The following is a 115343-nucleotide window of genomic DNA, read 5'->3' as shown; positions in this document are numbered from 1 at the left end:
ACTTCCTGCCATTGCTAATTTTGGGCCGTGGGCATTTACTATTATTATGGCGGTTATATTAGCGTGTGTAGTGGGTGGTTTTGCCTTTTATAAACGCCGTAAACACAAAAGCGAGTAGCCTAATTGCGCTATAAAAAAGCCGCTACAAATTTTGTAGCGGCTTTTTTATGCATTGGTTTTTTACTTGTACCAGTAACTAATTATTCGACTTAACCCAATTGCCATTATCATTTTTACTGTAGCTATTTTTAACTGCAGACCAAGCCACTTTATGCGCTGTGGTTTCGCGGTCGTCGTCGTTTTTTCTATCGCTTGGGTCCTCGTAGGTATCCCACGCGCTATTAAACGCCTCTTGATATATCTCTTGGGCATGTTTAGGTAAGTTACTTTTTACCGAATCCGGTAACTCGTTTGTGTTTTGATAAGGCATAAATAACCTCCGTATTACTTAATTACGCCGCACGCAACACGTTTACCGCCGCCACCTAATTTCTTGGGTTCGTCGGCATAATTGTCGCCCCCTTTGTGGATCATCACTGCGTGTTGTTTAAGCTGCTCAAGCTTGAGCCTTGGCGCTAAAACAGGCGATTTAGCTTCGCCACGCTCATTTACAAATAACGCAGGTAAATCGCCTAAGTGGCCATTACTCCACGGTTCATCGTGGTGTTTAGCGCTGTTAGGATCAAAGTGTCCACCAGCAGCACCGGCCGGTACAACTTTACCGTTTTTTTGCTTTGGCTCGCAGCTAGCATATTGATGAACATGAAAGCCATGCTGCCCAGGCGTTAAGCCTTTAAGCGCAGGGGTAAATACCACCCCGTGCTCATTTTCTGTCAGTGTAACGGTGCCAAGTAACTCACCTTGCCCCGACTTACTTACTGCATGCATATCAACATCTACATTCGCCAATGCGCTATTTTGTAGCATTGCAGCGGTAATTAATATGGCGCAAGCTGGTTTAAAAATACGTGCTACGCTTTTTTTAGCGGTTGAATCAAACTGTAAACAATTCATCGTGATCTCCTCATGTAGTATCAGGTTTGTAAATAACGCGACTGCTCAGTTATTAGGTACAATCTCTATACCAAGCTCACTGTAGGCAAAAAATTTCACCTGCGCTAAACGTAACGCATTGATTAAAAATAAAATAAACAAAGCTAGATAATTAACCACTACACATACTTAAAATTTACTGCGTGTTTTTGCTTAAACGCTATACAAAAACTAGTGCAAATTTACAAAAGAAATGACAACTTTACAGGCTTAACACGCCCACCCGCCTAATACTAAGTACCGCTCAAAACGGGTAAAAAAACAGCTTAAACGCTTAATAGTGCATTAACTAATACCGCGCTAAGCCAATAGCACAGCGCGTTTAATCAAAATACGCGCCTATGCAAACGATAAAATAAACCATGCTCACCACGCCTGCTGCGCTATCGGTATACTAATTGCTGAACATACTAGTGTTATTAAACGGGTTATAGATGACCCTATCGCTATTAAACAATCGAGGGAATTATGAGTAACAAGCAACTAATTAAAACACTAGGTATAGGCCTAGCCGCCGCATCAGCTGGCATGCTAACCAGAAAAAGTTTACAAAAGTCGTGGGAAAAGGTAACCAACGAGCCCGCCCCAAAAGACAAGCCAAGCGAGCATACAGATCTTAAAGAAGCCGTTACATGGGCAGTGGTATCTGGCATTGGTGCAGGCGTGGCAAGAATGGCCGTACATTATGTGCTCGACAAACGTAAATCTAAGTAAGCCAATAGCCACTAAAGTGCAACGTAAAAAAGCATAAAAAAAGGTGAAACTAAGTTTCACCTTTTTTATTACTTTAAACTAATTAGCTTTACGCGGTAGACACACTACTCGCGCCTGCATTTTTAAGTATTTCTTCAATCGCGCTTTTGTTATCGCTGTCGTACTTAACACCAATTAATATAGAGCCTTTTTCAATGGCGTCTTCGTAAAATTTAACTTCGTGCTCAGGAATAAACGCCCCAATAGCAGCGCCTAAACTTCCACCAACCGCAGCACCTGCACCGCCCGCTGCAAATGCAGCCACTAATGGGCCTGCTACTAATAAACCTGTACCACCGGTTGCCACGGTACCTACGGCAGTAAAACCGCCAACAATTGCAGCTATAATACCACCAGACGCTGCACCAACAATGCCGCCTTCAGCCGCTTTGGTTCCCTCGTCTAAGGCAAAGTCTTCCTTTGCGTATGAGTCATTGGCAACAATACTTATATCAGCTTCATTAATACCTAATGCTTCTAATCTATAAATAGCCAGTGTTGCTTGTGATGCGCTTTCAAATAACCCAGTAATAACCGTGCTCATAATAACTCCTTTATTTATTTAAAAAATACAGCTATTACTAAGCAAAACCTAAACCACTTAATTTATTACTATTAATCAATAAGTTAAATCACAAACCCAAACTACTGCTTTCATTTACACAGTAAATATTGCTAACTGTTGTAAAAAACTCCTACCACATAAATAAATGCACTAACGCTTAGCGCTTTTATATAACGCGTTAATAAACTCAATTACTTAGACCACGTAATTTCGGCTAATTGATTAGTAGCCGTTTGATGAATAATCAAGCCGTTATTGCCCATACGCATGTGCCTAATTAAGCCAGAGTAAACCCCTTCTTTACTGGGAATTTGCCAGCTTTGCATGGTTTGAGTTTTTAAATCAAACCTAACCAGCGTTTCGGGGCGCTTAGCCGACTCATTAAACCAAATAGCGTTATCGGCATACTCAATGGCATACGGGTGGCTGTTTTTACCGCTTGGGTTATCCCACTCGGTGATATTGCCGTTTTTAGGGTTATAGCGGCCAAGTTTACCCATACCAGAGTTTACATAAAACACCATATCATCAGGCGTAATAGCAAGGCGCCTAGTATGTGTTTTAGCACCTGGGAGTTTTATTTCGCTAAGCTCCATGGTGTTTTTATCAACTTTAACCAAACAGTTACTGCCATTACACGACACCCACGGCGTCCCGTTTGAATCAAGCTTTATACCATAAGGCCGCGAGCCTTTAGTGGGTAAAGTAGCCAGCTTAATATCGCCGCTTTTAGGGTTTAGCCTGCCAATCATGTTGCTGTGCTGCAGGGTAAACCAAAATATACCCGCATCATCAAACACGCCTGTATGCGGGTCACGGGCGTTTTTATCAGGCATTTTATACACTTTAAATTTTTCGGTTTTTAAATCTAAATACCCAACCGTGCCATTTTTATTACCTAAAAACCAAGGGGTTTGGTTTTTATCAAGCGATACACTGTGCGCATACGTACCACTTGGCAAAGTGTACTCTTTCATTTCACCGGTTTTAGGGTTTAACCTACCTAAAATATTGCCCCACTGGCCAACCCACCAAATAAGCCCGTTTTCACCTTGCACAGGGTCGCGAGCGCGTTGCCCAAGCGTAGGCACTTGCCAGTATTTAAAGCTAAGTTTTAAATCGCCTTTAACCACCGTTGACTCGCGCTTATTATTAACAGGGTAATGCTTGGCCAAATACGCGCTAATATCTTTACTAAGCGCAGTACCCTCGCCGGTATCAACCATATAGCTTATGAGTGTTTGCCAATCCGCTTGGCTATAACCCGCACTGCGCTCAAGGTTGTTTAAACTATGGCAACTAGCACAAAACTGCTCAACTAATACCCCAGGCTCGTTACTCAATACAGGTAACGGCACAGCTAAAACCCCTAGCGCAGCCATTACCGCAACGTGTTTATTAAATAAAAATCGATTTTTACGCATAACGCCCTCCCTTGTTTTTAATATTAAAGCATAGGGCGAAAGTGTTTACTATATGAGCACTTTTAGCTTTTAGCTTTTAGCTTTTAGCTTTTAGCTTTTAGCTTTTAGCTTTTAGCTTTTAGCTTTTAGCTTTTAGCAAAATGGTATTGTTTTTATTTTCGGTGTAAAAATCATTATTGTTGGAGGCGTAATAGTAGTTTAAATACGTTTTCCTGCTTAAAAACTAAAACAAACTCCCTCTACATGTAAAACCAAATAGTTCGGGCTTTCGGCCAACGCGCTGGCAAGCTAAGCGCCTACAATAAATAACATTGTGTTTAACTTTAGCTGTGGCTATTACATTGGCTGGGTGTTGGGTTTCGCTTCGCTCAAACCAACCTACAGTTGTTGCATAGCTACAAGCTTGCGTATAATGCCCGCATTCTGGCTGTATGTATTAGCCGCTAATTTGGATTTTAATAATGAAAAAACTCTCTGCAGTGCAAGTAAAACAACAAGCACTTGTGCTTAATGTTGCCGATAAACTAGAAGCACAAGGGCGCGAAGAAATCCCTGGTATGTTGCAGTGCTGGTTTGATGTGGAATATCACTTATTTCCAAGTTCACTACTTTTGTGTTTTCAGTTTGAAAACGAACAAGCTTTAGCAGCCGCAGAGCCTGATTTATTAAAATGGCAAAAGCGTTTAAGCGCCGCAATGCTTAAAAAAGGCGTGATTTTAAAAGATATGCGTAAACATTTAGTGTTTACTTTAAAAGGCCCTGATGATTAATAGGAAGGTTTTAAGTTAGCTAAGGGCTTAGCGTTGCCGCAAGCTTGATGAAACATAACGAAAAGCCGAAAATTCACAGCCTTTTACCATGCTATAGAAATAATTAACCCCTCGCAGGGCGCTGAGCTTACGGGTAGCGGGAGGGGTGTTGTTACGCGTAATTATAGAGCTTAAAAGTATAATTTCAAGATATTTATAGCTTGGCTGATATTGGCACAAAACGATGACTGAAATGCAAACCTAGGGCCTTAATTAATCATCAAAGATACTCAAATAAAACGCTTAAACTCATATGGCGCTCTTTATTCAAGCCACGGTGCATATTCACACCAATCGACGTCATTACTCGTTGTATAAGGTACAGTGCGAATGTGGAAATGGGGTCAAATCTTGACTTCAGACATCAAACAATCTCGAAGTTTTTCCAATTGTAATTTAACCTTTTCATCTTCTGTGGAAATGGGGTCAAATCTTGACTTCAGACATCAAACAATCTCGAAGTTTTTCCAATTGTAATTTAACCTTTTCATCTTCAACCATTAATTTATTCAACCTACCTACAGATTTCGATATCGCCGAATAATGCTCAACATTAAAAACAGCTGCTAATGCCTGCAAATTTAACCCCGTTAAATCTTGGCATAATTTAATAGCAAACCAGCGTGGTAAATTTTTCTCTTTTCGCCCCTTTTTAACCGTTATAATCTCATTAACCTCAACATTAAAGTATTGAGCTAAGTAAGCTATAACTTCATCTGCTGAGTGATTTTTACTAACAAGCTTTCTTTCGCTATCAGGCTTGGCAATGTAGTCTTTTATACTTTCAATAAAGTCCTCACAACCTAAAACCGACAATAACTTTTTAGCACTATAAAAAGCGCTTATTTCTTTATTATTTTCATATTCAACAAACTGTTTGTACGCAGCATATTTACGCTTTTTTCCTTGAAGCGAAAATATAAAGTCTCGAACTAACCATTTCGGTGTCGCCGCTTTTTTGATGAAGGCTGAGTAGCTAGACCATTTATAGTCAATGAGTTCATCGACTAGCGGTGTACTTGCTTCTATAGGGTTACGATGTATATAACGGCTAACATGGAGTAAGTAATTATCAGCATCCACCAACACCGCTTTGTAGCGACCTCTAAACAGTGCACCACCTGTATTATGGGTTCGGTTAAAGTATTGAGTATAAAGGCCATTAATATGTTTCATGGCTCGGCCTAAATTTGCATCAGGGGTTTTGATTAGCAGGTGGTAATGATTGGTCATTAAACAATAAGAATGTACTTCAATATTAAAGCGAAGGCTTGCTTGCTCAATACAATATAAAAAATACTTAAAGTCGTCATCGCTCAAAAAGGTATTTTCACGCCCTCTTCCACGATTCATCACATGGTAAAACGCATCCTCATACTCTATTCGCAGCGGCCTAGACATAATAATAAACTCAATGAGTAATAAACTATAAATCTAGACCTTTGATGTCTGAAGTCAAGATTTGACCCCTTTGATTCTCAATGAGTAATAAACTATAAATCTAGACCTTTGATGTCTGAAGTCAAGATTTGACCCCTTTGATTGACCCCTTTGATTCTGTGTTATGTGCTCTATTAAAGTATTGAGTATAAAGGCCATTAATATGCTTCATGGCTCGGCCTAAATTTGCATCCGGGGTTTTGATTAGCAGGTGGTAATGATTGGTCGTTAAACAATAAGAATGCACTTCAATATTAAAGCGAAGGCTTGCTTGCTCAATACAATATAAAAAATACTTAAAGTCGTCATCGCTCAAAAAGGTATTTTCACGCCCTCTTCCACGATTCATCACATGGTAAAACGCATCCTCATACTCTATTCGCAGCGGCCTAGACATAGCAGTTCACTCAATAAGCAGTAAACTATAAATCTAGACCTTTGATATCTAAAGTCAAGATTTGACCCCTTGTGTTCTTAACCTACTACTTAAAGTGATTGAATATTTTAGATGTCAGCTCAATGAAAATTTCCAGTATGCTTTAAGACTTAAACAGAGATTCAAAGTTGAACTCAAGTAAATTTACATACAGCATTTTTTAAATTTTTTGCCGCTATTACATGGGCAGAGTTCGTTTCTACCTATCTTTTTTCTTCTTTTGTTTTTTGCGTTAAAATCTATGTGCTTTTGCGGTTTGGGCAAATACCTTACAATTTCTCCCATCTTGGCAGAGTATTTCCACTCAAAATCTAAAGTAACACCAAATCTAAAAGAGCCGTCATCAGGGTGGAGACATAAGCCATGCCATTTACTAGCTTTAGAGGTATATTTTCTTCTTTCACAATGCTCACCCAATGATTTTAGTGCTAGCTCTTTAGGGTGAGCATTTGAATGAATGGTAAACCCACAATCCGGCTTATCAAAAAACAATGTCAAATCATGTGTTTTACCGTCCTTTCTGGATAGTAATGTAATTCTATCAATAGCTTTATTGATATCATGGATGGTGTCGCCACTAAGTGAAAGAAGTAAAAATGCGAAGTCTATTATATTGGTGTTTTCTTTCTGTTCGATCTGTTTAATAACGCGATCTATAGGTGTGCCTTCGTACTCAGTTAAAATGCCCTCAGGAGTATCATTGCCGGGAATGCCTCTTCTACGCACCATCATAGCTAAATCTAAGTCAGCACAAATATCATCTCCTAGCTGCATATAAGATAAGTCATCTTCAATCCAGAGGTTCCTTCTAAGGTGGTAAGACAATACGGTTAGCTCAAAAGAGGCATGTACTTGTTTGTTATATGTTGCCCTGCGATTTATATAGCCCAGAAAGTGAAGGGGTCTATTGAGCATTTCAGTTAGTGCATCTAAGAAAAACACATCCATTACATATGGTGGTAGAATTTCTTCGGAGACTTGTGTTTTGAGAAACTGGTTTGATTGAGTAAATAACGCAGGATAATGGTCTGATACCAAACAAGTAATATAAACCTCTTTTAATTTCTCCCTCCTTTCTACCAGTGTTCCATCTTCATGCTTTAGAGTATATCTATCTGGCTCCAGCATGAATTCAGCACAGGAATAACCTTGGTCATAAGCCGCTTGTACAGCCTTTTCAAAATCATTTTCTAGGTTACTTTTATTACCTTGTCTTGCTTGTAAAGTGAGCTTCTTAGACTTTGCTTGCAACACAATAGCTCTGTCTGCATATATAACCAAAACATCAACTTCTCCGGCAATGTTGCCATCAGAACCATAAATATTGATGTTCTTAAAAACATTCTTCTCACCAAAAACCTGAGTTAGTCGCTCATAAGCAAAGTCTTCAGTGAAGTCTCCTCTATTTTTTAATGCTGTAGACTTATACTTCGAGTCTTCTAAAAACCAAAAAAATGGTGTCTCATAAAATGCCTCAACTAAGGAGTAATATTGAAGTAATAAGAACTCCTCTTCATTTAACTTAATAATCGGATAAGCGTTAGTTATATTAAAACTGTCGATAGAGATATAGGTCTCATTTGAACCCGATGCCGTAAAGCTATTCAATACATTCTTAACGGTGTTGAGGTCATGTTTGCAGGCGTTAGCTACTTCTTTATAGGTAAATGTGAAGGCAGGTAAAAAAGTCCATTCTGACGGATCTTTTGCTACCATTTCTTCCATATTACGGTTTAAATGTTGATTTTGAATTTCCTCTAAGCAATAAATAACGTCATAAGCCTGCTGGAGCGTGTAGCCCCACTTCTTTTGAAAGAAATCGCTATCCTTCTCATATTTCTTCAAACAAAGATCTCTGTATTGAAAGTGGAATGCTGACTCGCCGCCATAAAAAATAGCTTCGCGTAACATTTCTCCACTACTAATCATTTCTCCCATTTTTTCCGGTTGAAATTGACCATTTTCAAACAGGTTTTCATGAGATGGCATCATAGAGACATGATACTCGTGCAAAAGCTTTTCAGCCTCTTCTGCGTATTTTTGTAAATCTTGCTGCGTGGGAATTTTGAAGTCTATTCCATGCTTAAATGCTAATCCAATAAGAGCTGATATTTCTGTTCGAACAAGTCGTTCCATTGAAAACTGCTGTAAAACATCTTCACTCTCAACACCTTTATCTAAATTGTATGAAAAGGTATTATCTCTATAGCAAAGATAAGCAATGGCGTGAACAAACCCAGAAGAAGCACACAACTCACTCAAATCTGTAAAAATAGCAGCTTCAGTTCTAACATCGTTATCGATCATAACATCCCTTTATTCGTATAATTTTTAATACGTTAGCGTTCTCTCTAGTGATGATATACCCTTAGCACTAAAAACACGAACACCTACTCTAACTTTTCGATGTTGCATTGCTCCTATTGTGATATGAGCACAACGTTATGCTCATATTTAATACCCTCCTAAACAAAAAAAGGTGAGCACGAAGCTCACCTTTTCTATTCTTGTTGTGTCACAAACTTAATTCTAAGTCACAAACTTTATTAAGCGTCGACAGTTCAAAAATTAATCGCGATAAGTCTCTACCGCTGGGCATGAACATACCAAGTTACGGTCGCCGTATACGTCATCTATTCGTGTAACGGTTGGCCAGAACTTGTCTTTTGCTACTGAAGGCACTGGGAATGCAGCGTAAAAACGGTCGTACGCGCGGTCCCATTCGTTACCTAACACGTCTGCTTGTGTGTGCGGTGCAAACACAAGCGGGTTGTTTTCGATTGACCATTCGCCAGAGATTACTTTGTCGATTTCGCCTTTGATTGACACCATAGCTTCGATAAAACGGTCTATCTCGCCTTTTGACTCAGATTCAGTTGGCTCAATCATTAACGTGCCCGCTACTGGGAACGACATAGTTGGTGAATGGAAGCCGTAATCTTGCAAGCGCTTAGCTACGTCCATTTCAGTAATGCCTGATTGCTCTTTAAGTGGGCGTAGGTCAACAATACATTCGTGCGCAACTCGGTTGTTACGGCCTCGGTATAAAATTGGGAAGTGCTGGCTTAACTCATGCGTTAAGTAGTTGGCATTCACAATCGCCATTTCGGTGGCTTGTTTTAAGCCCTCTGAGCCCATCATGGTAATGTAAGCCCATGAAATAGGTAAAATAGCGGCTGAGCCGTAAGGCGCTGCTGATACTGCACCGTTGTTAATGTTTGTGCCCGGTACGTTAATTACGCTGTGGTTTGGCATAAATGGCGCAAGGTGCGATTTAACACCAATTGGGCCTACACCTGGGCCACCGCCACCGTGTGGAATACAAAATGTTTTGTGCAAGTTTAAGTGCGATACATCTGAGCCAATAAAGCCTGGGCTTGTTACGCCTACTTGCGCGTTCATGTTTGCGCCGTCCATGTAAACTTGGCCGCCGTGCTCGTGCACAATGTCACAAATTTCGCGAATGGTTTCTTCGTAAACGCCGTGTGTAGATGGGTATGTGATCATAATACACGATAAGTTTTCAGACACTTCTTCAGCTTTCGCTTTAAGATCTGCCATGTCTACGTTACCGTTTTTATCGCAATCAACCACTACAATTTTCATGCTGGCCATTTGCGCAGATGCAGGGTTAGTACCGTGTGCTGAGCTTGGAATTAAACATACGTTACGGTGCGCATCGCCACGTGACTCGTGGTATTTACGAATAGCAATTAAGCCTGCGTATTCACCTTGTGCGCCAGAGTTTGGCTGAAGTGAAACGGCATCGTACCCCGTAATATTAACTAGCCAGTCGTGCAGCTCGTTAATCATTATTTGGTAACCTTCGGCCTGATCGAGCGGGCAGAATGGGTGCAAGTTTGCAAATTCAGGCCATGTAATTGGGATCATCTCAGCGGTCGCGTTTAGTTTCATGGTACATGAACCTAACGAGATCATTGAGTGGTTAAGCGCTAAATCTTTGTTTTCTAGGCGCTTAATGTAGCGAAGCATGTCTGTTTCGCTGTGGTAGCTGTTAAAGTTTGGATGCGTTAATACTTCGTCATCACGTACTAAACTAGCTGGAATAGAGTCGCTACCGTTTGCTTCAATATCGGCTGCAATACTATCTACGCTTAGGCCATGGCCTTCACCTAGTACAATATCAAATAGCTCAGCTACATCGGCGCGTGTTGTAGTTTCTGAAACCGAAATAGAGTATTCGCCGTCGTGGTTTGTGGCAAAGTTAACGCCTTTGGCAAGAGCACGTGCTATTACGTCGTCTTTGCTGTCGCTAACTACTGTTAGCGTATCAAACCAGGTGCTGTGTTTAAGTGCAATACCTTTAGCTTTTAGGCCAGCAGCTAAAATATCAGCAAAGCGATGTATACGCTGCGCGATAGTTTTTAAGCCTTGTGGGCCGTGGTACACCGCGTAAAACGCGGCCATGTTGGCAAGTAGTACCTGCGCTGTACAAATGTTTGAGTTGGCTTTGTCGCGGCGAATGTGTTGTTCGCGCGTTTGCATTGCCATACGGAGTGCGTCGTTACCTAAACGGTCTTTAGATACACCAATAATACGCCCTGGTAATGAGCGTTTGTATGCGTCACGCGTTGCAAAAAATGCAGCGTGAGGGCCGCCGTAACCCATAGGCACACCAAAACGCTGAGCCGAACCAAGTACTACGTCGGCACCTAATTTACCCGGTGCTTTTAATAGTAATAAGCTCATAATGTCGGCAGCAACACAGGCAATGGCCTTTTTGCTTTGTACGCCAGCAATTAGGTCGGTTATATCGACTACTTCACCTGTTGTAGATGGGTATTGGAAAAGTGCGCCAAAAATGTCGTGGTTAACGGCATCTTCTGCTTTACCTACAATGATTTCAAAACCAAACTGCTCAGCACGGGTGCTTACTACGTCAATAGTTTGTGTGTGTACGTCGTCGGCAATAAAAAAGGCATTGGCTTTTTTAGCTTTAGATACGCGTTTTGCAAGGCCCATAGCCTCAGCAGCAGCGGTTGATTCGTCAAGTAACGAGGCACTTGCTAAATCTAGGCCTGTTAAATCTAGGGTCATAGTTTGAAAATTTAGTAACGACTCTAAACGCCCTTGCGCAATTTCTGGCTGGTATGGCGTGTACGCAGTATACCAACCTGGGTTTTCTAGTACGTTACGTAAAATTACGTGCGGTACGTGCGTTGGGTGGTAGCCTTGGCCAATGTACGATTTGAAAACTTTATTTTTGCTTGCTACCGATTTTAAGTAGCTTAGTGTTTCAACTTCAGTACGGCTTTCGCCAACTGTTAATGGCTGCGCTAAGCGAATGCTTGCAGGTACAGTTTGGTCGATCAGCTCTTGCACACTTGATACTTCTAAAGCACTTAGCATATCGCTTACTTGTGCTGGGCTTGGCCCAATGTGGCGGCGAATAAAATCTTGCTTTTGCTCTAACTGTTCAAGAGATTTGGCGTTTGACATGCGTCTAGATTCCTATGATCCTAAATACTAACGGGTAATTAGTATTGATTAAAATATGTGATGATTTAATAACGTACTGTGTATGGGAAGTAGGCCGTTAAATCATAAAAGCCCCAAAAACTGTGAATGGGGCTTTTGTCATCTACTTAGAGTATTACTCTTCGTCGATTGTGTTAGCGTAGTCTTCTGCGCTAAGTAGGTTTTCAAGCTCTGACTCGTCAGTTGCTTTAATGCGGAATAACCAGCCGTCACCGTATGGGTCGTTGTTAACCGTTTCTGGTGCGTCTTCTAGCTCTTCGTTAATCGCTACAATTTCGCCGCCAACTGGTGCGTAAATGTCTGATGCAGCTTTAACCGACTCTGCTACTGCACAATCTTCGCCTGCATCTACTGCATCGCCTACTTCTGGTAGTTCTACAAATACCATGTCGCCAAGCAGCTCTTGCGCATGCTCAGAAATACCCACAGTAAATGTACCGTCACCTTCGTTGCGAACCCATTCGTGAGAAGAGGCGTATTTTAAATCGCTAGGGATATTGCTCATTATTTTGTTCCTTTGGTCTATATTGGGAGGATACCAATCACAGTAATTATTGTGATTGGTATAACCAAATTTTTAAATGATTGATTTGCCGTTACGTACAAAGCTAGGCTTTACTACTTTAACGTTAACTAATTTTTTGCGCATTTCTACTTGGGCTGTATCCCCTGTTGAACGCGGTACACGTGCAAGGGCTACACTAAAACCAAGTGTTGGTGAGAAAGTACCTGAGGTAATTACCCCTTCACCACCTTCAACAATTACTTTTGAGCCGCTACGCAATACGCCTTTTTCTTCAAGCACTAAACCAACAAGTTTATGGGTGCTTTTTTCGGCGCGTTGCTTAACAAGTACGTCACGACCAATAAAGTCACGATCTTCTGGTTCCCATGCAATAGTCCATGCCATGTTAGCTGCAAGTGGCGATACGCTTTCGTCCATATCTAGGCCGTAAAGGTTCATACCTGCTTCTAAACGTAGCGTGTCGCGTGCACCTAAACCGGCTGGCGCTACACCTGCATCTAGCAGTTGTTGCCATAAATCGGCTGCTTGCTCGTTCGGTACTACAATTTCGTAACCGTCTTCGCCAGTATAACCCGTTGTGGCAATAAATAAATCACCCACTTGTACGCCAAAAAATGGCTTCATGCCTTCAACGGCTGCTTGTTGCTCAGCATTTAAAAGTGTGGCTGTTTTTGCTTTTGCATTAGGGCCTTGCACTGCAATCATTGCAAACTCTGGGCGCTCAGTTACGGTTACTGTAAAGTCGGCAGATACTTTAGCTAAGTGAGCTAAATCTTTTTCGCGGGTGGCAGAGTTTACCACTAAGCGATAAAACGTTTCGCTAAAGTAGTAAATAATTAAATCGTCGATTACGCCGCCTTGCTCGTTAAGCATGCCCGTGTAAAGCGCTTTACCTGGTACGGTTAATTTTGCTACGTCGTTTGCTACTAACTTACGTAAAAATGCTTTTGCTTGTTCGCCTTCAATATCAACAATGGTCATGTGTGATACGTCAAACATACCCGCATCGGTACGCACTGCATTGTGTTCTTCTATTTGTGAGCCGTAGTTGATTGGCATTTCCCAGCCATGAAAATCAACCATTTTTGCGCCTGCTTCAAGGTGCTTAGCATGTAGTACAGTTTTAGAAGTCATAACATTCCTTCACTTTTAAATTAACCCTGTGCGGGCGTGGCTTAAATAGATTTAACTAAACAGGCAAACACGGTTATGTTTACCGGTTATTTTATGTATTAGGCAGCTTCGTTTTGCATTAGGGCAAAACCTTGTGCTTGTAAGTGCTGTTGCCATTTTTGTAGTTCTTGTTGCTTGGCGACTAACACAAAGTGCTGTTCGTCATTTTTATCTATGGCGGTAATAAATACTTCGCCGCTTTGCGCGCCATAGCATAGTTGTGGGTTTGATAAACGCAGCCCTGGCGTTAATTTAAACGCGCTAATTAAGGTATCAAATGCGTTTGCTCCACACAGCGCAAGAGTTGCAAGGTCGCTACGTAGTACATAATCAATATCAAAACGAAGTTGCTGCTCGTTTATCAGTGCTTGTAATTGCAAGCTTGCGCTGTGCGGTAATACAAATCTAAATGCGGTTTCGCTAAAGTAATAAACGGCAAAGCTGTAATCAGAATTTAAATCACCATCTAGCGTGCCTTTTAGGCCTAAGCCGCTGGCTGTAAGCTTTGTGAGATCTAACCCTAAAATAGTGCTTAAAAATACACTGGTTTCACTGCCACTAAAATCCATTACAACGAGGTTGTTATTTGCTTGCACTGCATTGGTAACTGCACTTGCAGCATTGCTGTGGCGGGCAAACATTATTGGGTTAAAAGTCATAACAAACACCTGTGTATTTTTGATACCAAAAGTATATTGCGCCACTGTGACAACAACAAATTGTAATTATTTATCAATTGATAAATAATACTTATATATGTAGCTATATAAATTGTAATTTTAAATATGAAAAACATATCAACCGACAGTTTGCGTACCTTTGTAATGGTTGTTGAGGTAGGTGGATTTGCAAAAGCCGGCGACCTACTGGGGTTATCGCAACCTGCGGTAAGCTTGCAAATTAAACGCCTTGAAGATTTACTCGGTTATAAATTATTTAAAAAACAGGGCCAGCGCCAAGTGCTTAATCAGTACGGTGAGCTACTTTTGCCTATGGCAAAACAAATGATGCAGTATAACGATGCTATTTTGCAGCAGTTCACCTCAGAGAGCATAACCGGTAAAGTGCGCTTGGGTATTCCTAGCGAATTTGCAGCACGTATTTTGCCCTCTATTATTGGTGATTTTGTCTCGCTTTATCCTGAGGTATCGCTGGAGGTTAAATCGCGTTTAAGTAAACATTTGCTGTCGGCCTCAAGGCAAGATCAATTTGATCTTGTTTTAGCGCTTAACGAGCGCCTTAATTCAGACAAGTTCCCTATTTTTATGCAAGACGAGCTAGTATGGGTGGGCGATTTAGCACAGGCAAAAAATGAGGTAGTAACCTTAGTCACCGCGCCCGAGGGCTGTATTTATAGGCGCCGCGCTACAGATGCACTTAAAAGTGCCAATATAAAATACCGAATTGTTTACAGCAATGCCGATTTAACCGGATTAATAGCCGCCATAAAAGAAGGCTTAGGTATTACTGTACTGGCTAAAAGTACGGTGCCAAGCGATCTTAATTTTCAGGCGCAAAGTAAATATTTACCAGCTCTTGGTAGCATAGGCATTAGCTTAATAAAAAGCGGCGGGGAGTCGGAACACGCAGTAGACAAACTCGCTGAGTTTATCGCATTACGTTTAGGCTATTAGTGCGCGTTGGCGATTTGGTTAACCTGTAAAATTACAAACTACGCTACATAAAAAACGCCGAGGTTAAACTAACCTCGGCGTTTTGTAAGCTAAACTTGGCGCTAACTAAAACCCTCATTTAAACCATTAAATAACGAATTTTGTCTATCGACACGTTTAGCTGCCTAAAAATAAATATATTAATTAAGCAACTGGATATTAGTTATTTACGTTACGTTGGCGTAGCACTTCAAATAAACAAATACCGGTGGCTACCGATACATTTAAGCTAGAAACACTTCCTGCCATCGGAATTTTAACTAACACGTCGCAATGCTCACGCGTTAAACGGCGCATGCCCTCGCCCTCTGCTCCCATTACTATTGCCATTGGCCCAGTAAGGTTTGCATCAAACACGTGGGTGTCTGTTTCGCCAGCGGTGCCCACAACCCATACGCCTGCATCTTTAATTTCGCGAAGCGTACGCGCCAGGTTTGTTACCTGAATAAGCGGTACGGTTTCAGCTGCGCCACAGGCTACTTTACGTGCTGTGCCGTTAAGCTTGGCCGACTTATCTTTAGGTACAATTATAGCGTGTACACCTGCTGCATCTGCGCTACGTAGGCAGGCACCTAAATTATGCGGATCGGTTATGCCATCTAGTACTAGTAAAAACGGCGTGTCTTCGCGAGCAATGATCTCATCTAAATCTTTTTCGTTGTAAACACGCGCAGCTTTTACATTGGCAATAATGCCTTGGTGCTGCTCATCGTTTGCTTTGTTATCTAGCGCTTTTCGCTGCATAAATTGTACAGAAATACCAAATTTACGTGCTTCATTAATAATCGGGGTTAAGCGCTTATCATCACGACCTTTTAGGGCATAAATTTCTAAAAAACGCTCTGGCTCTTTTGTTAAAATTGCTTCAACAGAGTGAAAGCCAAAAATTAATTCATTACTCACGTATTGTTTGCTCCTGGGCTATTACGTTTACGGGCATTTTTGCCTGGTCTTTTAGGCTTTTTAACTGCCTTTTTTTTCGGTTTTTTCTTAGCGGTGGTTTCAGCGGCTTTTTTTCCGGCTGGCTTTGCGCCAGACTTACCCGCTGGTTTGCCTTTGCTTTTACTGGCTGGTTTTTTACCAGCTTTGGGTTTTTCATCGCCTGATGTGTTTTTGCCAGGGATTTTACCCGCTTTAAGCTGCGATCTTACACTTGCTGCTGCATGGCTTGATTTACCGCGCCCTGCTCCTTTAGCTGAGCCACGGCGACGCGCGTATCTGTCTTGAGCCACATCACCACTGAGCGTTAAATTTATACGGCGCTCATCTAAACTTACCGAAGCAACTTGTACCGTTACTTTATCGCCAAGGCGGTAAACCGTATGTGTATGCTCGCCAATTAGGGTGTGTTTTGCACCATCATGATGGAAGTATTCATCACCTAAATTAGTAACATGGATCAGGCCATCAATTTGTAAGTCGTCTAGGCGTATAAATAAGCCAAAGTTAGTAACGGATGAAATAACCCCGTTAAACTCATCACCCACGTGGTCTTGCATAAACTCACATTTAAGCCAGTCGGCAACTTCACGCGTTGCGTCGTCTGCGCGGCGCTCGGTGGTTGAACACTGCTCACCTAGTTGGTCTACTTCATCATCGGTGTACGCGTATGCGCCCGATGTTTGCTGACCTTGTGCTTTTATTACCGCTTTAATTGCACGGTGTACCACTAAATCAGGGTAACGGCGAATCGGTGAGGTAAAGTGTGCGTACGCAGGCAGCGCTAAGCCAAAGTGGCCTATGTTGTCTGGCTGATAAACCGCTTGCTTCATTGAGCGAAGTAGCATGGTTTGAATAAGCTCGGCCTCTGGGCGGTCGCCTAAACGGGCTAACACTTGGGTAATTTCTTTCGGTGTAGGCTCATCACTTAATGTACTTTGAATGCCAAGCTCACTTAAAAACTGAGTAAAGTTACCTAGTTTTTCTTGATCTGGCTCATCGTGCACACGGTAAAGCGCACTGGCTTCGTGTTTTTCTAATAATTTAGCCGCCGATACGTTGGCTAAAATCATACATTCTTCAATCAATTTGTGCGCGTCGTTACGAACAACTGGCACAATTGATTCTATTTTACGGTGTGCGTTAAATACAAAACGCGTTTCGAGCGTTTCAAACTCAATAGCACCACGGGTTTGGCGCGCCGACTTAAGCGCCATATACATTTGCTGTAAGTCAGTTAAATGTGGCACAACGGGTGCGTATTCTTCGCGTAGTTTTTCATCGCCTTGTAAAATGGCATTTACTTTGGTGTAGGTTAAACGCGCATGTGAGTTCATCACCGCTTCGTAAAACTTATAACCCGAAAGCTTACCAGCGTCTGATACCGTCATTTCGGCCACCATACACAGGCGGTCTACTTTAGGGTTGAGCGAACATAAACCGTTCGACAACACTTTTGGCAGCATTGGAATTACTTGCTCAGGAAAGTACACTGAGTTACCGCGAGCAATCGCTTCTTTATTTAGCGGCGTGTTCATACCTACATAATGTGATACATCGGCAATGGCTACCCATAAGCGCCAGCCGCCAGATTTTTTACGCTCACAATATACGGCATCATCAAAGTCGCGGGCGTCTTCACCGTCTATGGTGACCAGTGGCAGGTCGCGTAAATCTACACGGCCTTGTTTGTCGGCTTCATCAACAAACTCACCTAAATGAGCAACTTGTTCTTCCACTTCTTCTGGCCAAACATGAGGAATATCGTGATTGCGCAGTGCCACCTCTATTTCCATACCTGGCGCTAAATGCTCGCCCAGTACGTCAATAATTTTACCTACCGCGTTCATGTTGCGGCTAGGATTTTGAGTGATTTGCACTTGCACCATTTGGTTATGGCGCGCGCCGTTTTCACTGCCTGGCAGAATAATAATATCTTGGGTAATACGTGGGTCTTCTGCTACAACAACTGCAATACCATGCTCAACAAAATAACGCCCTACAATAGGTGCGCGCTCGTTGGTAAGTACTTTAATTATGCGGGCATCACATTTTGAGCCTGAGCCACGTTTTGTGCCTTTAGCAAGTACGATGTCGCCGTGCAGCACCATGTTCATTTGATGCTTGGCTATAAACCAATCTTTGCTCTCACCTTCAACTTCTAAAAAGCCAAAACCGTCTCTGTGGCCAATTACTTTGCCTTTGGTTAAACCGGCTTCGTCAATTAGGGCGTAACATTTAAACTTATTAAAATACAATTGGCCATCGCGCTCCATGGCACGAAGGCGGCGCTTAAATGCAATTTGGCGTTCGGTATCGTTTACAGCTAATTCATCACAAAGTTGCGTGAAGTTAGCAGGTTTTGAACGCTCTTGAAGGTGAGTAAGTATAAACTCACGACTAGGGACTGGGTTTTCGTACTTTTCTTGTTCTCGGCTGAGATTTGGATCTTGGTTTGACATTCACTATCTTGTTAGTTGGTTATGTAGGTATTTTAACCCATATACGTAAAATGAGACAGGTAAAAGCGTATGAAACTTTTAATAAACCGCTTTAATAAGTAAAACATACGCTTAATGGCCTTAATCATCACTTAATATAAGCGCAATTATAACCAGCCTTTTTGCTTTGCAATACGCGCTGCATCTACGCGGTTAGTGGCATTGAGTTTTGCGATAGCATCGGATAAATAATTACGTGTTGTGCCTTCGCTTATAAACAGCTGTTTGGCTATGTCGCTTGTTTTTAAGCCATCGCTTGCAAGCTTAAGTGCTTTGCGCTCTTTATCGGTGAGCGGGTCTGCATCATCAAGCGCGTTAATGGCAAGCTCTGGGTCTATAACCTTTTGCCCTTGCATTACTTTTTTAAGTGCATTGATAAGCTCATCACTTGGTGCTTCTTTTAAAATGAAGCCTTTAACGCCTAGGGCGAGCGAGCGCCTAATATAACCAGCTCGCGAAAATGTGGTCATAATAACCATTTTAATGGTTGGGAACGTGGCCGCTATTTGCTCACTTAGCTCTATACCGCTCATGTGTGGCATTTCAATATCGGTTAAAATTATGTCTGGCAATGCCTCATCGGCCAGTGCTTTTATTGCATTAAGGGCATCTTGGCCGTTACTGGCTTGGCCTATCACTTCAATATTAAAGTCAAGGCTTAACAGTGCCCCTACAGCGTCGCGCACGAGTGCTTGATCTTCCACTAAATATACTTTGATCATTGTTAATCCTTAGCTGAAATTGGCAGCATTACGTTTAAAGTAAACTTCTCGCCACAGGTAAACGTGGCATGGCCATTAAGTTGCTCTGCGCGCTCTTTAATACCATTTAAACCGTTACCTGCGTTTAACGTGCTGCAAGGTGCGTTATCAACCACATTTATATGCAGCTGATGCTGTGTTTGCTCTATACTTATTTCGCCGTTTTTATTACTGCTATGGCGTAATAAATTAGTTACCGCTTCTTTAATTATAAGCCCTGCGATCCCTTCTACTTTAGGAGGCAAGGTATTTAATACAACATTAAAGTTAACGTTAAAGTCTTGCTCTATTAGCCTTTGTTTAAGCTGGGCTATTTGGCTTATTAAATTAAGTTGTTTTAAATCGCTTACGGCGTTTCTTACATCGCTAAGTAACTGCCTTGCTAGATCTGCTACTTGTGCTATTTCGTTATTGGCTTGTTCGTAGCGCTCTCCTTGATTTAGCTTATTAGCAAGCTCAGCTTTTAAAGCAATAGATGATAGTGAGTGGCCTAAAATATCGTGTAGGTCGCGCGCTATTCGTTCGCGCTCAGCAATGGCGGCCAATTGCTCTAGTTGGTTAGCGCTTTCTTGTTCGCGCTTTTTATGCAGGCGCTCTTTTTGAGTTGCTATGCCAAAGGCCAACAGCGCCCCTGAAATTAATAAAGTGCCGGCTAAAAAGTATTTTATGTTTGCTATATCTGCCAAGTAGGCGCTTAACGCCACCGTAAATATAAGGCTAAAAACGGCATATAATCTGCTTTTTTTAGCGTATGACTCACCAGCTATAAACGCGATAAAACCAAATAATGTAGAGGTACCTGTGGTATAAAATGTGGCGCTAAAACACACCACTAACATAATAACAAACAGCGTTGTTATACGCTTTGTTTCACAGTGCATGGCTTTTATGTAAAGCAAAATAAATACAATATAAAACGCCACGCTCATTACAATGGTATTGACTGGCAAGTTAGATAGATTAAAAAGAGTCGGAAGCAAATAAAACCCAGTAAAAATTAAAGGTGCGTATTCCCAAAACTTTTTATTACTGGGCTTTGAAAGCGTATTTGTTGTACTCATGCCAGAGCCCCTAGTTCATTGTTATTGCTTATAACATTATTTTTATTAATAAATATAAATAACACAAAAATACTAATGAGTATAAAGTAATCATTTATTGAAACACTAAAGCTAAGTGATTCTAAAAACTCGCTAATAGCGAGACTTATTAAAATTAACGTATTCATAGCCACCTCCCATTAAGATAAGTTAACTATGCCAAAGCCAAAAAATAATAAGAGTGTGAAATGTCATTAACTTTGCTGACATTTGTCATGTTTTTAAAATTTCATCCTGTGAGTTCGCACCCAGTGATAAGATAATAAAAAAAGGAGTTCTCATTTAAATGCAGCCACAACAGCAAAGCCTGATTTACTTACATATTGCCGTGTTACTTTTTGGGGGCACCGCCCTTTTTGCAAAGTTAATAGGGTTAAATGCAATTGATATTACGGTGTATCGTACCGCTATTGCTGGTATGGCAATATTGGCTATGCTGTACTTTCAAAAAAAACAAATTAAGTTAAATAAACCAAAAGATTACCTCATTGCGTTATTTTTAGGTGTGGCAGTAGGCATGCATTGGGTTACTTACTTTGCAGGCATGCAAATGGCGGGCGTAACTGTGGGTATGCTGGCTTTTTTTAGCTACCCAGTAATGACGGTATTTTTAGAGCCCTTGTTTAATAAAAGCAGGCCCCAAGCAAAAGATATTATAAGCGCAGCTGTGGTTGTATTAGGTATATATTTACTCGTACCCAGCGCAAATTTAGGCGACGATGTAACCTTAGGGGTTATTATGGGTGTGGTTTCGGCTTTGTTTTTTTCGATTAGAAATATTACCCATAAGCGTTTTTTTAGCCAGTATGGCGGCCCACAAACCATGTTTTATCAAACCTTAGTGGCAAGTGTTATGCTTTGCGCATTTATTAAGGTCCCTGTGTATGAGGTGAGTAACCACGACCTTATTTTAATTGCTGTGGCGGGTATTATTTTTACCGCTACACCGCACTCGCTGTTTGCAGCGAGTTTAAAGCACTTATCGGCAGCTACTGCGGGGTTAATTTCGTGCTTGCAGCCGCTTTACGGCACTTTGTTGGCTATTGTTATTATTCATGAGCGCCCAACGCTACTAACACTTATTGGCGGTGCACTTATAGTCAGTGCAGCCTGTTTTGAAACATGGTCTATTACTCAAAAGGCTAGAAAATGAAAATATTTGCGCACCGAGGGGCAAGCGGCAATTACCCAGAAAACACTAAAAGCGCTATTTTAGAAGCGTTAAATGTAGGGGTAGATGGCATTGAAGTTGATATTCAAAGTGCGCTTGATGACTATATGCTCATACACGACTCGTGGCTAGATAGAACCACCAGCGGGCACGGTAAAGTAAGCGACTTTACGGCGCAGCAACTTAGTCTGTTGGATGCCGGTAACGGCGAGCAAATCCCCACTCTACAGCAATTACTTGATTGGAATAACAATAAAACATTACTCAATATAGAGCTTAAACATACCTTTGAGCTGGAAAAGTTTGCCACTATTTTAAACAACAATATTGCTAAAGGCGTTATTACTAAAGGTAATATTTTAGTGTCGTCGTTTGATCACCATCAAATTCATTGGCTTAAAAATAGGTTACCGTGGTTACACATTGGCGCGTTAACCTCATCAATTCCATTAAATTATGCACAGTTTGCTCAACAGTTAAATGCGTATAGTGTTCATGTAGACAAAAGCTTTGTAAATAAAGCTTTTGTAGATGATGCCATAGCGCGAGGCCTGCAAGTTTATGCCTACACCGTAGATAGGCCAGAAGACATGGATTTTATGCTAAAAATTGGGGTGCATGGTATTTTTACTAATTACCCCGCTCGCTCTAAAAAATATTTAGCAAACATTATTACTTGAGTTAACGGTAACTTAGTCGATAATCTAGCTAGGGCGTGATGATCTTTGCGGATTGAAATTTGTTCAATCTAGGGGCGATTAAATCGCGGCGCGAGGCTTGTAACCTAGTGGGCTAAGTAAAAACCGAGTAAAGCTTCCGCGTCCTGCTCACGCCCCTTACCTACATCCATGTAGGCAACAAAGAGTTTATCGCCCTTAGGCAGAACCCAAAGGGCAGCGCATGTTTGGCATTTATGCAGCGTTATCGCCTATTTATGGGGAATAACCACACTTCATAGGCTTTGCCTTGCCTAAAAGCCAAACATACTGCTGCAAATTCAACCATCAAAGGTCAACACGCCCTAGATGGGTAAGCAATAAATGAGTGGTGTAATGCAATTTTATAATTATATTGAGCGAACATTTTTTTATACGCTTACGCGTAAAATAGTGGGTAATTTAAGCTTTGTTTTTTTGTTTCAGGCCATTACCTTATTTTGGTTATATCAAAGCTTAAGCGAGCAGCACAGTACTAGCGCATTTTGGTTGTTAACCTTAGTTATTGTAGCGGGCTTTGCCTTTACTATTTTTTATATGCGCTATTTAATAGTGCGCCCTGTAAAAGCTATGTGCGACACTTTAGTAAACATAAACCAGCAAGAGGCTAATTTAGCCGCCAACTTACCGCAATTTTCTTTTGACGAATTTAAAGAACTAAGTACGCAATATAACTTATTTACTAACCACTTAAGTGATTTACTAAGTACAACTCACGCCAGCGCTAAAGCCAGCGAGCAAAGTAATGTTGATGTAAATACCGCTATGCAAAATACGCAGCACTTAAGTGAGCAGCAAACTCAGCTAAGCCACAATATTATTAATGCGAGTAACCAAATAGTGCAAAGCTTAGAGGGCATAGTGAGCAATACCGACAGCGTGCATAGCGTTAACAGCGAGCACTTAGACTTTGTTAAGCTTTCGTCGCAAGAGCTTGCAAGCTTAGTTGATAAAGTGTCGCTTATTGGTACCTTGCTGCAAAGATTTTCTAAAACGGTGTCTGGCCTTAAAGAAAACAGCGAAAACATTCGCAGCATTTTAAAAATGGTTGAGGAGTTTTCGGATCAAACTAATTTACTGGCACTAAACGCTGCCATTGAAGCGGCACGCGCTGGCGAAGCTGGTAGAGGGTTTGCGGTTGTAGCTGATGAAGTACGTACATTATCGGTAAAAGTAAGTGGCGCAACCCGACAAATAAGCGACTTTATTAACCAAATGAATGAGCTGGTTAACGAAACCAACCAAGAAAGTGAGCAGTTAATTAGCCACTCAAGTACCGCACAAAGCGCCATTAGTAATACCTCTGAAGGGTTTAAAACAATGCTAAGCGAGTTTGAACAAAACCAACAGCAGCTACAGCAAATAGCGGATGCGGTGCATACGCTAGAGCAAGCGCAGCAGCACACTCACCAATCGGTAGAGCAAATTGTTACCTTAGGCGAGCAAGCTAAAAGCGCTATTGATCATGCGCTAAGTAATAGCCAGCAATCACATGCACTTAGCCAACAAACGCAACAGCAATTAAAGCGCTTTGTGCAATAAGCAATTACAAAACAAAAGCCGAGCGCTGTATTGCCTTAATATTTTAACTGGCAACATTCAACAGCGCTTTATAAATATGGTAAATTACGCAGCTAATTATTTAAGTGTGTAATGTGTGTGAGTAACTCAACCCCTAACTATCAACAGCTAGCCAAAAATATTAAAGCCTGGGGCCAAGAACTCGGCTTTAGTGAGGTGGGTATTACCGATATAGACCTATCTAAACACGAAGCACAATTACAGCGCTGGTTAGATGCGGGCTACCATGGCTCTATGGATTATATGGCAGCCCATGGCATGAAACGCGCTCGCCCTGCTGAACTAGTCCCTGGCACCCAGCGGGTTATTTCGGTAAAAATGAACTACCTGCCTCCTGATGCTAGTTTTGCCAAAACACTAAAAAACACTGAAAAAGCCTACATTAGCCGCTACGCATTAGGGCGTGACTATCACAAATTAATGCGCAACCGACTAAAAAAGCTGGGCCAAAAAATAGAGCAAGAAATTGGCGATTACGGTTTTAGGCCATTTGTAGACTCTGCGCCTGTGCTTGAGCGCCAGCTTGCTGAAAAAGCGGGATTGGGCTGGCGAGGTAAACACTCTTTATTAATAAACCAAGAAGCTGGGTCGTGGTTTTTTTTAGGTGAGCTTTTTGTTGATTTACCGCTGCCAATAGATAATGAAAACACGTTTGAAGGCTGCGGAAAATGTGTAGCTTGCATTACGCTTTGCCCAACAGGCGCAATTGTAGAGCCGTATGTGGTAGATGCACGCAAATGTATTTCGTACTTAACCATTGAGCACCAAGGCCCTATACCTGAGCAATACCGTGCATTATTGGGGAACCGAGTTTATGGCTGCGACGATTGCCAATTGGTTTGCCCATGGAACCGTTATGGTCAAATTACCGATGAGCAAGACTTTCATCCCCGTACGCAATTAAAAAACAAAGACTTACTTGAGCTATTTACCTGGGACGAACCTACATTTTTAAAAAATACCGAAGGCAGCCCAATTCGCCGTATTGGACACGAACGTTGGTTGCGTAATTTAGCGGTGGGTTTAGGCAATGCCGATTTTAGCCCTAGCATTATTAACGCTTTAGAAAGCAAACATGAGTCTAGCTCGCAGCTAGTAAAAGAGCATATAGAGTGGGCGCTTGAGCAACAAAATAATAAACAACGAGAACAACTTCGTAAAACACAGCGCCTAATTAGAATTGTCGAAAAAGGCTTACCTCGTGATGCGTAAATCACTCAGGTGAGCCTTATTGTGAAAGGTTTATTTTTTAAGTAACAAAGATAAATCTTGTTCAATTTCAGCAAAGGCGGCTTTAACTTGTTTAACCGACTCTTCTCTGGCAATTGAATTTTGAATAGTTTCGTCCACTTTTTTATAAATAAACACCTCTTGGTCTTCATCTAACCCCATTGTGGGTATGCGCACTTCTAAGTCTTCTTGTAATTGCTTGAATACTTTTTCGTTACTTTCGCGGTTTTCGTTTAGTAACCCAATCAAGCCATGAAACTTACTATGCACTGTGCTGGCTACATCATTTAGCTTTTGCTGCTGCGACTCAAGCATTTGCTTGGTCATAATTGCACGTAACTGCTGCTCAGTCACACTGACAATAAAGCAAACGTGGTCACGAATACGCCCGTGTTTATCTGGGTCGTGATCTGGCATATTCAGAATTAATAAGCTTATCATCTCGTAGTTAACTAATATTCGGTGAGAAAACTCATGTAAGCGACCTTTGTTTTTAAGCATATCAAACAGCTCAATTACAATCGGCGAACACACTCCATTAAGGGCAAAGTGCTCTATTGTATCGCCATGTCTAAATTCAACATTACTTTGTAGGTCAAACGTTTGTAAGCAGTCTATTAAGGCTTTACCTAAATCTTGCGGATTATTAATAAAACCAATGTTTTCAATGTAGTTAACTATTTGTCCCATTTCGCTACTGTTTGCCATAGCGTTAAATGCCGTAGATGTTGCATCTTCTACTTGTTTTTCAAGGCTTTGTTTTTCTATTAATACTTGGTTTAAGTTTTTAAGTTTTGATTTAAGCTCATCATGCCCAAACGGTTTTACAATGTAATCCTCAGCACCTACTGAGTAACCTTCCATACGCTCTTCAACCGTTCCTCTAGCGGAAACAAACATAACAATTATATGCGCGGTATTCGGATTCGCCTTTAATGCTTTACACACTTCGTAGCCATTCATTTGCGGCATACTTACATCAAGTAAAATAACTTGGGGCATGTAGCCTTCAACCATGGCTAAACACTCAGGGCCGCTTGTGGCAACTTGTAATTCGAAATCAAGATCTTCTAAAATTTCTTCAATAATTTCAAGGTTGAAAGGTTCATCATCTACAGCAAGAATTTTAGTTAAGGCCATATTTTCATCATCCAATTAAATATCATTTAAACATTACTTACACATATAATTAGCTATCTTGCACTGCTAGCTTATCATCGGCTAAATGCTCATCTAAATCTATTTCTAGGGGTACCTGAATCCTAATTGTTGCACCACCATCGCTATTATTACTTGCCGTAATTTCGCCTTGATGAAGTGCTACAAACTCTCTACAAAGCGCAAGCCCTAAACCAGTACCACCAGCGCCACTGTTCGTTTTGCTGCTTTGTACAAATTTAGTAAACACGTGCTCTAATTCATCCTCAGGTATACCTATTCCATTGTCTATTACATCAATAATGGCGCTGTTTTGATCAGCCATTAAGTTCACTTCAATACGACTTTTAGGTTCGCTAAATTTAAGTGCGTTACCTAACACATTGCGCAATAGCTGATTAATTTGCTCTTCATCACACTGCACAACCACTGGCCCGGGTTTTGAAAAAACAATTTCAATTTCTTTTTCCATAGCCGTACCAGAGACATCATCAATACTGGTTTTTATAATACTTTCTATATTGTATGGGCGTGGGTTAAATGGAAATTTCCCTACATCCAATTTAGATAAATCAAGTAAGTTGTTTAATAACGACAATAAACGCTCGCCGCTGCTTTCAATACGAGATAAATATTTTAAGAGTTTATCTTTAGCAAAATCGCCCGCTTCTAACTTACTCAAACCAAATCGTGAAAAGCTTAATATAGAGTGCATAGGGGTGCGTAACTCGTGCGACATGTTAGCCAAAAATTCCGATTTGCTTAAATTGGCAGCTTCGGCCACATTTTTAGCATGCTCTAGCTGCGAAGTACGAGCTCGCACTTGCTCCTCAAGTAAGTCTTTGGCTTCAAGGAGTAATTCTTCTTTTTGTTTTAAGTGAGTTACATTTTTAAATATAACCGCTAACGCAATTTCGCCATGGTGGTCTATTTCGTTAAACGAGCCAACCAGCGGAATATACCCGCCGTCTGTTTTTTGCAAACGTAGGTCGCTACTAAATTGGCGGTTACGATTGAGTGTGCTGATTTTATTTTTTATTTCAGCACTTGATTCCTCATCTAAAAATTCAAATACCGAAAAACCCGCGAGTTTGTCAAAGGGTAGCTTAAACAGCCTTAAGCAGGCATCGTTTGCTTCTATTACTTTGCCGCTGCGCTCAAATAACATAATGGCGTCAGGCGTATTTTTATAAATAACTTGTAGTAGGCTGTCTTTTTCGATTAATGCATCAACGGTATCTTGTAAACGCTCAACTAGCTCAGCGTTACGGCGTTTTAAAAGCTCTGTTTGCCACAATTTATGTACCGATTGCAGCAGTACGCTATCGGTTAGAGGCTTTATTAAAACATCTTCAACCCCTTTACGAATTGCCTCAATCATTGAAACTTGCTCAGGGCGTGCGGTAAACAATAAGCATCGGCAATCTGGCTGAGACATTTTAATAGCAGAAAAAATATTTAAACCGGTGCCATCTTCAAAGCTAAAATCGCTAATTAAAATATCTATACTGTTTTCATTAGCCACTGCCACCGCTTCGGTTGCGCTGGTTGCGGTTAGCGTTTTGATATGCGCCCCGACTAAATTACTTTTCATTTTTTCAAGGCGCTCAGGCATATGATCAACAAGTAAAATAGTGGGGAGTTTTAGAACGTGACTAGAGCCAAGCTCTAAGAGGTTTTCGAGTAATGAGGTAATTTCTTTATTTGAAAAAAACGGATAAATAACCGTTGCATCTGGGACTAACTTATTAAGCTCGCTAAAGGCGCTAAGTTGCTCACCGCTTTCGGCTTTAGGGGCAAGTAATACACAGCGGTCTTGTGAGATTTTTTGAGCTATCGACTTTACTACTTCACACGGTACTCCGTAAGCACCAATTACCAAGTCATACTGGCTGGTGTTAGAGTATAAATCAATCATAGAGTAATGAACGAGCTCAGCCTCACAACCTATTAATTCTAGTAAAACTTTCACTCTCATTGCGATAACACTGCTGCTATCTACAATTAAAATTTTTCGACTCATTAAGCCACACTATCGTAAACACTTTATATGTTAATAGCGTAGCCTATAATTTCTTAGTTGGTATAGGTTGTTAGACTTAATTTTGATTTTTTTACCGATAAGCTCCACAACTATTTTGGTAGATGCTTACCGAATATTGTTAAACTGTAGCGTGTGTTATCCATTACCGCGATATGAGGCAACTCACCCCATACGCTAAAACCAAAGTGCTTGAATAACTTAATACTTGGTAAGTTGTGGCTAAATATAAAACCAAGCAACACATCAATTCCTAGCTGTTTAGCCTCTATTTGGGCAAACTCCATCAGCTTTTTGCCAAGTCCTTTACCTTGCGCCGCTTTGGTAATATAAATGCTCATTTCGACGGTGCCATCGTATGCGGGGCGCCCATAAAACGATTTATAACTTAGCCAGGCAAGTACTTGGTCATTTTCGCAATAAACATAAATAGGTCGTTTATCGGTGTGGCTATTAAACCACTCACATTTGCTCTGTACCGATACTTCTTCGGTATCGGCGGTCACCATACGCGAGGCGATCGTTTCGTTGTATATTGCGACAATGGCAGGTAAATCTTCTATAGTGGCTAAACGTGTAGTCATAACAGCTTAATATTGTTGATCACTTTTGTGCATATTAGCGTAAGATAGACTAGTCAAACAATTATAAATTTAGGCGTTGAGTATGTTAAAAAAAACGATACTAGGGCTCAGTATTTTTATTACGAGCTTAGCTGCCCAAGCAAATGACACGTTACCCAGCAAACAACAGCAGCAACAATGTGAAGACTTTACAAATGTAGAGATACGTAAGCTGCGCTCAAAAGAATCCTTAAACTTATGCCAATTTAAAAACCGCCCTTTGCTCATTGTAAATACGGCTAGCAATTGTGGTTTTACATCTCAATTTGAGGGCCTTGAAAAAGTACACCAACAATACAAAGATAAAGGTTTAGTGGTATTAGGTTTTCCATCTGATGATTTTTTTCAAGAAGAAAACGATGAAAAAGACATAGCAAAAGTGTGTTTTATTAATTACGGCGTTACTTTTACTATGTTTACTACCAGCGAAGTTCGCGGCAGTGATGCAAATCCAATATTTAAACACTTAAACGCACAAACCAGCTCACCTAACTGGAACTTTTATAAATATTTAGTTTCAGCTGATCGCAAAACAATTAAACGCTTTAACAGTAAAGTAGCTCCTAATTCAAAAGAATTAATTGATGCAATTGAAAATACGCTACTCATCAATTAAGTTTATACTGGTACTGCGAGTTAAAACTAACTAGACTGGCTTTAATGGTTAAATACACCAACTTTAAACAGGAGATTTTATGGCAGTGGCAAGTGCAAGGCACATTTTAGTAGACAGCGAAGCAGAGTGCTTAGATTTAAAAGCTAAGATTGAACAAGGCGAAGACTTTGCAGAGCTTGCAAAAACATATTCAAACTGTCCTTCTGGTCAAGACGGCGGAGCACTTGGCGAGTTTGGCCCAGGTATGATGGTACCTGAGTTTGATAAAGTTGTATTTTCAGCGCCAATTAATCAAGTACAAGGCCCTGTACAAACACAGTTTGGCTATCACTTACTAGAAGTGACAAGCCGCTCAGAATAACGTTGACTTATCGCAACACAAAAAGCCGCTTATGCGGCTTTTTTTAGGAGCAATTATGAAACTTATAGGATCTAACCCTTCTCCATTTGCGCGCAGAGTAAGAATGTGGGCAGCACAAAACAATGTTGACTTAGCGCTAGTAAACCTAGATATTTTTTCTGAGCAAGACCGCCCTACCTTAGCCAGTAATAACCCAGGAAGAAAAATACCGGTTTTAATTGATGGTGATTTAACGCTAAGCGATTCAACCATTATTTTACGTTACCTTATCGCCAAGGCTGGTAAAACACCACTAAGCTGGTCGCAAGAGCACCTACTTAATATTATCAACGCCTGTAACGACTCGTTAGTAGAATTAGCACTTAGCAGACGCTCAGGGTTTGATACTAACGACGATAAATTATTTTTTAATCTGCAAAACGAACGAATTGCACAAACATTAAGCTATTTAAATAGTCATTTAAACGATGATGAATTTAAAGGCTGTGAATGCCTTAACATCAGTTTATACTGCCTACTTGATTGGATTTGCTTTCGTGAATTAACAGACTTTAGCCAACACGCTGCTTTAGTCAGTTTTTATAACGACTATGGCACGCGTCAAGCTGCAGTAAGCACCGATCCCAGACTCTAAACAAATAAGGTAAACACATGAGCGATATTGAAATTGAATCACAACTAGTTAGCTTTGTAGAAAAAGTACGTTTAAGCGAGCAAGTGTGGGCGTTAGGTGGCGACGACGGCGGCTTTGTAGTGTGCGAATCTAACCAGTTTGCCGAAACGGATGTACTGCTTTTATGGGAAAGCGAAGACGCAGCAAAAGCCCAGTGTAAAGAAGAGTGGCAAGAATTTACGCCTGTAGAAATTAATTTAGATGAATTTTTAGATGAGTGGGTAGAAGATTTAAACGAAGACAGCGCATTAGTTGGTTTAAATTGGAATGACGACCAAGTGTGTGTAGAAATAGAGCCTGTTGGCTTAGCACGCGCACTTAGCGAATAACTGCCACTATAAATTAAATAGTGAATACAACACCTGCTTTTTAAGTGGGTGTTTTTGTTTTGTAGCTAAAAACATAAATACTAGAATCGATACTCGCATGTTTATCTGTTTTAAGTATAAAATATAACATGTCATTAATTTCAAGGGATTACGTTGAAAACCCATCTTGGCCGCCGCCCTTTTTCAGCAATGGAACTGCATACGCTTTATAACGGCTATATTTATGGCGACTTTAAAGTAGCAAGAGAGCAAGCAAAGCATTGGCATTTTTGGTTGCCTTTAATTGCCTATTACAGTGGCGCATATAGCGATGAAATTGGCTGCTTAACGCTTGACGATCTTGGGCTTAAAAATGGCATTTTATGTTTTAATTTTCATACTAATGGAAAAATAAAAGCGCGCTTGGTTCCGGTGCATCAAGCCTTAGTTGATGCAGGGCTTAACGACTTTATTGCCTTTGTTAAAGCACATAATCACACACGTTTGTTGTTTGATTTACCGGCTAAGTCTGGCCGTTACAGCGAAAAAGTACGCATTTGGTTTACTGGTGAAGGTGAGCGTGCGGGTTATTTGCAAAAATGTGCCATTCCCACTGTTGATCAACTCGGTATGAAAACCGCCATAAGTAGCCTACGACTTAATTTTGAGCAACAAGTACGTATTTACGCATTACAGGCTAATTCAAAAGACGCCTTTAATTATTTAATGGGGTTTAACGAATACCCCAATGATAAATTTGACGATACCGCCTTACTAAACAACGTAATACAGCAAATTCGCACCATTAACCCACAGCTGCACTGGCAGCGCTTTAAGCTGCGCCAGAGCCACTGACACTATTTGTTACTATTTTAAATCCAAGCAGCCACTTTATTAAATTACTCTCATAAAAAAAACTGCTAGGATATCTAAATCTCAATTTTTAAGGGCATAGAAATGCCTGTTTGAGTCAGTTTCTAACAACAACAATCTAGGGATCACTATGTTTTTAAAAAGCCTATTAACAGTAAGTGTTGCTTTAGCAATGACTACTGCCAACGCTAACGAGTTCGTTATCGAAAAGCTTGCTAAACCAAGTTCACAAAAGGTGTCGTTAACACTCGACCCAAGCCAAGACACCTTTACAGGGATGACAGAAATAGCCCTAGAAGTGTTAAAACCCACTCATTACATTGAACTTAACGGCGTGGCTTACGCTGTTAAAATGGCGCAGTTACTAGGCGATGAAAACTGCGACTTAAATAACGAAATGCTAAAAACAGAAAAAGTAAAATTTAGCTGTGATGAGCAAATTCAACCGGGTAAGTACACCCTAAAAATAGATTTTTCTGCGCCGTATAATCGCCAAAGTGTGGGCTTATACAAAACAATTGATCAGGGCACACCTTATTTATTTACTCAGTTTGAAATGAATGATGCACGCCGTGCATTTCCAGTATTTGATGAGCCAAGTTATAAAATACCGTTTCAGTTAACAATTACAGCGCCAACGTCTCAAAAGGTTTATGCCAATACGCCAGAGCTTAAAACCACAGTTAACGGCGAGATGACAACGCATTACTTTGATAAAACGCCACCTATTCCTTCTTATTTAGTGGCTATGGCCGTGGGCCCTTTTGAAGAGCTTGAAATAAAAGACATGCCAATTCCAGGGCGTGTTATTACCCCGCAGGGTAAAATTCATTTAGCTGATTACGCAAAAGAGAACATGCCAAAAGTACTTGCTGCACTTGAGGCGTATTTTGGTATTCCTTATATTTATAAAAAGCTCGACTCGGTAGCAGTACCCGAGTTTCCTTTTGGCGCAATGGAAAACTCAGGCCTAATAACCTACCGCGAAGATATATTACTGGTTGATTTAGCAGCTGCTACACGCAGTAAAAAACAGCGTAATGTGTCGATTATTGCTCACGAGCTTGCCCATCAATGGTACGGTAACTTAGTTACCATGAAGTGGTGGAACGACTTATGGTTAAACGAAGCATTTGCCAGCTGGATGGCGGCAAAAATTACTAAACAGCTTAATCCAGAATTTGAATCTCACCTTGATTTACCACAAAACAACGTAATGGCATTAGATGCTCGCTTAAGCACTAAGCCGATTCGTAAACCGATTAAAACCGAAGCCGATATTATGGATGGTTTAGGGCTTGCCTACAGTAAAGGCAGCGCAGTACTGGCTATGGTTGAAAACTGGATTGGTGAAGAGGCATTCCAAAAAGGGATTCAAAGTTACTTAAAAAAATTCTCGTATAAAAACGCCGAAGCAGCCGATTTATGGGAAGCGCTAGGTAAAGCTTCTAATAAAGATGTTGCGAGTGTTTTAAAATCATTTATTGAACAGTCTTCTTTTCCGCTTGTAGATGTAAAACAAGACGGTAAAAAAATTACTATATCGCAAAGTCGCTTTGCTAATGCCGGTGTAGATGCACCCGCACAGCTTTGGAATGTCCCTGTTGGGATAAAATATGGCGCTGGTGATAAAGTAAAAACAGCCAGTATTTTACTCAATAAGCAAAGCCAAACCCTAACACTTGATTTTGAACCACAGTGGATTTATCCCGATGAAGGGGCGCTAGGTTATTACCGCTGGGTAATGGACGATGCGCAATTTGATTCGCTAATAAAACATGCTCCGCAAGCACTTAATGATCGTGAGCGCTTAGCGCTGCTCTCTGCCACTGATGCACTACTTGATGCGGGTGTAATATCGGCGGCTAAGTTAATGCAAACCTTAGAAGTATTTGTGAGCGATGATCACCCTCGTGTTGCAAATACAGCGCTGGGCTACTTGGTATCGCAAAAAAATACCTTTAAAGATGAAAGCAACGAAGCGTTATGGCCTGAGTTTATTCGCAGTGCAGTAATGCCTGCAGCTAAAAAATACTCACTAGAAGCACAAGCTGGCGAAGACGGTGCAGTATCGCAACTACGTGCGGGTGTTGTTTCCTTGCTTGGTTTTGATGGCGAAGATCAACGTGTGATCAGCAAAGCAAAAGAGCAAACGCAAGTGTACTTAAACGATCCGCAAAAAGTGGATCCGTATTTAGCAGCTACCTACTTAAAACTTGCCGCCTATAATGGGGATAAAGCCTTACTTGATCAATTTATGGCAACCTTTAAAACCACTAAAGATCCACAAGTACGCACAAACATGCTGGCTGCAATGGGCTTTATGGGTAAAGCGCAGTTACAAAAGCAAGTATTAGCGTACACCCTAACCGACGAAGTAACCGCGTCTGATATGCGCACTATTTTAGCAGGTCAAAGTTATAGCGAGCCACGCCAAGCATTATTTATTGAGTGGATATACAACAATTACGACAAGGTAACACAAAGCTTACCGCCGTTTTTTGTGCCTAACTTACCGTACTTTACGACCGCGCGTTGTGATGAACAAAGTTTAGCAACCACGCAAGCATTCTTTAAAGATAAAATTGAAGAAACACCGGGCTACGCGCGTACGCTAAGCAAGCTTGAAGAAAGTACCCATGATTGTATTGCGCTTAAAGAGCGTGAACTGGCATCAGTTAATGACTTTTTAAAAAGCAAATAAGTATAATTAAAAGTAAATATGTATAATTAAAAAAGCCGCTGAGTTATTCACTCAGCGGCTTTTATTTACCCGTTAATAATCTGTGTTAGCTTGGCAATAAAGTCTTTTGCTGCTTGCTCTGAGTTAATTTTAAAGGCCACACCATAGTGAATCGGCTGCGCACTTTTGTGAATACGTGTAGGAAAGCGCGTCATCTCGCTACTATGAAAATAACCCTGTACTCGTGTTACCTCATCAATTGTTGCAAAATCATCGCTAAACACCTCAAAGGCTGGGCGAATAATTATTTTGCCTTTACCCGCTTCGCTGTGGGTATAAATTGCTTCTTTAGAATTTGCTAACATGTACTCAGCAATGTTTTTAATTTTAAAGTTGCTTCTGCACTTTAACTGAATGAGCTGCTCTGTTAACTCATCTGCACTATAAGCCACGTGGTGATCCCTTTAATGTTTAATTGTGCATTACATTAGCCTATACGCGCTGCAAAGTCCGAATTATTTTACATCGCATACAAAGGCAAGTTTGTCGTTTTTATAACTCATTCGCGTTATATTTGTCTCGCAATATGGGCTTAAGTTAAGCCATTGAGAAACCTCATCGCTGCCACTTAAATTACGCATATATACACGGTTTTTAACCGCATAAGCCACTGTATTAGCATCTTTTAAAATAAAGTCTTGTACTTGCTCTGGCAATCTAAGTAAATCTTCTACCTGTTTAGATTGCGGGTTAAAGCTTGCTAAAATATGCTGATCATTTTTTGTGTAACTAAATAAAAATGTTGCGGTTTTACTGTTATAAATAAGCGTACGCCCTATGTTACTTGCTACCACCTTGCCTTTTGCCGCAGCAACCGAAGTATATTGCAAAGTATGTGGCTCACCTAAAATAAACATCACTAAATCGCTTTGAGCGCCCCATGCGTGGTAACCAACAGGTTCAATCCAATCAAAAATACGGCTCGGTGCTTGCTCAGTATCGAGTGGGTATTGCCACAACTTTTGTTTGCTATCTTGCTCTACCACAATGGCCGATAAACTTTGTTTTGAGGGCATAACAGTGGGCGAATATTCGCTCACTGGCGTATTTGTTATGTTACTTACTTGCTTGGTTGCTAAATCATAATAGGCAATATCGGTTTGACTTTGCTCGCTTGAAATAACTTCATGGGTGAAATAAATACCCTGGTTTGTTAAATAAGGTTGGTTGTTATAGCTATTTTTGTCGCTCACTATACTCACTTGCATACCGTAGGGTGTATTTAAATCAGCAAGTAATATTTGGCTTTTAGGCATGCTAGCCTGCGCTGTAGCAAGGCTTAGCGCCGCTAAAGAGACTAGCCCAAGCCATGGTTTAATAAGTTTCATGCTTTCTCTCGTTTTATTTTTAAGCACCTCATGATAACGTTATTTGCCGATGGCGTCACTTGACCTAAGCCAGTCAACTCTTTATAACTAACTTGGTCCTAAAAAAGAGAAAATACATGTCAGCTAAACATCCTATCATTGCTATTACAGGTTCGTCGGGTGCGGGAACTACCACTACCACCAATGCAATTAAACATATTTTTCGTAGCCTCAACATTGATGCGGCTTTTATCGAAGGAGATAGCTTTCATCGTTACACGCGCCCAGAAATGGACAAAAAAGTACGCGAAGCACAACAAGAAGGTAAACATATAAGTTACTTTGGCCGTGAAGCCAATGACTTTGGCGCATTAGAAACCTTATTTGGTACCTACGGCGAAACAGGCCAAGGCAAGTTACGCCGATACTTACATACCTTTGACGAAGCAGTGCCTTATAATCAATTACCGGGGACCTTTACCCCTTGGCAAGATCTTGAAACAAACACTGATTTAATGTTTTACGAAGGCTTGCACGGTGGCGTGGTTGATCAGGATCATGATGTAGCTAAGCACGTGGATCTACTTATAGGCATGGTGCCTATTATTAACCTTGAATGGATCCAAAAATTGATCCGCGATACGCAAGACCGCGGCCACTCTCGCGAAAAAGTAATGGATTCAATTGTACGCAGTATGGATGACTACATTAACCACATCACACCGCAGTTTTCGCGCACCCATATTAACTTTCAACGTGTGCCAACGGTTGATACGTCAAACCCATTTAGCGCAAAAGATATTCCTTCACTAGATGAAAGCTTTGTGGTTATTCGCTTTAGAGGAATTGATGACGTTGATTTTCCGTATTATTTACAGATGATTGAAGGCAGCTTTATGTCACGTATAAATACCCTTGTGGTGCCAGGCGGTAAAATGGGTTTAGCAATGGAGCTGGTGCTTACTCCGCTAATTAAAGACATTATTGTTAAAAAGCGTGCTCTTGAAAACCTAGCCCCTTTAGATATACCCATTTAGCCCCTCTTTTATGATTTACACTTCTGACGTACACTGCTGCTTTTGCTAACAGTGAGGGAAAACGTGTCGCACTCATTAAAAATTATTGTGGGCTCTAAAAACCCAGTAAAAATTAACGCTGCAAAACATATTTTTGCAATGTACTTTCCTAGTTATGAAATTGATTGCCAAGGCGTTGATGCTCCCTCAAATGTTCCCGATCAACCAATTGGCGAGGAACAAACCCGTATAGGCGCACAAAACCGAGTTACTTACTGTAAAAGCATGTATCAAGCAGATTACTACTGTGCAATGGAAGGCGGTGCAGAGCAATTTAGCTATGGTGCAGCAACCTTTGCCTATGTTGTGATTAATAATGGCTCTGAGCAAGCGATAGGACGCAGCAGTAACCTGCCGTTACCGCAAGTGTTATATAACGCGCTGCTAAGCGGAGAAGAGCTTGGCGATGTAATGGATAAAGCATTTAACACCCATAATGTTAAGCAAAAAGGCGGCGCGATAGGGCTTCTCACAAACAATCATGCCACTCGCCAAAGCACCTACACCCAAGCGCTTACCTTAGCTATGGCTCCTTTTTTACACCCTAGCCTTTATCAGGAAAATTAATGAAATACAGTTATGTACTGTTTGATGCAGACGAAACACTATTCAGGTTTGATATTTTAGCGGGAATGACCCGCATGTTTAAAGCGTACAACATTGAGTTTACCCAAGCCGATTACATCCATTACCAAAAAACTAATAAGCAGCTGTGGATAGATTATCAAGATGGAAAAATTAGCGCCGATTACTTACAAGTAACCCGCTTTAACGAGTGGGCTGTAAAATTAGGGGTACCCGCTAAAGAGCTAAACGATGCATTTTTAGACGCTATGGCACAAATTTGTGAACCACTCCCCGGCGCAATCGATTTACTAAATGCACTAAAACCGCATGCACAATTGGGTATTATTACTAATGGCTTTGCCCGTTTGCAAGCCCTGCGCCTAGCGCATACCGGCCTTGAAAATATGTTTGAGTGGCTGGTTATTTCGGAACTGGTAGGCATTGCTAAGCCTAACAAGGCTATTTTTGAGCACACATTTGAGCTTATGGGTAACCCAGACAAAAGCAAAATATTAATGGTGGGCGACACTGCCTCTAGCGATATTTTAGGAGGCAATAATGCCGGTATTGATACCTGTTGGCTACAGCACCCAGGCGAGCAGTTACCAGCAGGCATAATCCCAACCTACACCATAACTGAACTGGCACAGTTACCAACAATTTTAGCGCTTTAAGCTGCGCGTTAATTATTAAAAATTAATAGTAATTAGCTGCAACTCGCTAATTTAAGGCAAAAAAATGACGCTATTAAGCGTCATTTTTTATAACTGTTTGTGAGCGTGTATTTTTAAAAAATACTAAATTAGGCCGTCGCTAATTCAAGGCCGGGTGCAGGCATCGTAACAGGCGTTTCAAATGTTGCCCACTCCCATGCTGACTCTGTTGCCATAATTTTGCGAAGTAACTTATTATTTAAATCGTGACCCGATTTATAAGCCGTTACTTTACCTAGTAGGTTATGACCTGTCATAAACATGTCGCCCACACAGTCTAATATTTTGTGTTTTACAAATTCATCGCTGTAGCGCAAACCATTTGGGTTTAGTACTTTAAAGTCATCAAGTACTACTGCACTGTCCATGCTGCCACCAAGTGCTAGGTTATTAGCATGCATGTATTCAATGTCTTTCATAAAACCAAACGTACGTGCACGGCTAATTTCTTCAGTAAAGCTTTGCGCAGTAATATCTAAACCAATGCGCTGGCGGCTTTCATTAATGGCAGGGTGATCAAAGGCAATTTCAAAGTCGATATGAAAACCATCATATGGTTCTACTTCGGCCCATTTATCGCCTTCTTCAATACGTACTTTTTCTTTTATACGAATAAAGCGTTTCGCAACATTTTGCTCTTCAATGCCGCCTTTTTGTAACAAATAAATGAACGGTAATGCACTACCATCCATAATCGGCACTTCTGAGCTGTCTAATTCAACAATTAAATTGTCGATACCCATTGCAGCAACTGCTGCAATTAGGTGCTCAGTCGTTGATAAGCGAACGCCATCTTTGTTAATTAAACAGGTACACAGCTGCGTATCACCAACGGCTTCAGGTGTTGTTTCAAAATCAACAACCGGATCAAGGTCGACACGACGAAATACAATCCCGGTATTTGCGCTCGCAGGTCGGAGAGTTATTGTGACCTTCTCACCTTTATGAAGTCCAATTCCTATGGCTTTGACTACTTGTGCAATCGTACGCTGTTTAATCATAGGTTCGCTCACTTTTAAATCAGTTACAGTTAGACGGCGGAGTTTAACATAAATCCTTTTGCCTTTCAATATTTGTACATATTTCAAACAAAAGCATTAGTAAATGTTAATCAGCCTGCTTACGTAAAAAAGCCGGAATATCAAAATAATCTCCGCCTTCTGATTTATCCGCTTTTTTACTGTTTTGCGCTGATGAACTTGCCGTGTTGCTTGAGCTTGTAGATGGCGCTTGTTCTTTGCTTTCTACTTGTGTGCTTGGCGTCGTTTCTTCAGTGCTTGTGCCTTGGCTTGCAAAGCTTGGTACGTACATGCTGCTAGATTGGTTTGATGAACTTGCTACATCAGAACCTGATGCCTTTTTAAAGCCGTTATCAACAATACCAAACTGCGGACGACGATCGCCGCCTAAACCCGTAGCAACAACAGTTACACGTAACTCGTCGCTCATTTCTGGGTCAATAACTGCACCCACAACTACGGTTGCATTTTCAGACGCTAGCGCTTTAACGTGGTTACCCACAATTTCAAATTCTTCAATCGCAATGTCCATACCCGCGGTAATATTAACCAAAATACCTTTAGCACCGGTTAAATCAACGTCTTCTAGTAATGGGCTTGAGATAGCCGCTTCTGCAGCTTCTTGAGCACGATCTGGGCCTGATGCAGAGGCTGTGCCCATCATGGCAGTACCCATTGCTGACATTACGGTACGTACGTCGGCGAAATCCACGTTAATTAAACCAGAACGTGTAATTAGCTCAGCAATACCTTGAACCGCACCAAAAAGTACGTCGTTTGCTTTAGCGAAGGCATCTAACAGTGTAGTCCCTTTACCTAAAACTTTAAGCAATTTATTGTTCGGAATTGTAATAAGTGAGTCTACAATTTCTGACAATTCGTTAATGCCTTGTTCAGCAGCTGCTGCGCGCTTTTTGCCTTCAAAGTCAAAAGGACGCGTTACTACAGCAACCGTTAAAATACCTAATTCTTTGGCAATTTTAGCAACCACTGGTGCAGCACCAGTACCTGTACCACCACCCATGCCGGCAGCAATAAATACCATATCTGCGCCTTCAAGGCTGGCACGGATTGTTTCTGCATCTTCTTCAGCCGATTCGCGGCCTACTTCTGGGTTTGCACCTGCACCTAACCCTGAGGTTATTTGCGTGCCTAGTTGTACGGTAATATCGGCAGCGGAATTACGTAATGCTTGTGCATCCGTATTTGCGGCTATAAAGCGCACGCCTTCTATTTGTTGTTTTACCATGTGCTCAACAGCGTTACCGCCGCCACCGCCCACGCCAATTACCTTAATTACAGCTTCTTCGCTGTGTTGTTCCATCATATCAAACATGTTTACTCTCCGACTTGAGTACTTTAAAACTCGCCTTGGAACCATTTAGTAATGCGGTTCCACCAATTATTATTATCCTCTGCTTTCGACTTTTGTGCATTCATCGATTGCATAGTGCGCCCGTATTGTAACAAACCTACAGCGGTTGCGTACGAAGGATCGTCTACGTAGTCTGTCAAACCAACTATCCCGATTGGTTTGCCTATCCTCACTGGCATTTGGAAAATGTCTTCAGCCACTTCCATTGCGCCAGTCATTTTAGCAGTCCCGCCTGTAATAACGAGGCCTGCCGCAATTTGGTCTTCTAAACCTGAGCGACGAATTTCTTCCATCGCTAATTCAAATAATTCTCTAAAACGAGGCTCTACCACTTCAGATAAAGTATGGCGCGACATTAATCGTGCTGGTCGCCCGCCTACACTTGGTACTTCTATGGTGTCTTCGTTACTGGCCATTTGGCTACTTGCACATGCATATTGTACTTTGAGTGACTCAGCATGTGATATAGGTGTACGAAATATTTTTGCAATATCACCGGTTACTTGATTACCCGCCACTGGTATAACCGAAGAATGACGTAATGCCCCGTTAATATAAATAGTGATATCCATTGTACCACCACCAATATCAAGTACCGCTACACCAAGCTCTTTTTCGTCATCGGTTAAAACCGAGTAACACGATGCAAGTGCGGTAAATATAAGCTGATCAACCTCTAAACCACAGCGCTCAACACATTTTTCAATGTTTTTAGCCATGTCGTTTGAGCAGGTAATAATGTGTGCACGTGCTTCCATACGTACGCCGCTCATACCAAGGGGGTTTTTAATGCCCTCTTGCATATCAATGCTGTATTCTTGCGGTAATGCATGCAGCATTTTACGCTCGGCCGAAATGGGCACAGAGCGCGCTATATGAATTACATTTTCAATGTCTTCATCGGTTACTTCTGTATTATTAATAGCAACCACGCCGCTTTCGTTTTGACACTGTATGTGCTTGCCAGAAATCCCTAAGTACACTGAGCTAATACGACAATCGGCCATTAACTCGGCTTCATCTATTGCTCGGCGAATCGACTCAGACACTAAGTTTAAATCGTTAACGCCGCCTTTATCCATACCATGAGATACTTGGCTGCCCACACCAACAATGCTGAGCTTGTTATCTGCGGTGATTTCACCTACCGTGGCCACCACTTTTGAGGTACCAACGTCTAATCCAATCACTAGGTTTCTTTCTGCTGACTTAGTCATGCCTTACTCTTATTTTGTAATTGCTGTTCTTGCACAGGCTTATAGCTAACTGCAAGGCCGGTATCATAGCGTAAATCTATTGCATCTATTTGTGCATCTGCACGCTTTTCCATGCGCGGGTACACATCTATAAACCGCTGTACTCGCTTTGCTTTGTCTTTGCGCCCTAAATTTAAGCGCACACCATTATCTAACCATAACTGCCACGAAAAACGCTCCGAAAGGGCTAAGCTTTTTAGCGTTAACGCATTTACCTTTAGCATTTCGTCAAACTGCTTAAAGGCAATCCACGCTTCTTTTTCGCTGCCTTCTGGGCCGTAAAGTTGCGGTAAATCATTGGCGAGTTTATCGCTACTTGCTTCAAAGGCATCGCCACTTTGGTTTAGCAGTAAATCGCTATTCCAATGGGCTACGGCTTCGTGTTCAACTACGTACACTTGTATTGTATCGGGCCATTGCTTGCGTACCGATACGGTTGCAACCCAAGGTAAATCTTTTACCAGTTGCTGTACGCGTTTTACATCTAGCTCAAAAAAACTGCTTAAATCGGCCTTTTTTATTGCTTTTATTATGGCCTTTTCGTCAGTGTATTTGGGCTTTCCTAGCACTGTTAAGTGCTTTATTTGTGCATCTTTGTTCTCTACTAGCCAATCAGATACACCGGTAGTTATTTGCACGAGCCCAATCACTACCACCAGAAAAAAGCTCACACCAAAAATTAGCGACCAATTAAAGTTAAGTTGCTGTTTTAACTGTTGAGCTTTTTCTAAAAGGGGATGCATATTAAAGCGTTTGCCCCAAAATGCGAACAACTAATTGCTCAAATGTTGCCCCGTTTGCTTTTGCCGCCATGGGCACCAGCGATTTTTCGGTCATGCCAGGGACTGTATTTACTTCTAATAAATAAAAATTCCCCTGCTCATCTTGCATGGCATCTACACGGCCCCAGCCGCTTGCACCCACTAAATCAAACGCCTCTAACGAGATAGCCTGTAAGTGCTGTGTATCTTGCGCCGATAAATCTGCAGGGCAATGATACTGTGTTGTATTTGATTGATACTTAGCTTGGTAATCGTAAAAACCATTTGGAGTCGTCATTTCAATCACAGGCTGTACTTCATCGCCTAATACAGTCACGGTAAATTCGCGCCCAGTTATCCACTGCTCTACTAACACTTGGCTATCAAACTTAAAAGCATGTGTAAGAGCATCTTCAAGCTCTTGAGCGGTACTTGCTTGCGCCATACCTATGCTTGAGCCTTCGTGCGATGGCTTCACCATTACTTTTTTAAACTCATCCATAATAGCTTTTGCATCAAAGCCTTTTTTAGCATCAACAACTGCATAAGGCGCTGTGCTTAGCCCTGCAGATTTAAATAAATGCTTACAACGGACTTTATCCATTGCCAAGGCTGAGCCTAATACAGTGCTGCCCGTGTATGGCAAATTCATAAATTCAAGCGCGCCTTGCACTGTCCCATCTTCGCCACCACGGCCATGCAAAGCAATAAAAACACGATCTACCTGTAATTCTTTTAGCTCCCACAAAGAGCGATTTTGCGGGTCAAAAGCAATGGCATCAACGCCGGCATTTTGTAGTGCATTAAGCACCGCTTGCCCTGAACGTAGTGACACTTCGCGCTCTGCTGAGTTACCCCCAAGCAGTACTGCTACTTTACCAAATTGCGCGTTTTCTTGCGTCATACTTCACCTTGCTTTAATTTTTCCACCGACATACCTGTTGCCGCTAATGTTTTAACCAATTGTCCTATATTACCAGCGCCTTGCGTTAAAACTAAGTCGTTATTTTGTAAGTTATCGGCCAATACACCAGCAAGCTCTGCGCTCGTTGCTACATGTAGAGGCTCTTTTCCGCGCTGACGTAAGCTGCGGCACAGGCTTTTACTGTCTGCGCCAACAATAAGCTCTTCGCCGGCACTGTACACATCAAGTAATAAAAGTTGATCTACATCTGCTAATACTTTTACAAAGTCTTCGTATAAATCGCGTGTACGGGTAAACCTGTGCGGTTGATAAACCATAACTAAACGCTTTTCTGGCCAGCCTTCGCGTACCGCTGCAATGGTGGCTGCAACTTCTGATGGGTGATGTCCGTAATCATCCACCAGCATGACATTGCCGCGCTCGTTTTCAAAGTTGCCATAATGCTGGAAGCGTCGTCCTATGCCTTCAAATTTTTGCAGCGCCTCTAAAATTGCGTGGTTAGCAATGTTTTGATCTTTAGCCACTGCAATTGCCGCCGTGGCATTAAGTGCGTTGTGCTTACCTGGCATATTAAGCGTTGCACTTAAGCTTTCACCGCTTTTATGTGTCACAGTAAAAGTACAAGTACTTGCTGATTGGCTAAAATCGCTCATGCGGTAGTCGGCATCTTTTGACTCGCCATACGTGATCACAGGGCGACCAAAACGCGGGATCAGCTCACTTGCTACCTGCGAGTCTATGCACACTACGGCTAAGCCATAAAATGGCAGGTTATGAATAAAGTCCACATAAGTGTCTTTCATTTTCTCAAGACTGCCGCCATAGGTTTCCATGTGATCTTCTTCAATATTGGTGATCACCGATACCATAGGCTGTAAATGCAAAAACGATGCATCGCTTTCATCTGCCTCAGCAATTAAAAAGTCGCTCTTGCCCACTTTTGCATTACTGCCCGCACTATTTAATAAGCCGCCAATAATAAAAGTAGGATCAAGCCCTGCCTGAGCATAAATGCTGGCAATTAAGCTGGTTGTAGTGGTTTTACCATGTGTACCCGCAATGGCAATGCCATGGCGAAAACGCATTAATTCGGCAAGCATTTCTGCACGGCGAACTACCGGTATACGCGCTGCTTTTGCAGCAATAATCTCAGGGTTTGTTTCATCAATAGCACTTGAAACAACAACTACGTTGGCATCTTTTACGTTGTTTTCGTGATGGCCTATAAATACTTCTGCACCGGCTTTAATTAAGCGTTCAGTCATTGCGCTGTGCGCTATATCTGAGCCTGTAATGCGGTAGCCTTCAAAAGCCAGTACTTCAGCAATGCCGCCCATACCCGCACCACCAATACCAATAAAATGGATGGTTTCTATTCGACGCATAGCAGGTCGAGTTTGTTGTTCTTGTATTGACTTATCTTTCACTTATTTTCTCTTATTTGTTACTTGCTCACAGTGCGAGGCAACGCTTGCTGTGGCATCTAAAATGGCTTGCTGCTTAGCATTGCTGGCCATTTGTTTAATTAATATAGGCTTTGCCAAATACGGGTTTAATAGCTCAACTATTGAATCTTTATTAAACTGCGGCTGAGGCATTAAAAGCGCGCCATTTGCGGTTACTAAATATTTTGCGTTGGCGGTTTGATGATCGTCTACCGCATGTGGAAACGGCACAAATACAGCCATTTTACCCGCGGCGGCAATTTCACTAACAGTCAGTGCACCAGCACGGCAAATAACAATATCGGCCCACGCGTAGGCGGCGTCCATATCATCTATAAATTCAGCAACTTTTAGCTCTTCATCTGCAATGTTGTTTTTCGCATACGCGCTTTTCACGCCCTCAATATGGCCTTTACCTGTTTGGTGCCACACTTTAATTGGCGCTGTTTTAGCAAGTAAATTAAACGCCTCTGGCAGTGTTTGGTTAAGCACTTGTGCGCCTAGCGAGCCACCTACCACTAAAATATTAATAGGGCTTGAAACATCACGTTTAGCTACATTAGCAACGCTTGCACGAACTGGGTTACCGACTAATTCGGCTTGCCCTGGTGCAAAGGCGCTTGGAAACGCAGCAAGTACTCTGTTAGCAAATTTTGCCAACCACTTGTTGCTCATTCCTGCTACTGCATTTTGCTCATGAATCACCAGTGGAATGCCTAAACTTTTAGCGGCAATGCCGGTTGGCCCGGTTACATAGCCGCCCATAGCAAGCACTACATCAGGTTGCTGAGATTTCAATACCTTACGCGCCTGCAATATTGCATTAAGTACCATGAATGGGGCTTTAATAAGACGCTTTAAGCCATTACCGCGTACGCCCTTTACATTAATAAAATCAATTTCAATGTTGTGCTTTGGTACAACATCCGCTTCCATTCTGTCTGGCGTGCCTATCCAGCTTACTTGCCAGCCTTGCTCTTTTAAATAATCGGCTACAGCAATACCTGGGAATATATGCCCGCCTGTACCACCGGCCACAACTACTAATTTTTTACTCATCGCTTACCTCCGCGTGAGGTGGCTTGTTTGGTTGCCATTTTGGTTTCAAAATCAACACGCAATAAAATACCGGTGGCAATCGTCATTATTAATAAACTTGAACCACCATACGAAATAAACGGCAAGGTTAACCCTTTAGTCGGTAATAACCCTGCACTGGCGCCTACATTAACCATGGTTTGAAACGCAAACCAAATGCCAATAGCAAACGCAAAATAGCCTTCGTATTCTTTGCCACATTTTAAAGCTTGTTGGCCTATTAAAAGCGCCCTAAATACAAACACAGCCAACACACATAAAATACTTGCTACGCCTACAAGGCCTAGCTCTTCACCTATAACGGCAAAAATAAAATCGTTATGCGCCTCGGGTAAATACTGTAACTTTTGCACGCTGTTACCTAACCCTTGGCCAAACCAGCCACCTTGGCTGTAGGCCATAAGCGACTGCACTAACTGATACCCTTTACCAAATGGGTCTTCCCAAGGGTCTAAAAAGCCCACCACTCGCGCCATTCTGTATGGCTCTACAATAATCAGTAATACAACAAGCCCTACGCCCGTTAAAATAAGTACAAAAAACTGCCATAACTTTGCGCCGGCCAAAAATAACAGCCCCACAGTTGTTACAAACATAACCACCACGGTTCCTAAATCGGGCTGCAGTAAAATAAGTAAGGCATATACCGCAAATACAGCGATAGGCTTAGCAAAGCCTTTAATATTTTCTTGTACTTCTTCGCGCTTTCTTACCAAGTAGCCTGCTATATAACTGAAAAAGTATAATTTAGCGGCCTCGGCCACCTGAAAACCAACAGGCCCAATGGGTATCCAACGCTTAGCGCCGTTGACTTCGCGGCCTATTATTAACACGGCAATAAGTAGCACCATACCAAGCAGCAACAAATACGGGTTTGAGCGTTTCCACCAATCCATAGGCACGCTGGCGGCAATCCAAAATAAAACAAATGCCATCGCTAAAAACATGCTGTGGCGAATGGTAATATGGTATGAGTTATCAAACAGCCTTTCGGCTGTGGGCATTGAGGCGCTGGTCACCATTATAAAACCCACCCCTATAAGCATTAACATGCAATAAAGCAGTGGCACATCGTAAAGCTGTGCTGAGGGTTTAGGGGTGAGTGTTTCTTTTAAATCGGCAAAGGCAATCATAATTGCCCTTCCATTACACATTGCACAAAGTCATCACCGCGTTGCATGTAGTTGTTATACATATCAATGCTGGCACAGGCAGGGGCAAGTAATACAATGTCACCGCGCTTGCTAAGTACTTTAGCGAGCGATACCGCCTCTTGCATTGTGTTTACCAAGTGAGATTTACTCGTTAAAGCAGCAAGCTCTGCTGCATCTTTACCAAAGCATACAAGCGCTTTTACATGACTTTTTATATATGGCTTTAACGCACTTAAATCAGCGCCTTTAGCATCACCACCGGCTATTACAATCAGGTTTTCGTGATCTGAGGCCAAACTATCTATTGCCGCTATAGTGGCGCCAACATTGGTGGCTTTAGAGTCGTTAAAGTATTGAACACCATGTTGCTCATCAACAAACTGGCAACGGTGCGCTAAACCATTAAATTGACAAAGCGCCGCTGCGTACTGCTCTTTACTAATATCAAACGGGCTTAATAACGCCATAACCGCAAGTGTATTTAAGTAATTGTGCTTACCAACGACCGCAAGCGTGCTGACAGGTAAGTACGCCTCGCCTTTTACTATAAAGTGCAGCTCATTATTGCGCTCAGCTAAGTGGTAATCACCGTGGTCGGTGCCAAAGCTCATTTGCGGCGCTAAAGCGCGACTAATAGGCTTAGTTTGAATATCATCTGCGTTGGTTACTAAAAGCTCAGCATTGTTATAAATACTTAATTTAGAGTCGATATAGGCTTGGTAGCTGTCGTATCGATCTAAATGATCTTCAGATATATTTAATACCGCTGCGCTTATTGGTTTTAAGCTTGAGCAGGTATCTAGCTGAAAACTCGAAAGCTCCAGCACATACACATCAAAATCATCACTTAGTAAATCCAATACCGCAGTGCCAATATTGCCACCTAATGCCACCTTATAACCTGCTGCTTTTAATACCTCGTAGGCTAAGGTAACAACGGTTGATTTACCATTAGAACCAGTAACAGCAACAACCGGTTTTGTATTTATACGAGCAAATAGCTCTACATCACCAATTACTTCAATGCCTGACTCTATTGCTTGAGCAATTGCGGGAATTTTTAAGCTAAGCCCGGGGCTTATGATGATCATATCGGTTTTACAAAGCGCGGCGCTAGCTAAATCACCAAAATGCGTATTAAGCTCAGGAGCATGCTCGCTTAGCCAATCCATACCTGGTGGCGCAACCCGGCTATCAACGACCTTTGGTGCAAAACCATGAGATAATAAAAAACGCACAATGCCCAGACCGGTTACACCGAGTCCGAGCACTGTTATATGTTTGTTTTTTATCTCGTTTAAATACTGCATTTATCGAATCTTTAATGTCGCAAGGCCAGCAAGTACTAGCACAATTGAAATTATCCAAAAGCGCACAATAACACGTGGCTCTGGCCAACCTTTTAGCTCGTAATGATGATGAATCGGCGCCATTCTAAAAATGCGCTGTCTGCGTAATTTGTATGAGCCCACTTGTAAAATTACCGATAAAGCTTCCATTACAAACACGCCGCCCATAATAATAAGCAGTAGCTCTTGGCGTACTAAAATAGCAATAATGCCCAGCGCGCCGCCAAGTGCCAGCGACCCTACATCACCCATAAACACTTGTGCTGGGTATGTGTTAAACCATAAAAAGCCTAACCCAGCGCCAACAATAGCGGTACACACAACCACCAGCTCACTAGCAAGCGGTAAATGCGGGATATGTAAGTAAGCCGAAAAGTTAATATTACCGGTTAAATAAGCAATTATCGCCAGTGCAGCAGCCACTAAAATAGTCGGCACAATCGCCAGGCCATCTAAGCCATCAGTCAGGTTTACCGCGTTTGAAGTGCCCACTAATGCAAAGTAAGTAATTACAATGTAAAACAAGCCTAATTGTGGCAATACATCTTTAAAGAATGGCACAACAAGTGAGGTTTCTGACGCTTGTGTACTCGTAGCATACAGTGCAGTTGCCACCACTAGAGCAATAACCGATTGCCAAAAATACTTCCATTTAGCAATTAACCCTTTAGGGTCTTTGCGTATTACTTTGCGGTAGTCATCTATAAAGCCCACTAAACCTAATGAGCCAATTACAAATAAGGTTGCCCATACGTATTTGTTTGATAAATCAGCCCATAATAAGGTGCTGGTAAATATGGCGCCTAAAATAAGTAAGCCTCCCATAGTAGGAGTGCCTTTTTTAGATAAGTGAGATTCTGGGCCATCATCACGCACTACTTGGCCAATTTGCATTTTTTGTAACGAACGAATGAGCTTAGGGCCAAAATAAAGCGACATCATTAACGCTGTTAATATGCCTAAAATGGCACGTAGGGTTAAATACGAAAAAACATTAAAGCCACTGTAATATTGGGTTAAATACTCTGCCAGCCAAACTAACATTATGATACTCCATTGATGGCTTGTTGCTGGCCATTTACTAAATCGGTTACTAATAATTCCATGCGAGAACTGCGCGATCCTTTCACCACAAGCGTGGTTTTATTGTTTGTGTTATTAAGACTGGTTTGAATTTGCTTGAGCATCTCTTCGCGGTTAGAAAAATGACGGTTTGGCTTATCAAATACATCGCTTGCGTATTTACTTAACACACCCAGCGTATACAGCTCATCAATGCCTTGTTGTTTTGCGTACTCGCCTACTTCTTGATGATAAGTTCTGGCTTGCTCACCAAGCTCTCCCATATCGCCCAGTGCTAAAATACGGTGCCCTTGAATATCACTTAATAAATCAATTGCAGCTTTTACCGACTTAACATTTGCATTGTAGGTATCATCAATAACGGTCAGTGAATCAGTTACTTTTATTAAGTTTACACGCCCCTTCACATCGCCCATGGTGGCAAGTGCGGTGGCTATCTCTTCAAGTGATACATCAAACTCGCTGGTTAAAGCCGCAGCAATAAGCGCATTGCTCACATTGTGCTTACCAGGAAGAGCAAGCGTTACAGGTACTTTTTGATCTTGTGTACACAATAAAAAGCTCGCGCGAGCGTTTTCGTCTAGGCTGATATTTTCAGCCCAAATATCAAGTTTTTCAGTACTTGAAAAACACTTAACAGTGCGCCCTTTTAATTTATCAAGCCAGTATTGGCTAAATTCGCTATCGCAGTTAACAATGGCAACGCCATCGTCTTTTAGGCCATCAAAAATCTCACCTTTTGCCTTAGCAACTCCCATTAGGCTACCAAAGCCTTCTAAATGCGCTGCGGCCACATTACACACCACAGCTACATCGGGTTTTGCCATGGCGGTAGTGTAAGCAATTTCGCCTAAATGATTAGCGCCAAGCTCTATAACAGCAAAACGGTGCTGCGGCTCTAAACGTAATAGCGTAAGTGGTACGCCAATATCGTTATTAAAGTTACCTTTTGTAGCAAGCACATCTCCGTGCACCGATAAAATAGCGGCGCACATTTCTTTTACCGTTGTTTTACCCACGCTGCCCGTAATGGCAATGGTTTTAGGGTTAACCTGCGCCATAACTGCTGCACCTATATTGCCTAATGCAATGCGGGTATCGCTAACAACAAACTGCACAATATCTACATCTACTTTATGCTGAACAATAACGCCAATAGCGCCTTTTTGTTTAGCGTCAGCAATAAATTTATGGCCATCAAAATTAGGCCCTTTTAAAGCTAAAAACACCTCACCGTCGCAAATACTGCGGGTATCGGTATTAATATTTACTACATTGAGATTATCACCTAGATAATCGGTTGCTAGCACATTTGCCAGCCAATCAAAGTCCATTGGGATCATTGAGTTATCCCTCTTACTGCTTTTTTTAGTTGTTCTTTTACATAACTGCGATCGCAAAAGTCGATACGTTGATCGCCAATAATTTGGTAATCCTCGTGGCCTTTGCCGGCAATTAAAATAACGTCATCCGCATTTGCATTTTCTATTGCATAGCGAATGGCTTTTGCTCTATCAGCCTCTAAATGGGCTTTTTCAGGCTGCGATAAACCCGCTGCCACATCTGCCAAAATAGCATCTGGGTTTTCTGAACGCGGATTGTCGCTGGTAACAATAACCTTATCTGCATTTTGCTCTGCCGCTTGCGCCATTAAGGCACGCTTACCTTTATCTCTGTCGCCGCCACAACCAAAAACACAACTAACCCCACCAGGCACATGCTTTTGCAATGCTTGTAAAGCCAGAGCAAGCGCATCAGGCGTATGGGCGTAATCAACAACGCACGTAGGTAAATTAACTTCGCTAAACGCTTGCATACGCCCAGCAACGGGGTGCAAATGCGCGCATCCGGCGGCTAACTGCTCAAGCGGATAACCTAGCCCCAACAATGTTGCCAGTGCCGCAGTTAAATTATATAAGTTAAACTCACCAAATAGAGGCGATGTTACGCTAATATCACCCCAACTTGTGCTCAATTGCGCCGAAATACCATTTTTAGAATACTCAACATCAGAAAAATACACATACTGTGCATTTTTAGGTGCTAAATTTTTACGACCATAACAAATAAGATTATTAAAACTGTATTTTTCAAGCCATTGCTCTGCTTGCCCATCGTCTTGATTAAGCACCACTAACTGTGGGTCAAAATCGCGAAACAGCATAAGCTTAGCGTCGCCATAACTTGTCATATCGCCGTGATAATCAAGGTGATCGCGCGATAAATTAGTAAATACCGCCGCTTTAAATTGGCATTGTGCCACACGCTGTTGCACTAACCCGTGCGATGAAACCTCCATCGCCACAAGCTTTTTATGCTGCTGTTTTAAGTCATGCAATATGTGCTGCAAGTCAACAGCCGAAGGCGTGGTATTAATAAGTGGCGTAAGTGTATCGGGGTGGCCATAGCCTAATGTGCCTATAATGGCCGAAGGGGTACTACAAAACTGCGCTAAATGCGCCATCATAGCCGTTGTTGTAGATTTGCCATTAGTGCCCGTTACACCAATTAAATCGAGAGATTGGCTTGGGTTTTCATAAAATTGACTCGCTAGCTCTGGGAGTTTTTTATCAAGCTCAGTTACTAAATACAGTGGCTCAAAAGTGACATCAAATTCGCAGAGCCTATCGGCAATAATGGCTGTAGCGCCGTTTTCAATTGCTTTGGCAATAAACTGTCCGCCATCAAGCGCATGGCCTTTTATAGCCACAAATACATCGCCAGGGGTTACATCCCGGCTATCAAGGCGTAAATCTTTAACTAGCTGCGAAGGTGCATCTATGTCGATGTATTTTAAAATAGCCTTTAAATCACGCATCGTTATCTTTACCTTTTACGTAAGCCACTTCTTCCTTATCAGGGGCTACGTTTAATATTCTTAATGCGTTAGAGACGATTTCTGCAAATGCAGGGCCTGCGGTGGCACCTCCATAGTACACATCGCCACCGGGCTCATTTATCATCACTACCACAGCCAAGCGTGGATTACTTGCCGGTGCTACACCTGCAAAATAACCTACGTATTCATCACCGTAACCACCAGCAACCGCCTTTTTAGAAGTACCGGTTTTGCCTGCCGCACGGTAGCCATCTACTTTTATGTTTCGGGCTGTACCGTCTTTTTCAAACACGCTTTCCATCATGTGAACAACGGCTTCTACGTCTTTTTGTTTAAAAATACGCTCGCCTTCTGGCACACCGTCTTGCTTTAAAATCGTTAACGGACGATTAATCCCACCGGCACCTAACATGGTGTAAAAGCGGGCCATTTGCGCCGTACTTACCGAAATAGCATAACCAAACGATAACGTGGCAATTTCAAAGTCAGACCAGCGGCGGTTTGGATAAAATAAACCACTACTTTCGCCAACCATGCCTGTGCCGGTATCACTACCAAAGCCCACTTTTTGATATAAGCCAACTAAGTAATCTTTAGGTACTTGCTGCGTTACCTTGGCCACGCCCATGTTTGATGAATACTTTAAAATTTCGCGAAGCGTCATTTCACCGTGGTTACGGGTATCTTTTACTAAACTGCCGCCTAAACGCATCCAACCTGGGTAGGTATCAATGGTGTCGTCGGCTTTAATTGCGCCGTAGTCTAGCCCAGCTAAAATGGCTAGTGGCTTAACGGTTGAGCCTGGTTCAAACAAATCGGTAATTGCGCGGTTACGGCGTTTATGTGGTTGTGCATCGTTCAAATTATTTGGATTAAATGATGGGCTATTTACCATAGCCAAAACTTCACCGGTTTTAACATCAACCACCATGGCCGACCCCGATGTCGCTTTATACGTGAGTACAGCAGATTTTACTGCTTTATAAGCAATTGCTTGAATACGTTGATCAATACTCAGCTGAATATTTTCAGGCTCTACACGCTCACGCTCATCTAATACTTCAACTTCGCGGCCTTGGGCATCTTTACGAATAGTGCGGCGGCCTTCTTCGCCTGTTAAGGCATTTTCGTAGAGTTTTTCAATGCCTTCTATGCCTTTCCCATCAATATTTGTAAAACCAATAATGTGGGCCGTTACCTCTCCCGCGGGGTAATAACGTTTAGACTCATCTAACAAATGAATACCAGGTAAGCGTAATTGGCTAATGTAGTTGGCAACAGCCGGTGTAACTTGGCGCTTTAAATACACAAAACGACGGGTGGGATCATTTAATAAACGCGAATTTATTTTTTTAGGATCGATACGTAATACATCTGCCAGCTCACGCCAACGCAGATCATTTTCATAATAAACAGAGGTACGCTTATCAAGCTCAGCGGCATTTTCTGCAAGCGTTTTATGATCTTCACCGTTTTTACGTGCTTGTTTTATAACTTTGGCAACAAGTGACTTATGTAATGCTTTAGGATCGGCATACACACTGACTACAGGCACACTTACAGCAAGCTCTTTGCCTTGACGATCGAAGATCATACCGCGTTGTACATGTAGTTTTTCTACACGAACAGTGCGTTTATCGCTTTCTGAACGGGCTTTATCTGGCTCAATAACTTGTAAATAGGCAGCACGCGACACCAGTGTTACAAACACTAAAAACACCACAGTGCACACCAACATAAAGCGCCATGTGATTAAGTTATTGACCTGTTTTTTGCCGCGATTTCTCATTGTATTATTATTACCTGTTCATCCTGACTGGTAGGGCGCTTCATTTGAAGCTGCGTGGTAGCAACTTCTTCAATGCGCGCATGCTGCGAATAAAACTCTTCTTCTACAAGTAAATAACGCCATTCAAGGTCGAGCTCATCTCGCTCTTGTAGCAGCGTATCTTGCTTAATTAGCTGCGCGCGAGCCGAGTGCGTAACCTGCACTACTGCAAAGCTTGAAGCGAATATCACAACCAACAAGGCCGAGGTTAGCTTGTTAGCTCCTAGGCCTTTTAATATTTCTAAAAATAAATTGGGTTGGCGATGATTCGCTTTAGTGTTCATCCAAGCCTCTGTGCAATCCTAAGTACTGAGCTGCGAGAGCGTGGATTACGCTCAATTTCTTCAGCACTTGGTTTAATAGCTTTACCCACTGCTTTTAACGTCAGGTTTTTATTTATTTGTGCGTCGGTTAAAGGCAGACCTCTGGGTATCGCTTCTCCCTTACTCTGTTTTCTAATAAATTGCTTCACAATTCTGTCTTCAAGTGAATGAAACGAAATAACCACTAAACGCCCACCTGGCTTTAATACTTTTACAGCGGCTTGCAGTGCGGTTTGAATTTCTTCCAGCTCACTGTTTATGTAAATTCTGATTGCCTGAAATGTACGTGTGGCTGGGTGTTTAAATTTATCTTTAACGGGCACCGCTTCATCGACTAAATCGGCAAGTTGCTTGGTTGTGGTAATTGGCGTGTGCTCTCTTACCTCAAGTACTTTGTGGGCAATACGCTTACCAAATTTTTCTTCACCGTAGGTTTTAATTACATGGGTAATGTCTTCAAGCTCAGCTTCGGCTAGCCACTGCGCTGCACTGCGCCCACTTGTTGGGTCCATGCGCATATCAAGAGGGCCGTCTTTCATAAAGCTAAAGCCACGCTCTGCGTCATCAAGCTGGGGGGAGGACACCCCAATATCTAATAAAATGCCATCAACTTTACCTAACAGATCGTTTTGCTCTGCAACATCGTATAAGTTAGAAAAGCGGGTGTGAGCTATAGCAAAGCGTGCGTCATCGGCAAATTTTTCAGCCGACTTTATTGCTTGTGGGTCTTGATCAATGGCCTGTAAACGCCCTTGCTCACCAAGTCGAGCAAGTATTTGACCTGAGTGTCCGCCACGTCCAAAAGTACCATCCATGTATATGCCGTCTGGCTTAATTGCAAGAGCATCGATGGTTTCGTCCATTAATACGGATACGTGTTCAAATTGCGCAGTCATTAGCTTGTGTTTGCCTTTTTTAGTGCCGTTAGAGTGTGAAATTATCTAAATCTTGGTTTGCTTCAAAATCGCCGAGCCTCTCCAGCTCAGTGTCTTGGCGCATTTGTTCGTGCCAACGCGCTTCATCCCAAATTTCAAATTTATTCATTAAACCAACTAGCATGATCTTTTTGCCAAGTTCTGCGTGGCTACGCAATGAAGGCGCCAGCAAAATTCGACCATTTTTATCAAGTTGATACTCTGTGGCATTACCTAACAACATACGTTGCATTCGGCGAGCGCGTGGATTCATATTAGAGATTTTAGATAAGCGGCTTTCTATTTCTTGCCACTGTGCAAGAGGATACAACCATAAACACGGCTCGTTTAGCGCAATGGTACATATTACCGTTCCTTGATCTTCAGACAGCAAAGCGTCTCGGTACTTAGTCGGTACCGCAAAACGTCCTTTATCATCCAAGCTCAGTGAACTAGCGCCACGAAACATAAAAAGCCTACTTTTAAATTGTGTAATCGAGTTTCGATTAATTTGATCCAGTTAGATCCACTAAAAACCACTTTTTACCACAGTGCTCCAGTTTAGGGCTTGACAAGCCTTTTTGTCAAGTAAGCTGACCAGCTTTAACGTCTCGCTAAGCTAGAAAAAATAAGGCTTTACGCAAAGCGATTGAATTACGTGGGAAAAAGTGGAGGTAGTAGATAAAATTTTTTTTAAGCGATACAAATAACGTTTGGTTTACATAATTTGCTTACTGAATAATCAATGAATAATTACAAAAAAATGAATCTAGGGCCTGTTGACCTTTAAGGATTATAATTTGTTCAATCTAGGGGGTATTTAATCGCGGCGTGAGGTTTGTAACCTAGTGGGCTAAGTAAAAACCGAGTAACAAAGAGTAAATGCTCCCTAGGCAGAACCCTTCGGGCAGCGCCTGTTTGACATTTATACGTCGTTATCGCCTATTTATGGGGAATAACCACACTACATAGGCTCTACCTTGCCTAAATCCCAAACAGACTGCTGCAAATTAAATCTCTAAAGGTAAACAGGCCCTAAGTTTATAGGCATGTAAAATTTACTTAGCACAGCAGCAATACTTACTTCATGCTGCTTTTTATTTAATCTACCGCACCCTACCTTAAATATATAAAAACAATAAAATCAAGTGGTTAAATTATTTTTAATGGTTGGTTTAATCGTTGCATCTGCTACAGCACCAGTTAAATTTTTTTATTTTATTTATTAAGGATTGATTATGGCTACTGCAACAAATACAAAACCGAATACTGAAACAAACATGAAACCTGATCTTAAACAAAAAGAGAGTGAGGCACCGTTGACTGAAAAAGCAACGTCTGTAGCACACGATGCAGTAGATGCACTTTCAAGCAAGGCATCAGTTGCTGAGTCAAGCGTACGTAAAGGCGCTTCAAGCTCTGCAGAAGCACTAAGCGAAAAACAACTTATTGCTCGTGAAAAACTAACTGAGTGCAGCGCAAAAACGCGTGCTTTTGCCTCAGAAAATCCGCTAGCAACAGCGGGTATTGCTTTTGCGGCGGGTATGCTTGTAACGTCACTATTTCGTCGTAAGTAATAAATAATGAGTAGCTCACAAACAACAGCAACCACGGACGGTAATGCTCAAAATCAAACAACTGATGACCCTAGCCAAAAGGATGATTGGCAGGATCATATAGCAAAGATCATTGAATACTCTGACCAGCTCAAGGAGGATTATAAAACGCAAGGAAAGCTTACCCACCAACTTGCAAAAGCTGAGTGGAAGCTGTCGTTACGATCAATGGCGTTGATCACTATATTTTTAGGGTGTTTTGCCAGTGGTTTGATTTTGTTGTGGGCCGGCTTACTAGGTGCAATTGGCTACGGTGTATATGATTTATTTGGCTCGGTTTGGCTTAGCTTTGCGACTGCTGCACTCGCGCAAATAATTTGTTTAATTTGGCTTTGGCGAAATACCGTATACCTAAGCAATAAAATTGGCTTTAGTAAAACGATTAAAAGTGTGAAGCAACTTTTAAATCTATAAGGAAATAACCATGCTCGTTAATTTTCTAATTAAAGAACCCAATGAGAACGTTGACACGTTAAATAAGCAAATGGATTTACAGCATGCATTAAAACGCCAGCACCATGCAGCAATAAAGTATCGCTTTAAGCGCTTTGCAGCCACCAAGGTAGGATTGGCATCAGCCTTTTTAGCCGGAGCAACGGTTCAAGCTGGCAAAAGCGAAACCAGCTTTGTGCGAAAATACGGCTGGCTGGTAAAGTTATTTGCATAGCAGCAATTGCATTTATAAAAGCTTTTTTAAAAGTGCAATTGCCGCTTACTTTAATGCCTTCTAATACCTCTTAGCCCAACTCGTCTCTATTATGGTTTTGGCTAAAGTTTAACGCCGGCCCTTTTGGTATAATTTGCGTTGGGTTGATCATTGTGTGGCTAAAATAGTAATGCCGCTTAATATGCTCAAGGTTAACCGTACTGGCTACTCCCTCTATTTGGTATAACTCACGTACATAGTTACTCAGCGCTGGGTAGCTTTCAATGGTGCGTAAATTACACTTAAAATGCCCTACATACACGCTATCGAACCGAATGAGTGTGGTAAATAAACGCCAATCCGCTTCAGTTAATGTGCTCCCCATCAGGTAGCGATTTTTACTTAGTATGCCCTCTACTTTATCAAGTGCTTTAAATAACGCAGTAAATGCATCTTCGTATGCTGTTTGTGTGGTTGCAAAACCCGCTTTATATACCCCATTATTAATATTGGTATAAACAAGGTCGTTAATTTCGTCAATATCAGCCTGTAGTGTTTTTGGGTAATAGTCATCCGTATTATTCGTAATTTCATTAAATGCGGTATTAAACATACGAATAATATCTGCAGATTCATTACTAACAATTTTATTTTGCTGCTTATCCCAAAGCACAGGCACAGTTACTCGCCCACTGTAATTTTCATCGTGCTTAGTATAAATTTGATGTAAGTATTCACTATTAAATAAATCATCGCCGCTACTGAGGTTATCTTTATCAAAGCTCCACCCCTTATCTAACATATCTGGGCTGACTACCGATACGCTAATAATATCGCTTAGGCCTTTTAGCTGTCTGAATATAAGTGTGCGATGCGCCCACGGGCACGCTAAGGCAACATATAAATGGTAGCGATTTGCTTGCGCCTTAAACCCACCACTTCCTGTAGGTCCAGGGCTGCCATCTTTTGTGATCCAATTACGAAGCTGCGCTGCTTCGCGTTTAAATTTACCATTATTCGAGTCGGTGTCGTACCATTTGTCTTGCCATTGACCATCAACTAATAAACCCATAATAACCTCCTCAATTAATTATTAAATGTTGCCAAATTCACCGTTTTGATAATCACGCACCGCTTGCTTAATTTCCTCTTGCGTGGTCATTACAAATGGGCCCATATGTGCAATAGGTTGCTCAAGTGGGTTACCCGCTAAAATAAGTATCCCCGCCCCCTTTTGTGAAGATATATCAATGTCACTGTTTTCACTTAATATAAGCAACTTGCCAGCATTAAATGTTTGCTCGTCACCTGTAATAAGCTCACCGGTATGAACATAAATCATCACTTTACGTTGTTTAAGCCCTGCTAACTGGATGCGTGTATTAACGGGGAGAGTAACATTGGCCAGTGCAGCATTGGCCGCTAAGCTTTGCAAACTCGACGTTAACGTACAATCTTCAAACTGCCAATTACCCGCAAGAGCTTTAAAGCTCACGCCGTGCTTATTAGTGACTTCAGGCGCTGGATTTTGTGTAGTATCTTGATAACGTGGCGCACGCATTTTTTCGCCACTGGGCATATTGATCCAAATTTGAAAGCCATGCAGCCCCTCTTTTGCATCTGTCAGTGGCATTTCACTGTGCATTACGCCTCTACCTGTACTCATCCATTGTACATCGCCAGATCGGATCGCTTTTTTGTTGCCCATTTGATCTTGGTGTTCAAAGCCACCTTTAATAATGTACGTAAAGGTTTCAATGCCGCGATGAGGGTGCGGTGGAAAGCCACCAATATAGTCACTTTCATTGTTAGACTTTAGCTCATCAATCATTAAAAAAGGGTCGAGATATTTGCCATCAAAACCAGGTATTCGACTTATGTTTACACCATCACCATCTTGGGTGGCGTAAGCAGTTAACACTTTTGCTATGTTCATATTTAAAATACTGTAGTAGATTAATTAATGAGCTTATTAAAGCATTCATAAAACAATACGACTATGTCTTTAAATCGAGCAAAACATTCTATTTTTTAGAAAGTTGAGTGCTTATTTTGATAATTCGTTTATTTGGCATAATAAGCTTCATGATTAAAAACACAGACTTAAGCTGATTTCTAATAACTTTTTAGTGCAACCCTATATTTTGTATGGTTATTTTTTGCTTTTATGTCTACAATCACTTTTTAGGGACGCAGAGCTTAAGGAAAACTTATTTTTACTTCATCGCTTAAAAGCCAGCTTTACAGGTTACTCATCCTACTTAGCATTCCCGGCGCCGCTGTGACGGTATTTACGCTATGGTATGAGCGTGATGCTGCCATTGAAAAAAGTGAAGAAAGAATAGTAAATATAGCTAAGCAATTGACACAACATCAAAAAACAATGGTTGATGATGTTAAACGTATTACTATTTATTTAGCCGATAAAACAGCAAAAAATGAAACACTCCCCACAACCTGCCCTAATTACTTTTACGAAATAAAAGCCCTTTATAAGAATATTGCAAATATAGGTATTGTTGATAAAAATGGCGACCTACAGTGCGTGACAAATGGTCGTAGTAAAAATATTAATATTAGCGATCGTACTTATTTTCAAAATGCCATTAGTAATAAAAGTTTTTCGGTGGGGTATTTTCAATACGACCGAAGTATTCAAGCGCAAAGTGTCAATTTTGCCTACCCAATTATAGATAGTAATAACCAACTAAAAGGCACACTGGTTACCGTTATTGCATTGAATTGGTGGAATATCGCCTTAAGCGAAGCTAAATTACCTAACAATGCCAAGGCCGTTATTGCCGACTCTAATGGCTTAATACTGGCCAACTACCCTAATCAACCACGTAATTTAGGCCAAAAAATTACTGACATAGATTTACTTCACGATAAAAGCTCGTTAACCGTGTTTAAAAATGCAGAAGGCGAAAACCAGGTTTTTCACCGCTCAGTTATATACAAAGACGGCCATGATAATAATTTAGATATTTATATAGCCGTTTCGGTTGAAGACTTTATTAATAAAGTGAATGAAAGCTTTGCTAAAACCATTTTTGCGTTTTTATCGGCTATTGCCCTGTTGGTGTTGCTCGCTAGGCGCTTAATTAAACAAAGTATATTTAAGCCTATCGCTAATTTAACCAAAGCCACAGATGAACTGGCAAATGGCACTATGCCCAAACATATTAAGAAGCCCAATAGCCCAGAGCTGCGCGCGCTTTATGACCGTTTTGCTGTTATGGCACAAACCCGGCTATCTGCAGAGGCTAAATTAAAAAATAAGCACAACGAGTTAATGAGCTTATTAAATGCTTTACCCGATACCTACATACGTATAAATGCCCAAGGCAAAATCCTTTATATTGGCGGCTATATTAGCCCTGTGCTAAATGTTGAGACAGGCAAAGCTTTAAAATTAGTTGATGTACTCTCTGAGGCCAACGCAGAGTTACTGCTTTCTCAATTAGGTACTTTAGATGGCTCACAAACCATTGAGTTTACATTGTTTAAAAAATCTAAAGAGCACTTTTTTGAGGCAAGAATCAATGCACTCACTAATAATGAATACATTATTGTTCTTAGAGATATAAGCCAAAAAAAGGTCAACGAAAAAGCACTTCATTTAGCGTCGCTTGTTTACAGTAATAGTAGTGAAGGGATGATGATTACAGACCCCGACGGCATTATTTATGACGTAAACCCTGCGTTTTGCGAAACAACCCAATACAGCAAAGAAGAAGCGATAGGTAAAACCAGTCGTATTTTAGCATCTGGCAAACACTCAAAAGCATTTTATGAAAAAATGTGGGCAGAGCTCAGAGAAACTGGCCGTTGGCAGGGTGAGATAATTAATCGTAAAAAAAATGGCGACACCTATAGCGAATACCTCATTATAGATACCGTGTACGACGATAAAAACATGCCTACTCGCCGGGTGGCCATTTTTACCGACCTAACAGAAAAAAAACAAGCCGATGAAACCATATGGCGAAAAACTCACTTCGACCACTTAACTGATTTACCAAATAGGCTAGAGCTTAAAGAGCGTTTAAATAAGCGTTTTGATGAAGTAACAGGCGATAAATGCGAACTTGTTGTGATGCTGCTCGATATTGATCACTTTAAAGATATTAACGACACGTTAGGCCATCATTATGGCGATAATCTACTTAAGTTAGTTTCTCAACGGATAATTCAAGCTGCAATAAACGCCAGTTTTGTCGCACGTATTGGCGGTGATGAGTTTGTGATTGTATACGACCACGTTAAAAGCAGTCGCCATATAAACCAAATTGCCAGCAATATACTGCAAAGCCTTTCATCAAGTATACAGCTTGAAGACGAGGAGCTATTTATTAGCGCTAGTATGGGCATTGCATGCGCACCTAGCGATGGCCAAAGTACAGAGCTGCTATTAAAAGCTGCTGACCAAGCCATGTATAAAGCTAAAAATAACGGCCGTAATGGGTTTGAGTTTTTTTCAAAAGATATGCGTATTCATGCGCAAGCGCGTATGCAGCTATTAAAAGATTTACGCTCCGCCATAGAGCTTGAACAATTTGAGCTATTTTATCAGCCTATTGTGGCATTAAACGATTTGCACATTCATAAAGCCGAAGGGCTTATTCGCTGGCACCACCCTAAAAAGGGGTTAGTCTCGCCGGCGACGTTTATACCGCTTGCTGAGGAAACTAGGCAAATAAATGCGCTGGGCCAATTTGTATTTACACAAGCAATACACACCCTAAAAGAAATAAACACCACCATGGGGGAGCAATTTCAAATTAGTATAAATGTCTCTCCTATGCAGTTATCAACAATCGATAGCGGAATTGACGATTGGTGTGAGATTTTAAAAGCAGCCAAACTACCCGCCTCCTCTATTGTGGCCGAGATCACAGAAGGCCTTATGGTCAACCCAGAGCCACTAACTCAAAGTCGCTTAAAAACATTAGTCCAGTCAGGTGTGCAATTAGCGCTAGATGACTTTGGCACCGGCTATTCATCGCTCGCGTACTTACAGGAAATGGATACCGATTACCTAAAAATAGATAAACGCTTTATTGATAATATCAAGGCAGGGAGCCAAGAGCTTGCTTTATGTGAAGCCATTATTGTAATGGCCCACCAGCTTGGTCTAAAAGTTATTGCTGAAGGAATTGAAACGAAGCAACAAATGCAACTACTACTAAAAGCAGGATGCGACTACGGGCAAGGTTATTTGTTTTCAAAGCCAGTGCCTAAAAAAGAGTTTATGACGTTGCTGAGCAGCAAAAAAATGGTTATTGCCAATAATAAATAAGTAGTTACGCAATAAATAGAGTGTCTACACGGTCAGGTAGTTTAATCAATAGTAAGTAGTAACAAGGTTTAAAATGGCAAAGGCAACACTCGAGCAATGGAGAATGTTTAAAGCTGTTGTAGAGCATGGTGGGTTTGCCGGTGCTAGCAGCGCGGTATTTAAAAGCCAATCAACCGTGCACCATGCAGTGCAAAAGTTAGAGTCGGCACTGCAAGTAAAATTGCTTGAAGTAAAAGGCCGTAAAGCGTATTTAACCGAAAACGGTAAGCTTATATTGCGCCGCGCCGAATTTTTAATAGATGAAGCCAGCAAAATAGAATCTGTTGCTAATACATTAAGCGAAGGTATTGAAAGCACATTAAAAATAGCGGTAGATGAAGTGTTTCCGCAGCATTTATTGTACCAAGCGCTAAGCCATATTAATGAGCAATACCCGCTGGTAAAAATAGAACTGATAGAAAGCGTACTTAATGGCGCAAACGAATTACTTACCAATGCAGTGGTCGACTTAGCAATTACCTCTATTGCGCTTTATGGCATTAATTGCCATAGCTTGTGCGATATAGAATTTATTGCCGTTGCGCACCCTGATCACCCCTTACACCAGCGCACTGAACCACTGACCTACAGAGAGCTTAAATTACACAGGCAAATAGTTGTTCGCGATTCGGCCACCCACACCAGCCACGACGACGGCTGGCTTGGGGCTGATATGCGCTGGACAGTAAGTCACTTACGTAACTCTATTGATATGGTTAGCCAAAACTTTGGTTATGCATGGCTGCCTAGTGCACAAATTAAACCTTATCTTAAAAACAACACACTTAAGCCCCTTAATTTAGAGCAAGGTACAACCCGCTCCTTAAAGCTTTATTTAATGTGCACCGACAATGACCGTTTAGGCCCCGTTGGCCAAGCATTTACTCAGCATCTCATAAGCTTGTGCAATAACGAGCCGGGCTAAGAGTTTGTCGGCTCATCTACATCAAGGTGATCAGCAACATAGGCTCCGCGTTTACCGCGTTCTTTAGCGGGGCCTTTGGTACTATCTTTCGCTGTTTGTTGTTCGGTTGCCGCATTTATTACCGCCCCAAGCGTAATAATATAGGCACTTATATAGAGCCACATTAGCATAATCACTACCCCGCCTAACGAACCATACGTTTCGTTGTAGCTTGCAAAGTGAGACACATAAAACGAAAAACCAATTGAGGCTAAAATCCATAATACAGTCGCAATACACGAGCCAAGTGTGATCCAACGCCATTTAGCGGGTTTTCTGTGTGGTGCATAGCGATACAAAAGCACCAATGCAAAATTAAACATAAAGGCGAGTAATGGCCACGATATTAACTTTATTAGTAAGTCTATACTTTCTTTTAAGCCCACTAAATTTAGTACTATGGGTAAAATACCTATAATTAGCAAAGCAAAAATAGCCACTAAAATAGCCCCTACAGAAAATAAAAAACGTACTAACTGAGCATGAAAAAATGAGCGTTTTTCGTATTCATGATAACTAATATTACAGGCAGTAATAAGCGCTTGGCTGCCTTTAGAGCTACTCCAAATAGTAAGAATAAGTGTACCAATTGCACTTAAGCTTAAACTGGCGTTTGAGGTTTGAGCCAAGCTCGAGACCTGAGATAAAATTAAATCGCTCGTGCTTTGCGGTAATAAGGTAACTATTTTACTCAGGTGTTCACTAATATCGGTGGGCGATGAAAAGTACGCATACACAGAAACCATTGCAGCAATAGCAGGAAAAATAGCAAGTAAGGCATAAAACGCAACGCCCGCTGCAACCAGCGATAAGTTGTCTTGGCTCATTTGCTTAAAAATACGTTTGGCTATGTCCCACCAACCAATAACCGGAATGTGCACTGGCTGCTCGGCATGTTGTCCCCGTTTAGGTTTGCTCATTGTTTGCTCCTTTTTAGCCTATTATCGAGCAAAAAGTTTGCCAAGCTGTGCTTTTGGCATTGGTATTAAACTTGCTGCTTGCTAGATTATTTAAAATACCAAGGTAATACGCCATGAACAGCCTTATAACTATGCTAATTGCAGTGAACACCACGGCTGTGAATGCCTTAAACACCCCAGAAAGCGTGCTCAGTTGGCAGTATTTATACGCCCAAAGTTTGCAATTACTTCACGCAACAGCGCAAATATTACCCACTCTTTTATTAGGTTTTATACTTTTAACTATTAGCTACTTTGTCGCCAGTCCTTTGTCTAAGCTGTTAGTAAAACCGCTCATTTATATGACCGACAGTAAACTTGTGCACTTAGTGGCCAAACGCGGGATTAGCATTTTAATTTTATTGCTGGGCGTGTATTTATTTTTACGTTTAGCAGGACTTACCGAATTTGCTATTGCCATTATGAGCGGTACCGGATTAATAGGCTTAATATTGGGCTTTGCCTTTAGAGACATAGCAGAGAACTTTATTGCTAGCTTGCTGTTGAGCGTTCAACGGCCATTTAAAATAGACGATGTAATAGAAGTCGATGGCCGCTTAGGTGTGGTTAAAAAGGTCACCGCTCGCGCAACCACCTTAGTTGATTACGATGGCAACCATATACAAATACCTAACGCCACGGTTTATAAAAATACCATTAAAAACCTAACTGCAAATCCAAAAATGCGTGCCAAGGTGGTGATTGGCATAGGTTACGATAACGATATTCGTTACTGCCAAACACTCGCCCTTGAAATTGCAAACAAGCAAACGGGTGTTATTACTGAGCCACCAGCACAAGTGCTGATCAATAATTTAGGCAGCTCAACAATTAACTTTAATCTGTTTTTTTGGGTTAACAGCGAACAACATAGTCCGTTAAAAGTGGCCTCGCAGTTAATGCGTGAGCTAGTAACCGAATTTACAGCGCAAAACATCAGTATGCCAGATGATGCCCGCGAGCGTATTTTACTCAGTGCACCTGATGAGAGTGATACACAAAAGCCCACCAACAAAGCTGAGCAACCTTTAACTGCTCAGCAAAGCTCTAAGCAGCTGCAGCAGCAAAATGAAACGGTTGATGATGTAAGTAGTGATACCGACGAAATTCGTGATCAAGCCGAAAAATCACGGGATCCTGAACAGGGTAAAAATATTATCTAAGTTAAACGTATAAGAAAAAATAAAACCACATACAGCCAATTTACAACTTAATAATGTTTTAAACCCTAAAAAATCAAAAAATATGATTAATTAATGCATTAAATATAACTTTTGTTATATCAATAATAAAAGTTATACACCTATCAACTCATTGATTTTAAATGAGTTATTTATAAACCATCATTTAAGCCGCCTTTAACCCGCCTTTCATTATTAATAATTATTCAAAAAGCTATATTAACAACCCACCAACCAAAAACAATAAAACCAATAACATTCAATACGTTATTAACAAAACCGTGCTTGGCATTATTAATGCAATAACAATAATCTAACAACTTTAGAGCTTAATTATGCACGAGTACAAACAACCCCTATCTAAAAAGGCTAACGAAAGCTTGTCCATAAAATTGCAAGCCCCTTGTGTGGCCTGTGCACGTGCCAGTGCAATATGCGCGTTAACGCCCTAAGCAAAAGTTAAATAGCTCCCACTAAATATTATAAATAATTGGAATAACACTATGACCAATACAACAAGTATTAATAACAACGAGCCTAAAAAAATGGCGCTCTGGCTAAAAATACTCATAGGTATGATAGCGGGTATTATTGCCGGCATGCTGTTAGGCAATAATGCTGAATATATAAAACCAATTGGCCAGCTATTTATTAGCGCCATTAAAATGTTAATTGTACCGCTTATATTTTGCTCATTAATTGTTGGTATTACCTCAATGAAAGACACCACTAAAATGGGTCGTATTGGTGTTAAGTCAATCGTATTTTATTTAGCCACCACCGCAGTAGCTATTTCGATTGGTTTGGGTCTTGGGTTGTTGTTTGAACCTGGCGCAGGCTTAAATATGGTTGCAACCACAGTGGCTGATGCTAAACCAAGCCCTACCTTAGTAGACACCATTGTAGGTTTAGTACCAAAAAACCCAGTGGGCTCATTAGCCTCTGGTAATATTTTACAAATTATAGTGTTTGCGTTGAGCTTAGGCATTGCTTTAAACCTAATTGGTGAAAAAGGCGAACCCGCTAGCAAAATGTTTGAAAGCCTAGCCGATGCAATGTACAAATTAACTGAGCTTGTAATGAAGCTAGCACCATACGGTGTATTTGCATTAATGGCTTGGGTATCTGGCAAGTACGGACTGGATGTTTTACTGCCACTTATAAAAGTAATTGGCTTAGTGTACCTAGGCTGCATTATTCACGTTTTAGTGTTGGGTGGCGGCTTTGTAGGCTTACTAGGCAAGCTTAATCCACAGCGTTTTTATAAAGGTATTATTGAAGCGCAAATTATTGCTTTTACCACCACAAGTAGCTCAGGTACTTTACCTGCCAGCATTAAATGCGCCACTCAAAACTTAGGTGTATCGCGTACTGTATCAAGCTTTGTACTGCCAGTAGGCGCCACTATTAACATGGATGGCACCGCTTTATACCAAGGCGTATTAGCACTGTTTATTGCCCAAGCCTTTGGTATTGACCTCACCACAACAGATTACTTAACCATTATAGCTACAGCTACTTTAGCCTCTGTAGGCACCGCTGGTGTACCCGGTGCAGGCCTTATTATGCTTTCGCTAGTACTGACCACCGTTGGCTTACCACTTGAAGGCATTGCAATAGTTGCCGGTATTGACCGAATTTTAGATATGGCGCGCACTACCATAAATGTAACTGGCGACTTAATGGTTACTTTATTAATTGGTAAAAGCGAAGGCGAGCTTGACGAAACCCTTTACAACCAAGATAACACAGCGGCTCAACCCGCTAAGCAATAACCCTCGATTTAGTAATTTTATAGAGAACAAACCATGACTAGTAAACTTATCTATTTACCCGTTGCATTAGGTGTTATTGCCTTAGCTAAGCCAGCCCATGCTGATATTACAATTGAAGGTTTAAATGGCCTTGAAGCCGTTAAGCTATTTGGCGATATGCGTATGCGCTTTGAGCGCACCGAAGGCGATACAATTGACTCAACAAGCCGCGCCCGTTTGCGTGCCCGATTTGGTATTAAATACGCAGCTACCGATAACTGGTCAGCGCAAATGCGCTTTAGAACAACCTCAAGCCAACACGATTCAACCCATCAAACCTTTGGTATCACCGATACCAGCGATAACGATGACTTTGGTTTAGACCGCGCCTTTATGAAGTACACAGGGCTTAGTAACACCCAAGTATATATTGGTAAAGCGGCACCCGTTTATATGCATTCATCAGAGCTGCTTTTTCGTGACGATATAGCGCTAGAAGGTGTACAAGCTAACTGGAGTAACAATACGTTTAGCGTTAATGCGGGGCATATTATTCTTGAAGAAAACGTCGATAATGGCGAAGGCAAGCGCGATGCTAGCTGGCAACAGCTACAAGGTGTATATGCTACAAGTTTTAATAACATTAACCTTAAAGCCGGTATTGGCGGAATTTTTGTTAGCGCCTCAGATACTGCCTATGCCAGTGCTGAGTCGGGTCTTGATGATGACCAAGCAGGCAACGTAATGACCTACAACCTTGATGTACGTTATGGCCCAGTGCGCTTTGCAGCCGATTACTACACAAGTGAAGCCGACAGCGAAAATACAGCGTTTACTGTACATGCTCGTTATCAAATTAATAAACAGTTTGGCCTGCGTTTTTACGTGCTACGTACCGAAGCCTATGCATTGCCTATGAACGGCGCGTTTACGCAAACTAATACTCCGGGTTCTTATACCAATATTAAAGGCACACGTGTACAGCTAGATTACAAAATTGCAGAGAACCTAAATGCCGATTTAAGATGGTTTAGCGTGGATAATATTAATAACGATATACCCACTAACAACAATGGCCGCGATCGCATTCAAGTAAACCTAAACATGAAGTTTTAGTACTAAGGCATGTTGACCAATCGTGATTAAATTTACAGTAGTGAGTTTAGTATTTAGCAAAAGCGATTATTAAGCCTACTCGCTTAAAAGCCAGCGCCTTGCTTAAACTGCCCTAGCTTGAAAAACGTTAATCTACACAGGTCAACATTCTCTAAATAGGCCCAACCAATAAAAGCGATTTAATAGCCGATATTAAATCGCTTTTATTTTATTAAACAGCCTTAAAAAGACATAACTGCCTTACAAAAAACCTTAATTAACAATTAATTTATTCTTATTTAGTTTAAAGTATAAATAGATAAGACTTAAAACCATGATAAATTCGTTAGTACCTAATTTATATAAAATTAAAATACAGACTATAGTCCCCTGCTGCCAACTAAAAACAACCTTTTTGCGGCTGTAAAAGGAACATAAACGCCATTTTATTTGTACTGTTTAGACAATTTACTAACGCACTACCACAACTAAAAAATGCAGAGGTTTACTCACTTGTTTATTAAACAAAACGCTTGGTTTTATGTATTAAAAATAGCGCTACTAAGCCTACTGGGTTTCAATAGCCTAAACTGCATTGCACAAGCTAATTTATCGCAGCCAAAACAAATTATAGTGGGCGGAGATTTTAACTACCCCCCTTATGAGTTTATTAACGAAGGTGGTGAACTTACAGGTTACAACGTAGAACTTAGCCAAGAAATAGCCGCTGTAATGGGGCTTAATATAAAAATAAAGCTAATGCCCTGGGCCGAAATAAGAGCCGAGTTTGACCGTGGAAATGTGGATATTTTACAAGGCATGGCCGCCACACCCGAGCGCACCGATCTGTATAACTTTAGCCCGCACACGTTTGTTAACCACTCTATATTTGCGCGCGACAATAGCCCTAAAATAACGCACTACAGCGAGCTTGAAAACTACCGCGTTATTGTACAAAGCAATGGCTCGGCATTTGATATGCTTAACCACTCAGGCTTAAACATTACCCTTATACCGGTTGAAACCCATGCCGATGCCCTGCGCTTGCTTGCCTCTGGCCGCTATGACTTTGCAGTGGTTTCAAACTTACCCGGTTTATATTTAAGTAAAAAATTGGGGCTATCAAACATCACTGCTATTTCTAGCCTAGAAAGAAACCGGCTTTATGGCTATGCCACTAAAACCGCAGATGAAGCGCTGTTATCGCAATTTACTCAAGGCTTAGCTATTTTAAAAAACACCGGCCGCCAGCAAGAAATTTACGATAAATGGTTTGGCCCGTTAAACGTATCACCTTGGTCTAAAGCCGGCGTAATAGCGGGTATATGTGTAGTGGTGCTGCTACTAATTAGCACCGTGGTGATAATTTGGAACAAAGCCCTGCGCAAAAAAGTAGAAAGCCGCACCAAAGAGCTACAAGCCCAGCAGTTACAGCTACTTCATGCAGATAAAATGGCCTCACTGGGGGTACTGGTTTCGGGAGTAGCTCACGAAATTAATAACCCATGTAGTATTTTAACGTTAAATTTTCCGTTTATAAAAGAAGCCTTTGAAGATGCAACAGACATACTTGATGAGCATCAAGCACGCCAAGGCGACTTTCTTGTTGCCGGTGTAAGCTATCAGCGCTTTAAACATATGCTGCCAGAAATTTTAGACGATATGCACATTGCCAGTAACAAGGTAAAAGGCATAGTAGAGGATTTAAAAAGCTTTGCCGTAAAAGGTGAAGCATCGCATGAGAAAACTGAGCAGCTAGATTTAAACCTACTAACAAACCGCTCTATTCGCTTAGTCACAAATCAAATTAAAAACTCTACAAACCACTTAGAGGTTAACTTAGCCAACTCACTGCCTGCGTTTAAAGGCAGCGGCAGCCGCATCGAGCAAGTAATCGTTAATTTAATTTTAAATGCCTGCCAAGCGCTTGAAGACAAATCGCAAAAAATTATTATCACCAGCTATTTCCATACTAAACACAATCAGGTTGTGCTGAGCATTGAAGATCAAGGCGTAGGCATTGATCAACAGCACTTAATTAAGCTCACCGACCCCTTTTATACCACCAAACGACAATCTGGCGGCACCGGCTTAGGGCTTTCTGTATCAGCGGGGATCGTGGCAGATCACCAAGGCCAACTCACCTTTAAATCAACCCTCGGTAAAGGCACAAAAGTAAAGCTATCACTACCCTTATTACAACACGAGAGTGAACTATGAATACTAATTTATATCCTAGTTTTGAGGTCCTCATTTGTGATGACGACAACAGCTTTTTACGAAGCATATCGTTTGCAATAGAGCGCTACTGCGGCATTAACAACATTGTACAATGTAATGATAGCCGCGATGTAATTGCCAAACTAAACCAAGGGAATGTTCGCGTTGTATTGCTTGATTTAAACATGCCACATATCAGCGGCGATGAGCTTATAGCGCAAATTACAGAGCTTTTTCCGCACATTTCGGTGGTGATCATCAGCGGCATTAACCAAGTAGAAGCCGCTGTAAAATGCATAAAGTTAGGTGCTTATGGTTATCATGTAAAAACAGAAGATCCCGAACGCCTAAGTAATAGCATAATGCAGGTGGTGCGTTTTCAAGAGCTAAACTTAGAAAACCAAGCCATGCGCGGCTATCTGCTAGAAAACCAAACAAGCCTGCATCCTGCGTTTTCTAAAATTATTAGTGTGGATCATCAAATGCATTCGGTGTTTAATTACATTGAGTCTATATCAAATAGCCAACAACCTATTCTTATTACCGGAGAAAGCGGCGTAGGAAAGGAGCTTATAGCCAGAGCCATTCACGAAACCAGTAGCTGCAGTGGCGAGCTTGTGTGTGTAAACGTAGCCGGCCTTGACGATAACTTATTTTCGGATACCTTATTTGGCCATAAAAAAGGCGCTTTTACAGGCGCTGAGCAAGCCCGCAAAGGCATGATAGAACGCGCATCAGGCGGGATACTATTTCTTGATGAAATTGGCGATTTAAACCTGGCCTCGCAAGTAAAGCTATTAAGGCTTTTGCAAGAAGGCGAATATTACCCAGTAGGCAGCGATACCCCAAAGCGCATCAACGCGCGCATTATTGCAGCCACCCACCAAAATTTACTCACTAAAAAAGAAAATGGCGAATTTAGAAACGACTTATACTACCGTTTAAAAATTCATCATGTAAATATTCCGCCGCTTAGAGAGCGCAAGCAAGATATAGCCTTATTACTCGAGCACTTTTTAACGCTTGCCGCACAAGAATTTAATAAACCGGTGGCAAGTATTCCAAAAGAATTATTAATTTTACTCGAAAACTACGCTTTTCCGGGCAATATAAGAGAGCTGCGCGCCATGGCCTTTGATGCAATGAGCACCCACCAAAGTGGCGCACTGTCTATGAAAGCGTTTGAAAGTGTACGCAGCGCCGTGCCTAAATTAGATATGCAAGCCCAGCTTGCCAAGCCGTTATTTGAGTCAACATCAACGCTACCCACTTTAAAACAAGCCGCAGAATTACTGGTAGCAGAAGCTATGAAACGTAGCAACTCAAATCAATCAATGGCAGCGCAACTACTCGGTATATCCCAGCCAGCACTCAGTAAGCGACTTAAAAAAGGACAGCCTGAGCCTTAAAAAACTACAAAGTACTTAATCAAATTTTAGGCACAAAAAAGCCCGCAGCGTTAACTGCGGGCTTTTTTGTTGAATGAGTGAATTAGCTTTAGGAGTTAACAGGGAGACTTAAATATAAGATATATAAATCAATATGTTATATCTTTTAGTGAATGTAAAGGCTTTGGCAAAATATTTGTGTACTTTTATAGATTAAACTTAAGTGTGTGGTCCATAGAAAGCTTTGATTTATCATTACCAACTTAAAATTCACCTTTCTCCTCTTCTAATAACTCTAAAACCTTTGCGCCTATTTTTCTTTGACTAGTATTAACCCACAAAATTTCTACTTGGACCATATCGCCAACATCAAAACTATCAATTTCGATTTCAATATCTTCATTTTTTATTCTACTCATGGCACCATCTTCAAAGTTAACGAAACAACAATAATCAACTTTGTTTTGTACAATAGCTCTGTGTGTTGAACCTCGCACATAAGTTTTTTCAGCCATAAACCAAGGATCGTCAGAGGCACGGTGTTTTGCAGCCTCAACTTTCTTTTCAATTTCGCTTAAGTTTAAATCTACTTTTTCAGTGCCGAATATATATTCTTCAAAAGGTGGTAGCTGTTCATCTTTGTTCTTTTTTAAACTCTCATAAAAGTCTATAGCGTTTAATAAAGAGTTTTGATAAGACATCTGATTATCTAAGTGCATAATCCGCTTTTTCACCTTTTCAGCTATTGGAGTCTCTGTGAGAGATTCTTCAGATATTGTTGCAAGGTAGGTAATATTTGATGCTAGATCTAAATGTATTTCTCCCGATGGAGTGATTTTTATCAGTGTACTTAAGCATAGGTTTTCTGTTTTAAAATCCTCGCTTACAATACAATTGCCCTTTACTAAATATAGAATTTCTTCAAATAGTGTATCTTCACTTATACCTATTTCATTTAAAGCTTTTACTACGTCTTTAATTGGATGGTAACCTTTAAATTTTCCTCGGCTAGTTTGGTTGTTACTCTTTAACCAAGTTAAAATTAAGAACCTAGAGAAGCTATTTATTGGAGAAGTATCATCTTTTCGATCGAATAAATTTTTAATATACGATCCCTCGCTTCCGTAGTACCTTTTATTAATTCTAAGTAATATAGTTAGAATTTTATGAAATGCGATTTTATGGGTACCCTCTGAGTGTCTGATTTTAAGGATTTCTGAGGAGTCTAAATGCGCACTATTACATAACTCTATAAATATTTCCAAAGCCCGCCTAATATTTCTACCGCTCAGGCCAACAATAATATTTCTTACAAAGTTATTATATTCAAAAATAGAACTTAAAATTGCAGTCAAATAATAAGCCCTATCCGATTTTGGATACTCAACACGAAATCCGTTTGGTAGTTCATAAGAAAGAGTTTCATTAGCTCCCCCCTCTAATTCTTTGAGGGATAGCTTTACCCGGCTTACTAATACTTGCTGTAATAAGGGAGGTTCAATTCTAAAAACTAAATCCTTCAACGCAGTATCTAAAGGGGGCAAGTGTTTATAGTTATCATAGGTCTCGTCCCTCAGTGGTAATATCACCAGACACCTTAAAGAATCCTGTATCCACTGAGCTACCTGAAACATTAATAGCTGTTCTTTGGTTTCTTTTTTATCACAATTATCTAAGACTATAATTAGAGTTCTACCACGCTCGGCACAGCAAAATCTAACGAAAGCGTTAGTAGTTAGAATTTCATCGCCTTTTAATCTTAAAATTTCTTCCCTTAACCCTCTTCTCCAATCTAACGAGCCTTCATCGAAATATGAGAGGTCACCTTTTTTAGCTTTATTTATTTCTGTAGCATACACTTTTTCGATAATGGATATATCGTCAAAATCAATCTCTTTTAACGTATTTTTACACCCTTCAATAACTTTCTGCCTAAGCCAAGAATAAATTTCGTCTTGGCTTAGGGGGGAGTTGTTCATATCGATTCTTACAGGTGCGACCTTTTCTGTAAGTGATTTATCTAGCGCTTTATTAAAAAGATAATCAATAAATGTAGACTTTCCTGAACCAACACTGCCAATAAGTAACATAACTTGTCGGTCTAAAGATTTTATATCGTTCAACTTTGAAATTATTTCACTGGGCTTTTCAGTATCCTCTAATTGAACTGCATCACTAATTGAAGTTGGATTTGCAGCACGAATTAACTTATCTATGGGCTCAATATAACGCTGTTTTCGGCGTGAACTTACGTATGCATTTTGAGAGACATACTTTCTATCATTATAAGATAAAGGATTAAAGATATTAGCTATTGCAGAGGTAACAGTTGCGCCGAAACTATTCCTATCGAGCTCTTCACCTTGAATTCCAGCTCCCCCTAGTAATGACTTTGCTCGGCTGTAAGAAGATGAAGCTGAAACTTTACTTAATTCCTTTTGCAAATGACTTTTAACTTTATCTACTGATAGAAAAACTTGCAACTCGTTCAAAGATTCACTAGTTGAATCACAATCAATGATTTTAATTTTATTTACTGGCTCTGCTTGATCTGAGTACCCATACCAAATCTCCTTATCATTTATTGCCAATACAAATTGGCAAGTATTAACGCCTGACTGAATTGATGAATTTATTTCTGTCGCATAAAGACGTGCTTCCCTATATGCTTCATCAAGTTCAATTTTTGGAGCTTTTGCCTCAATACAAATAGCGGGGTAACCATCAATAACAACTAAGTAATCAGGAAAATATAGTTTCCCTTCTTGTCCTTTGCCTATTTGTAGCCTTCGAATATTTGCCTTAGTTTTAATGTACATATCGTCAACACCAAGACCTACGGGATAGGCTTTATTGAGCATAGGATAAATAATCTTTTGCTCTACATCACTTTCATTATTTACTTGAGCTTGGTGCCACATATTCATCCTTAAATTTTTACTATATAAATGCCCTAACTCTGAGTCAAAAGTTAGAAAACATATTAAAATATCGCTGTTTATGAAGAGTATCTCAAATATAGGCTGTTTTTAAAGAATATTTATTTTAAAAGCATCAGCTACTTCTCTCAGCCTTTTCAAACTAGCACTACCGTGTGTGTACTTATCAGTTATCCTACCTTTTAAAAGTTCATGACCAACTATTTGTTGAATCAGTGAGAGATCAAACGAGTGGTTATTTCTAATATTACTTATGAAAGTATGCCTAAAGCTGTGCTAGCTGCGAAGTTCGTCTAGCTCATTCACACTTGGTATTTCAAGGTCTACAACTAAACGACCAAACCAACTAGTGATACTCTCAGCCGATGTTATCTCATATAGAATACGTTCTTGCGATTGCTCTACATACTCTAAAAAACCAAGCTCAATTAAACGCTTATGGATAGGGATTTTACGTTTTGCGTTATTAGTTTTAAGGCATTGTGATTCGTGTTCATCAGTTACTAATATGTAATTAATACCATCTTCAACACGGATATCAGGCTTTCTTAACTGATAAATTTCTGTGCGCCTTGCGCCTGTGTACATGGCTAATAATAGTGACCACTTTTGCCACGCATGTTTTGTTTGCATTGCGAACGCTTCAAACTTATTAAGTTCTTCGCTATTAAAAACACCACGTTTACGCTGCTTAAAGTCTCGTTTTATAGTACATGGTGAATGCTGAAATGCTAATGAGTGCTGCTAACAAATAGACGAAAGCTAGTAACTTATCTTAATTTTTAGGCACAAAAAAGCCCGCAGCGTTAACTGCGGGCTTTTTTGTTGAATGAGTGAGTTAGCCATATAAGCCGGGTTCTGTCCTTTCCGAAGAAAGTGATAATCATTCGTCTAGGCCATAAATCGCTCTATGGCTCAAGCAACCTACCCGGTTCCAACGTGGGCCACGCCATAAGGAACCCTATTTGGTCTTGCTCCGAGTGGAGTTTACCTTGCAACCAACTGTTACCAGTGGCCCGGTGCGCTCTTACCGCACCCTTTCACCCTTACCAACCCGAGGGTTGGCGGTCTCCTCTCTGCTGCACTTGTCGTGGGCTCACGCCCCCCAGCCGTTAGCTGGCACTCTGCCCTGTGGAGCCCGGACTTTCCTCCCCCTGATCATTTTCGTCACAGGCAGCGATTATCTTGGCTAACTCGGCGCGCAGTATACATGAGCTGTGCCTTGTACGCAGTAAAGATTTACTCTTTTTCGTCAATAATTGTTTTATACAGGGCGTTTTTCTTCATTCCAAAGTATTCAGCAACAATACCACAGGCTTTTTTCATCGGCATTTCGCTTTCAAGTAGCGCCAGCATTTTACGCGCCTCTGGCGGTATATCGTCTACTTGCTTGGGTTTACCTGGCAACATGAGCACTATTTCGCCGCGTTGCTTGGTTGGGTCATCAGTTAAAAATTGCTTTAACTCACTTACGCTACCATTAAAAAAGGTTTCAAAGGTTTTGGTTAGCTCTTTTGCAAATACCACTTGTTGCTCACTACCTAAGGCCGCTTCTAAATCATCTAGGCTTGCCATAATACGGTGGGTGCTTTCGTACATTATGCTGGTAATGCTTGAGTTTACAGCTTCTATGAAAAAGTCTTGGCGGGCTTTACTTTTAGCCGGTGTAAAGCCAATAAACTGAAAGCGATCTGTTGGCAGGCCTGAGCAACACACTGCAGTAATAGCAGCACACGCACCGGGCACGGGTGTTACATGCGCGCCTTGCTCGCGGCACAGGTTTACAACGGCATAACCTGGGTCGCTTATCAGCGGCGTGCCGGCATCTGAAACTAGCGCGATATTTTTGCCTTCGTTTAGCCAATCAATAATCTGCTGCGCTTTTTGTTTTTCGTTATGGTCATGTAATGCAAAGGTTTTAGCCTTTATACCAAAGTGGCTTAATAGCTTACCGGTGTGGCGCGTGTCTTCAGCAGCGATTAAGTCAACTTGCGATAATGTCGCGATGGCACGCTGGCTTAAGTCGTCAAAATTGCCAATTGGGGTGGCAACAATGTAAAGAGTGCCAATTTTCTGTGAATTCTCCTCATTTAACATTGAGGTCTCCTGCGTCAGTCAGTAATATAAGCAAATCGCGTTAACGTATTGGGAAATCATTGTGCGACTTAAACTTGTTAGTCTATTAATTATATTGTCAGGGTTATCGGCCTGTAGCACAACCGAAAAACCAACTAAAAATAGCGATAGCATTAACACCAGTGCGAATGCGCTGCAAAATCAAGCAACCAGTGCCGATGCTATTTATAAATTAGCGCTTAATCGTACCGGTGCCGACAAAATTCAATTGCTTTATAGTGCGCGTGATGCGGCTATTTCGGAGCAAAGCTGGCCGTTACTTGAAAACATTTGTAATGAGCTTGAGCAAACCCCAAGTGTAGATAAAATTCAGAACCGCTTATACATTGCTTATGCACAAAAGCAGCAAAATAAAAACGACCAAGCGCTTGTTATTTTGCAATCGCTCGATGGCCAACTTAAACAGCCTGAACACTTTGCTTGGCATCAATATTTAACTGCTAGCATATATGCATCGCAAAACTTTCCTAAGCGCGCCGCACCTTATTTTTTTAGAGCCTCAGAAACTGCGAATAAAAACAATATTGAGATCCCTGCTCTACAAAGTGCGCTGTGGGATAACTTAACAAAGCTGTCTTCTTATGCGCTGGAGCGCTTTAATCGTGGCTCTGTTATACAACAAGGTTGGACTAACTTAGCTTTATACCACCAGGTATATGCAAATAGCGGTGTAGAGCTTGACCAAGCCGTCAATAATTGGCGCCGTCGCTACCCTGGGCACCCTGCCGTAGCTATTTTACCCGAGCAAGATGAAGCCCTAGCCGACCTAGCACCAGTTAATATAGAGCGTTTAGCTGTACTTTTACCGCAATCAGGCGCAAATGAGCGTTTAGGTGACGCCCTAAAGGCCGGCATTTTGGCAGGGCTTGATAAGCAAACTATTAGCGACACTGTTTTTATAGATGAGAACCTTTCAACCCAAGTGCTAAGCGAGCAGCTGAGCCAATTTAATCCAGACTTTGTGATTGGGCCATTATTAAAAGCGAATATAGATAAACTTGCACAAGCTAAAACACTTATTGATACCCCAACATTACACTTAAATACATTTGATGGTGAGCGACTCTCGCTGCAACATTACTTTTTTGCTTTAAACCCTGAGCATGAAGTGCAGCAAGCGCTGGAGCACTTTTTAGCTAAAGGTTATCAAAAGCCTATGTTATTAGCGCCTAATAATGCCAATGGTCAGCGTTTGGTTGATTACTTTAATATTCAGTGGCAGCGCTATAGCGAAACAAAACCGCAAATTGGGTTTTATAACGATAACAAAGACATGCCAAACACAATTACAAGCTTGTTAGAGGTTGATAAATCTAAGCAGCGTATTAAAACGGTTAAGTCTTTATTTAAACAAGAAGTAGAAAGTGAAACCCGCTCTCGTAGCGATATTGATGCGATTTACATTTTAGGCGACGCTATAGAAACACGCCTGATAAAACCTTATTTAGATGTAAATGTAAGTACTTTTGCACAGCGGATCCCGCTTTATGCCAGCTCTAAAAGCCATAGTAAACAAATAGATCGCACCGATAAAGGCGATTTAGAAGGGCTTTACTTTACAGAGCTTCCGTGGATGCTTAATGCGACAGTTAAACAACATAATTTACGCAACCAATACAACACGCTGTGGCCTGAAAATGCCGATATAAGCCAACGCCTATTTGCCATGGCTTACGATGCCGTGTCGGTGCTAAGCGACATTAGGCAATTGAGTGTAATGCCCGGTAATAAGTTTACAGGCTTAAGTGGAAAGCTTTCGGTAAATACAAGCGGACACATAGAGCGTACGCTTGATTGGGCACAATACACAAATAGACGCATAAAAGCCGTACAGCTAGAAACAAAGCAGCCCGTGCCTTTATTTATGCAATCAGCCAACGAAAGCAATACGCTTACGTTTGATTAATCTGGAGCGGCTATGTCGTGGTTTAAAGAGCTGTGGCAAAATAGCCGAGAAAAAGGCCAGTACTATGAACGCCAAGCAGAAAAATACTTAACCCATGAAGGGCTTACGCCTATTGAGCGTAATTATTATTGCCCCTTTGGTGAGCTTGATGTAATTATGAAACACGGCGATACGCTTGTATTTGTAGAAGTTAAGTTTCGTAAAAACAATGCGAGAGGCGGTGCAAATTATGCCCTTGGCGCACAAAAACAAGCACGATTAAAACGCACTATTTATCACTACTTGGCAGCAAAAAACTTAACTAATCAGCCTATAAGAGTCGACTATGTTGCCATTACAGGTGAAGGCTCTGGCAATATAAATTGGATCAAAAGCGTACTTTAACAACACGCAAACAGATTAGTAAAACGCCCAGCAACAAACAAAAATGACGAATAAATTATTGGTAGTCTATGCAAGATACAATTAAAGAAATTTTTACAGAAAGCATTCAAGTACAAATAGCAGCAGGCGAAGTACTGCCAAGCGCACTAGAGTCTGCGGCATTTACCATTGCACAAAGTTTAATTAATGGTAACAAACTCCTTTGCTGTGGCACGGCAAACTGCCATATGCTAGCGCAGCACATGGCCGGCGTATTAGTTAATCACTACGAAACAGAGCGCCCCTGTTTACCTGCTATTGCGCTATCTCAAGAAAATATCAATTTAGGGCAAAGTAGCCAAGTAGATGAGCATGATACCTTTGCTCGCCAAGTACGTGCCTTTGCACAACAAGGCGACTTACTGCTTGCGTTAGCAATTAATGGCAATGAAAAACATATTATTTCTGCTGTAGAAGCTGCACTTACTAAAGATATGAAGGTCATAGTGATGGTAGGTGACGATGGTGGAGAACTCGTTGGCTTATTAGGCCCTAATGATGTAGAAATTCGCACGCCTTCTAAGCGCCCTAGCCGCATTATTGAATCTCACTTAGTTAACTTACATTGCTTAAGTGAACTGGTTGATTTAACTCTTTTCCCGCAGGATGAAAATTATGTTTAAACGCTCTCTTATTGTTTTAGGTACTGTTGTTTTACTGCAAGGCTGTGCAGCCGCAGTGGTTGCAGGAACAGCTGGTGCAGTAACAGCAGCAAATGATCGCCGCACCATTGGATCGCAAATAGACGACAATAATATAGAAATTAAAGCCAGTATTGCGCTTAGTGAAGTTGAACGACTAGAAAAGTTCGCCAATGTAGACGCTATAAGCGTTAATGGCATTGTTTTACTGGTAGGTCAGGTTGCCAATCAAGAAATGAAAAACCAAGCTCAGCAGAGCATTGAGGGGCTCTCAGGTATACGTAAAATACATAACCAAATTAGAATTGGCTCAAATATTGGTATTACCACACAAACACACGATTCGTGGCTAACCTCTAAAGTTAAAGCGCAGCTTTTAACAGCTAAAGATATACCGAGTAATAATATTAAAGTAGTGACCGAAAACGCTGAAGTATTTTTAATGGGATTAGTATCTGAATCTGAGTCTAACCAAGCGGTTAACATTGCACGCAATGTATCGGGTGTAGAGCGCGTTATTAAAGTGTTTGAATATTTATAAAATACATAAAAAGCCTTTTAAAAGGCACATAAAAAAACCGCTTAATTAGCGGTTTTTTGTATTTAAGCGTTACTTGATGACGCGTAAATGTGAGCCTTTTTTCTTTTCTGGCTTTTCTGGCGGGGTTTCATCAATAATCTCATCTGATGTTTCCACACTTTCAAGGTCAGGTGCAAAATCGTCTTCGTCCTCTAAAAACTCATCTGCAGTAAAGACTGTTCCTTCGCCATTTTCACGCGCATAAATAGCAAGCACCGCACCTAAAGGCACATATACTTGCATTGGCTGTCCGCCAAAGCGCGCATTAAAGCTTAGTTGTTCCATATCTAACGAAAACCCAGTAACGGCAGAAGGGCTAATATTAAGCACTATTTGGCCATCTTGTACAAACTGCGTAGGCACTTGTACTGCTGGGTACTGCGCATCAACCACTAAATGTGGTGTGCAGTCGTTATCTACGATCCAATCAAAAAAAGCACGTAGTAAATAAGGACGATTAGGCGTCATTATAAACGGATCTCACGCTCTGCTTCAGTTAAAGAAGCTTGGAATGACTCACGCTCAAATAAGCGGATCATGTACTCTTTTAGCTCTTTAGCGCCAGAGCCATTAAGCTCAATACCAAACTCTGGTAAACGCCATAATAGTGGTGCTAAATAACAATCCACTAAGCTAAACTCTTCACTCATAAAGTATGGAGCTTCGTTAAAGATTGGTGCAATTGCAAGTAACGCTTCAGTTAACTCTTTACGAGCTTGTGCAGCATCTGCTGTATTGTTAATGATTTTTTCAGCAAGGCTGTACCAATCAGTATCAATACGGTGCATCATTAAACGGCTACGACCACGCATTACCGGATACACAGGCATTAGTGGAGGATGAGGGAAACGTTCATCAAGGTATTCCATGATGATGTTTGCCTGATATAAGCCAAGCTCACGGTCAATCAGTGTGGGTACTGTACCGTAAGGGTTAATTTCGTGAAGTGCCTCTGGCAAGTTATCCTTTTCAGCCAAATGAATATCTACACTTACACCTTTTTCTGCAAGTACAATACGTACTTGGTGGCTATACATACAGTTAGCACCAGAAAAAAGGGTCATTACAGGGCGCTTATTGGCAGCTACGGCCATGCCTATACCTCCATTAAATAACTAAAACAGCAATAGGGGCTTAAGCCCCTATTGCAAAATTACCTTGTAAAATGCTCAAATTAATGAACATCTCTCCAGTATTCTTTCTTAAGCATAAATGCCAAGATAAACAGGATAACTAAAAATCCAATTACCTTAATACCTAACGCTTCTGACTCAAGGCGTGTAGGTTCACCTACATACTCTAAGAAATTCGTTAAATCACGAACCGCTTGATCGTACTCATCAACGCTTAATTCGCCCTTACCATCTGTTTCAGTACCAACAACTTTAGTCACTGTTTGACCATGTTGTTCAACTTCTTCAATGATAGGTGTTGGTAAACCTTGTAGTTCTTGAAGAACATGTGGCATACCCACCGATGGGAATAACGTATTATTTACGCCAAACGGACGAGATTCATCTTTATAAAACGATTTTAAGTAAGTGTAAATCCAATCACTGCCACGCACACGCGCCACATTGGTTAAATCCGGCGGAGCCGCACCAAACCATTTAGCAGCATCTTCTTTTGCGATAGCGTTAAGAATATGGCCACCTACTTTTGAACCATCAAAAATCAATTGCTCTTTGCCAAGCTCGGTTGGAATACCAATATCACGGAAAGTACGTTCATAACGTTGATACTGCATTTGGTGACAACCAAGACAGTAGTTCATGAACAACTTTGCGCCGCGCTGCAAAGAAGGCTGATCAGATATATCGTTACCCGCTTCCATAAGAGGAACCGAAGGACCCGCAGCCATAACCATGTTAGGCAGCAAGTTTACTGATAAAGCAAATACACCAATAAGTAGCTTTTTCATCATTTCGTTAACCTCTCAGGCAATGGCTTAGTTTTTTCATTCTTACTGTATATAAATAACAGTACGAAGAACATAAAGTAAGTCACAGTACAGATTTGAGAAATTATCGTTTTCATATCAGTTTGTGGTGTTGCACCCACCCAACCTAAAAGAACGAAAGTTACAACAAAACCTGCAATGTTCCATTTGTGGAAACCACAACGGTAACGAACCGATTTAACACGACCACGGTCAATCCACGGTAACAATGCGAGTACCACAATTGACGCACCCATTGCCGCAACACCGATAAGCTTATCAGGGATTGCACGTAAGATTGCATAGAATGGCGTAAAGTACCAAACTGGGAAAATGTGCTCTGGCGTTTTAAGTGGGTTTGCTGCTTCAAAGTTTGGCGCTTCTAGGAAGAAACCATTCATCGCAGGCATAAAGAATACAACCCAACAGAACAAGATTAAGAAACCAACCACGCCCACAATATCTTTTACTGTGTAGTACGGGTGGAACGGTATCGCATCAACAATGTCTTTTTTGTCGGTGTAATACTCATGGAATTTAAATTTAGACTTATCTTCTTCAGCCACAGTGCCTTTTTTGCGTTTTATTTCAACACCGTCAGGGTTGTTAGAGCCCACTTCGTGTAGCGCAACAATGTGTAAGAACACTAAAATTACAATAACCAATGGTAGTGCAATAACGTGTAATGCAAAGAAGCGGTTAAGCGTTGCACCCGATATTACGTAGTCACCACGGATCCAAAGTGTTAAGTCATCACCAATTACCGGAATAGCCCCGAATAACGAAATGATTACCTGCGCACCCCAGAACGACATTTGACCCCATGGTAGTAAGTAACCCATGAAGGCTTCAGCCATTAATGCTAAGAAAATAAACATACCGAACAACCACAGTAATTCACGTGGTTTTTGGTAAGAGCCGTAGATCATGCCACGGAACATATGCATATAAACAACGATGAAAAACGCAGATGCACCCGTTGAGTGTAAATAACGTAATAACCAACCGTATTCAACATCACGCATGATGTACTCTACTGATGCGAAAGCGCCTTCAGAAGAGGGAACAAAGTTCATCGTTAACCAAATACCAGTAAGTATTTGGTTTACTAGTACTAACATGGCTAGCGAGCCAAAAAAGTACCAGAAGTTAAAGTTTTTAGGTGCTGGATACTGTGCAATGTGCATGTTCCAAACACGTGTCATTGGGATACGGTCGTCAATCCAACTAACAATTTTACCAAACATTAGGCTACCCCTTTTTCTTCGCCCACTAAAATAGTGGTTTCATCAAGAAAAGTATAAGGTGGTACTTCTAAGTTCAATGGTGCAGGAACTGATTGAAATACTCGCCCAGCCATATCAAATTTAGAACCGTGACATGGACAGTAAAAACCATCATCTGTCCCTTCAACTTTTTCACTAAAGTTACCTTGGAAAAAGCCTGGAGAACACCCTAAATGCGTACAAATACCAACAGCGACAAAAATCTCTGGGCGTAATGAACGGTAATCATTTGTTGATGATTCTAGTTGTTGTGGCTCTTGCGATTGCGGATCACGAAGTTGACCTTCATGTTCTTTCATCTGCTCAAGCATTTTAGGGGTACGTGATACAACCCATACAGGTTTACCACGCCACTCGACACGTATTAATTGTCCTGGCTCAAGTTTGCTGATATCTACTTCTACAGGCGCACCCGCAGATTTAGCTCGCTCACTTGGATTCCAAGACGCAATAAAAGGAACAGCAGCCCCAGCCGCACCAACACCACCTACAACAGAGGTAGCTATGGTTAAAAAGCGACGTCGGCCATTGTCTACAGGCGCATTGCTCATCCACTTATCTCCACTATGATTCTCAACACTTGCTATATTGAGAACATCAGTTACAGCAGGTTAATTTTTCGAAATTTTTAAAATAGAAGCGATCATAATTAAAACCCTTGATTAAAACAAGGTTATTCACAGCCTCACGCTCGAATAACCCGACTTGATCAATAGTTTGATAAAGTAAGCTCGAGAATAAAGCCGAATGACTATAATAGCGCTTCTGTAAAAACAATATACTGACCAAGATCAACCCCACTACGAGGAAACAGATAAACTGTACATGGTGATGTTGAACTTGCTCATACTACTTGCCAGCCAATTGTAGCAAAAAATTCCACCAATTAACTGATGGATTTACACTAATTGCGATAATTATTTAACTTTTTTGCAGCGAAATGGGTATTTTAAAGCTTTCGTACATTAAATACGCAGTATTTATAAAATATGATCAGCGCCTAGCCTTAAAAAAGCGGGCTTGAGGTAGGTAAGTACTTAAATTTTAATGCCAAAAACAAAAAACCCAGCATAAGCTGGGTTTTTGAATTCTTGATAACGTAAAAATTAACGTTTTGAGAACTGTGGACGCTTACGCGCTTTCTTAAGACCCACTTTCTTACGTTCAACTTTACGTGCATCACGTGTAACAAAACCTGCTTTACGAAGTTGTGGACGTAATGACTCGTCAAACTCCATAAGTGCACGAGTGATACCGTGACGGATAGCACCAGCTTGACCAGTTGTACCACCACCAGCAACGGTGATGTGAAGGTCAAATTTTTCAGTCATGTCAACAAGCTCAAGAGCTTGACGAACAACCATGCGTGCTGTTTCGCGACCAAAGTACTCTTCTAAAGAGCGCTTGTTGATTACGATGTTACCAGTGCCTGGGCGTAAGAATACGCGAGCACTTGAACTTTTACGACGACCTGTACCGTAGTATTGATTTGCCATGATAGTGCTCCTTAAATGTCTAGAACCTGAGGCTGTTGTGCAGCATGGTTGTGCTCAGTACCTGCGTAAACTTTAAGTTTACGGTACATAGCGCGGCCTAAAGGACCACGTGGCAACATGCCTTTAACAGCTTTTTCGATGATCATTTCAGGCTTTGCAGCTTGAAGTTTATCAAAAGTAGTAGACTTAAGACCACCTGGGAAACCAGTATGAGCGTAGTACACTTTATCTTTGAATTTGTTACCAGTTACAGTAACTTTCTCAGCGTTGATAACGATGATGTAATCACCAGTATCTACGTGTGGAGTGTATTCAGCTTTGTGCTTACCGCGTAGGCGATGAGCGATTTCAGTAGCGATGCGACCTAAAGTTTTACCTTCAGCGTCAACTACGTACCAGTCACGTTTTACTGTTTCTGGTTTAGCAACAAACGTTTTCATTTATAAAAATCCAATGTTTTTCAATTAAAACCACAGGCAGTTATTATTAACTACCGCTCTAAGTATGCTATAACCCCTTCGAGTTTTAGACTTTAGCGCCGCTCACAAGTGGCTAAACTATATGAGGACATAGAACGCAACGTGGCAGACGCGGGAGTATACCAGCACTTAAAACACATTGCTACCGAGCGGTTGTTTTTTCCACAAGAAAATTACAAAAATTTATGCATTTCTATAAAAACAACAATAAGGCCACTTTAAAGAGTCGATACAGTCGTATTAGCGCTATGCTAAATGCTCTTTTGCTAAATACTCTAAAGACTGCATTTCTTGCAGGCGGCTAATACAGCGCTTAAATTCAAAGTTAAGATTACCTTGGGTATAAAGCTGCGTGATCGGTTTTTCAGCCGAAATGATTAATGTTACATGTCGCTCGTAAAACTCATCCACTAAAGCGATAAAGCGCCTAGCTGCATCATCATTATTTTGTCCAAGCTGTTTAACATTAGAAATAATAACAGTGTTATATAAGCGGCTAATTTCCATGTAGTCGACTTGGCTACGTGCGGTTTCGCACAATTCGCTAAATTCAAACATCACTACACACTTAGCCACTTTGCGTGTGTTGATTAAGCGCCCTTCTATTTCTATGGGTTGATCAAGCTCCCCCGCCTCTGGCGATAGCTTATCAAAATATTCAAATAAGTTTTTATCGGCTTGCTCATCTAACGGGCTGTGAAATATTTCGGCTTGCTCAAGTGTACGCAAGCGATAATCAATACCAGAGTCTACATTTACTATTTCTGTGTTCGCTTTTACCAGTTCAATGGCCGGAATAAAACGCGCACGCTGTAAGCCGTTTTTATATAAATCATCAGGCACTATATTAGAGGTGGCGACTAATACTATATTGCGTGCAAATAATGCCTGCATTAAGCCGCCGAGTAACATGGCATCTGTAATATCTTGAACAAAGAATTCATCAAAACAGATGATATCGGTTTCGGCTTTAAATATGTCGGCAACAATTTCCAGTGGATTACTTTTATTATTTAGCTTTTTTAGTTCATCGTGAACTCGGTGCATAAAGCGATGAAAATGCACGCGCATTTTACGCTCACCTGGCAGCGCTTCGTAAAAGGTATCTACTAAATAGGTTTTACCACGCCCTACACCGCCCCAAAAATAAAGCCCTTTGATTGGTTCAGGTTCGCTTTTATTAAACAACTTTGCAAAAAAGCCTTGTTGCTGTGGTTTTTTATTTGTGAGGTCATCGTATAAACGTTGTAAATGGCGCACTGCATTTTCTTGTGCTTGGTCATGTACAAAGTCATCGCGCTTAAGATCTTGCTGGTAAGTTTGCCAAGGAGTCATATCTAATTACATTTTAAACACAGTTTAATTTGCACAACATATTAACACGCATCTTAACTCGGGGTATATTACCCACAGGATGATTTATATTTGAATCAGGCATTATTAGATATTTTTTCCCAAAGGGGTGAAGTTATGGGCACAGTTACGTGGGTAGGTTTAATTATTATTACTGCTGTAGTGGCATTTTTTGTTGGTGCATTCGTTACTAAAAAGCAATTTAAGCAAGATGAATTAAAAGAACAAGCCGAGCAAGCACAAAACGCGCTTGAGCAGTATCGCCAAGATGTGGCCGATCATTTAGCAAGCACAGGTAAGCTTGTGAATAAAATGAAAGAAAACTACGACCAACTACTCAGCCATGTTGAAGAAACCAATCAACTCTTACTTAATGATAAAAACAAAGCGCCTAGCGAGCCGTTTTTCTCTAAAGAAACAACAGAGCAATTACAAGCGTCTTTAAAAGAGCGCGAGGTTGACCGTTCATCTGCACAAGCACAACCTGCCGATTACGTCTCGGGTGAGTCTGGTTTATTTGCAGGGCAAAATGGCGATACAAAACCTGCTAAAGCTTCTTAAAACACTGAGCACGCTAAAATGTTAGTGCTATCTTGAGGAACTTTTTTTTGACCCCATAGTCTTTAAATGTAACAGCTTTATATTTAAATTCGAAAAGGCTGCTTATGCAGCCTTTTTGCTTTTCCTGTGATGTGGAGTACACCCTGACTATGAAAATGAAATTATCACTTATTAGTGCTGCAATCTTATCTACAAGCTTATTACTAAGCCCAATGGCCTCTTATGCAAAACTGCCTATTGCAGTGAACGGCCAACAATTACCCACACTTGCGCCTATGCTTGAGCAAATTACCCCTGGCGTTGTGAGCATTCAAGTTTCTGGCTCAAAAGAAGTGCGCCGCCGTGCAGACCCGCTTGAATACTTTTTTGGTAACCCTCAGCCACGTAGTCAAAAGCGCCAATTTAGTGGTTTAGGCTCAGGGGTTATTATTGATGCCGACGAAGGCTATGTAGTAACAAATAACCACGTAATTCAAGATGCCGAAAAAATGGTGGTAACGCTAGAAGACGGCCGTGAATTTGAAGCCACCAAAATTGGTACCGATAAAGAGTCTGATATTGCGCTATTACAAATAGATGCAGATGACTTAACCGAAGTTAAACTGGCAAATTCAGATAAATTGCGCGTCGGCGACTTTGCAGTAGCAATTGGTAATCCATTTGGTTTAAGCCATACAGTAACCTCGGGCATTGTAAGTGCATTAGGGCGTAGTGGTTTAAATATTGAAGGCTACGAAGACTTTATTCAAACCGATGCAGCTATTAACCAAGGTAACTCAGGAGGCGCTTTAGTTAACCTAAATGGCGAACTCATTGGTATTAATACTGCTATTTTAGGTGCCTCGGGTGGAAATGTTGGTATTGGCTTTGCCATTCCATCAAATATGATGAAAAACTTAGTCGACCAAATTATTGAACATGGCGAAGTACGCCGTGGCTCACTGGGTATTTCTGGCCGCCCACTTGATGCAGGCCTTGCAAAAGCACAGCAACTTGACGTTAAACAAGGTGCTTACGTTATGCAAGTAATGGATGATACCGCAGCAAGCAAAGCAGGTATTAAAGCTGGCGATGTTATTATTAGTATTAATGGCAGCGATATTAGTGGCTTCCACGAGCTGCGCAGTAAAATAGCAACATTAGGTGAAGGACGCGAAGTTAAATTAGGTATTTACCGCGATGGCAAAGTAAAAACCATTAAAGTAACGCTTGATGGTGCATCGGGTGTAACCGCCGCAGGCGATGAACTGCATCCTGCATTCCAAGGTGCGACGCTTGAAAACGTGCAAAAAAATGGCACTAAAGGTATTGAAGTCGCCACAGTAGATCCGCGCTCTCCTTCTGCACGTGTTGGTCTTGAAGAAGGTGATGTGATTGTTCAAGTTAACCGCCAACGTGTAGAAAACATTCGTCAAATGAACAAAATTATCGAAGATACCCAAGGTAATATTGTACTTGGCGTTAAACGTGGCAGAGAGTCTATCTTTGTACTTATCCAATAAGTAACACGTTATAAATAAGCAATAAAAATAACAGCAGCACTTGCCGCTGTTATTTTTTTTGTGCCATCATAAAGAATTGCTCACTAACAATAAGAATCTCGTGCTGAAATTACTAAAATTTGTACTTCCCCCTTTGTTTGTCGGTTTAGGTATCGCTTTTTTAGTGGTTTTTTTCAGCCCTAATATGCGCGCCTCTTTACTCCCTAATGTTCCCTTGCCCAGTGCTATGAGCTCGAATCACCTTAGTTTTGCTGACGCGGTTAAACGTGCTGCACCGTCGGTAGTAACTATTTTTTCAGAAAGCATTTCTAAAGAGCCTCGCTATAAGCAACAAAACACCGTTCAAGAGCTTGGCTCTGGCGTAATTATGGCGCAAGACGGCTACATATTAACTAACTACCACGTTATAAATAATGCAGATCAAATCTTGGTTATATTAACCGATGGCCGACGCTTTTTTGATGTGCAGTTAATTGGCTTTGACACCATTACCGATTTAGCATTATTAAAAATTAACGCCGACCACCTGCCGGTGATCCCCGTAAACGATAATTACACCACCAGTGTAGGTGATGTAGTGCTGGCCATTGGTAACCCACTCAATTTAGGGCAAACCATCACCCAGGGTATAATTAGTGCCACCGGTAAACAAAAAATTACCGATAGCCCTTATAACAATTTACTGCAAATGGATGCAGCTATAAATGTAGGTAACTCTGGCGGTGCTTTGGTTAATTCAAATGGGGACTTAGTAGGAATCACGTCTGCGCAGTTTAAAACCCGTGAAAACCTAAATATCCAAGGAATATTTTTTGCTGTTCCCTATTCGCTCGCCAAAGAAGTAATGGCAAAGCTAATACGCCATGGCCGTGTAGTACGTGGCTATTTAGGCTTTGAAGGCACCGCTGTAGATAGCACGGGCAAAGAGGTAAACGACAGTCTTACTGAGGTTGCAGGTATGCGCATCACCAATTTAGACCCATTAGGTCCTGCATGGCAAGCTGGCATTGAAGAGCAAGACATCGTTATTAAAATTGCAGGGTTAAGTGTCGCTAACCCGCAAAAAGTACTCGAAAAAATAGGCAATACACAGCCCGGTAAAGAAATAGAATTTGAGCTGTACCGAAACGGTAAAGTAGAAAAAATAATGGTTAGAGTTGCAGAGCTCGAAACTAAACTCTAACCAAAATGGCAATAAAAAGGTCGGATAGCAATACGCGTATCCGACCTTTTTTTATGTCTAAAGTAAACGGTGTTTAACTCAGCGCACTTAATTAAGAAGCAAGTGTGCTCTCACCTCAAAACAAATAAATATTATTGCGAATGGGTATTAGCTACTTCTGCGCTTAATATTGGCACCTAAGCCACTAAGTTTATCCTCAATGCGTTGATAGCCTCGGTCTACGTGGTAAATACGATCGACTACCGTTTCACCTTGCGCCACAATACCAGTTAAAATTAAGCTTGCAGAGGCGCGTAAATCGGTTGCCATTACTTGTGCGCCACTTAAACTTTGCGTTTCACCACAAATAGCGGTGTGCCCTTCTAAACGAATATTAGCGCCCATGCGTTGTAACTCTGGTACGTGCATAAAGCGGTTTTCAAAAATGGTTTCGGTAATTGTTGCACTACCATTAGCCACTACATTTAACGCGGTGAACTGCGCTTGCATGTCGGTTGGAAAACCAGGGTGTGGCATGGTTTTAATATTTACGGCTTTGAGCTCACGATTACGCATATCTAAATAAATGCTGTCATCGTTTACTTCAACTAATGCATTCGCGGCACGTAATTTTTCAATAACAGGCTCAAGTGAATGAAAATCTGTTTTTTTACAAAGTACTTCGCCTGCAGCCATCGCTGCTGCAACTAAAAAAGTGCCTGTTTCAATGCGGTCAGGTAAAATGCTGTGCTCACAGCCGCCTAAACGCTCTACGCCATCAATTTCTATACGGCTTGTACCTGCACCAGTAATTTTTGCACCCATAGCAATTAGGCAATTGGCCAGGTCAATAATTTCGGGCTCGCGTGCTGCGTTTTCAAGCACCGTTTTACCATCGGCAAGTGCTGCGGCCATTAGTAAGTTTTCGGTTGCGCCAACACTGACCATTTCCATGAAAATTTCAGCGCCTTTAAGGCGACCTTCTACCTTTGCATTGATATAACCGTTTTCAACGTTTATTTGTGCGCCCATGCGCTCTAAACCTTGAATATGTATATCAACCGGGCGTGCACCTATAGCACAGCCGCCAGGTAGCGATACCTGCGCCTCACCAAAACGCGCCACTAAAGGCCCAAGCGCCAAAACAGAGGCACGCATTTGCTTAACTAAATCATAAGGAGCAAGCGTTTTATTAACGGTTGCGCCATCAATATACAGTGTATCGCCTTGCCAATTAACAGTTGCGCCTAAGGTGCTTAAAAGCGCCTCAGTGGTCACAATATCGCGAAGGCGAGGAACATTCGTAAATGTACTTTTACCATCGGCAAGCAGTGCGGCAAACAAAATTGGTAATGCGGCATTTTTAGCGCCAGAAATAGTTACTTCACCCGCAAGTGAAGTGCCACCTTGAATTACAAACTGATCCATTAAGAGGCCTTAACTATTGAGGTAAAATAAATTTTTGTTCACGCTTCCACTCAGTTGGCGTAAATGCACGAATTGATACAGCGTGAATTGTACCGTCTGAAATAGTATTCATTAATGGGCCATAAACTAGCTGTTGCTTTTTAACGCGGCTTAAACCGTCAAAGCACTCACCTACTGCAATTACTTCATAATGGCTACCATTGGCTTTTACTTTTACTTCAGATAATTGAAGTTCGTCGCGTAATAATGTTTCGACTTGGCTAGTTTCCATAACTCTCACTCAAATAAAGTTGTTACCTGACCCAACTGCATTAAATTTTGCAATTGCTCAGGTGGATTTTGCAATTCAAGGCGTGTGCCCTGTTGCTTAAATTCAGCAAAAGAGTGAATTAACCAAGCTAAGCCCGCTGTGTCAACCCTCATTACCTCACAAAGGTCAAAATAGATGGTTTTATGCTTACTTAATGACTTGGCGTTCAGAAGCTGTTCATTGCCAATTGAGCTGCGGGTAAGTTCACCACTTACCCTATAGTGCTGCTCATCTACTTGGCTAATTGCCAATTTAGTCATTGCTGTTGTTGCCTCTAAATTGCACAGGTAACTGGCTCTTTTGCTCTAGTAATTTGCTTACGTGTGCAATACCTTGCTGGCGTAAAATACCTTGTAGCTCACTTTGTTTTGCATCGAGTAAGCTAATTCCTTCTGCAATCATATCGTATGCGCGCCACTCGCCGCTGCGATCTTCACGCACTTTAAAATCAATTTTTATGTCAGGCTTGCCATCTTCTGTAATTTTAGTTTTTACTACAACTACATCTTTGCCTTTAAATGGCTGCTCTGCGCCAAATTCTACATGTTGGTCAGTGTATTGAGTAAATACCCCCGCGTAAGTAGCAACTAAATAGCCTCTAAACGCGCCAATAAATTCTTGGATATCTTTAATTGCTTTGGCTTTTTCGGCTTCATCGGTAATTGCACGCACTTTAGACACTTCACTACCCAACACACGAAGTGCTGCATATTTGTAGTCTATGTAAGGCATCAGCTCTTCTTCTACAATAACACGAAGGTGCTCTTTATCTTTAGTGATAAGCGGTTGATCTTTTTTAATGCGCTCAAATGTATGCTCTGCTACCTGACGCACCATCTTGTTAGGATCTGTCAGTTTAACTTCGGCTGCGCTAACACTTTGCACAGCTAGGGTTGCACTAAGTGCAATAACGGCTAAAAACTGTTTCAACATAATAATTACTCACTACCTTGGTTGAATAAAAACTGCCCAATTAACTCTTCTAAAACAAGTGCAGACTTAGTATCTGTGATTGAATCACCATCACCTAACGCTTTGCTCTCTACGCCAAATAACTCATCGATTGCTTGATCTTGTGCGTTTTCGGTTACTGTTTCACCTAAACAGCGCTGCTCTGCTGCATTAGGAGAAATAACAGGGTGAATACCTAAGTACTGCTCCCCTAAAATACCCGATGTTAAAATTGAGATTGAGCTAGTGTCTGAAAAACGACATAAATACTGTGCATCTATCGTCATATTTACCACAGGCAAAAACTCCTGTGGGTGTACATAAATAGATTCAACACGGCCTATCACTACACCGCCTACTTTTACCGGTGCACGCGCTTTAAGTGAGCCGATATTTTCAAACTTTGCATTTAGCGTGTAGGTTTCGCCCGACCCGCTAATACCCGAATTAGCCACTTTAAGTGCTAACATTGCAAACGCTAAAATGCCTAATGCGACAAAAAAGCCGACTAAAATCTCTAATTTCCGTGAATTCATTATCTATACCCTATTAGCTGGTAAACATTACCGCTGTCAAAATAAAGTCAAACCCTAATACTGCCAGTGATGAGTGTACGACTGTTTCTGTTGTTGCTTTACTGATCCCTTCTGAGGTTGGGATACAGTCGTAGCCCTTATAAAGCGCAATCCAGGTCACTACCATGGCAAATACAAAACTTTTGATCATGCCGTTTAATACATCTTCTTGAAACGATACTTGCGATTGCATTATCGACCAAAAGCTGCCGGTATCTACGCCTAACCAATCAACCCCAACTAAATGAGCACCGATAATAGCAACCGCAGAAAAAATAAGTGCAAGCAATGGCATACTAATAAAACCTGCCCAAAAGCGCGGTGCAATAATGCGCTTGAGAGGGTCAATGGCCATCATTTCGAGTGAAGAGAGTTGCTCGGTGGCTTTCATTAAGCCTATTTCTGCCGTTAGCGCACTTCCAGCGCGCCCAGCAAATAATAGCGCTGTAACCACAGGGCCTAGTTCGCGTAATAAACTAAGCGCAACTAATGGGCCTAGGCTGTCTTCGGCGCCATAGCCAACCAATACAGTGTAACCTTGCAGCGCAAGCACCATACCAATAAACAAACCCGACACCATAATAATTAATAATGATTGCGAACCAACCATATAAAGTTGGCGCACTAACAGCGGTGTGCCTTTTTTAAAGTTAGGTACATTCCACAATGCATTAAAAAGCATGTTGGCAGAGCGCCCTAATGCAGCAAAACGCCCAAGCGTTTTATGACCTAACTTTTGAAATAAATCCAACATTAAGCGTTTTCTCCTAACAGCTCATCAGCATACGTTTGTGCAGGATAATGAAATGGCACAGGCCCATCCGATAACCCTTTTAAAAACTGCTGTACTAATGGAGATTCATGATTACGCATTTCATCCGGTGTCCCTGCCCCTATTACGCCTTGATCGGCAATAATAATAACGTGATCGGCAATACTCATTACCTCCGTCACATCGTGGGTTACAATAAGGGATGATAAACCTAGCACTTCATTTAACGACTTAATAAGCTTTACCAATACGCCCATAGATATTGGGTCTTGGCCGGCAAAAGGCTCATCATACATAATAAGTTCTGGGTCCAGTGCAATAGCACGTGCAAGTGCTGCTCGTCTGGCCATACCGCCAGAAAGCTCAGAAGGCATTAAATCTTTAGCACCGCGTAAACCCACCGCTTGCAGTTTCATTAATACGACTAGTTTAATTAACGCTTCACTTAACTTGGTGTGCTCTCGCAGAGGAAATGCAATGTTGTCAAATACCGACATATCAGTAAATAACGCACCGCTTTGAAACAGCATGCTCATTTTGGTTCGTGCCGCATATAACTCTTTACGCGACATACTAGGAATACTGCCACCTTCGAATAAAATATCGCCGGCGTCAGGCTTAAGCTGCCCACCAATTAAGCGTAGCATTGTGGTTTTGCCAATTCCGCTTGGCCCCATAATCGCTGTTATCTTACCTTTAGGAACACTAAAACTCATATTTTTATATATGGTTCTATCGCCTCGCGAAAAGCTAACATCCTTGACTTCTACTATTGATTGCGACAAGTCGCTCTCCGTAACAATGTTCACTCGTGCTCCTATTTTAAGGGTTTTTTAGCCAAGATGGAAAAAACAATTCGTAAGATTTTGTAATACGCCTACAAAAAGCGCTCTAAGGCTGAAGTAAATTGCCTTAACCTTTGCTTAAGCGCATAAAATTCACGCACTGCAATAGTAGACCCTGCTCTTTTGCTTATACTTTCATGTTGGCTTTTGTTACTATTCGCGCCATCTGTATTTTGAACATCTGGCTTAACATAATGGTTACCTCGTTTGTTATTTTAATTCTTGGTTTTGCTGCACTTGTGTGGAGCGCCGACCGATTTGTATACGGTGCGGCAGCGCTTGCTAAAAACTTTGGAGTCCCTACTTTAATTGTTGGCTTAACGGTTGTTGCTATGGGTTCTTCGGCCCCTGAAATGATGGTATCGGCCTCGGCTGCTTTGGCAAATAAAACCGACACAGCGGTCGGTAACGCCGTAGGTTCAAATATAACAAACATCTTACTTGTGTTAGGTATTACTGCGCTGCTACGCCCTTTGAGTGTGTCATCAAGCACTTTAAAACGCGAAATGCCGCTTGTTATGCTGGTATCCTTGGCTACGTGGTATGTATTTTCAGACAACTACTTCTCGCTCACCGAAGGGGTGGCGTTGCTAGTCGCATTTGCTGTGTTTATTGGTGGCTTGATTGTGGTTTCTTTGCGCGCCAAAAATCAAGATGACCCTTTTGTTTCAGAAGCCTGCGATGAGGTTCCTAACGATGTACCAACTAAAAAAGCCGTTTTATGGCTAATTGTCGGCATGGTTTTATTGCCTGTTAGCTCACACTTTTTAGTTGGTTCAGCAGTCGATATTGCTAAATACTTTGGTTTAAGCGACTTAGTTATTGGCTTAACCATTATCGCCATTGGCACAAGCTTGCCTGAACTTGCAGCTTCTGTAGCGGGTGTACTTAAAAACGAAGATGATTTAGCCCTAGGTAATATTGTGGGCTCAAATATATTTAATATTTTAGCGGTATTACCGCTTGCAGGTATTATTAACCCATCAGTGGTTGACCCGTCACTTGCAAACCGCGACATACTTATTATGTTAGGTGCTACGCTTGCGCTTATTATTATGTCATTGAACTTTAGAGGTTCTCAGCGTATCAATAGAGTAGAAGGTGGCCTATTACTCATCGCATTTTTGGCGTACCAAGGTTATATTTTTAGTCAAGTAGGGTAACAATGGCACAACTAAATTTTATAGAGCAAGGTTTACGCGTATTAAACATTGAACGCCAAGCGCTTGCTGATATTACACAATATGTTGACGAAAACTTTCATAGTGCGTGTCAGCTCATGTTTGATTGCCAAGGCCGCATTATTGTTATTGGCATGGGTAAATCAGGCCATATTGGTAATAAAATTGCTGCTACCCTTGCAAGTACAGGCAGCCCTGCTTTTTTTGTTCACCCAGGCGAAGCAAGCCATGGTGATTTAGGCATGATAACCAAAAATGACGTGGTTATGCTTATATCAAACTCGGGCGAAACCAGCGAAGTACTTAATATTATTCCGGTGCTTAAACGCCTTGGTGCAAAAATAATATCGATGACGGGTAACCCGCTCTCTACTATGGCAACACTTGCCGATGTGCACGTATGCATAAAAGTAGAACAAGAAGCGTGTTTATTAGGTTTAGCGCCTACTGCAAGCACCACTGCCACTTTAGCGATGGGTGATGCAATGGCGGTTGCGCTTTTAGAAGCACGCGGCTTTACCGCCGATGACTTTGCACTCTCTCACCCTGGCGGCAGTTTAGGTAAGCGATTGTTGCTCACTTTAAAAGATGTAATGCACAGCGGCACAAACACCCCTATTATAGGTGTAACGCAAACAATTAAAGACGCGTTAATAGAAATGTCAGCCAAAGGGCTGGGCATGACCGCTATTGTAGATAACAATCAACAGCTTGCCGGCCTTTTTACCGACGGTGACTTACGCCGTATTTTAGAGCAAAGAGTTGATATACATAGCACCGCTATTAGCCAGGTTATGACCAAGTCATGCACAACCGCCACGGCCGATATACTTGCAGCTGAAGCCCTAAACATAATGGAAAACAAACGTATTAATGGTTTAATTGTGGTCAATGATAAAAACCAGCCAATAGGCGCCTTAAATATGCAAGACCTCTTAAAAGCAGGAGTATTATAAATGCAATTTGAAGATCTCTATCAACCGCTAAGCGATGATGCCAAAGCACGCGCCAAAAAAGTAAAACTACTCATATGCGACATTGATGGTGTATTTTCTGATGGCCGAATTTACCTCGGTAACCATGGCGAAGAATTAAAAGCATTTAATACAAAAGATGGTTTTGGCATTAAAGCGCTGATCAATAGCGGTTTTGAAGTTGCGGTCATTACGGGGCGTCACTCAGAAATAGTACAAACTCGCATGAGCAGCTTAACCGTGCAGCACATTTATCAAGGCCAAGAAGACAAACTTATTGCTTATCAAGAACTCAAAAACACTTTAAAGTTAACTGATGAACAAATAGCCTACATTGGCGACGATGGCCCTGACATGCCAGTAATGGAGCGCGTTGGCTTTGCCGTTGCAGTAAACGATGCGCACCCGCTTATTAAGCGCTTATCGCATTACACTACGCAAATGCCTGGCGGCTTTGGCGCCGTTAGAGAGCTCACAGACTTACTTATGCTAGAGAATGGCATAACGCTTACAACACAAGGCACCAGTTCATGAATGCAGCACGCGTTATACTCAGTGCGTTATTCATCGGCTGTATGGTTTGGCTTTGGTACCCTTATTTTACCCAAACCAATGTAGCGCTAGAGCAAGAACCTGAAGTAATTGCAAAGCCCGATTACACCGCTATAGAGCTTAAGCAAACAGCCTATGACGAGCAAGGCAAAATAAGCCATAAAGTCACAGCGGCTAAAATGGAGCTGTACCAACAGCTTGGTTTTACATTTTTTGAAAAACCTATTTTTACTTTATATAACGAAAAACAAACATGGCGAATAAATGCAGACGAAGCAACGCTTTACGAAGATAAACAACTTATTTTAGAAGGCAATGTGGTTGCTAAAAATTTAGTTGATAACGCCATGATAGATAACATCAATGCCGATAACATCGAAGTCGACATTAAAGCGCTAACAATGCGCTCTGAGCAGCCAGTGGTTGTCACTGGGCCTAATTTAAAAATTGTCGGTAAAGGCCTTGAAGCCGATTTAAAAACCGAAGTAATAAAACTAATTAACCATACGCGAACAATATATTATGACCAATAAACTCACTAAAATACTTATTATCCCATCGCTAATGCTTGCATTTAGCGCCTCTGCTGCTGAGCCTGCTGCTCAACCGCCAGCAAATCAAATTTCTATTAGTGCAGACCGTCAAGAAGGCCAACTTAAAGAAAACGTAGGTATTTTTGAAAAGAACGTCGAAATTGTGCATGGTAATCGCAAAATTACAGCCGACCGACTCGAAGTACATAAACGTGAAGACTTAGGGGATAACAAACAACTCCTTATTGCCACTGGCAGCCCAGCCTACTTCGAAGAAAAACAAGACGACGGTACCGTAATGAGTGCCAGTGCAAACGAAGTACGTTACGACGTAGCAAAGCGCTTTTTAACGCTTGTTGGCGATGCTGAAGTCGCACAAGCCGGTCAAAAAATTAATGCTAAAAGTATTACCTACGATATGCAGCAGCAGCTTATTAGCGCAGAAAAAGACGAAAACTCTACGGATCGTGTCCACACAATTTTAGTGCCTGTTGAAGCAAAAATTAAAGAAAAAACAGGTAACGAAGGTCAACCATGAGCACCTTAAAAGCAGAACTATTAGCAAAAAGCTATAAAGGCCGCCAAGTTGTAAAAAATGTAGGCCTTGAAGTGGAAGCCGGCAGCATTGTTGGCTTATTGGGCCCTAATGGCGCAGGTAAAACCACCACCTTTTACATGATTGTAGGGTTAGTACCTAGCGACAAAGGTAAAATTTCTATTGATGATAACGACATTACGTTATTACCTATGCACAGCCGCGCCCGTTTAGGCATTGGCTATTTGCCGCAAGAGTCATCAATATTTAGAAAGCTGACAGTTTATCAAAACCTAATGGCTATTTTAGAAACGCGTAAAGAGCTCAATAAAGCCGCGCGAGAAGAAACGCTTAACAACTTACTTGATGAATTTAGTATTCAGCATATTCGCGATAGCCAAGGTATGGCGCTTTCTGGTGGTGAACGCCGCCGTGTAGAAATTGCCAGAGCACTGGCAGCTAACCCTAAATTTATTTTATTGGATGAGCCTTTTGCTGGTGTTGATCCGATTTCAGTGTTAGATATAAAGAAAATAATAGAACATCTTAAAAACCGTGGCATTGGCGTATTAATTACCGATCACAATGTAAGAGAAACCCTTGATGTTTGTGAAAAAGCCTACATTGTTTCTCATGGGGAGCTAATTGCATCTGGCACCCCAGAACACGTATTAAATGACAAAACTGTACGCGATGTTTATTTAGGCGAGCAATTTAGGCTGTAACATTTAAGCCACACCTACAAGCATCTGCTAATATTAATTATAACAACATAAAAGGATTGTTAGAGATACATGAGGCAATCATTACAGCTGCGCATGGGCCAGCAACTTACAATGACTCCACAATTGCAACAAGCGATTCGCTTGCTGCAGCTCAGTACATTGGATCTCCAGCAAGAAATACAAGAAGCACTTGATAGCAACCCGCTATTAGAAGTAGAAGAGCAAGATTACACGGAAGAGTCGGCTGGAAAAAATGAACAAAAAGCAGATACGGATGATGTAACCGTAAGCGCATCGGCTGACGATACAACCAGCGAGTACGAGCAAGACAGTGGCGAAGCTTTAAATAAAGACACCGTTAGCGATGATATGGCAATGGATGTAACTTGGGATGAGTACATGAGCGCAGCCCCTGCGGCATCCTCAGGCCCAATGCCAGAAGATGAGTCTATTTATCAAGGTGCCTCTACTGAAACGCTACATGAGTATTTAATGTGGCAGCTTCAGCTTACTCCTTTTAGCCCAACTGACGAAGCCATTGCTATTGCCATTGTAGAAGCTGTAGATGACTCGGGTATTTTAACGCTAAGTTGCGAAGAAATTTTAGAAAGCTTTAACCAAGAAAACGATGACGAAGTTGAAGTTGAACTTGATGAAATAGAAGCCGTTTTAAAACGTATTCAGCTATTTGACCCTGTAGGTATAGCCGCGCGCAGTTTACAAGAGTGCTTGTGTATTCAGCTAAACCAGTTTGATAAAGACACCCCTTTTATAGAACAAACTAAAATGATCTTAACCGATCACATTGATCTATTAGCGGCACGCGACTATCGTACATTAATGAAAAAGACTAAGCTTAAAGAAGACGAGCTTAAAGAGGTCATGACCCTAATACATACCCTCAACCCAAAACCTGCAGATACAATAGTAAGGGAAGAGTCAGAGTATGTAATACCGGATGTGTCGGTTAAAAAAATAAAAGGCCGCTGGGTGGTAGAGCTAAACCCAGATAGCATGCCAAAAATACGCGTAAATAGTCAGTACGCGGCTATGTCACGTACCGTAAAATCAAGTGGTGATAGCCAATTTATTCGCTCTCACTTACAAGAAGCTAAATGGTTTATAAAAAGCCTTGAAAGCAGAAACGACACGCTGCTCAAAGTAACAAACTGTATTGTAAAACAGCAACAAGCATTTTTTGAACATGGCCCAGAAGCCATGAAGCCAATGGTTTTAAACGATGTTGCTGAAATGGTAGAAATGCATGAATCGACAATTTCGCGTGTTACTACGCAAAAATATATGCATACGCCACGTGGTATTTTTGAGCTTAAGTATTTTTTCTCAAGCCACGTAAGCACTGAAAACGGCGGAGAGTGTTCATCAACCGCAATACGTGCCCTAATTAAAAAGCTAATTGCCGCGGAAAACTCAGCTAAACCATTGAGTGATAGTAAAATTGCGGATATATTGGCAGAGCAAGGAATTAAAGTAGCTAGACGCACAATAGCAAAATACCGTGAATCGCTAGCTATTCCACCGTCAAATCAGAGAAAGAGTTTGATATAAGACGTAAAAAACAAAGAGGAAATGCTTATGCAACTAAACCTAACTGGTCGTCACGTAGAAGTAACTGATTCACTTAGAGACTATGTAAATAATAAATTTGCAAAGCTAGAAAGGCACTCAGATCATATTAGCAATGTGCATGTCATTCTCGATGTAGAAAAACTCAACCAAAAAGCAGAAGCGACTATTCATGTAAGTGGCGCAGATTTATTTGCCTCAACAGAGCACCAAGATATGTATGCCGCTATAGACTCGTTGATTGACAAGCTCGATCGTCAAGTCATAAAACATAAAGAGAAGCTTGCTAGACACTAATATTATGAAATTAAGTACATTAGTATGCCAGGACTGCAGCAAAGCTGCGGTCCTTTTTAGTAGTAAAAAAAGAATTTTAGAGTTTATCAGTGAGCTTGCTCATGAAAAGCTCCCCTACTTACCACAACAAGATATTCTTAATGCGCTGGCAAGCAGAGAAAAGCTAGGCAGTACAGGCATTGGCCGGGGGATCGCCATTCCTCATGGCAGAATGGGTGGCGTAGAAGAGCCGCTGGCTTTAGTACTTGTTAGCGACACGCCTGTTAACTTTGATGCTATTGATAACTGCCCTGTTGATATTTTTGTTGCACTCATCGTACCAGATGGCGATAACCAACAGCACCTAAAGACTCTGGCAACCATAGCTGATAAACTGAGCAACAAAGAATTTTGTAAACAGCTGCGTAGTGCTAAAACCGATGCAGAGCTGTATCAAGTAATTGTTGATCAATCGTAGTAAATACTAAGGGCTATAAATGGAGTTAATTATCATAAGCGGCCGTTCTGGTTCAGGTAAGTCGGTTGCTTTACGCGTGGTTGAAGATTTAGGCTATTATTGCGTAGATAATATTCCGGTCAACTTACTGCCCTCTTTAGTGCGAAGTGTTTCAGATAACTATGACAAAATAGCCGTTAGTATAGATGTTCGTAATATCCCCAAAGAACAAGACGAATTTAACGATATTCTCGAGTACCTTCCTGACTTTGCTAAACCCACACTGTTTTATTTAGATAGTGATGATCAAACACTGATCAAACGTTTTTCAGAAACACGCAGATTACACCCTTTATCCATCGATTCACTGCCGCTTGATTTAGCAATAAAAAAAGAAAAAGAACTGCTTGATGTACTCGTAACGCGCGCTGACTTTATGCTTGATACCACCGATTTAAGTGTGCACCAATTAGCAGAGTCAATTCGCGAAAAAATACTGGGTAAAAAAGATAAGCAACTTATTGTAACGTTTGAATCGTTTGGCTTTAAACACGGCATACCTAAAGAAGCTGATTATGTTTTTGATGCTCGCTTTTTGCCAAACCCCCACTGGGAGCCTGAACTTAAACCGCTTACGGGCCTTGATCAACCAGTAAAAGATTTTTTGGCAAATCACAGCATAGTGCAAAAATTCACTTGGCAAATTCAAACCTTTGTACAAACTTGGTTGCCACACTTAGAGCGTAATAACCGTAGTTACCTCACTATTGCAATTGGCTGTACTGGTGGTCAACACCGCTCGGTTTATTTAGCGCAAGCCATTGGTGAGAGCTTTGCTATGACGCATCCGAATGTCAAAATTCGTCATCGTGAGCAAGAAAAGTAACCTTAAAATAATAACCTGTTCAGTTTAGGTATAGTAATTTATGCGCTGTGAAGACACATTTTTAATAAAAAATAAATTAGGCTTACACGCCAGAGCGGCAACGGTCCTTGCGCAATTAGCTGTGCAGTTTGATGCTAAAATCACCTTACACCAAGATGATAAAGAAGCCGCAGGCGACAGCGTATTAGCTTTAATGCTACTTGAAAGCAGTAAAGGTAAAGAAGTTAAAGTAGTCTGTGAAGGCCCTGATTCAGAGCAAGCTTTGCATGCGGTTGGGCAATTAATTGCACAACGATTTAACGAACAAGAATAATTTAAAGCACCATAGCCTTATAAGTTAAAGACTTATCTGGCCAGACTATAGAGATTTAGTAAATTAGGGTATTCCGACTCGCCTAATTTAGTGCTTTAATTTAGGCTAATAAAGCCATGCCCCTGCTAAATTTGGTTACTTAATTTTAAACACTAATTTAGTCCCAGCATTGGGTTTAGCACAAAAAATAAAGAAAATAACAGTGGGCAACTCCACTTACTAAACACCTTTCCATTACACAAAAATATTTAGGATGCCAATGCCAGAAGCGTTTGAACAAGACTATCCACTACAGCAACTAAAACAAGTGACTAAATCACTTAATAGTGGGCAATTTGTTCAAGTAAGACGCATGCTAGCAAAAACAGCACCTTGTGATACAGCACTGCTGCTTGAATCCTCTCCGCATAAAATTAGACGCATGCTTTGGCAACTGGTTGACCCAGATGTGCAAGGGGATGTGCTAGAAGAGCTCTCTGAAGATGTACGTTTAGGTATCATTGCACAAATGGAACCTGAGCATATTGCCGCGGCCACTGAGGATATGGGCCACGATGATTTAGGTGAAGTCCTACGTAGCCTACCTGATACCGTGTACAAAGATGTGGTTAGCGCTATGGATACGCAAGACCGCGAACGCGCTACACAGGCCTTATCTTACCAAGAGCGCTCTGCAGGCGCGCTAATGAACACCGATACGGTGACCATTCGCCCAGACGTTACACTTGATGTTGTGCTGCGTTATATTAGGCTACGCGGTGAGCTGCCAGAGGGCACCGATGATTTATACGTTGTTGATAAACATAACTGTTTTTTAGGTGCATTATCACTTAGTACACTGTTAACTAATCCGCCTGAAAAAATTGTTCAAGATTTAATGGATGAAGACTGTGAGTCTATCCCTATTTCGATGGATGAAAGTGAAGTTGCTCAGTTATTTGAGCGCCATAACTGGATATCGGCCCCTGTAGTCGATGATAACGCCCACTTGCTTGGGCGTGTCACCATTGATGATATTGTTGATGTTATTCGTGAAGATGCAGAGCACAGCTTATTAAGCCTTGCCGGTCTTGATGATGAAGAAGACACCTTTGCACCTGTTTTAAAAAGCTCAAAAAAACGCTCAGTATGGCTTGGCGTTAACTTACTCACAGCCTTAGCTGCCGCCTTCGTGGCCAGCTTTTTTGAAAGCACCTTAGATATATTACCTATTTTAGCTGTACTCAATGGCATTGTTCCCTCAATGGGTGGTGTAGCAGGTAGCCAGTCTTTAACTCTGGTTATTCGCGGTATTGCCGTAGGCCATATTAACCAAACTAACCAACGATTTTTAATGGCTAAAGAGCTGGCGATAGGCGCATTAAACGGGGTTATTTGGTCAATACTTATAGCCAGTGTAATTGCGCTTTGGCAATGGGATTTTATGCTTGGCGGCGTGCTAGCATTTGCGATGTTTATGAACCTAGTAGTGGCTGGTGTTGCTGGCGCATGTATTCCTATTTTATTGAAAAAAATGAATATAGACCCTGCACTTGCCGGTAGTGTTGTACTTACAACGGTGACTGATATTGTCGGTATTTTTGCCTTTTTAGGCACCGCAACGTGGCTACTTATTTAGCAACCTGAGCTCAGGTTAAGTAGCCACTACACACTAAAACATATAATTAAATTGGTGAGCCCGGTGGCATTGGTAAACCACTGAAGTTTTCAGGCCACTTACCTACTTTTAAAAACTGTTTTATTTGCTCTGCTAAATACTGTTTAAACGCGCTTTCTCCTACACTGGTATTACTTAACATTGAGTTTTGATTGTACTCTTTGCTTAATTTTACCAAGTAGAAACGTAACTGCGCCTGCACCTCTGGGCTTACCTTGTCGCTAGTGACTAAATCAGCCATATTTTTTGCAGTTAAAAATTGCACCCGCTGGGTGATTTTGCCTTTCATTGTATTAGGTGATGACACATTAAACACCTGGCTGTAAAGCTGCTCTAACAGCTCATCTAAGCTGTAAAAATTAGAATTACGTACTTGTTGTTGAGCTAAACGATTTAAACGCTGTGGGTTTAATAATAACGATAAACTATGCTGCGCAGCTACTTCTGGCAAGGCCATCGCATCAAGTGTTACACCCGTACGCCCTGTTATGCTTTCACGCGATTTAGACTCGCCATACGCTTTTGGCGGAATAAGCGCTAACACCGACTCAGGCAAAATTAAATTAGCCGGTTTTAATGTTGTTAAAATAGCACTAAGCGCCGCTTGCTGCTGCGCTTTTGCAACCACTTGTGCGCCCTTAGCAGGTGAGTCGTTACGTGTTTCGTATTCGTAGTTAACCCCCGCAATTAGCTTAACTGCAGCCTCTACTTGATAGCGATGAAATAAATAAAGCGGCACGAGTTTTTCTTCTAACTGCGAGAGTGCATCGCCCGTTTTAATGTTGTTAATACCAAATTGCGAAAGCGCTTTTTTACGTACATCAAGCACTCTAAGTAACTCTTGCGCTGGGTTAGTACCGTTATCCCATAAGTGCGCTGTAGGGTGTGCCCCGCCCTTTGCGCGTGCGTCGCTATCAGATATAAACTCAAGGCCCTTCGTTTTGTTCTCTTTTAATATTGCTGCAAGCTCAGCACTTTCATCTTGATTAGTAAAGTCGCTGTAACCATATTTAATAACTTGGGTATCCCATACGCCCATACCGCTTGCATAGCCGCGGGTTACATCAAGCTCGCCTTGCTCGTTAAAGCTAAGTAATGGGTGCGGGTAATCCATAACCGACGCTCTATCCCCCACCGAGGCTGCAAAGTTATGTGCAATGCCCAGCGTATGGCCAATTTCGTGTGCACTTAACTGGCGAATCCTATCAAGTGCCATTGCCTGTAAGTTTTTAGCCGGCTCGTTACCTTTTAAATAAGGCGCACCGAGGGCTTCTGCAATTAAAATATCTTGGCGTACACGCAATGAGCCTAGTGTTACATGCCCTTTGAGTATTTCGCCGGTACGAGGGTCTATAACAGAGCTTCCGTAAGACCATCCACGTGTAGCACGATGCACCCACTGAATAACGTTATAGCGAATATCCATAGGATCAGCATTGCTCGGCAATACTTTGACTATAAATGCGTTTTTATAGCCTGCTGCGCTAAAGGCATCATTCCACCACTTACCGCCTTCAAGTAACGCGCTTTTAACCGGCTCAGGCACGCCAGGGTCTAGGTAATAAGTAATGGGCTCTACGGGTTCACTAATCGGTAAACTTGGATCTTTTTTAGCTAAGCGATGACGCGGTATATAGCGCACAAACATAGATTCACCAAGGGGGGCTGCATAGTCTTTATGCTCAATGCTCCAATACCCTGATTGCGGGTCAAATTTACGTGGCGTGTATTTATCATCAGGTAATTTAATAAGTGAGTGGTGCATATGTACAGTAAGTGCGTATGCATCGGCGCTTACTTGGCGCACAAATTTACCTGGTTTAGTACCCTTAAACGTTAATACTGCTTCAAGCTCGGTATTTTTTACAAACGCTTTTGAGCGATTAATATACACAGCGCTGCGTGATTCATCAAGGCTAAAGCTGCCTTGCTTGCGCGCTGCAAGCGTACGGCTTACCCCGTGCACATCGCTTAATAAATAAGGTGTGTAATCAATCAGGAGCGTTTTTTCGCTTTGCGCTACCACTTTAAAGCCCGCTAAAATACTGGATGCAAAGGCCTCTTTAATACTTTGCTGCTCAGCTTTGTTAGTGGTATTAGCGCGATAATATGTATTAAGCGCGCGCAACATTACTTTATCGCCAAAACGCTCAAACTGAACTAAATGCGTGTTACCAAGTTGGCCTCTATCTAAGCCTATATCATTCGAGCCAACTCCATAGGGTAAGCTTTGCTGAAGCAAAAATTGCTGCTCTAATTTATCTACTTTTAAAAACACTTTGCCGTTTTGAGTATCGTAGTAAAACGAAAAGTACCCAGGAAAGTGATTCATTTGCGCAGTAAATTCATCTATAGGCTTAATTGCTGCGTGCGCTTGGGTTATCATAGAGCACAGCACAGTAAAGAATATGTAACTTATTAGTGGTATTTTTTTCATAATCTTATCTTTGTTATTGGCGTTTTAAGTACAATTAGGTGGCACCATTATTACAGTGCTATTTAAACAATACAGGTATTTAAGACGAAATTCAGCGCACTAAGTTAATCTCTCTCACATTTAGATTAGCTAGTACACGTTATCAGGAAAATAGAATGCGTAGACTCCCACCAGTATTACTAGAAGACGGTTGTCCTAGAGAACTTTTATCGTTAATTAGAACCATTTTAGCAGCATGTAAAGAAATTTCGTTTCGTGTTGGCCAAGGTGCGCTTTCTGGCGTATTAGGCTCAACGCTTGATGAAAACATTCAAGGTGAAACCCAAAAAAAGCTCGATGTATTATCTAATCAGCTTTTAAAAGATATTTTACTGGAGTCTGGGTCAGTTAAAGCCATCGCCTCAGAAGAGGAAGACTACACAGTAGCTGGCAACCAAGAAGCTAAATACATTGTGGCGTTTGACCCGCTTGATGGCTCATCAAATACCGATATTAACTCGCTAGTGGGTACTATATTTTCAATTATGGAAGCCCCAGAAGGCTCAGATGCCGCCGATCAAAGTATATTTATGCAGCCAGGCCACAAACAAGTTGCTGCAGGTTACGTGCTTTACGGCCCATCAACTATGCTTGCACTTACTACAGGTAAAGGCACACGCATGTTTACGCTAGATAAAACCCAAGGTAGCTTTTTACTAACACAAGACTTTGCCACTATCCCTGCTGATACAAACGAATTTGCCATTAATGCGTCAAACCAGCGTCATTGGCAGCCAGCAATGCAAAACTATATTAATGACTTACTCGCTGGCGATACCGGCCCACGTGCTAAAAACTTTAACATGCGCTGGATTGCCGCTATGGTTGGCGATGTGCACCGTGTACTTAGCCGTGGTGGTTTATTTACCTACCCAACCGACACCAAAGATGCAAACAAACCTAATAAGCTACGTTTACTGTACGAAGCCAACCCCATGGCTATGCTAGTTGAGCAAGCAGGTGGTATCGCCTCTACGGGTACTGAGCGTATTATGGATATTCAACCCGATGCAATCCACCAGCGTGTGGCGGTAATATTAGGCTCTAAAAACGAAGTAGAAACGTGCTTGGGATATCATAAGTAAATTAGTTGCTATTGCCGGCACAGTAAGCTGTAAAAATAATGACCTTGTGGGTTTTACCTGCAAGGTTTTTTTATGCCTAAATTATATCTGTTGATTTAATAAAATATTTTAGGGGCTGTTTAATATTGATAAGTGCTAAAAACAAAAAACCCAGCATAAGCTGGGTTTTTACAATTCTGAAAGAAAACTAAATTACTTGATTTTAGCTTCTTTGAAAATCACATGTTTACGAGCCTTAGGATCGAACTTTTTGATTTCCATCTTTTCAGGCATGTTACGCTTGTTTTTGTCGGTAGTGTAGAAAAAACCAGTACCAGCAGTTGAAACTAAACGGATTTTATCGCGCATGATTCAGTTCCTTAAACTTTTTCGCCGCGAGCACGGATATCTGTAAGTACCGCGTCGATGCCTTTTTTATCGATAATACGCATACCTTTAGTAGTAGTGCGTAGTGTTACAAAACGTTTTTCACTTTCAACCCAAAAACGGTGTGTTTGTAGGTTAGGTAGGAAACGACGTCTAGTCGCGTTTCTCGCGTGTGAACGGTGATTACCAACCGTTGGACGCTTACCTGTAACTTGACATACTTTAGACATGTCTATATATCTCCAATAACTTCGCTCGAGCTTAATTTAACCTAAGGCCATGTATTTGTGCCCTAGATAAATCGAAGGGCGCTCTTTATACAGCTTTTACAGGCAAAGATCAAATACTGATCTATCCAACCAGCTCATATGTAAATTTGATAGCGGCTAATTATAAAGATCGAATGCCCTTAGGGAAAGTAAAAACTGCATTTAAATTAAACTAATTTGCTAAAACCGTCCAAACCGCTCATTTTTAACACACTTATTCATCAAGCAACCTTAAATCAAGCCTCGCTGTGCAAAAGAAACACACGTTTCTCCTCCCACAATGATGTGATCAAGCACATTTATGTCTACTAATTGCAGTGCTTGTTGTAATTTATTAGTGATAAGTTTGTCTGCTTGGCTTGGTTCGGCAATCCCGCTTGGGTGATTGTGTGCCAAAATAATGGCCGCAGCATTATTTTTTAAGGCCGCTTTTAGAACTTCTCTGGGGTAAACGCTGGCTGAGTTTATCGTGCCATAAAACAAAATTTCGTCTTTTACTAAACGGTTTTGGCTATCAAGATAAAGCACCATAAACACTTCTTGCTGTAGCCCGCGCATTTGCAGCGTTAAATATTCATACACCGCATTTGGTGAATTAAACACCGCATCGCGCTGGCAACGCTCCTGCATGTAACGCTGGCTCAGCTCAAGCACCGCTTGCAATTGCACATATTTTGCCATCCCTAACCCTTTTTGTGCGCAAAACTCATCTTGGCTGGCGTTAAATAAATTATGCAATGTTTTGTTTTCGTTAAGCAGGTGCTGTGCAAGCTCAATCACATTCATACCGGGTAAGCCCGTACGCAAAAATATCGCTAATAACTCAGCATCGGTCAATGCTTTAGGGCCTTTTGCAATGAGTTTTTCACGTGGGCGAAGTGAGTTAGGTAACGATGTTAATTGCATTATTCATCCTTGATGATTAAAAAACAGTCTTATAACTGTAATGCAATTTTTAAAATTAGCCTGATTATTTAATCCTAAAAACTTAGCTCAAAGCACAAAGATTTGTTATTTTAGCCTGCATATACACTCAAGCAAAAAACACTCATGACTAACTTAACAAACAAAAAAATCGTACTTGGCATCACCGGCGGCATTGCGGCCTATAAATGTGCCGAGCTCGTTAGGCGCTTAAAAGAGGCAGGTTGCGAAGTAAAAGTAGTTATGAGCGAGTCAGCTAAACATTTTATAACCCCATTAACCATGCAAGCGGTGAGTGGTGAAATGGTGTCTGATTCATTACTTGACCCCTCAGCAGAGGCCGCAATGGGCCACATAGAATTTGCCAAATGGGCTGATTTAATTTTGGTCGCGCCTGCAACGAGTAATACCATTGCCAAAATGGCCGCCGGCATAGCCGATGATTTACTTACCACGCTATTACTGGCAACCCCAGCAAAAGTAGCAATAGCCCCAGCAATGAACCAGCAAATGTATGCACACCCTGCAACACAAGCAAATTTAGCCACTTTAAAAGCACGTGATGTACTTATTTGGGGCCCTGGCAAAGGTGAGCAAGCCTGTGGCGATGTAGGAGCTGGGCGTATGCTAGAGCCGCATGAGCTTGTGGCTTTGTGCACTGCCACAGAGCAGCCGCAATTATTAGCAGGTAAAACCATTACAATTACGGCAGGGCCAACCCGCGAGCCGCTTGACCCTGTACGTTTTATTTCTAATCACAGCTCTGGAAAAATGGGCTTTGCCCTGGCTGAGGCCGCTTTAAAGCTTGGCGCTCATGTCAATTTAATTTCAGGGCCTGTCACTATCAAAGCCCCTGTTGGCGTTAATTTAATAAACATTGAAAGCGCTGAGCAGCTATTAAATGAGTCATTAACCTATGCCCCACTCTCTGATGCTTTTATTGGCTGTGCAGCCGTAGCCGATTATAGAGCGGCGAATGTAGCGACTCAAAAAATGAAAAAACAAGGCGATGAGCTTACCCTCACCCTTGTTAAAAACCCCGATGTTATAGCCGCCGTGGCAAACTTAACGCAAAACCGCCCTTACACTGTGGGTTTTGCTGCTGAAACGCAAAATGTGGAGAGCTATGCAAAGGGTAAACTTAAAAATAAAAATCTCGATATGATCTGCGCTAACGATGTATCGCAAAGTGGTTTAGGGTTTAATTCCGATCACAATGCTTTAACACTTTACTGGCAAAATGAGCAGTTAGCACTTGCGGTAAATAGTAAAACACGCATTGCTCTTGAGGTAATTAAACAACTTGCCAAGCAACTATAAAGTGCTGGAAACAAACTGAATAAAACATTAACATAAGCCACTCATTTGAACAAAAAATGATTAGCAGCTAAAAATAACAAATAAAAAAGGAAGGTTCATGCCTGCGACAAAAAGAAGTAATCGCAAAGAGCAAATACTGCAAGCCCTCGCGCAAATGTTAGAAACCAGCCCAGGACAACGGATTACAACTGCAAAGCTTGCTGCTGAAGTGGGCGTGTCTGAAGCTGCGCTTTACCGTCACTTTCCAAGTAAAGCACGCATGTTTGAAGGCCTAATAGAGTTTATCGAAGACACGCTTTTATCGCGCATTAACCTTATTTTAGAAAACGAAAAAGAAAGCCAAACACGCGTTTATAATATTTTGTTGTTGCTACTAACGTTTGCAGAAAAAAACCCAGGTATTACACGCATACTTACCGGCGACGCCCTACAAGGCGAGCAAGAGCGTTTACGCGAACGTGTACAAGGGCTGTTCGAAAAGCTAGAAACGCAATTTAAACAAGTACTGCGCGAGCGCAAACTTCGTGAAGGTAAAACTTTTCAAAGCGATGAACTAACCCTTGCTAACTTTTTACTAGCCTATGTTGAAGGTAAAATGAACCAGTTTGTGCGCAGCGACTTTAAAGTAAAGCCAAGTTCGCAATTTGAAAAACAATGGCCTGAACTACAAAAAATTTGGTTATAACCTTACTTTATTATTTTACCGTTAGCGCTAGTTTTTCGCGCTAACGTTAACCCTTTCGTCCCTTTTCTTATACCGCTTATCTGATCCGCTCGAAATATAAACCAAACTCGCTACAATACTTATTACATTAAAAGTACTGTGAAAAACGAGAATCAATAATGAAAACAACGCTCACCTTTTTAAGCTCAGCACTGCTTGCAAGCTTAGCGAGCCCGGCTGCTTGGGCTCAAAAGCCATTAGAATTTAAAGACGTATTCGATTTTAAATACGCAAAAAGCACCCAACTTTCAGATGATGGTAAAATCCTCAGCTTTAGTGTTAAACCCTACCGTGGCAATGCAAATGGGCAAGTTTATGACTTAACAACAAACTCCCTCATTAGCACCGTGGAGCGCGGCACCAAGCCCGTTATTAACAAAGCGGCTAATTGGGTGGCATTTACACAAGTACCCACTCTGCTTGAGCAAGAGACCAGCGAGAAAAAGTCATCACTTAAAAACAACCTCATTTTAGTAAATACCCAAACCGGCGAAAAACAGCAATTTGCCGACGTAAAAGACTATGTTTTAGGTAACAATGGCCAGTGGCTTGCTTATCGAGTTGATAAAAAAGCAGAAAAAGACACACCTACTGAAGATAACAGCGAAGAAAAAAGCGCTATCACACCAGATAAAAAAGATAAAAGCTTTGAGCTAGTAATAATAAACTTAAAAAACAGCACCACCCACAGCTTAAATAATGTATTTAGTTATGCGCTAAGCCCAAGTGGCGCACAGCTACTTGCCAGCCAAAGCTTTAGTGATGGCAACAACAATCAGCTTGTACTGCTTGAACTTAATAATAACTTTGCGCAAAGCGTATTAATTGATGAGCCAGGCGTGGTTGCACAATCAATTAGTTGGCACCCTGATAAAGAAATAGCCGCATTTAACCTCGGTAACTACGTAAACGATGATGAGCGTCGCAGGCAATACTCTCTAAAGCTTTGGCAAAATAACACCCTTAGCACCATCGACTCCCCTAATAAAGAGTGGGTAATAGGTAAAACAGCATCGATTAGCTGGTCTGAAAATGGCGAGCGCTTATATTTTGAAAACCACCCAAAGCTGGCCGCTAAAATAAAAGCAAAAGAGTACACCGACGAAGCATCACTGTATGACTTTGACACGATTCGTGAACATAAAGCGCTAAACGTGTGGCACAACAACGATGCCCAAATAAAACCACGAGAAGAACAACAGTGGAACAAGGTTAATAAAAATCGCCATTACAGCGCTGTTTTTCATTTAAAAAGCCAAAAAGCAGTACAACTAAGCAATGAAAAAGTCAGCGATTTAGCGCTTAACACTAATCGTAGCCAAAGTGTATTAGGCTATTCTAACCAAGCCCACCTAGAAAAAATTATGTACGGTGGCTTTTTTGCCGACTACTACAGCATAAACATCAATACTGGTGAGCAAACTCCCATTATTAAAAACTCACCGTTTACACCAAGCCTTGCGCCTAATGGGCGCTACGCTGCATACTTTGCACAAAGCCAAGTACAACTTAAAGATTTAAAAACCAACAAAGTTACCGCCCTTAGCAAAGCTATTAATGCCACGTTTGCCGATGACAAACACGACTATCCATCACCGCAACCTGGCTATGGGTTTGCCGGTTGGTTAAATAACAGCAGCCAAGTATTGGTTTATAGCAAATACGATATTTGGGCGTTTGATGTCAACACTCAACGCGCTGAGCGTTTAACTAATGGTAAACCAAGCAATACGCAATATCGCGTTATTAAGCTTGATAAAAACCACGTAGGCTTTGCCCAAAACGATACATTACTTGTATCAGCCGTTAACTTACAATCAAAGCAACGTGAAGTAGCCAAGCTTGATTTAGCCTCACAAACGGTTACTAACGTATTGAGTGGCAAAAAACGTATTGATGTAGTTAAAAAGGCAAAACATGCCGATAAATACCTATTTACCGAGCAAACCTATCATCAGTTTCCTGATTACTACCAAAGCGACTTTAACTTTACAGCACCTAAAAAAGTTACCAACTTAAACCCACAAATGGCGGATTTTTCCTGGGGCGAAAAGCCAGAGCTAATTAGCTACAAAGGCTTTGATGGCGAAGACCTACAAGGGGTATTAATTAAACCAGCAGGCTACAAAAAAGGCGATAAAGTGCCCGTTGTTGTGTATTTTTACCGCTATATGAGCCAGCGCATGTATGATTTTCCTAAAATGGAGCTAAATCATCGTCCTAACTTCCCTATGTTTACCTCAAATGGTTATGCAATCTTTTTACCTGATATTCGCT

Annotated in this window: 112 protein-coding genes and 1 other RNA gene (2 of these 113 only partly in view); 50 read left to right on the top strand and 63 right to left on the bottom strand. The window is 41.3% G+C overall.

What is annotated here, in order from left to right:
* A protein-coding gene (locus MTF68_RS08965; RefSeq protein ID WP_248462259.1) for a sodium:glutamate symporter crosses the window boundary here: on the top strand, nt 1–118 show its 3' portion. It extends 1211 nt beyond the left edge of the window; the window shows 118 of its 1329 coding nt (coding positions 1212–1329); its start codon lies off the left edge, out of view; its stop codon occupies nt 116–118.
* A gap of 78 nt (nt 119–196) precedes the next feature.
* On the opposite strand, the gene MTF68_RS08960 is transcribed toward MTF68_RS08965, so the two are convergent.
* Complete coding sequence (locus MTF68_RS08960) at nt 197–430, bottom strand: ChaB family protein (RefSeq protein ID WP_121637933.1); 234 nt, start codon at nt 428–430, stop codon at nt 197–199.
* Nucleotides 431–444: 14 nt separating this feature from the next.
* Nucleotides 445–1014, bottom strand: a complete 570-nt coding sequence (gene sodC / locus MTF68_RS08955; protein WP_095206637.1) for a superoxide dismutase family protein — start codon at nt 1012–1014, stop codon at nt 445–447.
* Nucleotides 1015–1521: 507 nt separating this feature from the next.
* Here sodC and MTF68_RS08950 point away from each other — a divergent pair.
* Nucleotides 1522–1767 (top strand): DUF4235 domain-containing protein, encoded by a 246-nt coding sequence (locus MTF68_RS08950; RefSeq protein ID WP_004587585.1) that lies wholly within the window; start codon nt 1522–1524, stop codon nt 1765–1767.
* 88 nt (nt 1768–1855) lie between these two features.
* On the opposite strand, the gene MTF68_RS08945 is transcribed toward MTF68_RS08950, so the two are convergent.
* The gene (locus MTF68_RS08945; RefSeq protein WP_004587586.1) at nt 1856–2350 is read right to left on the bottom strand and encodes a hypothetical protein; all 495 of its coding nucleotides are present in this window, start codon (nt 2348–2350) and stop codon (nt 1856–1858) included.
* Between the two features lie 212 nt (nt 2351–2562).
* Nucleotides 2563–3795: a cytochrome C gene (locus MTF68_RS08940; protein ID WP_248462258.1), complete on the bottom strand. Its 1233-nt coding sequence runs from the start codon at nt 3793–3795 to the stop codon at nt 2563–2565.
* A 461-nt stretch (nt 3796–4256) separates the two neighbouring features.
* Between MTF68_RS08940 and MTF68_RS08935 the strand changes: the two genes are divergently transcribed.
* On the top strand, nt 4257–4565 hold the full coding sequence (locus MTF68_RS08935; RefSeq protein WP_004587588.1) for a hypothetical protein: 309 nt from the start codon (nt 4257–4259) through the stop codon (nt 4563–4565).
* 465 nt (nt 4566–5030) lie between these two features.
* Here MTF68_RS08935 and MTF68_RS08930 read toward each other — a convergent pair whose 3' ends face one another.
* The 7 genes from MTF68_RS08930 to MTF68_RS08900 form a co-directional block, all read right to left on the bottom strand.
* Nucleotides 5031–6005, bottom strand: coding sequence for a transposase (locus MTF68_RS08930; protein ID WP_282448241.1), 975 nt, complete (start codon nt 6003–6005; stop codon nt 5031–5033).
* Between the two features lie 121 nt (nt 6006–6126).
* Complete coding sequence (locus MTF68_RS08925) at nt 6127–6441, bottom strand: transposase (RefSeq protein WP_248462257.1); 315 nt, start codon at nt 6439–6441, stop codon at nt 6127–6129.
* Nucleotides 6442–6624: 183 nt separating this feature from the next.
* Nucleotides 6625–8787, bottom strand: a complete 2163-nt coding sequence (locus MTF68_RS08920; RefSeq protein ID WP_248462256.1) for an SEC-C domain-containing protein — start codon at nt 8785–8787, stop codon at nt 6625–6627.
* Nucleotides 8788–9048: 261 nt separating this feature from the next.
* Nucleotides 9049–11940, bottom strand: a complete 2892-nt coding sequence (gcvP, locus tag MTF68_RS08915) for an aminomethyl-transferring glycine dehydrogenase (RefSeq protein WP_248462255.1) — start codon at nt 11938–11940, stop codon at nt 9049–9051.
* 154 nt (nt 11941–12094) lie between these two features.
* Nucleotides 12095–12484, bottom strand: coding sequence for a glycine cleavage system protein GcvH (gcvH, locus tag MTF68_RS08910; RefSeq protein WP_004587592.1), 390 nt, complete (start codon nt 12482–12484; stop codon nt 12095–12097).
* 72 nt (nt 12485–12556) lie between these two features.
* Nucleotides 12557–13639 (bottom strand): glycine cleavage system aminomethyltransferase GcvT, encoded by a 1083-nt coding sequence (gcvT, locus tag MTF68_RS08905; protein WP_004587593.1) that lies wholly within the window; start codon nt 13637–13639, stop codon nt 12557–12559.
* A 98-nt stretch (nt 13640–13737) separates the two neighbouring features.
* On the bottom strand, nt 13738–14337 hold the full coding sequence (locus MTF68_RS08900; RefSeq protein WP_004587594.1) for a hypothetical protein: 600 nt from the start codon (nt 14335–14337) through the stop codon (nt 13738–13740).
* A gap of 126 nt (nt 14338–14463) precedes the next feature.
* Between MTF68_RS08900 and MTF68_RS08895 the strand changes: the two genes are divergently transcribed.
* Complete coding sequence (locus MTF68_RS08895) at nt 14464–15312, top strand: LysR family transcriptional regulator (RefSeq protein WP_054982828.1); 849 nt, start codon at nt 14464–14466, stop codon at nt 15310–15312.
* A 198-nt stretch (nt 15313–15510) separates the two neighbouring features.
* Here the strand turns inward: MTF68_RS08895 and rlmB are convergent, their stop codons facing one another.
* From rlmB to MTF68_RS08870, 5 genes are all read right to left on the bottom strand, one after another.
* The gene (rlmB, locus tag MTF68_RS08890) at nt 15511–16254 is read right to left on the bottom strand and encodes a 23S rRNA (guanosine(2251)-2'-O)-methyltransferase RlmB (protein ID WP_004587596.1); all 744 of its coding nucleotides are present in this window, start codon (nt 16252–16254) and stop codon (nt 15511–15513) included.
* On the bottom strand, nt 16251–18752 hold the full coding sequence (rnr, locus tag MTF68_RS08885) for a ribonuclease R (RefSeq protein ID WP_248462254.1): 2502 nt from the start codon (nt 18750–18752) through the stop codon (nt 16251–16253). The genes rlmB and rnr overlap by 4 nt, the downstream gene beginning before the upstream one ends.
* Nucleotides 18753–18898: 146 nt before the next feature.
* Nucleotides 18899–19513, bottom strand: a complete 615-nt coding sequence (locus MTF68_RS08880) for a response regulator transcription factor (RefSeq protein ID WP_004587598.1) — start codon at nt 19511–19513, stop codon at nt 18899–18901.
* A 2-nt stretch (nt 19514–19515) separates the two neighbouring features.
* Complete coding sequence (locus MTF68_RS08875; RefSeq protein ID WP_248451247.1) at nt 19516–20613, bottom strand: histidine kinase; 1098 nt, start codon at nt 20611–20613, stop codon at nt 19516–19518.
* The gene (locus MTF68_RS08870) at nt 20610–20780 is read right to left on the bottom strand and encodes a hypothetical protein (RefSeq protein WP_024033282.1); all 171 of its coding nucleotides are present in this window, start codon (nt 20778–20780) and stop codon (nt 20610–20612) included. The genes MTF68_RS08875 and MTF68_RS08870 overlap by 4 nt, the downstream gene beginning before the upstream one ends.
* Before the next feature lie 158 nt (nt 20781–20938).
* Here MTF68_RS08870 and MTF68_RS08865 point away from each other — a divergent pair, with 158 nt between their 5' ends.
* The 4 genes from MTF68_RS08865 to queG all read left to right on the top strand — a co-directional run bounded on the left by MTF68_RS08865 (nt 20939) and on the right by queG (nt 25332).
* The gene (locus tag MTF68_RS08865) at nt 20939–21805 is read left to right on the top strand and encodes a DMT family transporter (protein WP_024033283.1); all 867 of its coding nucleotides are present in this window, start codon (nt 20939–20941) and stop codon (nt 21803–21805) included.
* Nucleotides 21802–22503 carry a glycerophosphodiester phosphodiesterase family protein gene (locus tag MTF68_RS08860; protein WP_055252750.1) on the top strand — a complete coding sequence of 234 codons (702 nt, stop codon included), beginning with the start codon at nt 21802–21804 and terminating at the stop codon, nt 22501–22503. The genes MTF68_RS08865 and MTF68_RS08860 overlap by 4 nt, the downstream gene beginning before the upstream one ends.
* A 360-nt stretch (nt 22504–22863) precedes the next feature.
* Nucleotides 22864–24081: a methyl-accepting chemotaxis protein gene (locus tag MTF68_RS08855; RefSeq protein WP_248462253.1), complete on the top strand. Its 1218-nt coding sequence runs from the start codon at nt 22864–22866 to the stop codon at nt 24079–24081.
* Between the two features lie 117 nt (nt 24082–24198).
* The gene (gene queG, locus MTF68_RS08850; RefSeq protein ID WP_029774050.1) at nt 24199–25332 is read left to right on the top strand and encodes a tRNA epoxyqueuosine(34) reductase QueG; all 1134 of its coding nucleotides are present in this window, start codon (nt 24199–24201) and stop codon (nt 25330–25332) included.
* A gap of 30 nt (nt 25333–25362) precedes the next feature.
* Here the strand turns inward: queG and MTF68_RS08845 are convergent, their stop codons facing one another.
* From MTF68_RS08845 to MTF68_RS08835, 3 genes are all read right to left on the bottom strand, one after another.
* Nucleotides 25363–26490 (bottom strand): response regulator, encoded by a 1128-nt coding sequence (locus MTF68_RS08845; protein WP_024033288.1) that lies wholly within the window; start codon nt 26488–26490, stop codon nt 25363–25365.
* A gap of 49 nt (nt 26491–26539) precedes the next feature.
* Nucleotides 26540–28531 (bottom strand): ATP-binding protein, encoded by a 1992-nt coding sequence (locus MTF68_RS08840; RefSeq protein WP_248462252.1) that lies wholly within the window; start codon nt 28529–28531, stop codon nt 26540–26542.
* 110 nt (nt 28532–28641) lie between these two features.
* On the bottom strand, nt 28642–29133 hold the full coding sequence (locus MTF68_RS08835; protein ID WP_248462251.1) for a GNAT family N-acetyltransferase: 492 nt from the start codon (nt 29131–29133) through the stop codon (nt 28642–28644).
* An 82-nt stretch (nt 29134–29215) separates the two neighbouring features.
* Between MTF68_RS08835 and MTF68_RS08830 the strand changes: the two genes are divergently transcribed.
* The 6 genes from MTF68_RS08830 to MTF68_RS08805 all read left to right on the top strand — a co-directional run bounded on the left by MTF68_RS08830 (nt 29216) and on the right by MTF68_RS08805 (nt 34707).
* Nucleotides 29216–29788, top strand: coding sequence for a glutathione peroxidase (locus tag MTF68_RS08830; RefSeq protein ID WP_004589433.1), 573 nt, complete (start codon nt 29216–29218; stop codon nt 29786–29788).
* Nucleotides 29789–29867: 79 nt separating this feature from the next.
* Entirely contained in the window at nt 29868–30149 is a 282-nt protein-coding gene (locus MTF68_RS08825; protein WP_004589432.1) for a peptidylprolyl isomerase, read from the top strand.
* A gap of 55 nt (nt 30150–30204) precedes the next feature.
* Nucleotides 30205–30783 (top strand): glutathione S-transferase family protein, encoded by a 579-nt coding sequence (locus tag MTF68_RS08820; RefSeq protein WP_064384752.1) that lies wholly within the window; start codon nt 30205–30207, stop codon nt 30781–30783.
* A 17-nt stretch (nt 30784–30800) separates the two neighbouring features.
* On the top strand, nt 30801–31151 hold the full coding sequence (locus MTF68_RS08815; RefSeq protein WP_004589430.1) for a DUF2750 domain-containing protein: 351 nt from the start codon (nt 30801–30803) through the stop codon (nt 31149–31151).
* A 153-nt stretch (nt 31152–31304) separates the two neighbouring features.
* Nucleotides 31305–31985, top strand: a complete 681-nt coding sequence (locus MTF68_RS08810) for a hypothetical protein (RefSeq protein WP_248462250.1) — start codon at nt 31305–31307, stop codon at nt 31983–31985.
* A 148-nt stretch (nt 31986–32133) separates the two neighbouring features.
* Nucleotides 32134–34707, top strand: coding sequence for a M1 family metallopeptidase (locus MTF68_RS08805; RefSeq protein ID WP_248462249.1), 2574 nt, complete (start codon nt 32134–32136; stop codon nt 34705–34707).
* A gap of 65 nt (nt 34708–34772) precedes the next feature.
* Here the strand turns inward: MTF68_RS08805 and MTF68_RS08800 are convergent, their stop codons facing one another.
* Both MTF68_RS08800 and MTF68_RS08795 read right to left on the bottom strand, forming a co-directional pair.
* Entirely contained in the window at nt 34773–35138 is a 366-nt protein-coding gene (locus MTF68_RS08800) for a hypothetical protein (protein WP_004589427.1), read from the bottom strand.
* 63 nt (nt 35139–35201) lie between these two features.
* Nucleotides 35202–36074, bottom strand: a complete 873-nt coding sequence (locus MTF68_RS08795) for a hypothetical protein (RefSeq protein WP_096042297.1) — start codon at nt 36072–36074, stop codon at nt 35202–35204.
* Between the two features lie 116 nt (nt 36075–36190).
* On the opposite strand from MTF68_RS08795, the gene MTF68_RS08790 reads away from it, so the two are divergent.
* The 3 genes from MTF68_RS08790 to yjjG all read left to right on the top strand — a co-directional run bounded on the left by MTF68_RS08790 (nt 36191) and on the right by yjjG (nt 38370).
* Nucleotides 36191–37090 carry a phosphoribulokinase gene (locus MTF68_RS08790; RefSeq protein WP_004589425.1) on the top strand — a complete coding sequence of 300 codons (900 nt, stop codon included), beginning with the start codon at nt 36191–36193 and terminating at the stop codon, nt 37088–37090.
* Nucleotides 37091–37153: 63 nt separating this feature from the next.
* Nucleotides 37154–37696 (top strand): inosine/xanthosine triphosphatase, encoded by a 543-nt coding sequence (yjjX, locus tag MTF68_RS08785; protein WP_064384753.1) that lies wholly within the window; start codon nt 37154–37156, stop codon nt 37694–37696.
* Nucleotides 37696–38370, top strand: coding sequence for a pyrimidine 5'-nucleotidase (yjjG, locus tag MTF68_RS08780; RefSeq protein ID WP_248462248.1), 675 nt, complete (start codon nt 37696–37698; stop codon nt 38368–38370). The genes yjjX and yjjG overlap by 1 nt, the downstream gene beginning before the upstream one ends.
* A 128-nt stretch (nt 38371–38498) precedes the next feature.
* Here yjjG and lpxC read toward each other — a convergent pair whose 3' ends face one another.
* The 16 genes from lpxC to mraZ form a co-directional block, all read right to left on the bottom strand.
* On the bottom strand, nt 38499–39410 hold the full coding sequence (lpxC, locus tag MTF68_RS08775; protein ID WP_004589422.1) for a UDP-3-O-acyl-N-acetylglucosamine deacetylase: 912 nt from the start codon (nt 39408–39410) through the stop codon (nt 38499–38501).
* 106 nt (nt 39411–39516) lie between these two features.
* Complete coding sequence (gene ftsZ, locus MTF68_RS08770; protein ID WP_004589421.1) at nt 39517–40764, bottom strand: cell division protein FtsZ; 1248 nt, start codon at nt 40762–40764, stop codon at nt 39517–39519.
* 23 nt (nt 40765–40787) lie between these two features.
* Nucleotides 40788–42020 (bottom strand): cell division protein FtsA, encoded by a 1233-nt coding sequence (gene ftsA, locus MTF68_RS08765; protein ID WP_004589420.1) that lies wholly within the window; start codon nt 42018–42020, stop codon nt 40788–40790.
* The gene (locus tag MTF68_RS08760) at nt 42017–42802 is read right to left on the bottom strand and encodes a cell division protein FtsQ/DivIB (protein ID WP_004589419.1); all 786 of its coding nucleotides are present in this window, start codon (nt 42800–42802) and stop codon (nt 42017–42019) included. Before MTF68_RS08760 ends, ftsA begins: the two co-directional genes overlap by 4 nt.
* 1 nt (nt 42803) lies before the next feature.
* A complete protein-coding gene (locus MTF68_RS08755; protein WP_024033298.1) occupies nt 42804–43724 on the bottom strand; it encodes a D-alanine--D-alanine ligase in 921 nt (306 codons plus the stop codon).
* Complete coding sequence (murC, locus tag MTF68_RS08750; protein WP_248462247.1) at nt 43721–45172, bottom strand: UDP-N-acetylmuramate--L-alanine ligase; 1452 nt, start codon at nt 45170–45172, stop codon at nt 43721–43723. Before murC ends, MTF68_RS08755 begins: the two co-directional genes overlap by 4 nt.
* Nucleotides 45173–46249 carry an undecaprenyldiphospho-muramoylpentapeptide beta-N-acetylglucosaminyltransferase gene (gene murG, locus MTF68_RS08745; protein ID WP_096740165.1) on the bottom strand — a complete coding sequence of 359 codons (1077 nt, stop codon included), beginning with the start codon at nt 46247–46249 and terminating at the stop codon, nt 45173–45175.
* Entirely contained in the window at nt 46246–47421 is a 1176-nt protein-coding gene (gene ftsW / locus MTF68_RS08740; protein ID WP_004589415.1) for a cell division protein FtsW, read from the bottom strand. Before ftsW ends, murG begins: the two co-directional genes overlap by 4 nt.
* On the bottom strand, nt 47418–48752 hold the full coding sequence (murD, locus tag MTF68_RS08735) for a UDP-N-acetylmuramoyl-L-alanine--D-glutamate ligase (protein WP_054982318.1): 1335 nt from the start codon (nt 48750–48752) through the stop codon (nt 47418–47420). Before murD ends, ftsW begins: the two co-directional genes overlap by 4 nt.
* Nucleotides 48753–49835 (bottom strand): phospho-N-acetylmuramoyl-pentapeptide-transferase, encoded by a 1083-nt coding sequence (gene mraY, locus MTF68_RS08730; RefSeq protein WP_248462246.1) that lies wholly within the window; start codon nt 49833–49835, stop codon nt 48753–48755. It abuts the gene before it with no gap.
* The gene (murF, locus tag MTF68_RS08725) at nt 49835–51217 is read right to left on the bottom strand and encodes a UDP-N-acetylmuramoyl-tripeptide--D-alanyl-D-alanine ligase (protein WP_248462245.1); all 1383 of its coding nucleotides are present in this window, start codon (nt 51215–51217) and stop codon (nt 49835–49837) included. The genes mraY and murF overlap by 1 nt, the downstream gene beginning before the upstream one ends.
* Entirely contained in the window at nt 51214–52692 is a 1479-nt protein-coding gene (gene murE, locus MTF68_RS08720; RefSeq protein WP_004589411.1) for a UDP-N-acetylmuramoyl-L-alanyl-D-glutamate--2,6-diaminopimelate ligase, read from the bottom strand. Before murE ends, murF begins: the two co-directional genes overlap by 4 nt.
* On the bottom strand, nt 52685–54502 hold the full coding sequence (locus MTF68_RS08715; RefSeq protein ID WP_024033305.1) for a penicillin-binding transpeptidase domain-containing protein: 1818 nt from the start codon (nt 54500–54502) through the stop codon (nt 52685–52687). The genes murE and MTF68_RS08715 overlap by 8 nt, the downstream gene beginning before the upstream one ends.
* Nucleotides 54499–54825, bottom strand: coding sequence for a cell division protein FtsL (gene ftsL, locus MTF68_RS08710; protein WP_024033306.1), 327 nt, complete (start codon nt 54823–54825; stop codon nt 54499–54501). The genes MTF68_RS08715 and ftsL overlap by 4 nt, the downstream gene beginning before the upstream one ends.
* A complete protein-coding gene (gene rsmH / locus MTF68_RS08705) occupies nt 54822–55760 on the bottom strand; it encodes a 16S rRNA (cytosine(1402)-N(4))-methyltransferase RsmH (RefSeq protein ID WP_004589408.1) in 939 nt (312 codons plus the stop codon). Before rsmH ends, ftsL begins: the two co-directional genes overlap by 4 nt.
* 28 nt (nt 55761–55788) lie before the next feature.
* Nucleotides 55789–56247: a division/cell wall cluster transcriptional repressor MraZ gene (gene mraZ, locus MTF68_RS08700; RefSeq protein WP_004589407.1), complete on the bottom strand. Its 459-nt coding sequence runs from the start codon at nt 56245–56247 to the stop codon at nt 55789–55791.
* Between the two features lie 769 nt (nt 56248–57016).
* Here mraZ and MTF68_RS08695 point away from each other — a divergent pair.
* Genes MTF68_RS08695 through MTF68_RS08685 form a run of 3 tightly spaced genes read left to right on the top strand, consistent with a single transcriptional unit; the run spans nt 57017 to nt 58061 of the window.
* Nucleotides 57017–57355 (top strand): hypothetical protein, encoded by a 339-nt coding sequence (locus tag MTF68_RS08695; protein ID WP_004589131.1) that lies wholly within the window; start codon nt 57017–57019, stop codon nt 57353–57355.
* A gap of 6 nt (nt 57356–57361) precedes the next feature.
* Nucleotides 57362–57808: a hypothetical protein gene (locus MTF68_RS08690; protein WP_024033307.1), complete on the top strand. Its 447-nt coding sequence runs from the start codon at nt 57362–57364 to the stop codon at nt 57806–57808.
* Nucleotides 57809–57818: 10 nt separating this feature from the next.
* A complete protein-coding gene (locus MTF68_RS08685; RefSeq protein WP_004589129.1) occupies nt 57819–58061 on the top strand; it encodes a hypothetical protein in 243 nt (80 codons plus the stop codon).
* A gap of 70 nt (nt 58062–58131) precedes the next feature.
* Here MTF68_RS08685 and MTF68_RS08680 read toward each other — a convergent pair whose 3' ends face one another.
* Complete coding sequence (locus MTF68_RS08680) at nt 58132–59112, bottom strand: glutathione S-transferase family protein (RefSeq protein ID WP_248462244.1); 981 nt, start codon at nt 59110–59112, stop codon at nt 58132–58134.
* A gap of 21 nt (nt 59113–59133) precedes the next feature.
* On the bottom strand, nt 59134–59976 hold the full coding sequence (locus tag MTF68_RS08675; protein ID WP_248462243.1) for a pirin family protein: 843 nt from the start codon (nt 59974–59976) through the stop codon (nt 59134–59136).
* Between the two features lie 345 nt (nt 59977–60321).
* On the opposite strand from MTF68_RS08675, the gene MTF68_RS08670 reads away from it, so the two are divergent.
* Nucleotides 60322–63342 (top strand): EAL domain-containing protein, encoded by a 3021-nt coding sequence (locus MTF68_RS08670; RefSeq protein WP_248462242.1) that lies wholly within the window; start codon nt 60322–60324, stop codon nt 63340–63342.
* Nucleotides 63343–63415: 73 nt separating this feature from the next.
* A complete protein-coding gene (locus MTF68_RS08665; RefSeq protein ID WP_004589125.1) occupies nt 63416–64306 on the top strand; it encodes a LysR family transcriptional regulator in 891 nt (296 codons plus the stop codon).
* Here MTF68_RS08665 and MTF68_RS08660 read toward each other — a convergent pair.
* Complete coding sequence (locus MTF68_RS08660; protein WP_004589124.1) at nt 64303–65265, bottom strand: YihY/virulence factor BrkB family protein; 963 nt, start codon at nt 65263–65265, stop codon at nt 64303–64305. The two genes, MTF68_RS08665 and MTF68_RS08660, sit on opposite strands and share 4 nt — an antisense overlap.
* A gap of 131 nt (nt 65266–65396) precedes the next feature.
* Here MTF68_RS08660 and MTF68_RS08655 point away from each other — a divergent pair, with 131 nt between their 5' ends.
* The 5 genes from MTF68_RS08655 to MTF68_RS08635 all read left to right on the top strand — a co-directional run bounded on the left by MTF68_RS08655 (nt 65397) and on the right by MTF68_RS08635 (nt 72963).
* Nucleotides 65397–66467, top strand: a complete 1071-nt coding sequence (locus tag MTF68_RS08655; RefSeq protein ID WP_052026279.1) for a mechanosensitive ion channel domain-containing protein — start codon at nt 65397–65399, stop codon at nt 66465–66467.
* Nucleotides 66468–66988: 521 nt separating this feature from the next.
* Entirely contained in the window at nt 66989–68260 is a 1272-nt protein-coding gene (locus tag MTF68_RS08650; RefSeq protein ID WP_248462241.1) for a dicarboxylate/amino acid:cation symporter, read from the top strand.
* A gap of 33 nt (nt 68261–68293) precedes the next feature.
* Nucleotides 68294–69355 carry a putative porin gene (locus MTF68_RS08645; RefSeq protein WP_248462240.1) on the top strand — a complete coding sequence of 354 codons (1062 nt, stop codon included), beginning with the start codon at nt 68294–68296 and terminating at the stop codon, nt 69353–69355.
* Nucleotides 69356–69847: 492 nt separating this feature from the next.
* Nucleotides 69848–71554 carry a transporter substrate-binding domain-containing protein gene (locus MTF68_RS08640; protein WP_248462239.1) on the top strand — a complete coding sequence of 569 codons (1707 nt, stop codon included), beginning with the start codon at nt 69848–69850 and terminating at the stop codon, nt 71552–71554.
* A complete protein-coding gene (locus tag MTF68_RS08635) occupies nt 71551–72963 on the top strand; it encodes a sigma-54 dependent transcriptional regulator (RefSeq protein ID WP_004589118.1) in 1413 nt (470 codons plus the stop codon). Before MTF68_RS08640 ends, MTF68_RS08635 begins: the two co-directional genes overlap by 4 nt.
* Before the next feature lie 242 nt (nt 72964–73205).
* Here MTF68_RS08635 and MTF68_RS08630 read toward each other — a convergent pair whose 3' ends face one another.
* From MTF68_RS08630 to rsmI, 4 genes are all read right to left on the bottom strand, one after another.
* A complete protein-coding gene (locus MTF68_RS08630) occupies nt 73206–75863 on the bottom strand; it encodes a type I restriction enzyme HsdR N-terminal domain-containing protein (protein WP_248462238.1) in 2658 nt (885 codons plus the stop codon).
* 294 nt (nt 75864–76157) lie between these two features.
* A complete protein-coding gene (locus tag MTF68_RS08625; RefSeq protein WP_348983621.1) occupies nt 76158–76589 on the bottom strand; it encodes a tyrosine-type recombinase/integrase in 432 nt (143 codons plus the stop codon).
* 123 nt (nt 76590–76712) lie between these two features.
* Nucleotides 76713–77077, bottom strand: an RNA gene (rnpB, locus tag MTF68_RS08620) — RNase P RNA component class A.
* Between the two features lie 43 nt (nt 77078–77120).
* A complete protein-coding gene (gene rsmI, locus MTF68_RS08615; protein WP_024033320.1) occupies nt 77121–77978 on the bottom strand; it encodes a 16S rRNA (cytidine(1402)-2'-O)-methyltransferase in 858 nt (285 codons plus the stop codon).
* A 61-nt stretch (nt 77979–78039) separates the two neighbouring features.
* Between rsmI and MTF68_RS08610 the strand changes: the two genes are divergently transcribed.
* The 4 genes from MTF68_RS08610 (at nt 78040) to dolP (ending at nt 81528) form a co-directional block, all read left to right on the top strand.
* Nucleotides 78040–79923 (top strand): penicillin-binding protein activator, encoded by a 1884-nt coding sequence (locus MTF68_RS08610; RefSeq protein ID WP_248462236.1) that lies wholly within the window; start codon nt 78040–78042, stop codon nt 79921–79923.
* Between the two features lie 12 nt (nt 79924–79935).
* The gene (locus MTF68_RS08605) at nt 79936–80307 is read left to right on the top strand and encodes a YraN family protein (RefSeq protein ID WP_248462235.1); all 372 of its coding nucleotides are present in this window, start codon (nt 79936–79938) and stop codon (nt 80305–80307) included.
* A gap of 68 nt (nt 80308–80375) precedes the next feature.
* Complete coding sequence (locus MTF68_RS08600; protein ID WP_004589111.1) at nt 80376–80969, top strand: SIS domain-containing protein; 594 nt, start codon at nt 80376–80378, stop codon at nt 80967–80969.
* Nucleotides 80962–81528, top strand: a complete 567-nt coding sequence (gene dolP / locus MTF68_RS08595; RefSeq protein ID WP_004589110.1) for a division/outer membrane stress-associated lipid-binding lipoprotein — start codon at nt 80962–80964, stop codon at nt 81526–81528. Before MTF68_RS08600 ends, dolP begins: the two co-directional genes overlap by 8 nt.
* Before the next feature lie 69 nt (nt 81529–81597).
* On the opposite strand, the gene MTF68_RS08590 is transcribed toward dolP, so the two are convergent.
* From MTF68_RS08590 to zapE, 8 genes are all read right to left on the bottom strand, one after another.
* Nucleotides 81598–82035: a ClpXP protease specificity-enhancing factor gene (locus MTF68_RS08590; protein ID WP_004589109.1), complete on the bottom strand. Its 438-nt coding sequence runs from the start codon at nt 82033–82035 to the stop codon at nt 81598–81600.
* Nucleotides 82035–82661 carry a stringent starvation protein SspA gene (gene sspA / locus MTF68_RS08585; protein ID WP_004589108.1) on the bottom strand — a complete coding sequence of 209 codons (627 nt, stop codon included), beginning with the start codon at nt 82659–82661 and terminating at the stop codon, nt 82035–82037. Before sspA ends, MTF68_RS08590 begins: the two co-directional genes overlap by 1 nt.
* An 80-nt stretch (nt 82662–82741) precedes the next feature.
* Complete coding sequence (locus MTF68_RS08580; RefSeq protein ID WP_024033324.1) at nt 82742–83491, bottom strand: cytochrome c1; 750 nt, start codon at nt 83489–83491, stop codon at nt 82742–82744.
* The gene (locus MTF68_RS08575; protein ID WP_004589106.1) at nt 83488–84753 is read right to left on the bottom strand and encodes a cytochrome b N-terminal domain-containing protein; all 1266 of its coding nucleotides are present in this window, start codon (nt 84751–84753) and stop codon (nt 83488–83490) included. Before MTF68_RS08575 ends, MTF68_RS08580 begins: the two co-directional genes overlap by 4 nt.
* Nucleotides 84753–85343 (bottom strand): ubiquinol-cytochrome c reductase iron-sulfur subunit, encoded by a 591-nt coding sequence (petA, locus tag MTF68_RS08570; protein WP_004589105.1) that lies wholly within the window; start codon nt 85341–85343, stop codon nt 84753–84755. The genes MTF68_RS08575 and petA overlap by 1 nt, the downstream gene beginning before the upstream one ends.
* 555 nt (nt 85344–85898) lie before the next feature.
* Nucleotides 85899–86291 carry a 30S ribosomal protein S9 gene (gene rpsI, locus MTF68_RS08565; RefSeq protein ID WP_024600778.1) on the bottom strand — a complete coding sequence of 131 codons (393 nt, stop codon included), beginning with the start codon at nt 86289–86291 and terminating at the stop codon, nt 85899–85901.
* Between the two features lie 8 nt (nt 86292–86299).
* Nucleotides 86300–86728, bottom strand: coding sequence for a 50S ribosomal protein L13 (gene rplM / locus MTF68_RS08560; RefSeq protein WP_004589103.1), 429 nt, complete (start codon nt 86726–86728; stop codon nt 86300–86302).
* Nucleotides 86729–87013: 285 nt separating this feature from the next.
* A complete protein-coding gene (gene zapE / locus MTF68_RS08555; protein WP_024033326.1) occupies nt 87014–88102 on the bottom strand; it encodes a cell division protein ZapE in 1089 nt (362 codons plus the stop codon).
* A 135-nt stretch (nt 88103–88237) separates the two neighbouring features.
* Between zapE and MTF68_RS08550 the strand changes: the two genes are divergently transcribed.
* The 3 genes from MTF68_RS08550 to MTF68_RS08540 all read left to right on the top strand — a co-directional run bounded on the left by MTF68_RS08550 (nt 88238) and on the right by MTF68_RS08540 (nt 91366).
* The gene (locus MTF68_RS08550; RefSeq protein ID WP_248462234.1) at nt 88238–88681 is read left to right on the top strand and encodes a YhcB family protein; all 444 of its coding nucleotides are present in this window, start codon (nt 88238–88240) and stop codon (nt 88679–88681) included.
* A 149-nt stretch (nt 88682–88830) separates the two neighbouring features.
* The gene (locus tag MTF68_RS08545; RefSeq protein WP_004589100.1) at nt 88831–90183 is read left to right on the top strand and encodes a Do family serine endopeptidase; all 1353 of its coding nucleotides are present in this window, start codon (nt 88831–88833) and stop codon (nt 90181–90183) included.
* A 100-nt stretch (nt 90184–90283) separates the two neighbouring features.
* Nucleotides 90284–91366, top strand: a complete 1083-nt coding sequence (locus MTF68_RS08540) for a trypsin-like peptidase domain-containing protein (RefSeq protein ID WP_024033328.1) — start codon at nt 90284–90286, stop codon at nt 91364–91366.
* A 147-nt stretch (nt 91367–91513) separates the two neighbouring features.
* Here MTF68_RS08540 and murA read toward each other — a convergent pair whose 3' ends face one another.
* Genes murA through MTF68_RS08505 form a run of 7 tightly spaced genes read right to left on the bottom strand, consistent with a single transcriptional unit; the run spans nt 91514 to nt 96154 of the window.
* On the bottom strand, nt 91514–92773 hold the full coding sequence (gene murA, locus MTF68_RS08535) for a UDP-N-acetylglucosamine 1-carboxyvinyltransferase (protein WP_004589098.1): 1260 nt from the start codon (nt 92771–92773) through the stop codon (nt 91514–91516).
* 13 nt (nt 92774–92786) lie between these two features.
* Entirely contained in the window at nt 92787–93044 is a 258-nt protein-coding gene (locus MTF68_RS08530) for a BolA family protein (RefSeq protein WP_004589097.1), read from the bottom strand.
* A gap of 5 nt (nt 93045–93049) precedes the next feature.
* Nucleotides 93050–93343, bottom strand: coding sequence for an STAS domain-containing protein (locus MTF68_RS08525; protein ID WP_024033329.1), 294 nt, complete (start codon nt 93341–93343; stop codon nt 93050–93052).
* Nucleotides 93336–94016 (bottom strand): ABC transporter substrate-binding protein, encoded by a 681-nt coding sequence (locus tag MTF68_RS08520; protein ID WP_248462233.1) that lies wholly within the window; start codon nt 94014–94016, stop codon nt 93336–93338. The genes MTF68_RS08525 and MTF68_RS08520 overlap by 8 nt, the downstream gene beginning before the upstream one ends.
* A gap of 5 nt (nt 94017–94021) precedes the next feature.
* On the bottom strand, nt 94022–94570 hold the full coding sequence (mlaD, locus tag MTF68_RS08515) for an outer membrane lipid asymmetry maintenance protein MlaD (RefSeq protein ID WP_004589094.1): 549 nt from the start codon (nt 94568–94570) through the stop codon (nt 94022–94024).
* 13 nt (nt 94571–94583) lie between these two features.
* Entirely contained in the window at nt 94584–95363 is a 780-nt protein-coding gene (gene mlaE / locus MTF68_RS08510) for a lipid asymmetry maintenance ABC transporter permease subunit MlaE (RefSeq protein WP_024033330.1), read from the bottom strand.
* Nucleotides 95363–96154, bottom strand: coding sequence for an ATP-binding cassette domain-containing protein (locus tag MTF68_RS08505; protein ID WP_223230609.1), 792 nt, complete (start codon nt 96152–96154; stop codon nt 95363–95365). Before MTF68_RS08505 ends, mlaE begins: the two co-directional genes overlap by 1 nt.
* Nucleotides 96155–96420: 266 nt before the next feature.
* Here MTF68_RS08505 and MTF68_RS08500 point away from each other — a divergent pair, with 266 nt between their 5' ends.
* The 12 genes from MTF68_RS08500 to mgtE all read left to right on the top strand — a co-directional run bounded on the left by MTF68_RS08500 (nt 96421) and on the right by mgtE (nt 105863).
* Nucleotides 96421–97389: a calcium/sodium antiporter gene (locus MTF68_RS08500; RefSeq protein WP_004589091.1), complete on the top strand. Its 969-nt coding sequence runs from the start codon at nt 96421–96423 to the stop codon at nt 97387–97389.
* A 2-nt stretch (nt 97390–97391) separates the two neighbouring features.
* A complete protein-coding gene (locus MTF68_RS08495; protein WP_004589090.1) occupies nt 97392–98363 on the top strand; it encodes a KpsF/GutQ family sugar-phosphate isomerase in 972 nt (323 codons plus the stop codon).
* Nucleotides 98364–98915 carry a 3-deoxy-manno-octulosonate-8-phosphatase KdsC gene (gene kdsC, locus MTF68_RS08490; protein ID WP_096740181.1) on the top strand — a complete coding sequence of 184 codons (552 nt, stop codon included), beginning with the start codon at nt 98364–98366 and terminating at the stop codon, nt 98913–98915.
* Nucleotides 98912–99466, top strand: a complete 555-nt coding sequence (gene lptC / locus MTF68_RS08485; RefSeq protein ID WP_024033332.1) for an LPS export ABC transporter periplasmic protein LptC — start codon at nt 98912–98914, stop codon at nt 99464–99466. Before kdsC ends, lptC begins: the two co-directional genes overlap by 4 nt.
* The gene (gene lptA, locus MTF68_RS08480; RefSeq protein WP_004589087.1) at nt 99456–100004 is read left to right on the top strand and encodes a lipopolysaccharide transport periplasmic protein LptA; all 549 of its coding nucleotides are present in this window, start codon (nt 99456–99458) and stop codon (nt 100002–100004) included. The genes lptC and lptA overlap by 11 nt, the downstream gene beginning before the upstream one ends.
* The gene (gene lptB / locus MTF68_RS08475) at nt 100001–100726 is read left to right on the top strand and encodes an LPS export ABC transporter ATP-binding protein (RefSeq protein ID WP_004589086.1); all 726 of its coding nucleotides are present in this window, start codon (nt 100001–100003) and stop codon (nt 100724–100726) included. Before lptA ends, lptB begins: the two co-directional genes overlap by 4 nt.
* A gap of 69 nt (nt 100727–100795) precedes the next feature.
* On the top strand, nt 100796–102295 hold the full coding sequence (locus MTF68_RS08470) for an RNA polymerase factor sigma-54 (protein WP_004589085.1): 1500 nt from the start codon (nt 100796–100798) through the stop codon (nt 102293–102295).
* Nucleotides 102296–102322: 27 nt separating this feature from the next.
* Entirely contained in the window at nt 102323–102610 is a 288-nt protein-coding gene (gene hpf, locus MTF68_RS08465; protein ID WP_004589084.1) for a ribosome hibernation promoting factor, read from the top strand.
* Between the two features lie 4 nt (nt 102611–102614).
* A complete protein-coding gene (locus MTF68_RS08460; protein WP_004589083.1) occupies nt 102615–103067 on the top strand; it encodes a PTS sugar transporter subunit IIA in 453 nt (150 codons plus the stop codon).
* Nucleotides 103068–103086: 19 nt separating this feature from the next.
* Nucleotides 103087–103932 (top strand): RNase adapter RapZ, encoded by an 846-nt coding sequence (gene rapZ, locus MTF68_RS08455; protein WP_004589082.1) that lies wholly within the window; start codon nt 103087–103089, stop codon nt 103930–103932.
* Between the two features lie 40 nt (nt 103933–103972).
* Complete coding sequence (locus tag MTF68_RS08450) at nt 103973–104245, top strand: HPr family phosphocarrier protein (protein WP_004589081.1); 273 nt, start codon at nt 103973–103975, stop codon at nt 104243–104245.
* A gap of 259 nt (nt 104246–104504) precedes the next feature.
* The gene (gene mgtE / locus MTF68_RS08445) at nt 104505–105863 is read left to right on the top strand and encodes a magnesium transporter (RefSeq protein ID WP_004589080.1); all 1359 of its coding nucleotides are present in this window, start codon (nt 104505–104507) and stop codon (nt 105861–105863) included.
* 46 nt (nt 105864–105909) lie between these two features.
* Here mgtE and MTF68_RS08440 read toward each other — a convergent pair whose 3' ends face one another.
* Nucleotides 105910–108339, bottom strand: a complete 2430-nt coding sequence (locus tag MTF68_RS08440; RefSeq protein ID WP_248462232.1) for a zinc-dependent metalloprotease — start codon at nt 108337–108339, stop codon at nt 105910–105912.
* Between the two features lie 155 nt (nt 108340–108494).
* On the opposite strand from MTF68_RS08440, the gene MTF68_RS08435 reads away from it, so the two are divergent.
* Nucleotides 108495–109463, top strand: a complete 969-nt coding sequence (locus tag MTF68_RS08435) for a class 1 fructose-bisphosphatase (protein WP_248462231.1) — start codon at nt 108495–108497, stop codon at nt 109461–109463.
* A gap of 192 nt (nt 109464–109655) precedes the next feature.
* On the opposite strand, the gene rpmG is transcribed toward MTF68_RS08435, so the two are convergent.
* From rpmG to radC, 3 genes are all read right to left on the bottom strand, one after another.
* Nucleotides 109656–109811 carry a 50S ribosomal protein L33 gene (gene rpmG, locus MTF68_RS08430; protein WP_004587947.1) on the bottom strand — a complete coding sequence of 52 codons (156 nt, stop codon included), beginning with the start codon at nt 109809–109811 and terminating at the stop codon, nt 109656–109658.
* An 11-nt stretch (nt 109812–109822) separates the two neighbouring features.
* The gene (gene rpmB / locus MTF68_RS08425) at nt 109823–110059 is read right to left on the bottom strand and encodes a 50S ribosomal protein L28 (RefSeq protein WP_004587946.1); all 237 of its coding nucleotides are present in this window, start codon (nt 110057–110059) and stop codon (nt 109823–109825) included.
* A 270-nt stretch (nt 110060–110329) separates the two neighbouring features.
* Entirely contained in the window at nt 110330–111004 is a 675-nt protein-coding gene (gene radC / locus MTF68_RS08420) for a DNA repair protein RadC (protein ID WP_024033348.1), read from the bottom strand.
* A 144-nt stretch (nt 111005–111148) separates the two neighbouring features.
* On the opposite strand from radC, the gene coaBC reads away from it, so the two are divergent.
* The 3 genes from coaBC to MTF68_RS08405 form a co-directional block, all read left to right on the top strand.
* Nucleotides 111149–112342, top strand: a complete 1194-nt coding sequence (gene coaBC, locus MTF68_RS08415) for a bifunctional phosphopantothenoylcysteine decarboxylase/phosphopantothenate--cysteine ligase CoaBC (protein WP_004587944.1) — start codon at nt 111149–111151, stop codon at nt 112340–112342.
* Between the two features lie 97 nt (nt 112343–112439).
* Nucleotides 112440–113027 (top strand): nucleoid occlusion factor SlmA, encoded by a 588-nt coding sequence (gene slmA, locus MTF68_RS08410; RefSeq protein WP_004587943.1) that lies wholly within the window; start codon nt 112440–112442, stop codon nt 113025–113027.
* A 158-nt stretch (nt 113028–113185) separates the two neighbouring features.
* Nucleotides 113186–115343 carry the 5' portion of a prolyl oligopeptidase family serine peptidase gene (locus tag MTF68_RS08405; RefSeq protein ID WP_248462230.1) on the top strand. 602 nt of this gene lie beyond the right edge of the window, so 2158 of the gene's 2760 nt are visible here — the first part of the coding sequence; it begins with the start codon at nt 113186–113188; its stop codon lies beyond the right edge, outside the window.

This window comes from Pseudoalteromonas sp. 2CM37A (genome assembly GCF_023161885.1).
Taxonomy (GTDB): domain Bacteria; phylum Pseudomonadota; class Gammaproteobacteria; order Enterobacterales; family Alteromonadaceae; genus Pseudoalteromonas; species Pseudoalteromonas atlantica.
Note: the sequence above shows the minus strand (reverse complement) of the source record. Positions and strands in the feature narration are given on the sequence as shown.

Bases quoted from the DNA above. Each gene is read 5' to 3' on its own strand.
- MTF68_RS08665 (WP_004589125.1), top strand. From the start codon at position 63,416: ATGGCAAAGGCAACACTCGAGCAATGGAGAATGTTTAAAGCTGTTGTA.
- MTF68_RS08815 (WP_004589430.1), top strand. From the start codon at position 30,801: ATGAGCGATATTGAAATTGAATCACAACTAGTTAGCTTTGTAGAAAAA.
- MTF68_RS08550 (WP_248462234.1), top strand. From the start codon at position 88,238: ATGGGCACAGTTACGTGGGTAGGTTTAATTATTATTACTGCTGTAGTG.
- MTF68_RS08500 (WP_004589091.1), top strand. From the start codon at position 96,421: ATGGTTACCTCGTTTGTTATTTTAATTCTTGGTTTTGCTGCACTTGTG.
- MTF68_RS08690 (WP_024033307.1), top strand. From the start codon at position 57,362: ATGAGTAGCTCACAAACAACAGCAACCACGGACGGTAATGCTCAAAAT.
- zapE (WP_024033326.1), bottom strand. From the start codon at position 88,102: ATGACTCCTTGGCAAACTTACCAGCAAGATCTTAAGCGCGATGACTTT.
- MTF68_RS08845 (WP_024033288.1), bottom strand. From the start codon at position 26,490: ATGGCCTTAACTAAAATTCTTGCTGTAGATGATGAACCTTTCAACCTT.
- MTF68_RS08435 (WP_248462231.1), top strand. From the start codon at position 108,495: ATGCGTAGACTCCCACCAGTATTACTAGAAGACGGTTGTCCTAGAGAA.
- radC (WP_024033348.1), bottom strand. From the start codon at position 111,004: ATGCAATTAACATCGTTACCTAACTCACTTCGCCCACGTGAAAAACTC.
- MTF68_RS08840 (WP_248462252.1), bottom strand. From the start codon at position 28,531: ATGAGTCGAAAAATTTTAATTGTAGATAGCAGCAGTGTTATCGCAATG.
- slmA (WP_004587943.1), top strand. From the start codon at position 112,440: ATGCCTGCGACAAAAAGAAGTAATCGCAAAGAGCAAATACTGCAAGCC.
- MTF68_RS08650 (WP_248462241.1), top strand. From the start codon at position 66,989: ATGACCAATACAACAAGTATTAATAACAACGAGCCTAAAAAAATGGCG.
- MTF68_RS08580 (WP_024033324.1), bottom strand. From the start codon at position 83,491: ATGATGAAAAAGCTACTTATTGGTGTATTTGCTTTATCAGTAAACTTG.
- rplM (WP_004589103.1), bottom strand. From the start codon at position 86,728: ATGAAAACGTTTGTTGCTAAACCAGAAACAGTAAAACGTGACTGGTAC.
- MTF68_RS08960 (WP_121637933.1), bottom strand. From the start codon at position 430: ATGCCTTATCAAAACACAAACGAGTTACCGGATTCGGTAAAAAGTAAC.
- MTF68_RS08695 (WP_004589131.1), top strand. From the start codon at position 57,017: ATGGCTACTGCAACAAATACAAAACCGAATACTGAAACAAACATGAAA.
- petA (WP_004589105.1), bottom strand. From the start codon at position 85,343: ATGAGCAATGCGCCTGTAGACAATGGCCGACGTCGCTTTTTAACCATA.
- MTF68_RS08920 (WP_248462256.1), bottom strand. From the start codon at position 8,787: ATGATCGATAACGATGTTAGAACTGAAGCTGCTATTTTTACAGATTTG.
- MTF68_RS08460 (WP_004589083.1), top strand. From the start codon at position 102,615: ATGAAATTAAGTACATTAGTATGCCAGGACTGCAGCAAAGCTGCGGTC.
- murG (WP_096740165.1), bottom strand. From the start codon at position 46,249: ATGAGTAAAAAATTAGTAGTTGTGGCCGGTGGTACAGGCGGGCATATA.
- MTF68_RS08935 (WP_004587588.1), top strand. From the start codon at position 4,257: ATGAAAAAACTCTCTGCAGTGCAAGTAAAACAACAAGCACTTGTGCTT.
- rpmB (WP_004587946.1), bottom strand. From the start codon at position 110,059: ATGTCTAAAGTATGTCAAGTTACAGGTAAGCGTCCAACGGTTGGTAAT.
- MTF68_RS08450 (WP_004589081.1), top strand. From the start codon at position 103,973: ATGCGCTGTGAAGACACATTTTTAATAAAAAATAAATTAGGCTTACAC.
- MTF68_RS08525 (WP_024033329.1), bottom strand. From the start codon at position 93,343: ATGACTAAATTGGCAATTAGCCAAGTAGATGAGCAGCACTATAGGGTA.
- murA (WP_004589098.1), bottom strand. From the start codon at position 92,773: ATGGATCAGTTTGTAATTCAAGGTGGCACTTCACTTGCGGGTGAAGTA.
- mlaE (WP_024033330.1), bottom strand. From the start codon at position 95,363: ATGTTGGATTTATTTCAAAAGTTAGGTCATAAAACGCTTGGGCGTTTT.
- lptA (WP_004589087.1), top strand. From the start codon at position 99,456: ATGACCAATAAACTCACTAAAATACTTATTATCCCATCGCTAATGCTT.
- MTF68_RS08830 (WP_004589433.1), top strand. From the start codon at position 29,216: ATGTTAAAAAAAACGATACTAGGGCTCAGTATTTTTATTACGAGCTTA.
- MTF68_RS08950 (WP_004587585.1), top strand. From the start codon at position 1,522: ATGAGTAACAAGCAACTAATTAAAACACTAGGTATAGGCCTAGCCGCC.
- gcvP (WP_248462255.1), bottom strand. From the start codon at position 11,940: ATGTCAAACGCCAAATCTCTTGAACAGTTAGAGCAAAAGCAAGATTTT.
- rsmI (WP_024033320.1), bottom strand. From the start codon at position 77,978: ATGTTAAATGAGGAGAATTCACAGAAAATTGGCACTCTTTACATTGTT.
- lptC (WP_024033332.1), top strand. From the start codon at position 98,912: ATGAATGCAGCACGCGTTATACTCAGTGCGTTATTCATCGGCTGTATG.
- MTF68_RS08685 (WP_004589129.1), top strand. From the start codon at position 57,819: ATGCTCGTTAATTTTCTAATTAAAGAACCCAATGAGAACGTTGACACG.
- ftsZ (WP_004589421.1), bottom strand. From the start codon at position 40,764: ATGTTTGATATGATGGAACAACACAGCGAAGAAGCTGTAATTAAGGTA.
- gcvT (WP_004587593.1), bottom strand. From the start codon at position 13,639: ATGACTTCTAAAACTGTACTACATGCTAAGCACCTTGAAGCAGGCGCA.
- MTF68_RS08945 (WP_004587586.1), bottom strand. From the start codon at position 2,350: ATGAGCACGGTTATTACTGGGTTATTTGAAAGCGCATCACAAGCAACA.
- MTF68_RS08855 (WP_248462253.1), top strand. From the start codon at position 22,864: ATGAGTGGTGTAATGCAATTTTATAATTATATTGAGCGAACATTTTTT.
- MTF68_RS08755 (WP_024033298.1), bottom strand. From the start codon at position 43,724: ATGACGCAAGAAAACGCGCAATTTGGTAAAGTAGCAGTACTGCTTGGG.
- MTF68_RS08940 (WP_248462258.1), bottom strand. From the start codon at position 3,795: ATGCGTAAAAATCGATTTTTATTTAATAAACACGTTGCGGTAATGGCT.
- MTF68_RS08835 (WP_248462251.1), bottom strand. From the start codon at position 29,133: ATGACTACACGTTTAGCCACTATAGAAGATTTACCTGCCATTGTCGCA.
- coaBC (WP_004587944.1), top strand. From the start codon at position 111,149: ATGACTAACTTAACAAACAAAAAAATCGTACTTGGCATCACCGGCGGC.
- hpf (WP_004589084.1), top strand. From the start codon at position 102,323: ATGCAACTAAACCTAACTGGTCGTCACGTAGAAGTAACTGATTCACTT.
- MTF68_RS08545 (WP_004589100.1), top strand. From the start codon at position 88,831: ATGAAAATGAAATTATCACTTATTAGTGCTGCAATCTTATCTACAAGC.
- MTF68_RS08635 (WP_004589118.1), top strand. From the start codon at position 71,551: ATGAATACTAATTTATATCCTAGTTTTGAGGTCCTCATTTGTGATGAC.
- MTF68_RS08520 (WP_248462233.1), bottom strand. From the start codon at position 94,016: ATGTTGAAACAGTTTTTAGCCGTTATTGCACTTAGTGCAACCCTAGCT.
- MTF68_RS08470 (WP_004589085.1), top strand. From the start codon at position 100,796: ATGAGGCAATCATTACAGCTGCGCATGGGCCAGCAACTTACAATGACT.
- rpmG (WP_004587947.1), bottom strand. From the start codon at position 109,811: ATGCGCGATAAAATCCGTTTAGTTTCAACTGCTGGTACTGGTTTTTTC.
- MTF68_RS08495 (WP_004589090.1), top strand. From the start codon at position 97,392: ATGGCACAACTAAATTTTATAGAGCAAGGTTTACGCGTATTAAACATT.
- gcvH (WP_004587592.1), bottom strand. From the start codon at position 12,484: ATGAGCAATATCCCTAGCGATTTAAAATACGCCTCTTCTCACGAATGG.
- MTF68_RS08805 (WP_248462249.1), top strand. From the start codon at position 32,134: ATGTTTTTAAAAAGCCTATTAACAGTAAGTGTTGCTTTAGCAATGACT.
- MTF68_RS08715 (WP_024033305.1), bottom strand. From the start codon at position 54,502: ATGAGAAATCGCGGCAAAAAACAGGTCAATAACTTAATCACATGGCGC.
- sspA (WP_004589108.1), bottom strand. From the start codon at position 82,661: ATGGCCGTAGCTGCCAATAAGCGCCCTGTAATGACCCTTTTTTCTGGT.
- yjjG (WP_248462248.1), top strand. From the start codon at position 37,696: ATGAAATACAGTTATGTACTGTTTGATGCAGACGAAACACTATTCAGG.
- ftsA (WP_004589420.1), bottom strand. From the start codon at position 42,020: ATGACTAAGTCAGCAGAAAGAAACCTAGTGATTGGATTAGACGTTGGT.
- mraY (WP_248462246.1), bottom strand. From the start codon at position 49,835: ATGTTAGTTTGGCTGGCAGAGTATTTAACCCAATATTACAGTGGCTTT.
- rsmH (WP_004589408.1), bottom strand. From the start codon at position 55,760: ATGACTGCGCAATTTGAACACGTATCCGTATTAATGGACGAAACCATC.
- MTF68_RS08655 (WP_052026279.1), top strand. From the start codon at position 65,397: ATGCTAATTGCAGTGAACACCACGGCTGTGAATGCCTTAAACACCCCA.
- murE (WP_004589411.1), bottom strand. From the start codon at position 52,692: ATGCGTGATTTAAAGGCTATTTTAAAATACATCGACATAGATGCACCT.
- sodC (WP_095206637.1), bottom strand. From the start codon at position 1,014: ATGAATTGTTTACAGTTTGATTCAACCGCTAAAAAAAGCGTAGCACGT.
- rnr (WP_248462254.1), bottom strand. From the start codon at position 18,752: ATGTCAAACCAAGATCCAAATCTCAGCCGAGAACAAGAAAAGTACGAA.
- ftsW (WP_004589415.1), bottom strand. From the start codon at position 47,421: ATGATTGCCTTTGCCGATTTAAAAGAAACACTCACCCCTAAACCCTCA.
- MTF68_RS08900 (WP_004587594.1), bottom strand. From the start codon at position 14,337: ATGACTTTTAACCCAATAATGTTTGCCCGCCACAGCAATGCTGCAAGT.
- MTF68_RS08660 (WP_004589124.1), bottom strand. From the start codon at position 65,265: ATGAGCAAACCTAAACGGGGACAACATGCCGAGCAGCCAGTGCACATT.
- MTF68_RS08820 (WP_064384752.1), top strand. From the start codon at position 30,205: ATGAAACTTATAGGATCTAACCCTTCTCCATTTGCGCGCAGAGTAAGA.
- MTF68_RS08600 (WP_004589111.1), top strand. From the start codon at position 80,376: ATGCAAGATACAATTAAAGAAATTTTTACAGAAAGCATTCAAGTACAA.
- MTF68_RS08675 (WP_248462243.1), bottom strand. From the start codon at position 59,976: ATGAACATAGCAAAAGTGTTAACTGCTTACGCCACCCAAGATGGTGAT.
- MTF68_RS08795 (WP_096042297.1), bottom strand. From the start codon at position 36,074: ATGAAACTTATTAAACCATGGCTTGGGCTAGTCTCTTTAGCGGCGCTA.
- murF (WP_248462245.1), bottom strand. From the start codon at position 51,217: ATGATCCCAATGGACTTTGATTGGCTGGCAAATGTGCTAGCAACCGAT.
- rapZ (WP_004589082.1), top strand. From the start codon at position 103,087: ATGGAGTTAATTATCATAAGCGGCCGTTCTGGTTCAGGTAAGTCGGTT.
- MTF68_RS08825 (WP_004589432.1), top strand. From the start codon at position 29,868: ATGGCAGTGGCAAGTGCAAGGCACATTTTAGTAGACAGCGAAGCAGAG.
- MTF68_RS08870 (WP_024033282.1), bottom strand. From the start codon at position 20,780: ATGAATACGTTAATTTTAATAAGTCTCGCTATTAGCGAGTTTTTAGAA.
- MTF68_RS08605 (WP_248462235.1), top strand. From the start codon at position 79,936: ATGTCGTGGTTTAAAGAGCTGTGGCAAAATAGCCGAGAAAAAGGCCAG.
- ftsL (WP_024033306.1), bottom strand. From the start codon at position 54,825: ATGAACACTAAAGCGAATCATCGCCAACCCAATTTATTTTTAGAAATA.
- MTF68_RS08440 (WP_248462232.1), bottom strand. From the start codon at position 108,339: ATGAAAAAAATACCACTAATAAGTTACATATTCTTTACTGTGCTGTGC.
- MTF68_RS08575 (WP_004589106.1), bottom strand. From the start codon at position 84,753: ATGTTTGGTAAAATTGTTAGTTGGATTGACGACCGTATCCCAATGACA.
- kdsC (WP_096740181.1), top strand. From the start codon at position 98,364: ATGCAATTTGAAGATCTCTATCAACCGCTAAGCGATGATGCCAAAGCA.
- MTF68_RS08875 (WP_248451247.1), bottom strand. From the start codon at position 20,613: ATGAGTACAACAAATACGCTTTCAAAGCCCAGTAATAAAAAGTTTTGG.
- lptB (WP_004589086.1), top strand. From the start codon at position 100,001: ATGAGCACCTTAAAAGCAGAACTATTAGCAAAAAGCTATAAAGGCCGC.
- murD (WP_054982318.1), bottom strand. From the start codon at position 48,752: ATGCAGTATTTAAACGAGATAAAAAACAAACATATAACAGTGCTCGGA.
- MTF68_RS08680 (WP_248462244.1), bottom strand. From the start codon at position 59,112: ATGGGTTTATTAGTTGATGGTCAATGGCAAGACAAATGGTACGACACC.
- MTF68_RS08860 (WP_055252750.1), top strand. From the start codon at position 21,802: ATGAAAATATTTGCGCACCGAGGGGCAAGCGGCAATTACCCAGAAAAC.
- dolP (WP_004589110.1), top strand. From the start codon at position 80,962: ATGTTTAAACGCTCTCTTATTGTTTTAGGTACTGTTGTTTTACTGCAA.
- MTF68_RS08925 (WP_248462257.1), bottom strand. From the start codon at position 6,441: ATGTCTAGGCCGCTGCGAATAGAGTATGAGGATGCGTTTTACCATGTG.
- MTF68_RS08880 (WP_004587598.1), bottom strand. From the start codon at position 19,513: ATGATCAAAGTATATTTAGTGGAAGATCAAGCACTCGTGCGCGACGCT.
- MTF68_RS08790 (WP_004589425.1), top strand. From the start codon at position 36,191: ATGTCAGCTAAACATCCTATCATTGCTATTACAGGTTCGTCGGGTGCG.
- MTF68_RS08760 (WP_004589419.1), bottom strand. From the start codon at position 42,802: ATGCATCCCCTTTTAGAAAAAGCTCAACAGTTAAAACAGCAACTTAAC.
- MTF68_RS08895 (WP_054982828.1), top strand. From the start codon at position 14,464: ATGAAAAACATATCAACCGACAGTTTGCGTACCTTTGTAATGGTTGTT.
- lpxC (WP_004589422.1), bottom strand. From the start codon at position 39,410: ATGATTAAACAGCGTACGATTGCACAAGTAGTCAAAGCCATAGGAATT.
- MTF68_RS08930 (WP_282448241.1), bottom strand. From the start codon at position 6,005: ATGTCTAGGCCGCTGCGAATAGAGTATGAGGATGCGTTTTACCATGTG.
- mgtE (WP_004589080.1), top strand. From the start codon at position 104,505: ATGCCAGAAGCGTTTGAACAAGACTATCCACTACAGCAACTAAAACAA.
- MTF68_RS08645 (WP_248462240.1), top strand. From the start codon at position 68,294: ATGACTAGTAAACTTATCTATTTACCCGTTGCATTAGGTGTTATTGCC.
- mraZ (WP_004589407.1), bottom strand. From the start codon at position 56,247: ATGTTTCGTGGCGCTAGTTCACTGAGCTTGGATGATAAAGGACGTTTT.
- mlaD (WP_004589094.1), bottom strand. From the start codon at position 94,570: ATGAATTCACGGAAATTAGAGATTTTAGTCGGCTTTTTTGTCGCATTA.
- MTF68_RS08865 (WP_024033283.1), top strand. From the start codon at position 20,939: ATGCAGCCACAACAGCAAAGCCTGATTTACTTACATATTGCCGTGTTA.
- MTF68_RS08530 (WP_004589097.1), bottom strand. From the start codon at position 93,044: ATGGAAACTAGCCAAGTCGAAACATTATTACGCGACGAACTTCAATTA.
- MTF68_RS08630 (WP_248462238.1), bottom strand. From the start codon at position 75,863: ATGTGGCACCAAGCTCAAGTAAATAATGAAAGTGATGTAGAGCAAAAG.
- MTF68_RS08590 (WP_004589109.1), bottom strand. From the start codon at position 82,035: ATGACGCCTAATCGTCCTTATTTACTACGTGCTTTTTTTGATTGGATC.